Origin of the sequence: Klebsiella sp. GG_Kp146, assembly GCF_040061975.1 — a bacterium.
GTDB classification, from domain to species: domain Bacteria; phylum Pseudomonadota; class Gammaproteobacteria; order Enterobacterales; family Enterobacteriaceae; genus Klebsiella; species Klebsiella quasipneumoniae.
The window spans coordinates 1-114,942 of sequence record NZ_JBEAHA010000008.1 but is presented as its reverse complement, the minus strand read 5'-3'; the positions used below and the strand labels follow the sequence as shown (position 1 = coordinate 114,942).

Below are 114,942 nucleotides of genomic sequence, written 5' to 3'. Positions count from 1 at the left end.
TGCTGCGAGTTAAGTTAAGTGATAGACTATCCAACTAATTTCATCATTTTTTCAGCTTCTGATGAAGCTGCGCCATGAATAAACAGCGAGGAGTGTGGTCGCAAATGGCAAAAGAGAAAAAACGTGGCTTCTTTTCCTGGCTGGGCTTTGGACAGAAAGAGCAGGCACAGGAAACCGAGACTGAACAAAAAGTAGAAGAACAACAAGCGGTTGCCCAGGAGACGCCGGCGGCGGAAACCCCTGCTGAGCCGAGCGCGCCGAAAGCGGACCCGGAGGCGTTTGCCGAAGAGGTCGTCGAGGTCACCGGGACGGTGGTCGAAAGCGAAAAGGCCCACCTCGCGGAGCCTGCCAGCGCGCCGGAAGAAGAGGCGGCGCCAGCGCCTGCTTTGGTTGAAGAGGCGCCGGTCGTCGCGCCGGAGCCTGCGGTCAGCGAACCGCTGAAGGCGGAGGAACAGCCGGCAGCGGTTGAGTCGCTGGTGGAGGACGTTATCGCCGAACCGGTGGCGGCGGAGGCCGTGGCTGAGCAGCCTGTAGAGGATGTCGTGGCCCAACCTCAGGAGACGGAAGCGCCGGAAGAGGACGCGCCGTTAAGCGATGAAGAGCTGGAAGCGCAGGCGCTGGCGGCCGAGGCGGCGGAAGAGGCGGCGGTGGTAGTGCCGGCGCCAGAGGAAGAGGCGCCGGTGGAAGCGCTGGTCCAGGAGCAGGAAAAACCGACGAAAGAAGGCTTTTTCGCCCGCCTTAAGCGTAGCCTGCTGAAAACCAAACAAAATCTCGGTTCCGGATTTATCAGCCTGTTCCGCGGTAAGAAGATCGATGACGATCTGTTTGAAGAGCTGGAAGAGCAACTGCTGATCGCCGACGTCGGGGTGGAAACCACCCGCAAGATCATTACTCATCTCACCGAGGGTGCCAGCCGTAAGCAACTGCGCGATGCGGAAGCGCTGTACGGTCTGCTGAAAGAAGAGATGGGCGATATCCTCGCCAAAGTGGATGAGCCGCTGAATGTTGAAGGCAAAACGCCATTTGTTATTCTGATGGTCGGCGTGAACGGGGTGGGGAAAACCACCACCATCGGCAAGCTGGCGCGTCAGTTTGAGCAGCAGGGCAAATCGGTGATGCTGGCGGCGGGGGATACCTTCCGTGCGGCGGCGGTGGAACAGCTGCAGGTCTGGGGCCAGCGTAACAATATCCCGGTGATCGCCCAGCACACCGGCGCCGATTCCGCCTCGGTGATTTTCGACGCCATTCAGGCGGCGAAGGCGCGCCATGTTGATGTGCTGATTGCCGATACCGCCGGGCGTCTGCAGAATAAATCGCACCTGATGGAAGAGCTGAAGAAGATCGTCCGGGTGATGAAAAAGCTGGACGTCGACGCGCCGCATGAGGTGATGTTAACCATCGACGCCAGCACCGGGCAGAATGCCATTAGCCAGGCCAAACTGTTCCATGAAGCGGTAGGTTTGACCGGGATCACCCTGACCAAGCTGGATGGCACCGCCAAAGGCGGCGTGATCTTCTCGGTGGCCGACCAGTTCGGCATTCCGATTCGCTATATTGGCGTCGGCGAGCGTATTGAGGATCTGCGTCCGTTTAATGCGGGCGACTTTATTGAGGCACTTTTTGCCCGAGAGGATTAAGAATGATTCGCTTTGAACAAGTCAGCAAAGCCTATCTCGGTGGGAGACAAGCGCTGCAGGGGGTGAACTTCCACCTGCAGCCGGGCGAGATGGCGTTTCTGACCGGCCACTCCGGCGCAGGGAAAAGTACCCTGCTGAAGCTTATCTGTGGTATCGAACGGCCCAGCGCCGGGAAAATCTTCTTCAGCGGTCATGAAATCAGCCGCCTGAAGAGCCGTGAGGTGCCGTTCCTGCGCCGCCAGATCGGCATGATTTTCCAGGACCACCATTTGCTGATGGATCGTACCGTGTATGACAACGTGGCGATCCCGCTGATTATCGCCGGCGCCAGCGGCGATGACATTCGTCGCCGGGTCTCGGCGGCGCTGGATAAGGTCGGGCTGCTGGACAAAGCGAAGAATTTTCCGATTCAGCTCTCCGGCGGCGAGCAGCAGCGCGTGGGGATCGCTCGCGCGGTGGTCAACAAGCCGGCGGTGCTGCTGGCGGATGAACCGACCGGTAACCTCGACGAGGCGCTCTCGGAGGGGATTTTACGTCTGTTTGAAGAGTTTAACCGCGTCGGGGTGACGGTACTGATGGCCACGCACGATCTGGGGCTTATCTCCAGCCGTCCGTACCGCGTGCTGACGCTCAGCGACGGCCATCTGCATGGAGGCATTCGGGGTGAATAAGCGCGACGCAATGAACCAAATCCGCCAGTTCGGCAGCAAGTTCGATCGCCTGCGCAACGCGGCGGGCGGCGGCGGCGGCGGGCGCAATGCGCCAAAACGGCCGAAAGCGGCGCCTAACCCGGCCTCGCGTAAGAGCAACGTGTTCAACGAGCAGGTGCGCTACGCCTGGCACGGCGCGCTCCAGGATTTAAAAAGCACGCCGCTGGCGACCTTCCTGACGGTGATGGTTATCGCCATCTCGTTGACCCTGCCAAGCGTCTGCTACATGGTCTACAAAAACGTCAGCAGCGCGGCGTCACAGTACTATCCCTCGCCGCAGATCACCGTGTATCTGGAAAAAACGCTGGATGACGATGCCGCGGCGCGGGTGGTCGGCCAGCTGCAGGCGGAGCAGGGCGTCGACAAGGTGAACTATTTGTCACGTGACGAGGCATTGGGTGAATTCCGTAACTGGTCCGGCTTTGGCGGCGCCCTGGATATGCTGGAAGAGAACCCGCTGCCGGCGGTCGCCATCGTGGTGCCGAAGCTGGATTTCCAGAGCACGGAAGCGCTGAACACCCTGCGCGATCGGGTATCGCGGATCCAGGGGGTCGATGAAGTACGGATGGACGACAGCTGGTTTGCCCGCCTCTCCTCGCTCACCGGGCTGGTGGGCCGCGTGTCGGCGATGATCGGCGTGCTGATGGTGGCGGCGGTGTTCCTGGTGATCGGCAACAGCGTGCGCCTGAGCATCTTCGCCCGCCGCGATACCATTAACGTGCAGAAACTGATCGGCGCCACCGACGGCTTTATCCTGCGTCCATTCCTCTACGGCGGGGCGATGCTGGGCTTCTCCGGCGCGTTTTTATCGCTGATCCTGTCGGAGATTCTGGTAATGCGCCTCTCGTCGGCAGTGACCGAGGTGGCGAAGGTGTTCGGCACCCAGTTTGAGCTGAGCGGCTTAGGCTTTGACGAGTGTCTGCTGATGCTGATCGTCTGCTCGATGATCGGGTGGGTGGCCGCCTGGCTGGCGACAGTGCAACATTTACGTCACTTTACTCCCGATTAAAAAAAGCGTGATATAATCTTTCCCTGCTGCAATGAGTTCCTGTTCGCAGGGAAAGATACCGCAAGCTTGTTCTCCTTTTCCTGCCCTCACTTTTTCATCGTGGTGTCACATTTTGTGCGTAATTTATTCACACCGTTGCAGGGAACTTGTGGATAAAATCACTGTCTGATACTAATGTGAGTGATATTCTCGTTGCTCATGAATGCTGGCATGCTTGTTGCCTGATGGGGACAAGACCACGTCAGAAGATATCGATTGAGAGGATTTGAATGACCAAAGAAATGCAAACTTTAGCTTTAGCCCCCGTTGGTAACCTGGAATCGTACATCCGGGCCGCTAACACTTGGCCGATGCTGTCGGCTGATGAAGAGCGGGAGCTTGCTGAAAAGCTGCATTACCAGGGCGATCTGGAAGCAGCGAAAAAGCTGATTCTGTCTCACCTGCGCTTTGTTGTTCACATTGCTCGTAACTACTCGGGCTATGGCCTGCCGCAGGCGGATCTGATCCAGGAAGGCAATATCGGCCTGATGAAAGCCGTGCGTCGCTTCAACCCGGAAGTGGGTGTGCGCCTGGTCTCCTTCGCCGTGCACTGGATTAAAGCCGAAATTCACGAATACGTGCTGCGCAACTGGCGTATCGTGAAGGTCGCTACCACCAAAGCACAGCGTAAGCTGTTCTTTAACCTGCGTAAAACCAAACAGCGTCTGGGTTGGTTCAACCAGGATGAAGTGGAAATGGTGGCCCGTGAGCTGGGCGTGTCGAGCAAAGACGTCCGCGAGATGGAATCCCGTATGGCGGCCCAGGACATGACGTTCGACATGTCGTCGGACGATGAATCCGACAGCCAGCCGATGGCGCCGGTCCTTTATCTGCAGGACAAAACGTCAAACTTTGCCGACGGCATTGAAGACGACAACTGGGAAGAGCAGGCGGCGAATAAGCTGACTGACGCGATGCAGGGCCTGGACGAGCGTAGCCAGGATATCATCCGCGCCCGCTGGCTGGACGAAGACAACAAGTCCACGCTGCAGGAGCTGGCTGACCGCTACGGCGTCTCCGCAGAGCGCGTGCGTCAGCTGGAAAAGAACGCCATGAAAAAACTGCGTGCCGCGATCGAAGCCTGATACGCCACCCCTGCCTGACGCCAGGCACCCCGATAACGCCCCGCCTCAGGTTGGGGCGTTTTGTTTTTCTGCGCCATCCATGGGCAGCAGCACCTCTGGACAGTGCGTCCGCAGGCACCCTATCAGCACGCTGAACGCCGGCGCCATCTGCTCCTCGGGCTGGCTGGCAAATCCCATCAATAATCCTTTCTTACGCGCCGCCGTCAGGTAGTAGCGCGAGAGCGGCCGCACCAGAATGTGGCGCGCATTGGCCTCGCGGGCGATCGCCACATCGTCCGCCTCCTCCGGTAAATTGAGGATCAAATGCAGTCCGGCATTATCGCTGAAGTCCGACAGGGCGTCGGGCATACAGTGCCGCTGAATCAGCTCGGTTAAAAAGGCGCGACGACGGCTGTAGAGCAGCCGCATGCGGCGGATATGCGCCGAGTAGTGACCAGCGGTAATAAACTCCGCCAGCGCCATCTGGATCAGCGAATGGCCGCCGCGATAAAGCTCGGCGTGGGCGTGCTTCAGATCGCTGACCAGCGGGCGGGGGATCACCACATAGCCCAGGCGCAGGCCGGGATAGAGCGTCTTGCTGAAGGTGCCGATATAGACCACCGGCGCATCGGCCACCAGCCCCTGCAGGGCGGGGATGGGCTGCCCGGAAAAGCGAAACTCGCTGTCATAATCATCTTCGACGATCCAGCTGCCCTGCTGGCGGGCGAGCGCCAGCAGCCGCTGACGGCGTTCAAGGCTCATCACCGCGCCCAGCGGATACTGGTGAGAGGGGGTGACGAAGATGAGCCGCGGCGCATCGTCAACCGTTTCTGGCGGGCACAGCCCATTGGCATCGACGGTGATGGGGGTCGCCCGGACGTCGTTCATCGCCAGCACATGGCGAATGCCCCAGTAGGAAGGCTCCTCCACCCACGCCAGATCGCCGTTGTCGCACAGCATGCGAGTGACCAGGTCAATCGCCTGGTGGATCCCCTCGGTGATAAGAATTTGATCTGCCTGACAGTGGACGCCGCGCGATACCCGCAGATAATCCACCAGCGCCTGCTGCAGCTCCGGGGTACCGCCGTTGCAGCTGTAGCTGAGCCGCTCCGGCTTTGGCCGACGGCTGATGCGGGCCTGGATCTTGCTGAACAGCGGATGGGGAAAGGCGTTAACGTCCGGTACGCCGGGAATAAACGCTCCCCACTGGCGTGGGCTGGCGCTGACCTGGCCGAGCAGGTGCTGGCCGCGGCGTGAAAGATGCGCCGTCGATGTCGCGATACTGCTGTTTTCCCGCTTCCCCTTAGCGGTCAATGAACTTTCAGGCGCGGTTTGGGCAACGAATGTTCCGCTTCCCCGACGGGAAACCACATATCCTTCCGCCAGTAATTGTTCATAAGTTGTTAATATGGTGTTTCTTGATACGCCGAGCTCTCCCGCCAGGTCCCGCGACGGCGGCAGGCGGCTTTGCGGCGCCAGCGAACCGTCAAGGATCGCGCGGCGAAGCGCGTTGTATAAGCGTTTGTGCAGAAGAGGGTCGCGCTCTTCCTGCAGACGGACCAGCACCAGGTCACCCACCAGCGAACGCAATTGGATCCCTCAGATATTCAAAATTGGTACTCGATTATAGGGCCAACTCCTGTGTAAATAAACGACATCGTTTCTAATTTGTTGCGATAACGTGACATACACGACAGGAGATTCGCAGGTGAAAAGCTCAGAACTGAATCAACGTCGCCAGCAGGCGACGCCGCGCGGCGTAGGCGTAATGTGTAACTACTTTGTCGAGAAGGCGGAGAACGCCACGCTGTGGGATATCGAAGGCAATGAGGTGATCGATTTCGCCGCCGGTATCGCCGTGTTAAATACCGGTCACCGTCATCCGAAGGTGGTTGCCGCGGTCGCTGACCAGCTGCAGGCGTTCACCCACACCGCCTATCAGATTGTGCCGTACGAAAGCTATGTCACGCTGGCGGAACGTATTAACGATCTGGCGCCGATTGACGGGCCGGCAAAAACGGCCTTCTTCACCACCGGCGCGGAAGCGGTCGAGAACGCGGTGAAAATTGCCCGCGCTTACACCGGCCGTCCGGGGCTGATTACTTTCGGCGGCGGCTTCCACGGCCGTACCTTTATGACCATGGCGCTCACCGGTAAGGTCGCGCCCTACAAAATCGGCTTCGGGCCCTTCCCGGGCTCGGTGTATCACGGTGTCTACCCGAATGCGGCGCACGGTGTCTCTACCGCGGATGCGCTGAAAAGCCTGGAGCGCATTTTCAAAGCGGATATTGCGCCGGACCAGGTCGCGGCCATCATCCTCGAGCCGATCCAGGGAGAAGGCGGCTTTAACGTCGCGCCAGCCGATTTCATGCAGGCGTTGCGCGATCTGTGCGATACCCACGGCATTCTGCTGATCGCCGATGAAGTGCAGACCGGTTTCGCCCGTACCGGCAAGCTGTTCGCCATGCAGCACTATGATGTGAAACCGGATCTGATGACGATGGCGAAAAGCCTCGCCGGCGGTTTCCCGCTGTCGGGCGTCGTTGGTCGCGCCGAGGTGATGGATGCCCCAGCGCCAGGCGGCCTGGGCGGAACCTATGCCGGTAACCCGCTGGCGGTAGCCGCGGCGCACGCGGTGCTGGATGTGATTGCTGAAGAGCAGCTGTGCCAGCGCGCTGAACAGCTGGGTAGCCATCTGCAGGAAGTGCTCAACCAGGCGCGCGCCACCTGTCCGGCGATTGTCGATGTCCGCGGTCGGGGGTCGATGGTGGCGGTGGAGTTTAACGATCCGCAAACTGGCGAGCCGTCGCCGGAGTTCACCCGCCAGGTGCAACAGAAAGCGCAGGAGAACGGCCTGCTGCTGCTGAGCTGCGGCGTCTACGGCAACGTGATCCGCTTCCTCTATCCGTTGACGATTCCGGACGCCCAGTTCTCGAAAGCGCTGGATATTCTGGCGCGCGTACTGAAGAGCTAACGTCTCCCGGTGGGCTGCGGCGGCAGGGAAGCCGAACAGAAACAGGAAGCCGCAGCCGGCTGTTCATGCTCAGCGTGAGTGGTTTATCACCCTGATATCACCTTTTTTCCGGCGGAGAAAACCGCCGGAGTAAAACGGAAAGTATTATGTCTGAAAACTCCACCTTTTCTCCCGCCCTCACCGGCCGGGAACGTACGGCTGTCCCTGCAAAATCTCTGAGCTTCGTCGAAGGGGTATCGATGATTGTCGGTACCAATATCGGCGCGGGTGTCCTCTCCATCGCCTATGCGTCAAGCAAAGCAGGCTTTTTACCGCTGCTGTTCTGGCTGGTGCTGGTGGGCAGCCTGACCACGGTGACCATGCTCTATGTCGCGGAATCTACGCTCCGCACGCGTAAACATCTGCAGCTCAGCGGATTATCAAAGCGCTACGTCGGCGGCTTTGGCGCGCTGATGATGTTCCTCTCCGTCTGCGTCAACAGCGTCGGCGCATTGACGGCTTATATGACCGGCAGCGGCAAGCTGCTCTACTCCCTGTTTGGCATTTCGCCGGCGCTGGGCAGCGTGCTGTTTTTCGTCCCGGCGGCAGGGGTGCTGTATCTGGGGCTGAAGGCGATCGGCCGCGGCGAGAAATTTATCAGCATCGGTATGGTGGTGATGATCTCGGTGCTGGTGATTGCCACGCTGCTGAAAGAGACCACCCGCGTGGGCTATCTGCTCGACGGCAACTGGCTGTATATGGTTCCGGTCTTCAACGTCGTGGCGTTCTGCTTCTCGGCACAGTATATCGTCCCGGAAATGGCGCGAGGCTTCGCCGACAAACCGGAAAAATTGCCTAAAGCCATTATGGTCGGTATGGCGCTGACCTTTACCCTGCTGGCGCTGGTGCCGCTGTCGGTGATCTCGCTTAATGGCCTGGACAATATTTCGGATGTGGCCACCATCTCCTGGGGCAGGGCGCTTGGCGAATGGGCCTTCTTCTCCGCCAACCTGTTTGCGCTGTGCGCGATGTTGACCTCCTACTGGGGACTGGGCGGCAGCTTCCTGACCAATATCTTCGATCAGTTCCGCCTGGGGAATGATGAACAGCCCGCCCGCCGCTTGATGGTGCTGCTGGTGGTGGCGATCCCGCCGTTCGTGCTGGCCTACAGCGGTATGGTCTCTTTCGTCAACGCGCTCTATTTTGCCGGGGTGTTCAGCGGCGTTATTTTATCGATTATGCCGATCCTGATGCTCAAGGGCGCCCGCCAGCGTGGCGACCTGACGCCGGGCTGGACCTGTCCGGCCTGGATGACCCATCCGCTTATCCAATGCTTCATTGTGTTGTTGTATCTTTGCAGCGCCGTCTACGCGGTAGCGTCCGCGGTAGGCTACCTGCCCGCTGGCTGGTAATCAGGGCCTGTTTTGCACCGCGTCCGGTTCATGCTGGCGCGGTTTTTTTATTTGTCACTTATCTGTTACATAGCCCGCAATTTAGTCGTTTCAAATTCCTCAGAATGACGGTATGTTTAGCATAGTGTGCTGCAAAAGCGCGAGCAGCCCCCGGTTGGTTAGCTATCATATGCTTTTCCTATCGATATAAACAAAATAATGCGCTAACAAACAACATCACAACAAATGCAAAAACCATAATAATGGGGAGCCTCAGGATGAATATGAAGGGTAAAGCGTTACTGGCAGGATGTATTGCCTTAGTTATGAGCAGCGCGGCGCTGGCGGAAGATATCAAAATCGCGGTAGTCGGGGCGATGTCCGGCCCGGTGGCCCAGTACGGCGATCAGGAGTTTACCGGCGCCGAGCAGGCGGTAGCGGATATCAACGCGAAGGGCGGCATTAAGGGCAATAAGCTGCAGATCGTAAAATATGATGACGCTTGCGACCCGAAACAGGCGGTAGCGGTCGCCAACAAAGTGGTCAACGACGGGATCAAATACGTTATCGGCCACCTGTGCTCCTCTTCCACTCAGCCGGCGTCTGACATCTATGAAGACGAAGGCATTCTGATGATCACCCCCGCTGCGACCGCGCCTGAGCTGACCGCGCGCGGCTATAAGCTGATCCTGCGCACCACCGGTCTGGACTCCGACCAGGGACCAACCGCGGCGAAATACATTCTCGACAAAGTGAAGCCGCAGCGTATCGCAGTCGTGCATGACAAACAGCAGTACGGCGAAGGCTTGGCCCGTGCGGTGCAGGATGGCCTGAAAAAAGGCGGGGCGAACGTGGTCTTCTTCGACGGGATCACCGCCGGTGAGAAAGATTTCTCCACTCTGGTGGCGCGCCTGAAGAAAGAGAATATCGACTTCGTCTACTACGGCGGTTACCACCCGGAAATGGGCCAGATCCTGCGTCAGGCCCGCGCTGCCGGTCTGAAAACCCAGTTTATGGGACCGGAAGGCGTAGCGAACGTCTCCCTGTCTAACATCGCCGGCGAGTCGGCGGAAGGCCTGCTGGTGACCAAGCCGAAGAACTACGACCAGGTGCCGGCGAACAAACCGATCGTGGATGCGATCAAGGCGAAGAAACAGGATCCGAGCGGCGCCTTCGTCTGGACCACCTACGCGGCGCTGCAGTCGCTGCAGGCGGGCCTGAATCAGTCTGACGATCCGGCGGAAATCGCTAAATACCTGAAAGGGGCGACGGTAGACACCGTGATGGGCCCGCTGTCATGGGATCAGAAAGGCGACCTGAAAGGCTTCGAGTTCGGTGTCTTTACCTGGCATGCTAACGGTACGGCGACCGACGCCAAATAATTTAACCGGCGCCTTTCACGCTGCAAATGCGTTGTCTGCGCCCCTCAACCCCGGTCACTTACTGATGTAAGCTCCCGGGGATTTCGGGTCTTGACGCCTTTTTGCAACGCGAAATGCTGGGTTAAATGGGTGGGGCGCCTTTCACGCTGCTAATGCGTTGTCTGCCCCCCTCAACCCCGGTCACTTACTGATGTAAGCTCCCGGGGATGTCGGGTCTTGACGCCTTTTTGCAACGCGAAAAGCTGGGTTAAATGGGTGGGGCGCCTTTCACGCTGCAAATGCGTTGTCTGCGCCCCTCAACCCCGGTCACTTACTGATGTAAGCTCCCGGGGATGTCGGGTCTTGACGCCTTTTTGCAACGCGAAAAGCTGGGTTAAATGGGTGGGGCGCCTTTCACGCTGCAAATGCGTTGTCTGCCCCCCTCAACCCCGGTCACTTACTGATGTAAGCCAGGTAGCCCGGCTAAGCGAAGCGCCGCCGGGTTCTTCCTTGGCCATGCTCCGCTTATTGGGGCTACGGCTTAATGCTTTTCCCAACCGGTCTGCTGGGCGCTAAAGCCGAGCGCCTGCATAAAGGCCGCCATCACGCCGCGGTCTTCCACCCCGCGGTCGGCGACGCGCCAGCTATTGATCGCCGGGTTATCACGCAATGTCTCTTCCACTAAATATTGCCCGACGCCGCGGCGGCGGGTCACTTCACGCACGCACAGATCGCTGAGCTCACCTTCGACGCCGCGCAGGGTAACGCGCACAGCGCCCAACAGGCGCTCGTTAAAGCGGGCGGCATAGAGACGATGGTTTTCATCCAGGGTCAGCGTCGACAGATCCTGCGACGGCCAGATTTTCCCCAGATCAATGCGATCCTGATCGCTGAAGTGCTGTAAACGGATAATAGTCAGTTTCATGGGCGGCAAGTCCAGTGCAAAACAGAGGCGCCAGTGTACCCAAAATTGCTGTCTGGCGGAGCGCTGTTTTTTGCGCAGACATCAGGGGATTCGTTTTCCTGGCGTTGTTGGGGTAGCGCAATCCGTCATGGATCGAAAAATAAGCAGGATTTTAACCTAATGTGCAGCGTTTTATTCCGCCTTATGTATCGTTATTTTATGCTGCCGCATGGACTTTTTTTTGTTTATCTTCAGCAAAATACAGAATATTATCTTTGCTTAATCGACTGAAAAATAGAGATTTTAATCTGTTTTTTAGTGAAAAGCTGCGCTAAACCATTAAACTCAATGGTAAAAATGGCGTTGTTTAATAAAAGCACAGAATGCTTTTTAACCATAAAAATACAAAACATTTACACCACATCACGAACGGGGTTCTGCAGCATGAAAAGGAACGCGAAAACCATCGTCGCGGGCATTGTCGCATTAGCGATGTCGCACGCGGCGATGGCCAAGGATATTAAGGTCGCCGTGGTCGGCGCGATGTCGGGTCCGGTGGCCCAGTGGGGCGACATGGAGTTCAACGGCGCGCGTCAGGCGATTAAAGACATCAACGCCAGCGGCGGTATTAAGGGCGACAAGCTGGTGGCCGTCGAATATGACGACGCCTGCGATCCGAAGCAAGCGGTCGCGGTGGCCAACAAAATCGTCAACGACGGTATTCAGTACGTTATCGGCCACCTGTGCTCCTCTTCCACCCAGCCGGCTTCCGATATCTATGAGGATGAAGGCATCCTGATGATCTCCCCGGGAGCGACCAACCCGGAGCTGACCCAGCGCGGCTATCAGTACATCATGCGTACCGCCGGCCTCGACTCCTCGCAGGGGCCGACCGCGGCGAAATATATCGTCGAGAACGTCAAACCGCAGCGTATCGCCATCATTCATGACAAGCAGCAGTACGGCGAAGGGCTGGCGCGTTCGGTGCAGGACAACCTGAAAAAAGCCGGGGCCAACATCGTCTTCTTTGACGGCATCACCGCGGGCGAGAAAGATTTCTCCGCGCTGCTGGCGCGCCTGAAGAAAGAGAACATCGACTTCGTCTACTACGGCGGTTACTACCCGGAAATGGGCCAGATGCTGCGCCAGGCGCGCTCCGTGGGGCTGAAAACCGTGTTTATGGGGCCGGAAGGGGTCGGCAACGCCTCGCTGTCCAATATCGCGGGCGCCGCGGCGGAAGGGATGCTGGTGACGATGCCAAAACGCTACGATCAGGACCCTGCCAACAGCGCCATCGTCAACGCGCTGAAAGCGGAGAAGAAAGATCCGAGCGGGCCGTATGTCTGGATCACTTACGCCGCGGTTCAGTCGCTGGCGCAGGCGATGGACAGAACCGGCAGCCAGCAGCCGCTGGATTTAATCAAAGATTTGAAAGCGCACGGGGCGAAAACCGTGATTGGGCCGCTGACCTGGGATGAAAAAGGCGATCTGAAGGGATTTGAGTTTGGTGTCTTCCAGTGGCACGCCGACGGCTCTTCGAGCGCGGCGAAATAAGCGCTGAAGATGAGTTATCCCTCCGCCCGCGATCCGCGGGCGGTTTGAAAAAGGTTACCTTATGTCCGAGCAGTTTCTCTATTTTCTGCAGCAGATGTTTAACGGCGTCACGCTGGGCAGTACCTACGCGCTGATCGCCATCGGCTATACGATGGTGTACGGCATTATCGGCATGATCAACTTCGCCCATGGCGAGGTCTACATGATTGGCAGCTATGTCTCCTTCATGATCATCGCCGCGCTGATGATGATGGGTATCGACACCAGCTGGCTGCTGGTCGCCGCCGGCTTCGTGGGTGCCATTGTGATTGCCAGCGCCTACGGCTGGAGCATTGAGCGCGTGGCCTATCGGCCGGTGCGTAATTCCAAGCGTCTGATTGCGCTGATCTCCGCTATCGGGATGTCTATCTTCCTGCAGAACTACGTCAGCCTGACCCAGGGCTCCCGCGACGTGGCGCTGCCGAGCCTGTTTAACGGCCAGTGGGTCGTCGGCCACAGCGACAGCTTCTCCGCGACGATCACCACCATGCAGCTGGTGATCTGGGTGGTGACCTTTATCGCCATGCTGGCCCTGACGCTGTTCATTCGCTACTCGCGGATGGGGCGCGCCTGCCGCGCCTGTGCCGAAGACCTGAAAATGGCGAGCCTGCTCGGCATTAACACCGATCGCGTCATTGCCCTGACCTTTGTCATCGGCGCAGCGATGGCGGCGGTGGCGGGCGTGCTGCTGGGTCAGTTCTACGGCGTGATTAACCCCTACATCGGCTTTATGGCCGGGATGAAGGCCTTCACCGCCGCCGTGCTCGGCGGTATCGGCAGTATCCCCGGCGCGATGATCGGCGGCCTGATCCTGGGTATTGCCGAGGCGCTCTCTTCTGCCTATCTCAGCACCGAATATAAGGATGTGGTTTCCTTTGCGCTGCTGATTCTGGTGCTGTTAGTGATGCCGACCGGCATTCTGGGCCGCCCGGAGGTGGAAAAAGTATGAAACCGATGCAAATTGCAATGGCGCTGCTCTCTGCTGCGATGTTCTTCATTCTGGCGGGCGTCTTTATGGGCGTGCAGCTGGAGCTGAACGGCACCAAACTGGTGGTGGATACCGCCGCCGATATTCGCTGGCAGTGGATCTTCATCGGCACCGCGGTGGTCTTTTTCTTCCAGCTGCTGCGGCCGCTGTTCCAGAAAGCGGTTAAGAACGTCTCCGGGCCGAAGTTTATTATGCCGGCGATTGACGGCTCGACGGTGAAGCAGAAGTTGTTCCTGATAGCCCTGCTGGTGATTGCCGTGGCCTGGCCGTTTATGGTGTCGCGCGGTACGGTGGATATCGCCACCCTGACGATGATCTATATCATTCTCGGCCTTGGGCTGAACGTGGTGGTCGGCCTTTCCGGCCTGCTGGTCCTGGGCTACGGCGGGTTCTACGCCATCGGCGCGTATACCTTCGCGCTGCTGAACCACTATTACGGTCTCGGCTTCTGGACCTGTCTGCCGCTGGCCGGCCTGGTCTCCGCGGCGGCTGGCTTCCTGCTTGGCTTCCCGGTGCTGCGTCTGCGCGGCGACTACCTGGCGATCGTGACCTTAGGCTTCGGCGAGATCGTGCGTATTCTGCTGCTCAACAATACCGAAATCACCGGCGGGCCAAACGGCATCAGCCAGATCCCGAAACCGACCTTCTTTGGCCTCGAATTCAGCCGCAGCGCCCGCGAAGGCGGCTGGGATACCTTCAGCAACTTCTTCGGCGTCAAATACGATCCCTCCGACCGGGTCATTTTCCTCTATCTGGTGGCGCTGCTGCTGGTGGTGCTGAGCCTGTTCGTTATCAACCGCCTGCTGCGGATGCCGCTGGGGCGGGCGTGGGAAGCGCTGCGTGAAGATGAGATCGCCTGTCGTTCGCTGGGCCTGAGCCCGACGCGCATCAAGCTGACCGCCTTTACCATCAGCGCCGCGTTTGCCGGCTTCGCCGGGACGCTGTTCGCCGCGCGCCAGGGCTTCGTCAGCCCGGAATCCTTTACCTTCGCCGAGTCCGCCTTTGTACTGGCGATCGTCGTGCTGGGCGGGATGGGCTCGCAGTTTGCGGTGATCCTGGCGGCTATTCTGCTGGTGGTGTCGCGTGAGCTGATGCGTGACTTTAACGAATACAGCATGTTAATGCTCGGCGGCCTGATGGTGCTGATGATGATCTGGCGTCCGCAGGGGCTTCTGCCAATGACGCGCGTGCAGTTGAAGCTGAAAAACGGTCAGGCGAAAGGAGAGCAGGCATGAGTCAGCCATTATTATCCGTCAGCGGCCTGATGATGCGTTTTGGCGGTCTGCTGGCCGTCAACAATGTGTCGCTGGAGCTCAAAGAGCGCGAGATCGTCTCGCTGATCGGCCCCAACGGCGCCGGGAAGACCACCGTCTTTAACTGCCTGACCGGTTTTTACAAGCCCACCGGCGGCACCATTCTGCTGCGCGATCAGCATCTGGAAGGGCTGCCGGGCCAGCAGATTGCCCGGATGGGCGTGGTGCGGACCTTCCAGCACGTGCGCCTGTTCCGCGAAATGACGGTGATTGAAAACCTGCTGGTGGCGCAACATCAGCAGCTGAAAACCGGGCTCTTCTCCGGCCTGCTGAAAACGCCGGCCTTCCGTCGGGCGCAGAGCGAAGCGCTGGACCGCGCGGCCACCTGGCTTGAGCGTATCGGCCTGCTGGAGCACGCTAACCGGCAGGCCAGCAACCTGGCCTATGGCGACCAGCGCCGGCTGGAGATTGCCCGCTGCATGGTGACCCAGCCGGAAATTCTGATGCTCGATGAACCGGCGGCGGGGCTGAACCCGAAAGAGACCAAAGAGCTGGACGAGCTTATCGCCGAGCTGCGTAACCATCACAACACCACCATCCTGCTTATCGAACACGATATGAAGCTGGTGATGGGCATTTCCGATCGCATCTACGTCGTGAACCAGGGGACACCGCTGGCCAACGGGACGCCGGAAGAGATTCGTAATAACCCGGACGTGATCCGCGCATACCTTGGTGAGGCATAAGATGGAAAACGCGATGTTAACTTTTGACAACGTCAGCGCCCACTACGGCAAGATTCAGGCGCTGCACAACGTCAGCTTGCATATCAAACAGGGCGAGATCGTCACGCTTATCGGCGCCAACGGCGCGGGGAAAACCACCCTGCTCGGCACGCTGTGCGGCGATCCGCGCGCCTCCAGCGGGCGTATTGTCTTTGACGGTAAGGATATTACCGACTGGCAGACGGCGAAGATCATGCGCGAGGCGGTGGCGATCGTCCCGGAAGGGCGGCGCGTCTTTTCGCGAATGACGGTGGAAGAGAACCTGGCGATGGGCGGTTTTTTTGCCGACCGCGATCAGTTCCAGACCCGCATCAAATGGGTGTATGAGCTGTTTCCGCGTCTGCACGAGCGCCGTATCCAGCGCGCCGGCACCATGTCCGGCGGCGAACAGCAGATGCTGGCCATCGGCCGCGCCCTGATGAGCCAGCCGCGTCTGCTGCTGCTGGATGAACCGTCGCTGGGGCTGGCGCCGATCATCATTCAGCAGATCTTCGATACCATCGAGCAGCTGCGCGAGCAGGGGATGACTATCTTCCTGGTTGAGCAGAACGCCAACCAGGCGCTGAAGCTGGCCGATCGCGGCTACGTGCTGGAGAACGGCCACGTGGTGCTGGAGGATACCGGCGACGCGCTGCTGGCCAACGAGGCGGTGCGCAGCGCCTATCTCGGCGGTTAATTCATCGCAACCCGGCGTCATTCACTTCGCCGGTTTGTAGCCCGGGCGAGGCGCTTGCGCCGACCCCGGGAGCCGATCGCACAACTATTATCCGTGTCTCAGCTCCCACTTTACTTCCCCCGTCCTTTCATCGGCTTGTCATCTCTCTGACCCGTTACTATCTTTTTTTTGTAATAAAAAAGTTATTTTTCTGTAATTCGAACATGTCATGTTACCCCGCGAGCATAAAACGCGTGAAATCGCGCATCCGGCACAACAAGAGAGATAACCGATGATATCGTTACGACATACAGCTTTAGGACTGGCGCTGAGCCTGGCTTTTGCCGGTCAGGCCCTGGCGGTTACCACCATCCCGTTCTGGCACTCAATGGAAGGCGAACTGGGTAAAGAAGTGGATTCTCTGGCGCAACGCTTTAACGCGGCCAATCCTGATTACAAAATCGTTCCGGTATACAAGGGCAACTATGAACAGAGCCTGAGCGCCGGTATCGCCGCCTTCCGTACCGGCAACGCGCCGGCGATCCTGCAGGTGTATGAAGTGGGTACCGCCACCATGATGGCGTCAAAAGCCATTAAGCCGGTCTACCAGGTGTTCAGCGAGGCGGGCATCACGTTTGATGAATCGCAGTTTGTGCCGACGGTCGCCGGGTATTACACCGATTCGAAAACCGGCCATCTGCTCTCCCAGCCGTTTAACAGCTCCACGCCGGTGCTGTACTACAACAAAGACGCCTTCAAAAAAGCCGGCTTAGATCCGGAGCAGCCGCCGAAGACCTGGCAGGATCTGGCGGCCTACACCGCGAAGCTGAAAGCCGCCGGGATGAAGTGCGGCTACGCCAGCGGCTGGCAGGGCTGGATCCAGATTGAGAACTTCAGCGCCTGGCACGGCCTGCCGGTGGCGACGAAAAACAATGGCTTTGACGGCACCGACGCGGTTCTTGAGTTCAACAAGCCGGAGCAGGTGAAGCATATCGCGCTGCTCGAAGCGATGAACAAGAAGGGCGATTTCAGCTACTTCGGGCGTAAAGACGAGTCCACCGAAAAGTTTTATAACGGCGACTGCGCCATTACCACTGCCTCGTCCGGCTCGCTGGCCGATATCCGCCAGTACGCCAAATTTAACTACGGCGTCGGCATGATGCCTTACGATGCCGACGTGAAAGGCGCGCCGCAGAACGCCATCATCGGCGGGGCCAGCCTGTGGGTGATGCAGGGTAAAGACAAAGAGACCTACACCGGCGTGGCGAAGTTCCTCGACTTCCTGACCAAACCGGAAAATGCCGCCGAATGGCACCAGAAAACCGGCTATCTGCCGATCACCACCGCGGCCTACGATCTGACCCGCCAGCAGGGTTTCTATGATAAGAACCCGGGCGCCGATATCGCCACGCGCCAGATGCTGAACAAGCCGCCGTTGCCGTTCACCAAAGGTCTGCGTCTGGGCAACATGCCGCAAATCCGCACCATCGTCGATGAAGAGCTGGAGAGCGTGTGGACCGGCAAGAAAACCCCGCAACAGGCGCTGGATTCCGCCGTTCAGCGTGGGAACCAGCTGCTGCGCCGCTTCGAACAAGCGACCAAATCGTAATCTGTAACTTGCCCGGTGGCGCTGCGCTTACCGGGCCTACGATGTGCCTTATGTAGGCCGGGTAGGGCGTAGCCGCCACCCGGCATTGTTCAGGAACCCAATCTCAATGTCATCATCCCGTCCGGTATTCCGCTCGCGCTGGCTGCCCTATGTCCTGGTCGCGCCGCAGCTGATTATCACGCTGATTTTCTTTATCTGGCCCGCGGGCGAAGCGCTGTGGTATTCGCTACAGAGCGTCGATCCGTTTGGCCTGTCCAGCCAGTTTGTCGGCCTGGATAACTTCGTGGCGCTGTTCCATGACCCGTACTATCTGGATTCGTTCTGGACCACTATCAAATTCAGCGCCCTGGTGACCGTCAGCGGCCTGCTTATTTCGCTCTTTTTCGCTGCGCTGGTCGACTACGTGGTGCGCGGCAGCCGCTTCTATCAGACTCTGATGCTGCTGCCGTATGCCGTGGCCCCCGCGGTGGCGGCGGTGCTGTGGATCTTCCTCTTTAACCCCGGGCGCGGGCTGATCACCCATTTCCTCGGCGAGCTGGGCTACGACTGGAACCACGCGCAGAACAGCGGCCAGGCGATGTTCCTGGTGGTCTTCGCCTCGGTATGGAAGCAGATAAGCTACAACTTCCTGTTTTTCTTCGCCGCGCTGCAGTCGATCCCGCGTTCGCTGGTTGAGGCTGCCGCTATCGACGGCGCCGGGCCAATCCGCCGCTTCTTCAGGCTGGCACTGCCGCTGATTGCGCCGGTGAGTTTCTTCCTGCTGGTGGTCAACCTGGTTTACGCCTTCTTCGACACCTTCCCGGTGATCGATGCCGCCACCGCCGGCGGCCCGGTGCAGGCGACCACCACCCTGATTTACAAAATCTATCGCGAAGGTTTCGCCGGGCTCGATCTTTCCGCTTCCGCCGCGCAGTCGGTGGTGCTGATGTTCCTCGTCATTATCCTGACGGTGGTGCAGTTCCGTTACGTTGAAAGTAAGGTGCGTTACCAATGATTGAGAACCGTCGCGGGCTGACGATTTTCAGCCACACCATGCTGATTCTGGGCATCGCCGTTATTTTATTCCCGCTGTATGTCGCCTTCGTGGCGGCGACGCTGGATAACCAATCGGTGTTCGAAACGCCGATGACGCTGATCCCCGGCGGACATCTGCTGGAGAACATGAAGACCATCTGGGTGAACGGCGTTGGCGTCAACAGCGCGCCGTTCTGGCTGATGATGCTCAACAGCTTCATCATGGCGTTCGCCATTACGGTGGGCAAAATCGTCGTGTCGATGCTGTCGGCGTTCGCCATCGTCTGGTTCCGCTTTCCGCTGCGTAACCTGTTCTTCTGGATGATCTTTATCACGCTAATGCTGCCGGTCGAGGTGCGTATTTTCCCGACGGTGGAAGTGATCGCCAATCTCAACATGCTCGACAGCTACGCCGGGCTTACGCTGCCGCTAATGGCCTCGGCCACCGCCACCTTCCTGTTCCGCCAGTTCTTTATGACCCTGCCGGACGAGCTGATTGAAGCAGCGCGTATCGATGGCGCTTCGCCGATGCGCTTCTTTCGCGACATCGTGCTGCCGCTGTCGAAAACCAACCTCGCGGCGCTGTTCGTCATCACTTTTATCTACGGCTGGAATCAGTATCTGTGGCCGTTGCTGATTATTCAGGATGTGAATCTTGGCACTGCCGTCGCCGGCATCAAAGGCATGATCGCCACCGGCGAAGGTACTACCCAGTGGAATCAGGTGATGGCGGCGATGCTGCTGACCCTGATCCCGCCGGTTGTCATCGTTTTAGCCATGCAGCGCGCATTTGTGCGTGGCCTGGTCGATAGTGAGAAATAAAATGGCTGGTTTAAAACTACAGGCAGTAAGCAAAAGCTGGGATGGCAAAACCCAGGTGATTCAACCGCTGACGCTGGACGTGGCGGACGGGGAATTTATCGTCATGGTCGGCCCGTCGGGCTGCGGGAAATCAACGCTGCTGCGGATGGTCGCCGGACTGGAGCGGGTGACCAGCGGCGATATCTGGATCGACCGCAAGCGGGTCACCGAGATGGAGCCGAAGGATCGCGGCATCGCCATGGTGTTCCAGAACTATGCCCTTTATCCGCATATGAGCGTGGAAGAGAACATGGCGTGGGGGCTGAAGATCCGCGGCATGGGTAAGGGATTGATCGCCGAGCGGGTGCAGGAGGCGGCGCGTATTCTTGAGCTCGACGGCCTGCTCAAGCGCCGCCCGCGCGAGCTCTCCGGCGGCCAGCGCCAGCGCGTGGCGATGGGCCGCGCCATCGTGCGTGACCCGGCGGTATTCCTCTTCGACGAACCGTTGTCAAACCTCGACGCCAAGCTGCGCGTGCAGATGCGTCTTGAGCTGCAGCAGCTGCATCGCCGCCTGAAAACCACCTCGCTGTACGTTACCCATGATCAGGTGGAGGCGATGACCCTCGCTCAGCGGGTGATGGTGATGAATAAAGGCGTTGCCGAGCAGATCGGCACCCCGGTGGAAGTGTATGAGAAGCCGGCCAGCCGCTTTGTGGCGAGCTTTATCGGCAGCCCGGCCATGAACCTGCTGGAAGGGCACATCAGCGATGACGGCGGTCGCTTTGAGCTGGCGGGCGGCATCCAGCTGCCGACGAATCATGAGCACCGGCGCCACGCCGGGCGTAAAATGACCCTCGGTATCCGCCCGGAGCATTTTATCTTAAGCTCGCAGGCGCAAGGCGGCATTCCGCTGCTGATGGACTCCCTGGAAATTTTAGGCGCCGATAACCTTGCCCACGGGCGCTGGGGCGAACAGAAGCTGGTGGTCAGGCTGCCGCACCAGCAGCGCCCGGCGGCAGGCAGCACGCTATGGCTGCATCTGCCTTTGGAACATCTGCACCTCTTTGATGGTGAAACAGGACAACGCGCATGAGTAACTGGCCTTATCCCCGTATCGTCGCCCATCGCGGCGGCGGTAAACTGGCGCCGGAGAACACCCTGGCGGCTATCGACGTCGGCGCTCGCTACGGGCACACGATGATTGAATTTGACGCCAAGCTGTCAAAGGACGGGCAGATCTTTCTGCTGCATGACGATAATCTCGAACGCACCAGCAACGGCTGGGGCGTGGCGGGGGAGCTGCCATGGGACGATCTGCTGAAGGTTGATGCCGGTAGCTGGTTCAGCCGTGAATTTAAGGGCGAGCCGCTGCCGCTGCTCTCCCAGGTGGCGGAGCGCTGCCGCCGTCACGGCATGATGGCGAATATCGAAATTAAACCGACCACCGGCCTTGGGCCGCAGACCGGCAACGTGGTGGCCCTGGCGGCGCGGGAGCTGTGGGCGGGAATGACCGCGCCGCTGCTGTCGTCGTTTGAAATCGATGCCCTGGAAGCGGCGCAGGAAGCCGCCCCCGAGCTGCCGCGCGGGCTGTTGCTGGATGAGTGGCGTGAGGACTGGCGGGAGTTGACCACCCGGCTGGGCTGCGTCTCCATTCACCTCAACCACAAGCTGCTGGACGCCGGGCGGGTGGCAAGCCTGAAACAGGCCGGCCTGCATATCCTGGTGTATACCGTTAACAAACCCCAGCGCGCCGCCGAGCTGCTGCGCTGGGGCGTAGACTGCATCTGCACCGATGCCATTGACGTCATCGGGCCCCATTTCCAGCCTTAATGACCGCTGCGCGGCGGCTGGCCTTTACGGGTTGGTCTGCCGCAGCATCCCTCCGTTGTTGTTTGGCAGCACCTGCTGCGGCGGATTGAGATTCCCGCCCTGCGCCGCGCGCTGCTGATTGGTCTGCAGCTGGTTTTGCAGATGCTGCTGCTGGGAGCGAGTCTGATTGTTCAGATTCTGCTTCAGCATGCTCTGTTGCTGCTGTTGCTGCACCTTCATCTCATTTTGCATGCGCTGCTGGCTGGGGACCACGTAACCCGGCTGGTTGGGGTTGTTATCAATATTGATTGGCTGGGCTAAAACGCCGAGCGGCATCAGCGCCGCCAGAAATAACATCGCTTTCATGGTTTTCTCCTCCCGTGCGTGGGATCACTTAAGTGTACCTCGAATCCGCCATAACAATGATTTTTTAGGAGTTATCAACCAGGCTTAAGCGGGGAATGAAACCTACCTATCAGGAGTAAGACAATGATAAAAACAACAATCTGGCGTCAGGTGGTCATCGCTGCGTTGCTGGCGGGCGGTAGTTTTACCGTCGCCGCCAGTCCACCGCCGCCGCCGCCGGTCTCTTATGGCGTAGAGGAGGATGTATTCCACCCGGTGCGCGCCCGGCAGGGCATGGTGGCCTCGGTGGATGCGCTGGCCACCCGCGTCGGGGTGGATATTCTGCGCCAGGGCGGCAACGCCGTCGATGCGGCGGTGGCGGTTGGCTACGCGCTGGCGGTCACTCATCCGCAGGCGGGGAATATCGGCGGCGGCGGTTTTATGATGCTGCGGACGAAAGACGGCAAGACTACGGCGATCGATTTCCGCGAAATGGCGCCAGAGCAGGCCACCCGCGACATGTTCCTCGACGACCAGGGTAACCCGGACAGTAAAAAATCGCTCACCTCGCATCTGGCCTCTGGCACGCCAGGCAGCGTGGCGGGCTTCTCTCTTGCCCTGGAAAAATACGGCACCATGCCGCTGAACAAAGTGATCCGCCCGGCAATCAAGCTGGCGGAAGAGGGCTTTATTGTTAACGATGCGCTGGCGGACGATCTGAAGACCTACGGCAGCGAAGTGATCCCGCAGCACGAAAACAGTAAAGCGATCTTCTGGAAGAACGGCGAGCCGCTGAAGAAGGGCGACCGGCTGGTACAGAAGAACCTGGGGAAAAGCCTCGAGCTGATTGCCGAGCACGGTCCGGATGCCTTCTATAAAGGCGCTATTGCCGACCAGATCGCGGACGAGATGAAAAAGCACGGCGGGCTTATCACCAAAGCCGACCTCGCTAACTATAAGGCCGTGGAGCGCACGCCGATTAGCGGCGAATATCGCGGGTATGAGATCTACTCTATGCCGCCGCCCTCCTCCGGCGGGATCCACATCGTGCAGATCCTCAATATCCTCGAAAACTTCGATTTGCAGAAATATGGCTTTGGCAGCGCCGACGCTATGCAGGTGATGGCGGAGGCGGAGAAACACGCCTATGCCGACCGCTCTGAATATCTCGGCGACCCTGACTTCGTCAAAGTGCCGTGGCAGGCGCTGACCAGCAAAGCCTACGCCAAAGCGATTGCCGCCGAGATCGACGTCAATAAGGCGAAGCCTTCCAGCCAGATCCGCCCGGGCAAGCTGGCGCCCTATGAAAGCAACCAGACCACCCACTTCTCGGTGGTCGATAAAGACGGCAATGCGGTGGCGGTGACCTATACGCTGAATACCACCTTCGGCACCGGCATTGTGGCGGGGGACTCCGGCATTCTGCTGAATAACCAGATGGATGATTTCTCGGCGAAGCCCGGCGTACCTAACGTCTATGGCCTGGTGGGCGGCGACGCCAATGCGGTGGAGCCGAAAAAACGCCCGCTGTCGTCGATGTCGCCGACCATTGTGGTGAAAGACGGCAAAACCTGGCTGGTGACCGGCAGCCCGGGCGGCAGCCGGATCATCACCACTGTGCTGCAGATGGTGGTCAATACCATCGATTTCGGGATGAACGTCGCAGAAGCCACCAACGCCCCGCGCTTCCATCATCAATGGCTGCCGGATGAGCTGCGGGTGGAGAAAGGCTTTAGCCCGGATACCCTGAAGCTGCTGGAGGCGAAAGGGCAGAAAGTGGCGCTGAAAGAGGCGATGGGCAGCACTCAGAGCATTATGGTGGGGCCGGACGGGATGCTGTATGGCGCCTCCGACCCGCGTTCGCCGGATGATTTAACGGCGGGGTATTGATATGTTGCCCGGTGGCGCTGCTGCGCTTACCGGGCCAACCACTGCACGAACGCAGGTCGGGTAAGGCGAAGCCGCCACCCGGCAACATGCTACTTCATTCTCGCCATATAATATGCATCCACATATTCACCGTTGCGCAGCGCGTAACGCTTGCCTGTGCCTTCGATCTCAAATCCGTGTTTTTTGTACACCGCAATCGCCGGCTTGTTATCGGCGAACACCGTCAGCTCAATGCGGTCAACGCGCAGCCAGTTATCGCACAGGTCGATCATCTCGCGCATCAGCGCGCTGCCGATACCGCGCCCCTGATGGCCGGCGGCAACCGCCATGCCAAAGGTCGCCACGTGGCTGCGACGAGGGCGCGGTTCGACATGGAGCGACAGATGCCCGGTAACCCGATCGTCCAGCGTCGCCACCAGATGGAAGGTATGGGGTTTGGGCTGTAGCTTCTCCTGCCAGGCTTCCATGGCGGGGTAAGGGATCTGTAGCGTGTCATGATAGACCTCCGGGTGCGCCATCAGCATACGTAAAGGTTCAGCATCGCGCGGTTCGGCATGGCGTATCACTATGTCACTCATTCCCTTATCCTCTGTTTGGTGGTTGATTCTCCTTCACCATCTCTGACGGCAGCCGGGGAGTCAATGCCGTTTTTTGCAAAAAAAAGATAGACAAGTGCGAATGAGAATGATTATTATTGTCCTGCATTCAGGAAGACCCTTGCGGAAAGCCTGAAAGCACGACATTGCTCACATTGCTTCCAGTATTACTTTAGCCAGCCGGGTGCTGGCTTTTTTTTTGCTGCTACCTCAGGCGCTTTGCGTCCTGGCGGACATCACGCCGTCTTCCGCAACCAGGCCGATGAGATGACTTTTGCTTTCCGCCGCGGCCAGCACCTCGGCGCTGCCGGTGAACTGGCCGCCCTTTTTAATCGCCAGCGAGCGATAGGCGAGGGTGCCATCCAGATTGCCGTGCTCCTCAATGGTGATGCTGTCGCCGCGGCACTGGCCCTGAACCTTGCCATCAATAATCAGCTCACGGCAGCTGATGTTGCCCTCGACCTGACCTTCACGCATCACCTTAATCAGATGTTCTTTCGCCTCAATGTTGCCGGTAAGCTGGCCGTGAATATAGACATGGCCGCTGGCGACAATATTGCCGACGAAATGCACCCCGCTGGCGATGACCGTGGTCTCTTGTTTTTTGCTGGCGACCGCCTGGGATTCTGGGTTGTTTGCCGGAGGCGTGGCCACTTCTGACGTCTGAGGTTCCGTTTTATTTTTCTTAATAAACATCGCGTTAATTTTGTTCCGTTGGCTATGGAGGAGAAAGGCGACCAGTGCGCAGGCGGCCGCCAGGCGCGCCGGCACGATCGCATCGACAGACCAGGCGATCAGCGCGAGAAGCCAGAAAAAAAGGGCGCCGTTTAAGGCGAGATACTGTTTGTCCATCCGTAGCGGCTGGCTACTCCGTTAGTCATCAGCAACGTCCTGGTTTGCCCTCCACTTATCCGCAGTTTCGCCATTGAGATCAAGATATTTAACCGAAAAATGTCGATTTAATCTGTTGTTAATCAATGAGTTATTAATAATTACGTATGGATGGTACGAGACCTATTTTTTTGACGAATCTTCACGGAAAACGGACTGAGAGGATGAAGTCATGTCCCGGCTTGCGCTATGGTTGAAGGTAGCTCATTAACTAAGGACAGCGTTATGACTCTGCACTGCGCATTTATTGGCTTCGGCAAAAGCACCACCCGCTACCATCTTCCTTACGTGTTACACCGCCAGGACCGCTGGCAGGTGGCGCACATCTATCGCCGTCGGGCGAAGCCCGAGGAGCAGGCGCCGCAGTATTCCCACATCCATTTCACCAGCGATCTCGATGAAGTATTAAACGACCCGCAGGTCAGGCTGGTGGTGGTCTGCACCCATGCCGACAGCCATTTTGACTATGCGAAAAAGGCGCTGGAGGCGGGGAAAAACGTGCTGGTGGAAAAGCCGTTCACCCCGACGCTGGAGGAAGCCAAGACCCTGTTTGCGTTGGCGAACAGCAAAGGCCTGACGGTGACGCCCTACCAGAACCGCCGCTTCGACTCCTGCTTCCTGACCACTAAAAAGGTGATTGAGAGCGGCAAACTTGGCGAACTGGTGGAGATCGAAAGCCATTTTGACAACTACCGCCCGCTGGCGGAGACCAACCCCGGCGGCCCGCAAAACGGCGAGTTCTATGGCCTTGGCGTGCATACCCTGGACCAGATTATTTCGCTGTTCGGCCGCCCGGACCATGTCGCTTACGATCTGCGCTCGCTGCGCAACAAAGCTAACCCGGATGATACCTTTGAGGCCCAGCTGTTCTACGGCGATCTGAAGGCCATCGTTAAGACCAGCCACCTGGTGCAGATCGACTACCCGAAATTCATCGTCCACGGCCATAAAGGCTCGTTTGTGAAATATGGTATCGACCAGCAGGAGACCAGCCTGAAAGCCAATATCATGCCGGGCGAGCCGGGCTTTGGCGCGGACGACAGCGTCGGCGAGCTGGTGTATGTCAACGAGGCGGGGGAGACGGTGCGCGAAGCGGTCCCGCTGGAGAGCGGCGACTATGGTCGGGTCTACGACGCGCTGTACGACACCCTCGTCAACGGCCAGCCAAATTACGTCAAGGAATCTGACGTTCTTACCAATATGGAGATCCTGCAGCGCGGCTTTGACCAGCCCTCACCGGCCACCATTACTCTGGTGAAATAAGCCCAAGCGGCTCCTCTGCGCTTGTTCATATTTTTTGAACAGAGGAGTCAATTTTCACCCTCTATGATCGTCGGCGAAATGGGTCCACACTGACTCCATCGAAAACATATGGGGGTGCAACATGATCTACTTACGCAAAGCGAACGAACGTGGCCACGCTAACCATGGCTGGCTGGATTCCTGGCATACTTTCTCTTTCGCCAACTACTACGACCCGAACTTTATGGGCTTCTCCGCCCTGCGGGTGATTAACGACGACGTCATCGACGCCGGTCAGGGCTTCGGTACCCACCCGCATAAAGATATGGAGATCCTGACCTATGTGCTGGAAGGGGCGGTGGAGCACCAGGACAGCATGGGCAACAAAGAGCAGGTGCCGGCGGGCGAGTTCCAGATCATGAGCGCGGGTACCGGGGTGCGTCACTCTGAGTACAACCCGAGCAAAACCGATCGTCTGCGTTTGTACCAGATCTGGATTATTCCGGAAGAAACCGGCATTACCCCGCGCTACGAGCAGCGCCGCTTCGACGCCGCCCAGGGCAAACAGCTGGTGCTGTCGCCGGATGCACGGGATGGCTCGCTGAAGGTCTATCAGGATATGGAGCTGTATCGCTGGGCGCTGCTGAAAGATGAGCAATCGGTTCACCAGATTGCCGCGGAACGTCGCGTCTGGATCCAGGTCGTCAAAGGCGAAGTGACCATCAACGGTACCAAAGCCACTACCAGCGATGGTCTGGCTATCTGGGACGAGCAGGCGATTTCGGTTCATGCCGACAGCGATAGCGAAATCCTGCTGTTCGATCTGCCGCCGGTTTGATCGTTATCTGAGGTCGTCTATACCCAAAATAATTCGAGTTGCAGAAAGGCGGCGACGCAGAGAATCCCCAGGAGCTTACTTAAGTAAGTGACTGGGGGTGAGCGAGGAAAGCCAACGCGCATGCAACTCGAAGTATGATAGGTATAAATAAATTGCGTAGCCTTCCCTCATGTTAGGGAAGGTTGCGCTTTGTCCGTGATAAACTGAGAAAATGTTCCCCGTTGATCACAGTCAGGACGATGAAAAAGAAAAGACCCGTACTTCAGGATGTAGCCGATCTTGTCGGCGTGACCAAAATGACGGTCAGTCGCTATTTACGCAACCCGGAGCAGGTCTCCGAAGCGCTGCGTGGCAAGATTGCCGTTGCCCTCGATGAACTGGGTTATATTCCCAATCGCGCCCCTGACATTCTCTCCAACGCCACCAGCCGCGCCATTGGCGTGCTGCTGCCATCGTTAACCAACCAGGTGTTCTCGGAAGTGCTGCGCGGGATTGAAAGCGTCACTGACGCCTTCGGCTATCAAACCATGCTGGCGCACTACGGCTACAAGCCGGAAATGGAAGAGAAACGCCTCGAATCGATGCTCTCCTGGAACATTGACGGCCTGATCCTCACCGAACGCACCCATACGCCCCGCACTCTGAAGATGATTGAAGTCGCCGGCATTCCGGTGGTGGAGCTAATGGACAGCCAGTCACCGTGCCTTGATATCGCGGTCGGTTTCGATAACTTCGAAGCGGCGCGGCAGATGACGGCGGCGATTATCGCCCGCGGCCACCGCCACGTTGCTTATCTCGGCGCGCGTCTTGATGAACGTACTATCATCAAACAGAAGGGGTACGAGCAGGCGATGCTCGATGCGGGCATGACGCCCTACAGCGTGATGGTGGAGCAGTCCTCGTCCTATTCATCCGGGATTGAGCTGATGCGCCAGGCGCGCCGCGAATACCCGCAGCTTGACGGCATCTTTTGCACCAACGATGACCTCGCGGTCGGCGCGGCCTTTGAGTGCCAGCGCCTGGGGCTGAAGATCCCGGACGACATGGCGATAGCCGGTTTCCACGGCCACGATATCGGCCAGGTGATGGAGCCGCGGCTGGCCAGCGTCCTGACCCCGCGCGAGCGGATGGGGCGCATTGGCGCCGAACGTCTGCTGGCGCGCATTCGTGGCGAAGCGATTACCCCTAAGATGTTAGATTTAGGTTTCACATTGTCACCGGGCGGATCAATTTAAACTGACAAGTTTGAAGTAGATCACACATATTCACATCTGGCACGAATGGATATTGCTTCTCCACAGGTCCGGCATGACAATGTTACCGATAACAGTTACCCGTAACAATTAACCGATACGCCGCCTTCGCGCTCAATGAGTCAGCCCCGGCGCGGCGTACCTGTCCGGTGGGAGGATGCTTTGAGCACGACTAATCATGATCACCACGTCTACGTTCTGATGGGCGTTTCCGGCAGCGGGAAATCCGCTGTCGCCAGCGAAGTGGCGCATCAGCTGCATGCCGCGTTTCTCGACGGCGACTTTCTGCATCCGCGCAGCAATATCACCAAGATGGCCTCCGGTGAGCCGCTCAACGATGACGACCGTACCCCGTGGCTGCAGGCGCTAAATGACGCCGCGTTTGCCATGCAGCGTACCAATAAGGTGTCGCTGATCGTCTGTTCGGCGCTGAAGAAGAGCTATCGCGACATTCTGCGCAAGGGCAACCCGAACCTCTCCTTCATCTACCTGAAAGGCGACTTCGAGGTGATCGAAAACCGTCTGAAGGCGCGTAAAGGACACTTCTTCAAAACCCAAATGTTGGTGACGCAGTTTGAAACGCTGCAGGAACCAGGCGCCGACGAGAGCGATGTGCTTATCGTCGATATCGACCAGCCGCTGGAAGGCGTGGTGGCCAGCACCATTGAGGTGATCAACAAAGGCAGTCACTAGTGAGTACTTTAACGCTTGTTTTAACAGCAGTCGGCTCGGTATTGCTGCTGCTGTTTTTAGTCATGAAGGCGCGGATGCACGCCTTCGTGGCTTTGATGGTGGTTTCTATTGGCGCAGGTCTCTTCTCCGGCATGCCGCTGGATAAAATCGCGGCGACGATGGAAAAGGGGATGGGCGGTACGCTGGGCTTCCTGGCGATCGTCGTCGCGCTGGGCGCGATGTTCGGGAAGATCCTGCATGAAACGGGGGCGGTCGATCAGATTGCCGTCAAGATGCTCAAATCCTTCGGCCACAATCGCGCGCACTATGCGATTGGTCTCGCCGGCCTCATCTGCGCGCTGCCGCTGTTTTTCGAAGTGGCGATCGTGCTACTGATCAGCGTCGCCTTCTCGATGGCGCGCCATACCGGCACTAACCTCGTGAAGCTGGTGATCCCGCTGTTTGCCGGGGTGGCCGCCGCCGCGGCGTTCCTGCTGCCGGGACCGGCGCCGATGCTGCTGGCGTCGCAAATGCACGCCGACTTTGGCTGGATGATCCTGATTGGCCTGTGCGCGGCCATTCCGGGAATGATTATCGCCGGGCCGCTGTGGGGCAACTTCATCAGCCGCTACGTTGAGCTGCATATTCCTGACGACGTGACGGAGCCGCATCTCGGCGAAGGCAAAATGCCCTCCTTCGGCTTCAGCCTGTCGCTGATCCTGCTGCCGCTGGTGCTGGTAGGCCTGAAAACCATCGCCGCGCGCTTTGTGCCGGTGGGGTCGACCGCTTACGAATGGTTTGAATTTATCGGTCACCCATTCACCGCGATCCTGGTAGCCTGCCTGGTGGCGATCTACGGCCTGGCGGTACGTCAGGGGATGGCGAAAGACCGGGTGATGGAGATCTGCGGTCATGCGCTGCAGCCGGCGGGCATTATCCTGCTGGTGATCGGGGCAGGCGGCGTCTTCAAGCAGGTGCTGGTTGACTCCGGCGTCGGCCCGGCGCTGGGTGAAGCGCTGACCGGCATGGGGCTGCCAATTGCCATTACCTGCTTCGTGCTGGCGGCGGCGGTGCGTATCATCCAGGGGTCCGCCACCGTGGCGTGCCTGACGGCGGTCGGCCTGGTGATGCCGGTGATTGAGCAGCTGAACTACAGCGGCGCGCAGATGGCGGCCTTGTCTATCTGTATCGCCGGCGGCTCGATTGTCGTGAGCCATGTGAACGACGCCGGCTTTTGGCTGTTCGGTAAATTTACCGGCGCCACCGAAGCCCAGACGCTGAAAACCTGGACGATGATGGAAACCATCCTCGGCACCACCGGGGCGATTGTCGGCATGATCGCCTTCCAGCTGCTGAGCTAAGTCTGTTCGCCACCCGCTCGCGGGTGGCCAAAAGCCAGGGTAACGCCGTTTACCCTGGCTTCCCGGCGATAAGCCGCGCTTTTTCCCTCTTTTCTCTTTCCGCTCCTCGCCTTTATTAGCGCTACGACGATGCTCGTATCCTTCGGCAAGCCTTGCTGCACCTGGGTTTGTTGCCTGTTTTTGGCAAGGGGGAAATCAGCGGATTTCGCGCTTAATCCATAATCAGGATCAATAAAATCGCGACGGAAAATGTTCCATTCCCTTGGTGATTTCCCCGATAATCATTGCGCTTTGACGACGACCAGCGACGGTGGACAATGTGCAGGATAAGTTGCTTTTCTGATTGTTCAGCAATCATTGATTAATTTCACTTGCGACTTTAGCTGCATTTTGTAAGGTGAGGGATAATCCAGTTGGAAACTGGTCAGGCACAAACAGCACACACCTCGCAGGAATACGTTATGAAAAATGTTGGTTTTATCGGCTGGCGCGGAATGGTCGGCTCTGTTCTCATGCAACGCATGGTTGAAGAGCGCGATTTCGACGCCATTCGCCCGGTGTTCTTCTCTACCTCCCAGCTGGGACAGCCAGCGCCGTCTTTCGGCGGTAGCACCGGTGGCACGCTCCAGGATGCGTTCGATCTGGACGCGCTGAAGGCACTGGACATTATTGTCACGTGCCAGGGCGGCGATTACACCAACGAGATTTACCCGAAGCTGCGCGAAAGCGGCTGGCAGGGTTACTGGATTGACGCTGCCTCTTCGCTGCGCATGAAGGACGATGCGATCATTATCCTCGACCCGGTTAACCAGGACGTGATCACCGCCGGCCTGAACAACGGCGTAAAAACCTTTGTCGGCGGCAACTGTACCGTCAGCCTGATGCTGATGTCCCTCGGCGGCCTGTTTGCCCAGGATCTGGTGGAGTGGGTCAGCGTGGCGACATACCAGGCGGCTTCCGGCGGCGGCGCGCGTCATATGCGCGAACTGCTGAGCCAGATGGGCCAGCTGCACAACCATGTCGCGGCAGAGCTGGCGGACCCGGCTTCCGCCATTCTGGAGATCGAGCGCAAAGTGACGTCGCTGACCCGCAGCGGCGAGCTGCCGGTGGATAACTTCGGCGTACCGCTGGCGGGCAGCCTGATCCCGTGGATCGACAAACAGCTGGATAACGGCCAGAGCCGCGAAGAGTGGAAAGGCCAGGCGGAGACCAACAAGATCCTCGCCACCTCGTCCGTTATCCCGGTAGACGGCCTGTGCGTCCGCGTTGGCGCGCTGCGCTGCCACAGCCAGGCGTTCACCATCAAGCTGAAAAAAGATGTCTCTATCCCGACCGTTGAGGAGCTGCTGGCCGCGCATAACCCGTGGGCTAAAGTGGTACCGAACGATCGCGACATTACCATGCGCGAGCTGACCCCAGCCGCGGTGACTGGCACCCTGACCACCCCGGTAGGACGCCTGCGTAAACTGAATATGGGGCCGGAGTATCTGTCGGCCTTTACCGTTGGCGACCAGCTGCTGTGGGGCGCCGCGGAGCCGCTGCGCCGGATGCTTCGCCAGCTGGCGTAAGCGCAGGATGAACAGAAAGGGGGTCTTCGAGCCCCCTTTTTTTTTGCGTAATACAAGGAGTAAACGCGGATGTTAGATTTTTCCCCACGGAGGTAACTCAGCCTTGGCTATGCTTTAAGTAAGGAATTCCTTACCTGAAGGTGGGACGGAGCAGAAGGATGCAGAAAGCGCTGCGCCGTTCAGGTCAAAAAAAGTCGCCAGTTACAGGAATGAGCGACACTTACAACAGGATGAAAGCATGTCTAATCATATCGATAGAGACGTGATTAATGCGCTAATCGCCGGTCATTTCGCGGACCCTTTTTCCGTGCTCGGCATGCACCGTACCGACGCCGGGCTGGAAGTGCGCGCATTATTACCCGATGCCACCGATGTGTGGGTTATTGAACCGAAAACCGGACGCAAAGTCGGCAAGCTCGAATGCCTCGACTCGCGTGGTTTCTTCAGCGGCGTTCTGCCGCGGCGTAAAAACGCCTTTCGCTATCAGTTGGCCGTCACCTGGCACGGGCAGCAGAATCTGATTGATGACCCTTATCGCTTTGGTCCGCTGCTGCAGGATCTTGACGTCTGGCTGCTGTCGGAAGGGACCCACCTGCGCCCTTACGAAACGCTGGGCGCGCACGCCGCCACCATGGACGGCGTCACCGGCACCCGTTTCTCGGTATGGGCGCCGAACGCCCGTCGCGTTTCGGTGGTGGGGCAATTTAACTACTGGGACGGCCGGCGCCACCCGATGCGATTCCGCAAAGAGTCCGGCATCTGGGAACTGTTCGTCCCCGGCGCGCACAATGGCCAGCTGTATAAATTCGAGCTGATTGACGCCCACGGCCATCTGCGGGTCAAAGCCGATCCTTACGCCTTTGAATCGCAAATGCGTCCGGAAAGCGCCTCGCTTATCTGCGACCTGCCGCCTAAAGTCGAACAGCCGGCGGACCGCAAAGCGGCGAACCAGTTCGATGCCCCTGTCTCTATCTATGAAGTGCATCTTAGCTCATGGCGTCGCCATACCGACAATAATTTCTGGCTGAGCTACCGCGAGCTGGCCGACCAGCTGGTGCCCTACGCGAAATGGATGGGCTTCACCCATCTCGAGCTGCTGCCGGTTAACGAGCACCCGTTCGACGGCAGCTGGGGCTATCAACCCACCGGCCTCTATGCGCCGACCCGCCGATTCGGCACCCGCGATGATTTCCGTTACTTTATCAACGCCGCGCACGCCGCCGGGCTAAACGTCATTCTGGACTGGGTGCCTGGCCACTTCCCGGCGGATGATTTTGCCCTTGCCTCTTTCGATGGCACCGCGCTGTATGAGCACAGCGATCCGCGCGAGGGGTATCACCAGGACTGGAATACCCTGATCTACAACTACGGACGCCGCGAAGTCAGCAACTTCCTGGTGGGAAATGCGCTGTACTGGATCGAACGCTTCGGCATCGATGCTCTGCGCGTCGACGCGGTGGCCTCGATGATCTATCGCGACTATAGCCGCAAGGCGGGGGAGTGGATCCCCAACGAATACGGCGGCCGGGAAAATCTGGAAGCCATTGAATTTCTGCGCAACACCAACCGCATCCTTGGCGAACAGACGCCGGGCGCGGTCACCATGGCGGAAGAGTCCACCGATTTCGCCGGGGTAACCCGTCCGCCAGCCGGCGGCGGCCTCGGTTTCTGGTTCAAATGGAACCTCGGCTGGATGCACGACACCCTGGATTACATGAAACTCGATCCGGTGCACCGCCGCTTCCATCACGACAAAATGACCTTCGGCATGCTCTACAACTACACCGAGAACTTTGTGCTGCCGCTCTCCCACGATGAAGTGGTGCACGGCAAAAAATCGATTCTCGACCGCATGCCGGGGGACGCCTGGCAGAAGTTCGCCAACCTGCGCGCCTACTACGGCTGGCTGTTCGCCTTCCCGGGGAAAAAGCTGCTGTTTATGGGCAATGAGTTCGCCCAGGGCCGCGAGTGGAACCATGACGGCAGCCTCGACTGGCATCTGCTGGAGGGCGGCGACAACTGGCACCACGGCGTCCAGCGGCTGGTGCGCGACTTGAACCATACCTATCGCCACCATAAGGCGCTGCACGAGCTGGACTTTGACCCGTACGGCTTCGAATGGCTGGTGGTGGATGACCACGAGCGCTCAGTGTTTGTCTTTGTGCGCCGCGACCGGGCGGGGAACGAGATTATCGTCGCCAGCAACTTCACGCCGGTGCCGCGCCACGACTACCGCTTCGGCATCAACCAGCCGGGCCGCTGGCGCGAGGCGTTGAATACCGACTCAATGCACTATCACGGCAGCAACCAGGGCAACGGCGGGGTGGTGGAAAGTGATGCCATCCCCAGCCACGGTCGCGAACATTCGCTGTCCCTGACCCTGCCGCCGCTGGCGACGATCTGGCTGGTCCGGGAGGCGCAATGACCAACCTCGCGGCAGGCAAGCCTGCGCCGTTGGGCGCCAGCTATGACGGCAAGGGGGTGAACTTCGCCCTCTTCTCCGCCCACGCGGAGCGGGTGGAGCTGTGCGTGTTCGACGAGCAGGGCAACGAGCAACGCTTCGATCTCCCGGCGCGCAGCGGCGACATCTGGCACGGCTGGCTGGCTGCCGTCGGGCCGGGCCTGCGCTACGGCTACCGGGTGCATGGCCCCTGGGATCCGGCGCAGGGACACCGCTTTAACCCGGCCAAGCTGCTGCTCGATCCCTGCGCTCACCGGGTTGAGGGCGATCTGCCGGACGACGAGCGCCTGCACGGCGGAATGTGGCAACCGGATCATCGCGATAGCGCCGCGATAGCGCCAAAATCGCAGGTAGTGGATCTGCGTTACGACTGGCTGGGCGATAAACCGCCGCGTACCCCGTGGGGGGAAACGGTGATTTATGAAGCGCACGTGAAAGGGCTCACCCTGCTTAATCCGCAGCTGCCGGAAGCCATTCGCGGAACGTATAAGGCGCTGGGCCACCCGGTGATGATCGCTTACTTCAAATCGCTGGGCATCAGCGCCCTTGAACTGTTGCCGGTGGCGCAGTTCGCCAGCGAGCCGCGACTGCAGCGGATGGGGTTGAGCAACTACTGGGGCTACAACCCGCTGGCCTGGTTCGCGCTGGATCCGCGCTATGCCAGCGACCCGACGCGCGCCCTGGATGAGTTTCGCGATGCGGTTAAGGCGCTACATGCCGCCGGTATCGAGGTGATTCTGGATATCGTGCTCAACCATAGCGCGGAAATCGATCTTGAAGGTCCCACCGTCTCCCTGCGCGGAATCGACAACCGTAGCTATTATTGGGTAAGGGAAGATGGCGATTATCACAACTGGACCGGGTGCGGGAATACGCTCAATCTCAGCCACCCGGGGGTAGTGGAACTGGCGCGCCAGTGTTTGCGCTTCTGGGTGGATGAGTGCCATGTCGACGGTTTTCGCTTCGATCTCGCCTCAGTGATGGGGCGGACGCCGGAATTCCGCCAGGATGCGCCGCTGTTCGAGGCTATCCGCCACGACAGCGTGCTGTCGCAGGTGAAACTGATCGCCGAACCCTGGGATATCGGCCCGGGGGGCTACCAGGTGGGCAATTATCCCCCGCTGTTCGCCGAGTGGAACGACCATTTTCGCGATAGCGCCCGCCGCTTCTGGCTGCAGCAAAACGTCTCCCTGGGGGATTTCGCGCAACGCTTCGCGGCCTCCAGCGATCTCTTTGCCCGTGATGGCAAGCCGCCATCGGCGACGGTCAATCTGGTGACGGCCCACGATGGCTTCACGCTGCGCGACTGCGTTTGTTTCAATCAGAAACACAATGAGGCGAACGGGGAGGAGAATCGCGATGGGACTAACAATAACTACAGCAACAATCATGGTATAGAAGGATTAGAAGCTAATTTTGCGGTGATTGAACGGCGACGCGCCAGCGTGCATGCGCTGCTGACGACGCTGCTGCTGGCTCAGGGGACGCCGATGCTGCTGGCGGGCGATGAGCAGGGCCACAGCCAGCACGGCAACAATAATGCCTACTGTCAGGACAACGCCCTGACCTGGCTCGACTGGCGCCAGGCGAACCCGGGATTAACCGCCTTTACCGCGGCGCTGATCCACCTGCGCCGGCGCATTCCAGCGCTCACCCGCAACCGCTGGTGGCAGGAGGGGGATGGCAGCGTCCGCTGGCTTAATCGCCATGCCCAGCCGCTGACTGCCGGGGAGTGGCAGCAGGGGGCAGCGTGTATGCAGATCCAGTTGTCGGATCGCTGGCTGCTCACGCTGAACGCCACCGCAGAGGTGGTCGATATGGTTTTACCCGAGGGGGAATGGCGCGCCGTTCCTCCATTCGCCGGAGAGGATAATCCGGTCATCATGGCTGTCTGGCATGGGCCCGCGCACGGAGTGTGCGTATTTCAAAGGTCGTAAGCCCTGAAGCTTCCGGTTGAACCCGTGGCGGCGGCGCGGCGGGATGAGCAGGAAAGCGGGGGTGTAAAAAGGAGTTAATCATGGTTAGGCTTGAAAAAAACGATCCGCTGATGCTGGCGCGTCAATTACCTATCAAATCCGTGGCGTTGATCCTCGCGGGCGGCCGTGGCACCCGGCTTAAGGATCTCACCATTAAGCGTGCGAAACCTGCCGTTCACTTCGGCGGCAAGTTCCGTATTATCGATTTCGCATTATCTAACTGCATTAACTCAGGGATCCGCCGCATCGGCGTTATTACCCAGTATCAGTCGCATACGCTGGTGCAGCACATCCAGCGCGGCTGGTCGTTCTTCAGCGAAGAGATGAACGAGTTTGTCGATCTGCTGCCGGCCCAACAGCGCGTACACGGCGAAAACTGGTATCGTGGCACGGCGGACGCGGTGACGCAGAACCTGGACATCATCAGCCGCTACAAGGCCGAGTACGTGGTGATCCTCGCGGGCGACCATATTTATAAGCAGGACTACTCGCGCATGCTGATCGACCATGTCGAAAAAGGGGCGCGTTGCACCGTGGCCTGCATGCCGGTGCCCATTGAAGAGGCATCCGCCTTCGGCGTCATGGCGGTCGACGAAAACGAAAAAATCATTGAGTTTGTCGAGAAACCCGCCAACCCGCCGGCGATGCCGACCGACCCGACCAAATCGCTGGCCAGCATGGGCATTTATGTCTTCGACGCCGCCTATCTTTATGAGCTGCTGGAGGAAGACGATCGCAACGAGAACTCCAGCCATGATTTCGGCAAAGACATCATTCCGAAGATCACCGAAGCTGGCATGGCTTATGCACATCCTTTCCCGCTCTCCTGCGTGCAGTCCGACCCGAACGCCGAGCCGTACTGGCGCGACGTGGGGACGCTGGAGGCCTACTGGAAGGCCAACCTCGATCTGGCGTCAGTTACGCCGGAGCTGGATATGTACGACCAGAACTGGCCGATCCGTACCCATATGGAATCGCTGCCGCCGGCGAAGTTCGTGCAGGACCGTTCCGGAAGCCACGGCATGACCCTGAACTCGCTGGTCTCCGGGGGCTGCATTATCTCCGGGTCGGTGGTGGTACAGTCGGTGCTGTTCCCGCGCGTGCGGGTGAACTCATTCTGTAACATTGATTCGGCAGTCTTGTTGCCAGATGTCTGGGTGGGGCGCTCATGCCGCCTGCGTCGCTGCGTGATTGACCGCGCCTGCGTCATCCCGGAAGGAATGGTGATTGGTGAGAACGCGGAAGAGGATGCACGCCGCTTCTATCGCTCAGAGGAAGGTATCGTGCTGGTGACCCGCGACATGCTGCGGAAATTGGGGCACAAACAGGAGCGCTAATGCAGGTCTTACATGTATGTTCTGAGATGTTCCCGCTGTTAAAGACGGGCGGTCTGGCGGACGTCATCGGCGCGCTGCCGGCGGCGCAAATCGCGGAGGGTATCGATACGCGCGTGCTGTTGCCGGCGTTTCCCGATATCCGCCGCGGCGTGGTGGATGCCCAGGTGGTGACCCGCCGGGATACGTTCGCCGGGCGGATCACGCTGCTGTACGGCCACTTTAACGGCGTGGGGATCTATCTGATAGACGCCCCGCATCTCTATGACCGGCCGGGGAGCCCTTACCACGATACCAACCAGCACGCTTATACCGACAACGTTCTGCGCTTTGCGCTGCTGGGCTGGGTGGGAAGCGAAATGGCCAGCGGACTGGATCCGTTCTGGCGCCCGGATGTGGTCCATGCCCACGACTGGCACGCCGGCCTGACGCCGGCCTACCTGGCGGCGCGCGGGCGTCCGGCTAAATCGGTCTTTACCGTGCACAACCTGGCGTACCAGGGGATGTTTTACTCCTGGCATATGAATGATATCGAGCTGCCGTGGTCGTTTTACAACATGCATGGCCTCGAGTTTAACGGCCAGATCTCGTTTCTGAAGGCCGGTCTTTACTACGCCGACCATATTACGGCGGTGAGCCCGACCTATGCGCGCGAGATCACCGAGCCGCAGTACGCCTACGGCATGGAGGGGCTGCTGCGTCAGCGCCATCATGAAGGGCGGCTGTCGGGAATTCTCAACGGCGTTGACGACGGTATTTGGAGCCCGCAAAACGACCTCCTGCTGCCGATGCGCTACGATCGCGACACGCTGGAGGAGAAGGCGGAGAACAAGCGTCAGCTGCAGATCGCCATGGGCCTGAAGGTCGATGATAAAGCGCCGCTGTTTGCCGTCGTCAGCCGTCTCACCAGCCAGAAAGGGCTGGATCTGGTGCTCGAAGCGCTGCCGGGCCTGCTTGAGCAGGGCGGCCAGCTGGCGCTGCTGGGCGCTGGCGACCCGGTGCTGCAGGAAGGGTTCCTTGCCGCCGCTGCCGAACACCCGGGCAAGGTGGGGGTGCAGATTGGCTATCATGAGGCCTTCTCCCACCGCATTATGGGGGGCGCCGACGTCATTCTGGTCCCGAGCCGCTTTGAACCCTGCGGCCTGACCCAGCTGTACGGTCTGAAGTACGGTACGCTGCCGCTGGTGCGCCGCACAGGCGGGCTGGCGGACACGGTCTCTGACAGTTCGCTGGAGAACCTTGCCGATGGTCTGGCGACAGGTTTTGTCTTTGAGGACAGCAATGCGCTGTCATTGCTGCGCGCTATACGTCGCGCCTTTGTCCTCTGGTCGCGCCCATCGCTCTGGCGCTATGTGCAGCGTCAGGCGATGAATATGGATTTTAGCTGGCAGGTTGCCGCGAACTCCTATCGCGAACTTTATCAACGCTTGATGTAATCACTGGAGTCATTGTTATGAATGTACCCTTTAGCTATGCATCACCGACGCTGAGCGTTGAGGCGTTAAAACATTCTATTGCCTATAAGCTGATGTTTATCATCGGTAAAGATCCGGCCATCGCCAACAAGCATGAATGGCTTAACGCCACGCTGTTTGCCGTTCGCGATCGCATGGTGGAGCGCTGGCTGCGCTCCAACCGCGCGCAGCTCTCGCAGGAAGTGCGCCAGGTATACTATCTGTCGATGGAGTTCCTGATCGGCCGTACCCTCTCGAATGCCCTGTTGTCGCTCGGCATCTATGACGATGTGAGCAGCGCGCTGGCGGAGATGGGGCTCGATCTCGAAGAGCTGATCGATGAAGAGAACGACCCCGGGCTTGGCAACGGCGGTCTGGGCCGCCTGGCGGCCTGCTTCCTTGACTCCCTGGCGGCGCTGGGGCTGCCGGGACGTGGCTACGGGATCCGCTACGACTACGGGATGTTTAAACAGAATATCGTCGATGGCCGGCAAAAAGAGTCCCCTGACTACTGGCTGGAGTACGGTAACCCGTGGGAGTTTGAGCGCCACAACACCCGCTATAAAGTGCGCTTCGGCGGCCGCATTCAGCAGGAGGGGAAGAAAACCCGCTGGATAGAGACGGAAGAGATCATTGCCGAAGCCTACGATCAGATTATCCCCGGCTTTGACACCGACGCCACCAACACGCTGCGTCTGTGGAGCGCGCAGGCCAGTAGCGAAATTAACCTCGGTAAGTTTAACCAGGGCGACTACTTCGCCGCGGTAGAGGATAAGAACCACTCCGAAAACGTCTCCCGCGTCCTCTATCCGGACGACTCGACCTACTCCGGCCGCGAGCTGCGCCTGCGCCAGGAGTATTTCCTCGTCTCGGCCACGGTGCAGGATATTCTGAACCGCCACTATCTGTTGCATAAGACCTATGACAACCTGGCGGACAAGATAGCCATCCACCTGAATGACACCCACCCGGTGCTGTCGATACCGGAGCTGATGCGCCTGCTTATCGACGAGCATAAATTCAGCTGGGACGAGGCGTTCGAGGTGACCTGTCAGGTCTTCTCCTATACCAACCATACCCTGATGAGCGAAGCGCTCGAGACCTGGCCGGTGGATATGCTGGGCAAAATTCTCCCGCGCCATCTGCAGATTATCTTTGAGATTAACGACTACTTCCTCAAGACCCTGCAGGAGCAGTATCCCAACGATACCGCGCTGCTCAGCCGGACCTCGATTATCGACGAGTCAAACGGCCGTCGCGTGCGGATGGCCTGGCTGGCGGTGGTGGTCAGCCACAAGGTCAATGGGGTGTCGGAGCTACATTCCCGATTGATGGTGGAGTCGCTGTTTGCCGAATTCGCCAAAATTTTCCCGATGCGCTTTATCAACGTGACCAACGGCGTCACGCCGCGCCGCTGGCTGGCGCTGGCCAACCCGCCGCTCTCCAAAGTGCTGGATGAGCATATCGGCCGCACCTGGCGGACCGATCTGAGCCAGCTTGACGAGCTGAAGCAGCATATCGACTATCCGACGGTCAATCAGGCAGTGCGTCAGGCTAAACTGGAAAACAAACAGCGGCTGGCCAGCTATATTGCGCAGCAGCTTAATGTGGTGGTGAATCCGAAGGCGCTGTTTGATGTGCAGATCAAACGCATTCACGAGTACAAACGCCAGCTGATGAATGTGCTGCACGTCATTACCCGCTATAACCGGATCAAAGCCGATCCGCAGGCGGAGTGGGTGCCGCGGGTGAACATTTTCGCCGGTAAGGCGGCTTCAGCCTACTACATGGCCAAGCATATTATTCACCTGATCAACGATGTGGCGGCGGTGATCAATAACGATCCGCAGATTGGCGACAAGCTGAAGGTCGTTTTTATCCCCAACTACAGCGTTAGCCTGGCGCAGCTGATCATTCCGGCGGCAGACCTGTCGGAACAGATCTCGCTCGCAGGCACGGAAGCCTCCGGCACCAGTAATATGAAGTTTGCCCTTAACGGCGCGCTGACGATCGGCACCCTCGACGGGGCGAACGTGGAGATGCAGGAGCACGTGGGCGAAGAGAATATCTTTATCTTCGGCAACACCGCGGAAGAGGTGGAGGAGCTGCGTCGCAGCGGCTATAAACCGCGCGAATATTACGAGCAGGATGAAGAGCTTCACCAGGCGCTGACGCAGATCGGTACCGGCGTTTTCAGCCCGGCGGAACCGGGGCGCTACCGCGACCTGCTGGATTCGCTGATTAACTTTGGCGACCACTACCAGGTGCTGGCGGACTATCGTAGCTATGTAGACTGCCAGGATCGCGTCGACGAGCTGTATCAACATCCGGAAGAGTGGGCCTACAAGGCGATGCTGAATATTGCCAATATGGGCTACTTCTCTTCCGACCGGACGATCCAGGAGTACGCGAAATACATCTGGCATATCGACCCGGTAAGGCTGTAAGCCAGTCAACGCAACACAACGGGGCCATTTGGCCCCGTTGTTTCATTATTGCGGTTGGATCCGGCCTCAGGCGTTTGCGCAGGCCCGCGCAGCCGGGCGCGTTAAGACGCTAACGACAGCTCAGACTTTCCCGCATGCTGCGCCAGCCATTCGCTGATGCGCGCCTGCTGCTCGCCATTCAGCCACATGCCCTGTTTGGTTCGACGCCAGATGGCGTCATCCAGGCTGCGCACCCATTCATGCTCAACCAGATACTTCAGCTCGGCTTCATAAAACTCATGGCCGAAATCTTCCCCCAGATCGCTCAGAGCGCTGGCTTCCTTCAGGATCCACTCGCTGTTGCTCCCGTAGGTGCGGGCATAATGGCGGGCCAGTGATTCACTGATGAACGGGAAGCGACGGCGCAGTTTTGCTGCGTAGTCGTCGCGGTCGCCGCCGATATCGCCGCCGGGGAGCACCGCGGTTTTGGTCCATGCCGGGCCGATCCCTTTGTAATAGGGGGTCAGTTTTTCCAGCGCATGCTCGGCCAGTTTGCGATAGGTGGTCAGCTTCCCGCCGAAGACGGAGAGCAGCGGCGCCTGACCGTTCTCATCGTGAATATCCAGCGTGTAGTCGCGGGTGATCGCCTGCGGTGAATCCGACTCGTCGTCGCACAGCGGACGGACGCCAGAGTAGGTCCAGACGATATCGTCCCGGCTGAGGGTCTTTTTAAAGTGCGCGTTATAGACGTTCAGCAGGTAATTAATCTCTTTATCATCAATGGCCACCGCTTTCGGATCGCCCTTATACTCGACGTCCGTCGTGCCGATGATGGAGAACTCATCCATCCACGGGATAACAAACACAATACGTTTATCTTCGTTTTGCAGAATGTAGGCCTGCTTCTGGGTATGCACCCGCGGCACCACGATGTGGCTGCCCTTGATCAGGCGAATACCGTAAGGCGAGCGGAGATGCATCCCTTCGTCGAAGAACTGTTTGACCCATGGACCGGTGGCATTGACCAGACCGCGCGCCTTCCAGGTAAACTTCTCGCCGCTATCGATATCTTCCGCTTCCACCACCCACAGGCCGTTCTCCCGTTTTGCCGAGATGGCGCGAGTGCGGGTCCGCACCTCGCCGCCTTTGCGGACGACCATCTGCGCATTGGCCAGCACCAGGCGGGCATCGTCGACCCAGCAGTCGGAATATTCGAAACCGCGCACAATTTCCGGCTTAAGTACCGATTCTGCGCCAAAACGCAAGCCGGTGGATCCCGGCAGACTGGTGCGTTTGCCCAGATGATCGTACATAAACAAGCCGATGCGGATCATCCATGCCGGACGCAGATGCGGGCGATGCGGGAGACGAAAGCGCATCGGGAAGGCGATATGCGGGGCCATTTTTAACAGCACTTCGCGTTCGGCCAGCGCTTCGCTGACCAGGCGGAACTCATAGTGTTCGAGGTAGCGTAGCCCGCCGTGGATCAGTTTGGAACTGGCGCTGGAGGTGGCGCAGGCGAGATCGCGCGCTTCCAGCATCAGTACGGATAAACCACGCCCGGCGGCATCTGCCGCGATACCGGCACCGTTGATGCCTCCGCCTATCACAATCAGATCTTTGGTTTCCACGTTCTTACCCTCTCACACTTTCGTTTAAGCTCACAAATGCTCGATATCGCTCACTATAGCAAACAAACGCGCTTTTGGTAACATCAAAAAAACATTTTGGAGTGATGGGTGTAACATATTGGCGTTTCTTTACCGCCTGACGGTACACTACAGGGTAAAATTGGGCCGGCCACTGCCCGTCATGACGAGAAAGAGAAGAGAACCATGGAACAGTTTGAATGTATCAACGTTGAAGAAGCGCACCAGAAACTGCATCAGCAGACGGCGGTTTTGGTCGATATCCGCGATCCGCAAAGCTATGCGATGGGCCATACGCCGGGCGCGTTTCATCTGACCAACGATACCCTGGGCGCGTTTATGCGTGACAACGACTTTGACACGGCGGTGATGGTGATGTGCTATCACGGCAACAGCAGCAAGGGCGCCGCGCAGTATCTGCTGCAGCAGGGGTTTGATAAGGTCTACAGCGTTGACGGCGGGTTCGACGCCTGGCATCGCCATTTCCCGGCGGAAGTGGCGCACGGGACGTTTTAACGACTGGCAGGTATACTATCTCCCTTTGTGTGGAATAAGCGATTCGCTGCATGTTAATGATTACCTCTTTTGCCAACCCGCGCGTGGCCCAGGCGTTTGTCGATTATATGGCGACGCAGGGGATTATCCTGACTATCCAGCAGCACACCCAGAGCGACGTCTGGCTGGCTGATGAGAGTCAGGCCGGACGCGTCAGGGCTGAGCTGGCGCGTTTTCTCGAAAACCCGGCGGACCCGCGCTATCTGGCGGCGAGCTGGCAGTCCGGTCAGACCAACAGCGGGTTGCGCTATCAGCGCTTTCCTTTCTTTGCCACGCTGCGGCATAACGCCGGCCCGTTCACCTGGGCGATTCTGCTGATCTGCATCGCGGTATTCATCCTGCAAAATCTGCTGGGCGATCAGCCGGTGATGATTTGGCTGGCCTGGCCCTACGATCCTTCGCTGCAGTTCGAAGCCTGGCGCTATTTCAGCCATGCTTTCATGCATTTCTCGCTGATGCATATTCTCTTCAACCTGCTATGGTGGTGGTATCTCGGCGGCGCGGTGGAAAAGCGCATCGGCAGCGGCAAGCTGGTGGTGATCACCGTCATCAGCGCCCTGCTGAGCGGCTTTGTGCAGCATCAGTTTAGCGGCCCATGGTTTGGCGGGCTGTCGGGCGTGGTTTACGCGCTGATGGGCTATGTCTGGCTGCGGGGCGAGCGCGATCCGCAGAGCGGTATTTATCTGCAGCGCGGGTTGATACTCTTCTCTTTAGTGTGGTTAATTGCTGGCTGGTTTGACGTTTTCGGCATGGCGATCGCCAACGGCGCGCACGTGGCTGGTCTGGCGACCGGCCTGGCGATGGCGTTTGTCGATACCTTGCATGGGCGAAAACGCGCATAAAGACTTACCGACAGGGGTCGGGTAGGCGACATTTTTCCAGGGATATTTCATGAAACAAACACAACGTCATGACGCCATTATCGAGCTGGTAAAAAAACAGGGTTACGTCAGCACGGAAGAGCTGGTTGAGCAGTTCGCGGTCAGCCCGCAGACCATCCGCCGCGACCTGAACGATTTAGCCGAACAGAAAATGATCCTCCGTCATCACGGCGGCGCGGCGCTGCCCTCCAGCTCGGTGAACACCTCCTGGCACGATCGCAAAGCGACCCAGACGGCGGAGAAAGAGCGTATCGCCCGGCGGGTGGCCAGCGAGATCCCGGACGGGGCGACGCTGTTTATCGATATCGGCACCACGCCGGAAGCGGTGGCGCACGCCCTGCTCGATCACAACGATTTGCGGATTGTGACCAATAACCTGAACGTCGCCAACACGCTGATGGTGAAAGAGGACTTCCGCATTATTCTCGCCGGCGGCGAACTGCGCAGCCGCGACGGCGGGATCATCGGGGAAGCCACCCTCGACTTTATCTCGCAGTTCCGTCTCGACTTCGGCATTCTCGGCATCAGCGGCGTCGACAGCGATGGCTCGCTGCTGGAGTTTGATTATCATGAAGTGCGCACCAAGCGCGCGATTATTGAGAATTCACGCCACGTGATGCTGGTGGTGGATCATACCAAGTTTGGCCGTAACGCGATGGTCAACATGGGCAGCATCAGCATGGTCGATGCGGTCTATACCGATGTGCTGCCCCCGGCGGGCGTGCTCAAGGTCATCACCGATAACAACCTCCAGCTCGAGCTGTGCTAAGCGACAACGGCGTCGTCAGACGCCGTATCCCATCATCTTAAGCAACTGCTGGGCATGCTGCACCGCGTCCTGACGGTGGGCGACGCCCAGTTTCTGATACAGGTTGCGAATATGGGTCTTGATGGTGGTGGCCGCCACGTCAAGCTCGCCGGCAATCTGCTCGTTGCTGTAGCCGGAATAGATTAAGCCAAGCACCTGCCATTCGCGCTGGGTCAGCGGGCTGGTGCGGATAAGCTCCGGCACCTCGGGGTGATTCAGCAGCCGCTCGACGAACCCTTCGTCAAAGTGGGCGAATTTGTGGCGATGATGCTGGTTGATGTCGCGCAGAATGCGCTGGGCGCGATGCTGCTCCAGCTCCGGCAGGGTGTTCAGCTGGATCAGCTGGCGCAGCTGCTGGGCCATCGCCTCGCCTTCAATCACAAAGTGGTTGATAAAGCCGGTGCGGTTGGCGAGCGTCAGGGCTTCCAGCAGGGCTTTCTGCGCTTCGCTCTTGCGTCCTGCCTGCCAGTACAGCTGGTTGAGCAGCAGCAGGTTGCGGTTGAGATCGCTCATCAAACGCAGTGAACGCGCATTTTCGTTCAGCTCTTCCAGCACCATTTCCGCCGGTTCGAAATCGCCCAGCAGGATCTGCGCGCGGGCAATATTGCGCCACTGGCTCTGCAGGAAGTGGTTATTGGCGAATTCCGGCTTCGGCGTCTGGCGCAGCCAGTTGGCCGCCGCGGTTTTATCGCCGGTCATCTGCCAGTAGATCACCCGCACCTTGTCGGCGTTGGAGACCCAGTCGCTGTGGTAGTGACCGTTACCGAGCAGGTTTTCCAGCCGGTTCAGGTGGCTACGGGCATTATCCAGATCGCCGCGCGCCAGAGAGCATTGCACCATCAGCGCCAGGCACTGCAGCTGCTGCTGCGGTTGATAAGTTGAGAGAACTGCCATCCCCTGGCGGGCGCAGGCTTCAGCCTCGTCGAGGCGCGCCCATGCCCACAGCAGCTGAGAGCGGATGCGCAGCAGGAACTCATGCATCGGCAACTGCTCAAGATGCTGTTCGCGTACCAGATGGAAGGCTTTCTCCTGGCTCTCCCAGGCGGCCTGCAGGAAGCCCTGGGCGAACAGAATTTCGCTTTGCTGAATGATGCTCCACAGGGCGTAATGCCAGACGTCGTGACGGCGGGCCATCTGTTCGGTCTGCTGCATCACGGCGAGAGATTTGGTCAGTTTCCCCTTACAGTGGAGGACTTCGCCATGTACCGAGGTGGCGACGATGCGGCTGTAATAGTTGGCCAGCGGCAGCTCTTCCAGCGCCACCATCGACAGACGTTCCGCTTCGTCCTGATCGCCGTCGTTAATCGCCACCTGCGCGCGCAGGGCGTTGAAGTCGCCATGCATCGCGATATCCATTTCGACGCTCATCTCCTGCTCGGCTCGCGCCAGCAGGGTGTTGACTTCGCTGTAGCGATGCTGGCTCTGCATCAGCCAGGCCTGCAGCAGGATCAGGCGCGGATTTTCCAGCAGATTTGACCAGGGCAGCGCCGACAGCGACTGCTCCAGCAGACCCAGTTCGCTATGGTTGAACATGCCCCAGGCGTGATTGAGCAAGATATCGCGCAGCATTTTGGCATCGCCGGCCGCCAGCGCATGGTGGATGGCCTCGCTGGGGAAGCCTTGCGCCATCCAGCTCTCCGCCGCGGCGCGGTGGATCTCCGGCAGTTCAACCGCCAGCTCCCACTGACAGCGCTGGCGCAGGAAACTGCCAAACAGCGGGTGATAGCGGAACCATTCGCCGGAATCATCCATCCGCTGCAGGAACAGCCCCTGACGTTCGATCTCCTCCAGCTGCATCTGGCCATTCTCTTCGCCGGTGACGCGCACGATTAACGCGTCGTTCATTGAGCGCAGCAGAGAGCTCTTCAGCAAAAAGTTGCGCGTGCGGGCGTCGACGTTATCCAGCACTTCATCCACCAGATAATCCGACAGATGGCTGGCGTTAATCCCGGCGAGGCGACGGGCGGAGTGTTGGGCGGAGGAGTTATTCTGGCGGGCGGAGAGGGCGATGAGCTGCAGCGCGGTGGCCCACCCGGCGACGTCGTCGCACAGCCGACTGCTGTCGTCGGCTTCGATAGGCGACGTCAGACGACAGTCGAAAAATTGTTTCGCTTCCTGGTGGGTAAAGGCCAGCTGCTGGCTGCCAATCTCCAGCAGCTGATCGCGGACGCGCAGGTTGGCAATGCCCAGCTGCGGCAGGTTCCGCGACAGGACCACGAGGGTCATATTCTCCGGCTGATGGCGCAGGAAAAAGCGCATCGCGTCATGGATCACCGGATTATTGATCAGGTGATAATCATCAATGACGAGGTACAGCGGGCGCTGCCAGTCGGCGAGTTCAATAAACAGCTGCGCAAAAAGAGAGGAGAGGCTGGCGTACTGGCGCTTTTGCACCATAGCTTCACTGGCCGCGCAGTGGTTGCCGGTGGCCTGCTGGATCGCCGCGATCAGATAGCTGGCAAAACGCTCCTGCTGGTTGTCGCCTTCGTCCAGCGAAAACCACCCAAGATCGTTTTTACCTGCGGCCCACTGAGAAATGAGCGTTGTTTTACCGTACCCGGCAGGACTGGTGATCAGCACGAGACGATAATTGTTCGCGCCGGAAAGTTTCGCCAGTAAACGCTCACGAACCACGGTGTGTTCAAGGCGGACCGGACGACTTAATTTGGACGGAATCAACATAGTTCTACATTTCGCTGTGCAAGAGAGAGGTTGCGATTTTTTTTGCGCTTCGTAATTAATATCTAATAAGGTCGGTGATTATGAAATTTATTGCAAGTTATGTCCGAAGTTTATGCTCTTGAATTTGCTCTATGTCACAAATTTCGACATTGGTTGCGAATGGGTAAAAATCGCAGGCAGGACTCGTCCTCAGCGGTTTTTAGCCGGCAGCTGGCGGAGCGGGGAGAGATTTATTTTATATCGGGAGTAGTTGTTTGTTTTTATTAAATTATTGTCAGTGATTTCTTAGAAGTAATCTTTTTTGCGGATTAATGTGATGAAATGTGCTTATTTTCCCGGAGGTCGCAATTCATTTTTTTAATAACCAGGCGAAAGGCGGGAAGCGTTTTGCCGCGTAGTGGCCTGTAACAAATTTTTACCCTGCACAGGTGACATCTCGACTGTCATACAGCGGTGATTTTTACAGCATATTTTGGCCTTCTCACCCACACTATAGTGGCCAGGATCACACTTTTCGCTCATCCCCGGTACTCCTCCCTGTCTAATCCCCGTCGGGATGAGGACGCTGAATCGGGAGGTCGGCACACTAGCGCCATCGTTTTAGTAAAGGACCCGGATCTCATTATGTCACAGACTTCATTTAACAAAGCTCAGTTTCAGGCTGCACTGACGCGTCAGTGGCAGCGTTTTGGTTTACAGTCCGCTTCCGAGATGACGCAGCGTCAATGGTGGCGCGCCGTCAGCGGAGCGCTGGCGGAACTTCTGTCGGCGCAGCCGGTGGCAAAACCAGCGCAAGGACAACGTCACGTTAACTACATCTCGATGGAGTTTCTGATTGGTCGCCTGACCGGCAACAACCTGCTCAACCTGGGCTGGTACGAGGGTGTGAGCGACGCGCTGAAAGGCTATGACGTCAACCTCACCGATCTGCTGGAAGAAGAGACCGACCCGGCGCTGGGTAACGGCGGCCTGGGCCGTCTGGCAGCCTGCTTCCTCGACTCCATGGCGACCGTGGGGCAGTCGGCGACCGGCTACGGCCTCAATTACCAGTATGGTCTGTTCCGCCAATCCTTTGACGATGGCCAGCAGAAGGAAGCCCCGGACGACTGGGGTCGCAGCAGCTACCCGTGGTTCCGCCATAACGAGGCGCTGGATGTCCAGGTCGGCATCGGCGGCAAAGTCAGCAAAAACGGCGAATGGCAGCCGGCGTTCGTCATTACCGGCGAAGCCTGGGACCTGCCGGTGCTCGGCTATCGCAACAACGTCGCCCAGCCGCTGCGTCTGTGGCAGGCCAAACACGCCCATCCGTTTAACCTGACCAAATTCAACGACGGCGATTTCCTGCGCGCCGAGCAGCAGGGCATCGACGCGGAAAAACTGACTAAGGTGCTGTACCCGAACGACAACCATCAGGCCGGTAAAAAACTGCGCCTGATGCAGCAGTACTTCCAGTGCGCCTGCTCAGTGGCCGATATCCTGCGTCGTCATCATCTGGCAGGTCGCAAGCTGGCCGAGCTGGCGGATTACGAAGTGATCCAGCTGAACGATACGCACCCGACCATCGCCATCCCGGAACTGCTGCGCGTGCTGATCGACGAACACCAGCTGAGCTGGGACGACGCCTGGGCGATCACCAGCAAAACCTTTGCTTACACCAACCATACCCTGATGCCGGAAGCGCTGGAGTGCTGGGATGAGAAGCTGGTGAAAGCGCTGCTGCCGCGCCATATGCAGATCATCAACGCGATTAACGACAAATTTAAACTGCTGGTGGACAAAACCTGGCCGGGCGATAAGCAGGTCTGGGCGAAACTGGCGGTGGTGCATGACAAGCAGGTGCGGATGGCCAACATGTGCGTGGTGGGCGGTTTTGCCGTCAACGGCGTGGCGGCGCTGCACTCGGACCTGGTGGTGAAAGATCTGTTCCCGGAATATAACCAGCTGTGGCCGAACAAATTCCATAACGTGACCAACGGCATCACGCCGCGCCGCTGGATCAAGCAGTGCAACCCGGCGCTGGCCACTCTGCTGGATGAGACGCTGAAAAAAGAGTGGGCCAATGACCTCGACCAGCTGATCAATCTGGAAAAATACGCTGACGATGCGGCATTCCGTCAGACTTATCGCGATATCAAGCAGGCCAACAAAGTTCATCTGGCTGAGTTTGTGAAGCAACGTACCGGGATTGAGATCAACCCGCAGGCGATTTTCGACATTCAGATCAAACGTCTGCACGAGTACAAGCGTCAGCACCTCAACCTGCTGCATATCCTTGCGCTGTACAAAGAGATCCGCGAAAACCCGCAGGCCGACCGCGTTCCGCGCGTCTTCCTGTTCGGCGCGAAAGCGGCGCCGGGGTACTATCTGGCGAAAAACATTATTTTTGCCATCAACAAGGTAGCGGAAGCGATTAACAACGACCCGAAAGTCGGCGATAAGCTGAAAGTGGTCTTCCTGCCGGACTATTGTGTATCGGCTGCGGAAAAACTGATCCCGGCGGCGGATATCTCCGAGCAGATCTCCACCGCGGGCAAAGAAGCCTCTGGCACCGGCAACATGAAGCTGGCGCTGAACGGCGCGCTGACCGTCGGGACGCTGGATGGCGCCAACGTGGAAATCGCCGAGCAGGTCGGTGAAGAGAACATCTTTATCTTCGGCCACACGGTAGAAGAAGTGAAAGCCCTGAAAGCGAAAGGCTACGATCCGCTGAAATGGCGTAAAAAAGACAAACTGCTCGATGCAGTGCTTAAGGAGCTGGAGAACGGCACCTATAGCAACGGCGATAAGCATGCCTTCGACCAGATGCTGCATAGTCTGCTGCAGGGCGGCGACCCGTATCTGGTGCTGGCCGATTTCGAAGCCTACGTGGCGGCGCAAAAACGGGTAGATGAGCTGTATCGCGACCAGGAGGCCTGGACCCGCGCGACAATCCTCAACACTGCGCGCTGCGGCATGTTCAGCTCCGACCGCTCGATCCGCGATTATCAGCAACGTATCTGGCAGGCGAAACGCTAAAGGAAGGCCTATGGAGAGTAAACGCCTCGATAATGCCGCGCTGGCGGCGGGCATCAGCCCCAGCTATATCAACGCGCACGGCAAGCCGCAGTCTATCGCGGCTGTCACCAAACAGCGTCTGCTGGATGCGATGCATCGCTCAACCGCCGCCACGAAAGTGGCGGTTAACCCGCTGCCGAACGTGAAGATCTTCACCCACGGCAAAAAAATGTCGCTGCCGGTGGCTGGACGCGGTGAGTATCAGTGGATCCTGACCACTGAGGACGGTAAGCAGTATCAGGGTAAAACCCGCGGCGGCGAGACGCTGCCGCTGCCGGCCAGACTGCCGGAGGGGTATCACTCCCTGACGCTCACCCAGGAGGGGGAGCGCTGGCACTGCCGGACCATCGTCGCCCCGGCCCGCTGCTATGAGCCGCAGCCGCTGAAAGAGGGGAAAAAGCTGTGGGGCACCTGCGTGCAGCTGTATACCCTGCGTTCGGAGAAAAACTGGGGGATCGGCGATTTTGGCGATCTGCGCGCCATGCTCCCGGAAATCGCCCGCCGCGGCGGGTCGTTTATTGGCCTCAACCCGATCCATGCCCTCTATCCGGCGAACCCGGAGAGCGCCAGTCCGTATAGCCCGTCTTCACGGCGCTGGCTGAACGTCATCTACATCGACGTCAACGCGGTTGAAGATTTCCAGCGTAGCGAAGAGGCGCAGGCGTGGTGGCAGTCCGCTGCGACCCAGCAGGCCTTGCAGGCGGCGCGGCAAACGGATGATGTGGATTACACCGCCGTCACCACGCTGAAAATGACCGCGCTGCGTATGGCGTGGAAACGATTCTCCCGTCGTGAAGATGAACAGATGACGGCGTTCCGCGAGTTTGTTCTGCGCGAAGGGGAAAGCCTCTACTGGCAGGCCGCTTTCGATGCGCTGCACGCCTGGCAGGTTCAACAGGACCCGCTGCGCTGGGGCTGGCCGGCCTGGCCGAAGGCCTTTCAGGATATCGACAGCCCGGAGGTGAAAGCTTTCTGCGTCGAGCATGAGGACGACGTCAGTTTCTATCTCTGGCTGCAGTGGCTGGCCTGGAGCCAGTTTGCCGCCTGCTGGGAAACCAGCCAGCGCGACGGGATGCCGATCGGCCTCTACCGCGATCTGGCGGTGGGCGTCGCCGAAGGCGGGTCGGAGACCTGGTGCGACCGTGAGCTGTACTGTCTGAAAGCGTCCGTGGGCGCGCCGCCGGATATTCTGGGCCCGCTGGGCCAGAACTGGGGCCTACCGCCGATGGATCCGCATATTATTGCCGCTCGCGCCTATGAGCCGTTTATCGACCTGCTGCGCGCCAATATGCAGAACTGCGGCGCGCTGCGTATCGATCACGTGATGTCGGTGCTGCGTCTGTGGTGGATCCCCTATGGTGAAACCGCCGACCATGGCGCTTACGTTCAGTATCCCGTCGACGACCTGCTGTCGCTTCTGGCGCTGGAAAGCCAGCGTCATCGCTGCATGGTGATCGGCGAAGATCTGGGCACGGTACCGGTGGAGATCGTCAGCAAGTTACGCAACAGCGGCGTCTATTCGTATAAGGTGCTCTATTTTGAGAGTGATGCAGAGAAAACGTTCCGCGCGCCGGCGCTGTACCCGGAGCAATCAATGGCTGTGGCGACGACGCACGACCTGCCCACCCTCCGCGGCTACTGGGAAAGCGGCGATCTGACGTTAGGCAAAGCGCTGGGTCTCTATCCTGATGAGGTGGTGCTGCGCGGGCTGTACCAGGACCGTGAGCTGGCGAAGCAAGGGCTGCTGGATGCGCTGCATAAGTACGGCTGTCTGCCCAAGCGTGCCGGCCATAAGGCCTCCCTGATGAGCATGACGGGGATCCTCAACCGGGGGATGCAACGTTATATTGCCGACAGCAACAGCGCCCTGCTGGGCCTGCAGCCGGAAGACTGGCTGGAGATGGCGTCGCCGGTCAATATTCCGGGCACCAGCACTGAGTACCCGAACTGGCGCCGGAAGCTGTCCGTCACCCTTGAGCAGATGTTTGCCGATGAACAAGTCAATAAGCTGATTAAGGATCTGGATAAACGGCGCAAAGCGGCGAGCAAAAAAGCCGCCTCCTGATGACTCCCCGCCGCGCGCACCTCAGCGCGGCGAAGAGTATGTCCGATAAAAAAGGCCGGTCCGCATGATGCGGACCGGCCTTTTTCTATGGCGGGAGTAACCTTACACCACCATCCCCAGCAGCAGACAGCCTACCAGGCCGCAGACCGAGATAATGGTTTCCAGCACCGACCAGGACCTGATGGTCTCGCCGATGGTCAGGTTAAAGTACTCTTTGAACAGCCAGAAGCCCGGATCGTTCACGTGGGAGAAGATAACGCTGCCGGAGCCGACCGCGATAACCATCAGCTCCGGGCTGACGCCGGTGGTAGCGATCAGCGGCGCGGCGATCCCGCCCGCGGTGATGGCGGCAACGGTCGCCGAACCCAGCGCGATACGCAGCACCGCGGCGATGGACCAGGCCATAAACAGCGGAGACATATTCGATTCGTGCATGATAGAAGCGATATATTTATCCATGCCGCTATCCACCAGCACCTGTTTGAAGGCGCCGCCGCCGCCGATGATCAACAGCATCATGGCGATGATTTTAATCGAAGAGGTCAGGGTATCGTTGATCTGCTCCATGGAGCGGCCGCGGTTCAAACCGAAGGTGAACAGCGCGATCAGTACCGCAATCAGGGTGGCCATGACCGGGTCGCCGAAGAACTCGGCAATCGGCAGGAAGGCGTGGCCCTTCGGCAGGATCATCTCGGCAACGGCGCGCATCGCCATCAGGATCACCGGAACCAGCGAGGTCCAGACGCTGACGCCAAAGCCAGGCATCTCTTCTTCAGTGAACACTTTCGGGTTATGCAGGCCTTCCGGGATCGGCTTATCAATGCCTTTCAGGAATCGGGCGAAAACCGGGCCGGCGAGAATAACCGTCGGGATAGCCAGAATGGTGCCGTAGAGCAGCGTTTTACCCATATCGGCGTGGAAGATGGTGGCGATCGCGGTCGGACCCGGGTGCGGCGGCAGGAAGCCATGGGTGACGGAGAGCGCGGCGGCCATCGGTACGCCGACGTACAGCAGCGGAATACGGGCCGAGGCGGCGATGGTAAACACCAGCGGCAGCATCAGCACGAAGCCCACCTCATAGAACAGGGCGAAACCGACGGTGAAGCCGGTCAGGACCACGGCCCATTGAATATGCTTCTTACCGAATTTATTGATAAGCGTGGTGGCGATACGCTGAGCGCCGCCGCAGTCTGCCAGCAGCTTACCGAGCATAGCGCCGAAGCCCATGATCAGCGCGAGGCTGCCAAGGGTACCGCCGACGCCGTTCTTGATGGAGACGATCACTTTATCCAGCGGCATACCCTGCATTAATCCGACGGCGAGCGCCACCAGAACCAGCGCAATGAAGCCGTTCATTTTGAAACGGATCATTAACAGCAATAACAGGGCAACCCCGATAGCAACGATGATTAATGGCATGATTTACCTGGCCTTAATTTGTTATGGGTAACGTCAAAGTTTCAACCTTTACAACATTCGCTCCGTCAGGGAGCAAAATAGTCTGGCACCGTAAACGCTTGCATTATCCTTACCCAGAGAAAGGATAGCTGGCTATTTTTTTGCCGGTGGCGCCTGAAGGGGATGATACGGGTAACATGTGAGGGTTGAGAATCACCTGGCGGGGGAAAATGTTAAATATGAGACTTAAGTCATACTCTTTCCCCGGTTTTTGCCGGTCGTTTAGCGGGAGATGTTGCGCGGTAACACAGAAAGGAGAAAGGAGAGCCGGCGACAGGCTGCCGCCGGAGGGAAGGCTTAGTAGTAGGAGTGCTCGCCGCGCTGGTGCTCGGTCAGATCGCGAACCCCTTTCAGCTCCGGAAACTCGTTCAGCAGCTGTTTTTCAATACCTTCTTTCAGGGTCACGTCGACCATCGAGCAGCCGTTGCATCCGCCGCCGAACTGCAGGATAGCCAGACCGTCGTCGGTGATCTCCATCAGCGACACGCGGCCGCCGTGCCCGGCCAGCTGCGGGTTAATCTGCGACTGCAGCAGGTACTCGACGCGCTCCATCAGCGGGGCATCGTCAGCGACTTTGCGCATTTTGGCGTTCGGCGCTTTCAGGGTCAGCTGCGAGCCAAGCTGGTCGGTGACGAAATCAATTTCAGCGTCTTCCAGATAGGGCGCGCTGAGCTCATCGACATAGGCGGTCAGCTGTTCAAATTTCAGCGCCGTGTCGGTGTCTTCCACCGCATCCGGTGGGCAGTAGGATACGCCGCACTCAGCGTTTGGGGTGCCGGGATTAATCACAAATACGCGAATTTGCGTCCCTTCTTCCTGATTTGCCAGCAGTTTGGCAAAGTGCGCTTGTGCAGCATCGGAAATACGGATCATAGCGTTGGCCTAATAGTTGACTATTTTACTGGGTTATAATACGCCCATCAGCGGGGGTCTACAAGGTACGGCATACACACCATACCTGAACCGTCGCGGCGCCGTTTCGCAAAAGCAGGCGGGATATCTCGGCGACGGTGCTGCCGGTCGTGACGACATCATCCACCAGAGCGATATGGAGTCCCTGCACGGCAAATTCAAGCTGAAAGGCATTTTTCAGGTTCTGCCTGCGCAGGCGGGCATTAAGCGAATGCTGCACGGCGCCCGCTCGCTGGCGCGTCAGGCCGTCGCGACGCCAGACGCACCCACGCCAGCGGGCTAACGGTCGGCACAGCTCATCGCACTGATTATAACCCCGGCGCCAGCGGCGGCGATGCCCCAGCGGCACGCCGACCAGCGCGTCTACCGGCGGCAAATCGTCACGCTGTTTAAGGCGCAGCAGCAGCAGGCGCGCCAGGGCGGGGCCCAGTTCCGGACGATGGTGAAACTTCAGCTGCCGCACCAGATCGCTCAGCGGCGGACAATAGTCATTGACCGCTACCATCCGATGCCAGGGAGGCGGCTTTTGCAGGCAGCGGCCGCAGGGATGCCGGGACATTGCCGACGGCAGGCCGCACTGCGGGCAGAGCGGGGGGCAGGCGAGCAGGGCGCGGCTGCAGCGAGAGCAGATCCCCCAGCGGGCGACCGCCAGCGGCATTTGGCATAGCCAGCATAAGCTGTGTGCTGTTAGCATATTTGGCCTTCTGTCCAGTAAAAAAGAGAACGGTAACGGATGAACGACATCTGGTGGCAAACAATCGGCGAAGGTGATTGTCATCTTGTGCTGCTGCACGGTTGGGGGCTGAACGCTCAGGTCTGGGATTGCATCACGCCGCAGCTGGCTTCGCATTTTACCCTTCACCTGGTGGACCTGCCGGGCTATGGCCGTAGCGGCGGGTTTGGGGCGATGTCGCTGGAGGCGATGGCGCAGCGGGTGCTGGAGCAGGCTCCGCCTCAGGCGGTGTGGCTGGGCTGGAGCCTGGGCGGGCTGGTGGCCAGCCAGATAGCGATAAGGTGCCCGCAACGGGTGCAGGCGCTGGTAACGGTCGCCTCTTCCCCCTGTTTCGCGGCCCATGAGGACTGGCCGGGCATCAAGCCGGAGGTGCTGGCCGGATTTCAGCAGCAGCTGAGCGAGGATTTCCAGCGTACCGTCGAGCGGTTCCTCGCCCTGCAAACCATGGGAACGGAGAGCGCTCGTCAGGATGCGCGGGCGTTAAAGCAGGCGGTGCTCTCGCTGCCGATGCCTTCCGCTGAGGCGCTGAACGGCGGTCTGGAGATCCTCAGAACCGTCGATCTGCGTCAGGCGCTGGTCGGACTGCCGATGCCGTTTCTGCGGCTGTACGGTCGGCTGGACGGGCTGGTGCCGCGCAAGATTGTCCCGCTGCTGGATAAGCTATGGCCGGATAGTGAGTCAATTCTCTTTGACAAGGCAGCGCATGCGCCGTTTGTTTCCCATCCCGCGGCCTTCTGCGAGCCGCTGCTGGCGTTGAAAAAACGGCTGGGGTAATTTTTTTTGCCGCGCCATGGTAAAAGGGCCATTCACAGCAATACTTAGGTTGTTACGGTGGTTGATTATTTCATTCCGCCACCGTGACCTAAAATAACAACCTAATGGAGAGTAGAGGCTATGAAACTTGTTACAGGAATGGTTGCATCTCTGGTGATTGGCTGTCTGTCTTTTGGCGCATTCGCAGCGAAAGAGATCCAAAAAGAGGACGTGGCGAAGATGAATCTGACCAAGGTCGGCAGCATCACGACCTCAAGGACGACCTCGCCGATGGACGCCCGACGCGATCTGTCGAAAAAAGCCGATGAGCTGGGTGGAAAATACTTTGTGGTGATTGCCGGGCAGAAAAACGAAAAAACCGTTCACGCTAACGCTGACGTGTATAAATAATCCAGTCATAAAAACGGGCCTGCTGGCCCGTTTTTCTCTGCTGTCGCACTCGTTTTATCCCGTGGCGCTTGCAGGCCTTACTCCCTTCATCGCAGCGCCCACCACTCCTGCTGGCACGCCGCTTTCCCTTCAGGACAGCTTTTACAGCTGCCGGAGAGACAGCCCTCGCTGGTTTCGCTGATCCGTACCACCTTACCCATGGCTTCCATGCGTTCGAGCATGGCGTCAATCAGCGGCTGAGGCGTCCGCAGGCGGGCGCTGAGCTGTTTCGCCTCCATGCGGCCCTGCAGGGCCAGCATATCGCGGACTTCCATTAACGACGCCACAGATCCTCCTTAGTGGCAATCGCCAGCCGGGCTGGAACAGCAGGAGGCCGGCGTTTTCCGGGTGGCCAGCAGCGAGACGTCAACCCGGCTGCGCGCCCGACGCAGCAGACCGAAGAGCACCACGTTGAACAATATCACCGCCAGGATACACACCAGGCTGTAGCGCGGATGGTCGCTAAAGCTGACGGTCTGGTAGTAGAGCGTCGAGAGCGAATAGGCGATATTCAGTCCCCACAGAATGGAGAAGGTCATCCAGCCGCGGCTCGATTCGCGGGCGATGGCCCCCATCACCGAGATGCAGGGGATATAGAGAAGAACGAAGATCAGGTAGCTGTAAGCCGCCGCGGCGCTGCCAAATTTACTGCCCATCACGCCCATCGCGCCGGTGGCCATTTCGCCATCGCCTTTGCTGGCTTCGATGGGGTTGGCCAGGACGCTGAGGCTGAAGGTGTCTTTCAGTCCCTGCCATGTTTCGTCGACGGCGGCCAGCAGTTCCTCGCCGAGGCTGAAGGTCTGCGGATTGAACTCCTCGTTCTGGATATCTTCGGCGGTATAGAGGGTGTTCAGCGTACCGACCACCACCTCCTTCGCCATTGCGCCGGTAAACAGGCCCACGGTGGCCTGCCAGTTATCTTCATGCACGCCGATCGGCTTAAACAGCGGAGTGATGACCCGGCTCACCGAGGCCAGCGCGGAGTCGTTGATGTTGTCGACGACCTTACCGCTCAGCGAGAAGCTGTTCAGCGCGCTGAGGAAGATGCTGACAATGACGATCACCTTCCCGGCGCGCAGCACAAAGCCTTTCAGGCGCTGCCAGGTCTGGATAATCAGGCTCTTAATATGCGGGACGTGGTACACCGGCAGCTCCATCACGAACGGCGAGGCTTCGCCGCGCATAATGGTGTGCTTCAGCATCAGGCCGGTGAGAATGGCCATCACAATGCCCAGCACGTAGAGCGAGAAGACCGCCAGCGCGCCGTTCTGACCAAAGAAGGCGGCCGCGAAGACGGCGAAGATCGCCAGCCGCGCGCCGCAGGACATAAACGGCGCCATCATAATGGTCATCAGACGTTCGCGCGGGGCGTCGAGGGTGCGGGCGCCCATCACCGACGGCACGTTGCAGCCGAAACCGACAATCAACGGGACAAAGGATTTCCCCGGCAGGCCGAGAGCTTGCATCAGGCGGTCCATGACAAAGGCGGCGCGCGCCATGTAGCCGGAGTCCTCGAGGAAGGAGAGGAACAGATACATCATGCCGATCTGCGGCACCAGCGGCAGTACGGTGTTGATACCGCCGCCGATCCCCTGGGCGAGGAAGACGGTCAGCCAGTCCGGGAAGTGCAGGGTGTAACCCAGCCATTGAATACCGTGAATAAAGACCGCGACCGAGCCGGCGTCGAAAATCGGCTGCAGCGCGCCGCCGATGTTGATGGCCAGCAGGAACATCAGGTACATAACAAAGAGAAAAATCGGCAACCCGAGGAAGCGGTTGAGGATCACTTTGTCCATCGCCGCGGTGAAACGGCTCGGCTCGGCGGTCAGGGTGTTGCTGACGGCGTCGCAAATGGCGGCGATGGTCTGATAGCGCGCGTCAGCGATATGCAGGGCCGGGTCGTCGATCTCGTCGCTGAGATTCGCCAGGGCGATATCCAGTTTATCGGCGGCGTCGCCGGCATAGGCCCGGCTGTAGATGTCGCCCTCCAGCATCTGCAGACCGAGCCAGCGCCGCTGCCGGGCCGGGATCTGCGCTGACATCTGCTGCGCCAGCAGGTCGGCTTCGCGCAGCAGCGGCTGTGGATAGTGGACCAGCTCGATATCGCTGTTCGCCTGATGACGGTCGAGGGCAATCTTCAGCGCTTCGATCCCGCGTCCGCGGGTCGAAACCAGCGGAATGACCGGGCAGCCGAGGCGTGCGGCGAGGGCATCGATATCGATACGCACCTGCTGCTTTTCGGCAATATCCAGCATGTTCAGCGCCACGACGCAGGGGATCCCCAGCTCGAGCAGCTGCAGCGTCAAATAGAGGTTTCGCTCGAGGTTGGAGGCGTCGACCACGTTAATCAGCATGTCGGCGTCGCCGCTGAGGATGTAGTGGCAGGCGATCTGCTCGTCCAGCGAGGTTTGCGAAGAGATGGTGGTCAGAGAGTAGGTTCCCGGGAGGTCGACCAGCGTGACCTGGTGGTCAGTGGTGGCGAACACGCCCTCTTTACGCTCAACGGTGACCCCGGCCCAGTTGCCCACGCGCTGGCGGGCGCCGGTCAGCTGATTAAACAGGGTAGTCTTGCCGGAATTAGGATTACCAATTAAACCAACGGTTAATTTTTTCATATTTCAAACTCTTGTGCCGGGTCAGCCGTTATTGTGCAACCGCTTCCAGTTCGATTAAGGCGAGATCTTTTTTGCGTAATACCAGACTGACGCGTCGGGTTTCAATATGAACAGGATCGCCGAGCGGCGCCACGCGCACCACATGAAAAGAGGATCCGGGCAGCATGCCGAGGGAGAGCAATTTCTGACGGTATGCTGGGCTAATATCGCGGGAAAATCCGGTAATTTTCCACGCACTATCAGGTGTGAATTGCATAGGGCCTACTTGTCTATCGCTAACCGAAGAAGAATTTTCCGGACGCCTGGAGGCAGTTGCGCCGGGGACCGTAGCCAACGAAAAAGAAAAAACATTCTGCAAGCGATGATAATGAGAATGGTTTTTATCATCAATACATATGATGCGCTTTATGCCATTTTTAAAGTGAAATTCACCTTTTTATTGATATGCCGCAAAGTCCGCCTGTGATCGAAAATATGCGAAATATTATTTCGTCGCTCTAATGTTTAATTAAGGTTTCTTAAGTTAACGAAATGAAAATATTAATTTCGCTATCTGCCCGGCGCGGAATAAATGCAGGTTATCAGAAATAACTGAGAGCCATTTGCGCGAAAAGGCGGCTATAGGTCAGTGACAATGAAAAGGAAAACTGCCCCTGAAAAGGGGCAGGGAGGGATTAGCGTTTTTTACCCATCGCCGCGGCGAGGGCATCCATCATCGCGCTGTTGCCGGCAGGCTGCGCGTCGCGACCGCGGGGTTTGGCGGCTTTCGCGGCCGGGCGATTGCCCTGCGGGCGATCCTGACCGCCGCCGCGGCGGGCGTTGCTGTCGCCCGGCTGCTCGTCGAGACGCATGGTCAGGGCGATACGCTTACGCGGCAGATCGACTTCCATGACCTTGACCTTCACGATGTCGCCCGCTTTCACCACCGTATGCGGGTCTTCAACGAACTTGTTCGAAAGGGAAGAGATATGCACCAGGCCGTCCTGGTGAACGCCGATATCAACAAACGCGCCGAAGTTGGTGACGTTGGTCACCGCGCCTTCGAGGATCATCCCCGGCAGCAGGTCGTTCATAGTCTCCACGCCGTCGGCGAACTGGGCGGTTTTGAACTCAGGACGCGGGTCGCGGCCCGGTTTTTCCAGCTCTTTGATAATGTCGGTAACGGTCGGTACGCCGAACTTCTCATCGGTGAAATCGACGGCTTTCAGGTTCCGTAGCTCGCTGCTGTTGCCCATCAGATCTTTCAGCGCCTGCTGAGTCGCCGCCAGAATGCGTTCGACCACCGGATAGGCTTCCGGGTGCACAGTGGAGGCGTCCAGCGGGTTGTCGCCGTGGTTGATACGCAGGAAGCCGGCGCACTGTTCAAAGGCTTTCGGCCCCAGACGGCTGACCTTCAGCAGCTGCTGGCGGTTCTGGAACTGGCCGTTCTCGTCGCGCCAGGCGACGATGTTCTGCGCCATCATGCGGGTCAGGCCGGCAACGCGGGTCAGCAGCGGCACGGAGGCGGTGTTCAGGTCAACGCCGACGGCGTTCACGCAGTCTTCCACCACCGCGTCCAGCTTACGCGCCAGCTGGGTCTGGCTTACATCATGCTGATACTGACCGACGCCGATGGATTTCGGGTCGATTTTCACCAGCTCGGCCAGAGGATCCTGCAGACGGCGGGCGATGGAGACCGCGCCGCGCAGCGACACGTCGAGGTCCGGGAACTCCTGCGCCGCCAGCTCGGAGGCTGAGTAAACGGAAGCCCCGGCTTCGCTGACGATCACCTTCTGGGCGGTGACCTTCGGGAACTGCTTCTGCACGTCGAGGAAGAAACGCTCGGTTTCACGCGAGGCGGTACCGTTGCCGATGGCCACCAGCTCAACGTTGTATTTCTCACACAGCGCGGCGACGGCGACGGCCGCTTTGGCGGCCTGGCCGGTGTGGGGGTAAATGGTGTCCGTCGCCACCAGTTTGCCGGTACCGTCAACCACGGCCACTTTCACCCCGGTGCGCAGGCCCGGGTCAAGGCCCATGGTGGCGCGCAGCCCGGCGGGCGCGGCCATCAGCAGGTCGTGCAGGTTGCGGGCGAAGACGTTAATGGCTTCGTCTTCGGCGCGCTCGCGCACGGTGCCCATCAGCTCGGTTTCGAGGTGCATCAGGACTTTGATCCGCCAGGTCCAGCTGACGACGCCTTTACGCCAGCTGTCCGCCGGGGCGTTGTTCAGGCGCAGGCCCAGGTGGTCGATAATAATCTGCTCACCGTGGCTCTCTTTCGGCGGCTCGTCAAACTGCGGGTCGGCGTTTAAAGAGAGCTGCAGGACGCCTTCGTTGCGGCCGCGGAACATCGCCAGCGCGCGATGCGACGGCACGGCGGCGATCGGCTCGTGGTGATCGAAGTAGTCGCGGAATTTGGCGCCTTCCTCTTCTTTGCCGCTGACGACGGTGGAGACCAGGTGGGCGTTTTTCCACAGATAGTCACGGACCTTCGCCAGCAGCGCGGCGTCTTCGGCAAAACGCTCCATCAGAATATAGCGCGCGCCATCCAGCGCCGCTTTGCTGTCGGCCACGCCTTTATCGGCGTCAATATATTTTGCGGCTTCCGTTTCCGGATCGTGGGACGGTTCGTTCCACAGCAGGTCAGCCAGCGGCTCCAGCCCGGCTTCGATGGCGATCTGTCCGCGGGTACGGCGCTTCGGCTTGTACGGCAGGTAGAGGTCTTCCAGTTCGGTTTTGCTGAGCGTGGTATTGATGGCTTTTTCCAGCGCGTCGGTCAGTTTGCCCTGTTCAGCGATGGATTTGAGGATCGCCTGACGACGGTCTTCGAGTTCGCGCAGGTAGCCGAGGCGGGTTTCCAGATTACGCAGCTGCGTGTCATCCAGACCGCCGGTGACTTCTTTACGATATCGTGCAATAAACGGCACGGTGTTCCCTTCATCAAGCAGGCGAACGGCAGCTTCTACCTGTTCGGCTCTGGCCTGAAGTTCACCCGCAATAATGCGGCAGAGCGAATCATTCATCATGGCTTTTAATTCATCTTTAGGGTCAAAAAAACAGGGACTAGTTATACGGACTGGCGGCTGAAAATGCCAGCCGCGCCCGGCGTCTCTCGGAAAGTTCTTGTCTATTTTACGTATTCGATCTCGTTGACATACCAGCTGGCTTCCCCCGCCGGCGTGTTAACGATAGCCAAATCGCCGACCTCTTTTTTTAACAGCGCGCGCGCCATCGGCGAGTCGATGGAGATATAGTCTTTGCGGCCAAAAATTTCATCGTAACCGACGATGCGAAAGCGCTTGATATCGCCTTCATCGTTTTCAATTTCTACCCAGGCGCCGAAGAAGACTTTGCCCTCCTGCTGCGGGGAGTAATCGACGATCTTTAACTGTTCCAGACATTTGGTCAGATAGCGGACCCGGCGATCGATCTCGCGCAGGCGCTTTTTGTTGTACTGGTAATCCGCGTTCTCGCTGCGGTCGCCAAGGCTGGCGGCCCAGGTCACCTTTTTGGTCACTTCCGGGCGCTCCTGGCGCCACAGGTAGTCCATCTCCTGCTTCAGTTTTTCATATCCCTCGCGGGTGATCAGCGGCGTTTTCATCGTGAGTTCAACCTTCTGACAGTCTGTCGTTGCGCACAATTTGTAGCGCGCAATAATACCGACAGGATAAATACTGTGTCTTATGATTAAATGTATACTTAACCTGCTGTTAAATATGCTTTGTAACAATTTAGCCTGGAATGTATACCAGATTTAGCTGGTGAGCGCGCCGGGCTTTTTTGAGAATACGCACTGACTATTGCAGTGAACCTTTGGGAGTACAAACAATGCAAGAGAATTATAAGATTCTGGTTGTGGATGACGACATGCGCCTGCGTGCGCTGCTCGAACGTTATCTGACCGAGCAGGGCTTCCAGGTTCGTAGCGTGGCGAACGCCGAACAGATGGATCGTCTGTTAACCCGCGAATCCTTCCACCTGATGGTGCTGGATCTGATGCTGCCCGGGGAAGATGGTCTCTCGATTTGCCGCCGTCTGCGCAGCCAGAGCAACCCGATGCCGATCATTATGGTGACGGCGAAAGGCGAAGAGGTCGATCGGATCGTGGGCCTGGAGATCGGGGCTGACGACTATATTCCGAAGCCGTTCAACCCGCGCGAACTGCTGGCCCGCATCCGGGCGGTGCTGCGCCGTCAGGCGAACGAGCTGCCGGGCGCGCCGTCGCAGGAAGAGGCGGTTATCGCCTTTGGTAAATTCAAACTGAATCTGGGCACCCGCGAAATGTTCCGTGAAGACGAGCCGATGCCGTTGACCAGCGGCGAGTTCGCGGTCCTGAAGGCGCTGGTTAGCCATCCTCGTGAGCCGCTGTCGCGCGATAAGTTAATGAACCTCGCTCGCGGCCGCGAATACTCTGCGATGGAGCGTTCCATCGACGTACAGATCTCCCGCCTGCGCCGCATGGTGGAAGAGGACCCGGCGCATCCGCGCTATATCCAGACCGTCTGGGGTCTGGGCTACGTCTTCGTCCCGGACGGTTCTAAGGCATGAAACGCGTGCGCTTTTCGCCGCGCAGCTCCTTTGCTCGCACGCTGCTCCTGATCGTCACCTTGCTGTTCGTCAGCCTGGTGACGACCTATCTGGTGGTACTGAATTTCGCGATCCTGCCGAGCCTCCAGCAGTTTAATAAAGTATTGGCCTACGAAGTGCGTATGCTGATGACCGATAAGCTGCAGCTGGAGGATGGCACCCAACTGGTGGTGCCCCCGGCGTTTCGTCGTGAAATTTATCGCGAGCTGGGGATTTCGCTCTATTCCAATGAAGCGGCGGAAGACGCAGGCCTGCGCTGGGCGCAGCATTATGAATTCTTGAGCCAGCAGATGGCTCATCAGCTTGGCGGCCCCACTGAGGTGCGGGTGGAGGTCAATAAAAGCTCCCCCGTGGTGTGGCTGAAGACCTGGCTGTCGCCCAATATCTGGGTGCGGGTGCCGCTGACCGAGATCCATCAGGGCGACTTCTCGCCGCTGTTCCGCTATACCCTGGCGATCATGCTGCTGGCGATAGGCGGCGCCTGGCTGTTTATCCGAATTCAGAACCGCCCGCTGGTGGATCTGGAGCATGCGGCGCTGCAGGTTGGGCGCGGCATTATCCCGCCGCCGCTGCGCGAGTACGGCGCCTCTGAGGTGCGATCGGTGACCCGCGCCTTCAACCACATGGCCGCGGGCGTGAAGCAGCTGGCCGACGACCGTACGCTGCTGATGGCCGGGGTCAGCCATGATTTACGTACTCCGCTGACCCGCATTCGTCTGGCCACTGAGATGATGGGCGAGCAGGACGGCTATCTCGCGGAGTCGATCAACAAAGATATCGAAGAGTGCAACGCCATCATCGAGCAGTTTATCGACTACCTGCGCACCGGGCAGGAGATGCCGCTGGAGCTGGCGGATCTGAATGCGGTGCTGGGGGAAGTGATCGCTGCGGAGAGCGGCTATGAGCGGGAGATCGCCACCGCCCTGCAGGCCGGCGAAATTCCGGTACGCATGCATCCTCTGTCTATCAAGCGCGCGCTGGCGAATATGGTGGTCAACGCGGCCCGCTATGGCAATGGCTGGATCAAGGTCAGCAGCGGCAGCGAAGCGAGCCGGGCCTGGTTCCAGGTTGAAGATGACGGACCGGGGATTAAACCTGAGCAGCGGGAGCACCTGTTTCAGCCGTTTGTGCGCGGCGACAGCGCCCGCAGCACCAGCGGAACCGGGCTGGGGTTGGCGATTGTTCAGCGTATTATCGACAATCACAACGGCCGGCTGGAGATTGGCTCCAGCGAACGCGGCGGGTTACTGATCCGCGCCTGGCTGCCGGTGCACCGGGTGCTGACGCCGATGAAACCGGCCAAAGAGAGCTGATCGCGCCCGCGGTTGGCTGGTCAAAACGCTGCGCAATAAAAAGCCGGGCAAGCCCGGCTTTTTCATCTCTGCGTTCGTTAGCGCTGCGGCCCTGCCGCCACCAGCGCGGCGCCCGCTGGCGTATCGGTATACTTCTCAAAGTTCTCAATAAACAGCTTCGCCAGCTGGTCGGCTTTTTCCTGCCACTGCTCCGGGGAACCATAGGTGCTGCGCGGATCGAGGATCTGGGTATCCACGCCCGGGAGCGCCGTCGGGATCTGCAGATTAAACATCGGCAGGGTAAAGGTCTCCGCGTTGTCCAGCGAGCCATTGAGGATGGCGTCGATGATGGCGCGGGTATCTTTAATCGAGATGCGCTTGCCGGTGCCGTTCCAGCCGGTATTGACCAGATAAGCCTGCGCGCCAGCCGCCTGCATACGTTTGACCAGCACTTCGGCGTACTGCGTCGGGTGCAGCGACAGGAAGGCGGCGCCGAAGCAGGCGGAGAAGGTTGGCGTGGGTTCGGTCACGCCGCGCTCGGTGCCGGCCAGTTTGGCGGTAAACCCGGACAGGAAATGGTACTGCGTCTGATCGGCGGTCAGGCGGGAGACCGGCGGCAGTACGCCGAACGCATCGGCCGTCAGGAAGATCACTTTGGTGGCGTGACCCGCTTTGGAGACCGGTTTGACGATATTATCGATATGGTCGATGGGGTAGGAGACGCGGGTGTTTTCGGTTTTTGAACCGTCATCGAAATCGATTGTGCCGTCGGCGCGCACCACCACGTTTTCCAGCAGGGCGTTGCGGCGGATGGCGTGATAGATATCCGGCTCGGCCGCTTCAGAGAGCTTGATGGTCTTGGCGTAGCAGCCCCCTTCGAAGTTAAACACCCCATCGTCATCCCAGCCATGTTCGTCATCGCCAATCAGGCGGCGTTTCGGATCGGTGGAAAGGGTGGTTTTGCCGGTGCCTGAGAGGCCGAAGAAAATGGCGACATCGCCTTTCTCGCCGACGTTGGCAGAACAGTGCATGGAGGCGATGCCCTTCAGCGGCAGCAGGTAGTTCATGATCGAGAACATCCCTTTCTTCATTTCGCCACCGTACCAGGTGCCGCCGATCAGCTGAATGCGCTCGGTGAGGTTGAAAGCGATGAAGTTTTCCGAGTTCAGGCCCTGCTCTTTCCACTGCGGGTTGATGCACTTCGCACCGTTCATCACGATGAAGTCGGGCGCGAATTCCGCCAGCTCTTCGTCGCTCGGGCGAATGAACATGTTCTTCACGAAGTGCGCCTGCCAGGCCACTTCGGTAATGAAACGTACGCTGAGACGGGTATCGGCGTTAGCGCCGCAGAAGGCGTCGACGATAAACAGGCGTTTACCGGACAGCTGCTGTGTCACCAGCCCTTTCAGATGCTGCCAGGTTTCCTGCGAAAGCGGCTTGTTGTCGTTTTTACCCTTGCCTTTATCAGACCACCAGACGGTATCGCGGGTGGTGTCGTCGCGCACGAGGTACTTATCTTTCGGAGAACGACCGGTAAAAATGCCCGTGTCGACGGCGATAGCACCCAGACTGGTTAATACGCCACGTTCGTAGCCTTCCAGGTTGGGGTCGAGCTCTTCCTGAAACAACATGTCGTAGCTGGGGTTGTGGACGATATCCTGAACGTCATTGATACCATAAGCCTTGAGATCCTGCGGGGTTAAACCATGATTAACGCGCATGTCACTGCTCCTTAGCCAAGATGTACTGCTGTAAATTGTAGGGTTTATTACCGGGTATTGACCGCGACCAGGCTCATAGATTTACGTATCTCGACATTCCGCAGAATGACGAAAAAAACGGTGACTCCTGTCACGAAGTGAAGTGGATTATCTCAGGAAATGGCCGAATGGTGGGGTTAGATGTTTCTCAATGGTTAAAAAGTAATTAAAAAAACTGCTGAAATGTGAATGTAATCGCTTTCCTGGAATAAAATTACGTAACTCTTTCAGCGAGAATCGATTCAACTCGTGAATAAATAAAAGTCAGGCACCGGGCGACAAACCACATCGCCGCCCGGTGCCTGAAGAAGAAGTGAGGATTAATGGACCTGCGGGTCGGCCGGAGAGGCGTTGTTACGGATCTCGGCGATGTCCATGGCGTTGAAGATATAGTGGTTACCGCAGTAGTCGCAGTGCATATCAATCTCGCCTTCGTCGGCAAGGATGCTATCTATCTCTTCGTCCGGCAGCGTCTTCAGCGCGCCGGCGCAGCGTTCGCGGGAGCAGGTGCACTTGAACTCCACGCTCTGCGGATCGTAGACCGTGACTTCTTCTTCATGGTACAGACGCCACAGCACATCGTTCGCCGGCAGGGTGAACAGCTCTTCCGCCTTGATGGTCTCGGTGAGCGTCGCCAGGTGCTCAAAGTCGGCAGTCTGGGCATCCTGGGCCGGCATCACCTGCAGCAGCATCCCGCCCGCCATCGGCTGGCCTTCATGTTCGCCGGTGCGGATGATAAGGCGCGTCGGCAGCTGCTCTGAACGCTGGAAGTAATCTTCCAGGCAGGCGGCCAGCGTATCGCCTTCCAGACCGACCACGCCCTGATAGCGCTCACCCTCTTCCGGGGAGATGGTAATGACCAGATAACCGTTGCCGACCATCGCTTTCAGATCCGCATCGTCCGCAATCTCGCCCTGCACGCGCGCGACGCCGCGCAGCTGCTGCTGGTTATTGCCGTTGATCACCGCCAGCTGTAAAGGCCCATCGCCCTGCAGCTGCACGGTAATGTCGCCGGCAAACTTCAGGGTCGCAGTCAGCAGACTGGTGGCGACCAGCAGCTCCGCCAGCACCGTTTTCACCGGCTGGGGATAAGTGTGATTCGCCAGAATCTGTTCCAGGGTTTCCGACACCGTCACCAGCTCGCCGCGCACGGCATAGTTTTCAAACAGATAACGATGTAATTGATCGTGTTGAGTCATAATCATCTCTCTTTCTGGCGCGAGTTACTCACTCTCGCCGTGTTTAAATCTCATCAGGTCGCGGCGCTCTTTCTTGTCCGGACGTCTGTCAGGGTGCGGCATGGTCAGGGCGTTCATTTTGCGCGCCAGGGCCATTTTTTCACGCTTCTCGATACTCTCCGCCGTCTCTTCATACAGGGTGACGGCTTCGCTTGCCGGGCGGCGCTGCTCGGTGATACCGACGATGCGCACCGTCCGCTCGTCGTTGCCCTGACGCAGCGTCAGCATGGCGTCCAGTTCGACGATTTTCCCTGGTTTGCTGCGTTGTCCGTTGTAATGCACCTTGCCGCCTTCAATCATCTCCCGCGCCAGCGCGCGGGTCTTGTAAAAGCGGGCGGCCCAAAGCCATTTATCCAGTCTGACGGTTGCGGCAGGCTTCTCTTTCATCGCCTCTCCTTCGGGGTAAGCGAAGGGATCAGTCGTCGGTAATCATTCAGCCCCGGATGGCGCAGATACTGCTTTTCCGCCAGCCCGGAGTCGGGATTGGTAATGCCCAGGCAGTAGCGAATGCCAAACTCCCTCGCGGCATCCAAAATCGCCTCGCTGTCGTCGACAAACAGCGTTTTATGCGCCTCAAGGCCGGTTTCCTCCGCCACGGCGCGCCACAGACGCTGATCCTCTTTCGGATAACCAAATGTGTGGGTGGAAAGTAATAAATCAAGGTGCGCATCCAGGCCGGTGTGTTTGAGTTTCACCGCCAGATTGTGGGGATGGGCATTGGTCAACAGAATACGTCGCTTACCGCTGGCCTTGAGCGCATCAAGGAACGGCACGGTATCCTCACGCAGCGTGGCGCGCGGACCCTGTTCGCTGGTCATCGCACAAATATCCAAACCCAGGCGCTCGCTCCAGTAATCCAGACAGTACCAGTTTAGCGTATGCTGCACGGCATGATACTCCTGATGCATGGCCTCTTTCGCCTGTTGCAGATTGAGGCCGCGGGCGGCCCCCCAGGTTTCCGGCACCAGCGTTTGCCAGAAATAGTTATCGAAAGCGAGATCCAGGAGCGTGCCGTCCATATCCAGCAGAACGGTATCGACCTCCTGCCAGGCGATATCAAAATGCATGATGACTCTCCAGCGAGCGGGAAATGGGCGACAGGGTATCACACCCTGCCGCCGGGGAAATTAATCTTGCGGGTCAGACGAGGGGAGCAGCACCGGGTTCAGGCAGCTTTCGTAATATTTCTGAATCTCTTCCATACGCTGGCGATGGCGTTGATAACGACGCAGCGCCTGCACGCCGTGGTAAGCCATGCATCCCACCATCGACAGCAGCAGCAGGGTGATGCCCAGATAGCGCCACAGGCCGCTGCGGTCGGGAATGCGGTGCAGGTTTATATGCTGGGTGCCGTTGGCGTCAGTAAACAGATTGGTGACGATCCCTTCGGCATGGAAGGGGGTATGCATCAGCATACCGGCCAGCCGCCGCAGTTCGCCCCACTGCTCATGCGCCGGGTAATCATACAGGCTTACCGCCGGCCACGGCTGATTGACCAGCACGCTGCCCTCGTCGCTGGCGATAAGGAAGCCGCCCGGGGCCGGGCTGTTGAGCGCCTGCGCCGCTCGCGAGGTTTCACGCATTACAAAGGGGGCGGTTGAGGTGGTCACCAGATTCTCCAGCGACTCGGCGCTGACTGGCCGCAGGAGCACGTTCACGCCATCCAGTTTCCCGGCGGACGCGCGCTTGATTAACGTCTCCCAGTTACGGGTATTGCCGAGATTAACCAGCGCGTTCTTCAGGCGCAGGCAATCATCGGCAGCCGAACAGAGATCGTTGGTTTTCTGAACGATATCGCCGAAATCATCCAGCAGCACCATGCCAGATTTTTGAATGGCGGAGCGCAGCGCCGGGCTGACGCGGGAGTCGTCGTCGGTTTCCGGGTGCAGCTGACGCTGGACGGACTCCATCAGGGCGGTCGCTTTGCTGACAATGTCAGACTCCGGCAGCGGCAGAGGAGGGGCATCGTTCCACACAATCTGCGAACAATCGAAAGGCAGGAACGGCGAATCCTCTTTGGCCGTCCAACTGCCCGGCGTGCGGATGTTGCACATCCCGGTACCGGTCAGGCGCAGCGTATCGCCAATGCGCACATGGGCCTTTTCCAGCTGGCTGACGGTCGTGGCTTCAATCGTCTGCGCCCCCTTCAGCCACGACAGGGTGAACTTAAACGGCATATTCAGCGGTACGCTGGCCCATAGCATGATCACCACCACCAGGGCGCCGGCGGCGATAATCGCGCTGCGCAGCCAGTACTGCAGCGGGAAATTTTTCACTTCATCATGCAGCGACAAGTAGCGTCCCTGACGGGCCACATGGCGGTTGAGATAGATATCAATATCGGTCTGCTGTCCGAGGTCCTGGGCGATCCAGGGCTGCCAGTGGCGCGGATAGATGAGATCGATAATGCCCAGCGAGATATTATTGATATGTTCCTGATCGTTTTCGCCGAACAGCCCCCAGCGCTTCGGGACGCCGCGCAGGCAGTGGATTTCGCGCAGCGCGGCGCGGCGCGGCGGGGCATAGATCCCCCACAGGCCGGCGGCGAGCAGCAGCAAACCGGCGGCCACCAGCCACGGGGTAAAGACGGCTGGCCCAATCAGGCTGAAATAAAAGACCAGGAAAGAGGCGACGATCAGGATCGCTTCCCGCAGACCGTCCGGGCGATTCAGGGCGTGCTCTTCCGGGCTTTCCCGCCGGATCTGCCGCAGCTCTACCTGTTCGCTCTCTTCGCCGCGAATCGAGGCCTGGGTGGCCGAGGCGCGTTCCAGAGCGTAGCTTTGCGCTTCCTGACGATAGTCGCTCAGGGTATGACCGTTAAGGGTGATAACCAGCGGCAGGCTGTCGGTGGGGATCAGCTCGACGCTGTTTTCATCGTTGATATGCTGTTCCCAGAACGGCGGCAGATGTACCTCCACCGAATCGAGAAAATAGCGCCATTTATTCGGCGCGTCGGTGGTGATCCCGTAGCGGGTGATGGCTCGCGTCAACCCATAGACGGTATCGCTCTGTTCGTTTAGCGCCAGAGCGACGGGCGCGCTGGTGGCGCCGGACGCGGGCACCTGCTGGGCGCGGCTCAGTTCGGCAAGATACTTTTCGATGGCCTGGCGCTCATCGGCAGGGAGCGGCCGCGTGGTGGCATCGCTAAAGGCGTGCAGTAGGGGGAGCCGGCGGCGTCTGGCGTGCGTGCGATACCACCATCCAATGAGCAATACGCAGATTAGCAGAGCTGTAAGGAATATCAGAAAGGTGCCCATGCCCATCCCATCATAGTTATATTTTTCTTACGAAATCGTCGGTGAACGTGAAGACTAACGTCAAGCTGCAGTGTTAGCGGCGCACCTGCTTGCAGGGTAGTGAATATGTCATGCAGCAGTGTATAAGCTTACCAAAAACGTTAAAGCGCAGAAATCGGTAAATTCTCAAACAGAATTCAAGCTATTGATTTTTTTATCTTTATTACTTTCACCTTTGCAGGGAAAAGGTTACAACTCTGTAAATAAGTGGCGATTTGGATTGCCGAAAGCGTGTTGCGTATCGCACAATGACTGCTTAATCACAGCATAGACCGATGACAATGAGCAAATCATTACAAAAACCCACCATTCTCAATGTTGAAACTGTCGCCCGTTCGCGCCTCTTTAATGTCGAAAGCGTCGATCTGGAATTCAGCAACGGTGTGCGTCGCGTTTATGAACGTATGCGGCCTTCCACCCGCGAAGCGGTAATGATTGTGCCGATTGTGGATGATCATATTATTTTGATTCGCGAGTATGCCGTCGGGACGGAATCCTACGAGCTGGGCTTCTCCAAAGGGCTGATTGATCCGGGTGAAACCGTGGATGAAGCGGCCAATCGCGAGCTGAAAGAAGAGGTTGGCTTCGGCGCCAATAAGCTGACGTTCCTGAAGAAGCTCAGTATGGCTCCCTCTTACTTCTCCAGCAAAATGAATATCCTGGTGGCGGAAGATCTCTATCCGGAGTCGCTGCCGGGCGATGAGCCCGAGCCGCTGCCGCAGGTGCGCTGGCCGCTGACGCAGCTGATGTCGCTGCTGGATGAAGAAGATTTTAACGAGGCCCGCAACGTCAGCGCGCTGTTTTTAGTGCGGGAATGGCTGCAGGCCCAGGGGAGACTCTGAACGAGCGTTCACGCTAAGCAGCAATAAAAAAGCGCCCGCAGGCGCTTTTTTTGTCAGAACAGCTCGTGGGTTTCACCGCCGCCGTCCGTCAAGGTGGTGCCCACCTCATGGACCGCCTGCTGCGTGGGCTGGGTACCCTCAATAAAGTATTCCGCCCGGCTGTTGCCCCCGTTCGCCAGCTGACCGGTGCTGCGATCGATATTCACCGTGACGATTCCCGGCGGCGGCGTTAACGGCTCTTCCGCAACGCCTTCCAGCACGCTCTTCATAAAGCTGTCCCAGGCCGGTTGGGCGCTTTTGGCGCCGCCTTCGTAGCCGGAGATCTGATCTTTAATCGCCCCTGATGCGGTGGTCCGGCCAAGATCGCGACGATGATCGTCAAAGCCGATCCAAACCGAGGTCACCACGCCCGGCCCGTAGCCTGAGAACCAGGCGTCCTTCGAGCTGTTGGTGGTTCCGGTTTTGCCGCCGATGTCATGCCGCTGCAGATCCCGTCCGGCGCGCCAGCCGGTTCCCATCCAGCCCGGTTCGCCAAAGATGTTGCTGTTCAGCGCGCTCTTGATCAGGAAGGCCAGCGGGGTATTGATCACATGCGGCGCGTATTCCTGGGCGCCGCTCTGCGCCACCAGTGACTGATTGGCCTGCTCCAGCTGCGGCTGCGGCGGCACGTTGCCATTCTGCGGTTCCGTCGAGGTGGCGACATCTTCCACATCTTTGTTTTCCAGCACATTGGATTTTGGCGTATCGCCGTAAATCACCGGTAAATCACACTGCGGGCAGGCGATTTTCGGGCGCTCCTCGAAGAGGACCCCACCCTGATCATTCTCAATCTTACTGATAAAGAACGGGTTGACCAGGAAGCCGCCGTTGGCCATCACCGAATACCCGCGGGCGACCTGCAGAGGCGTAAAGGAGGCGGAGCCCAGCGCCAGCGATTCGGTGTGGACAATGTTTTGCGCCGGGAAACCAAAGCGCTGCAGATACTCGGCGGCATAGTCAACGCCCATGGCGCGCATGGCGCGCACCATTACCACGTTTTTCGACTGCCCCAGGCCCTGGCGTAAACGAATCGGACCGGCATACTGCGGCGGCGAGTTTTTCGGCCGCCAGTCGGAGCCGGCCCCGGCGTCCCAGCGCGAGATTGGCACATCGTTGAGCATGCTTGCCAGAGTTAAGCCTTTATCCATCGCAGCGGTGTAGAGGAACGGCTTGATGTTGGAGCCGACCTGGCGCAGCGCCTGGGTGGCGCGGTTAAACTTGCTCTGGTTAAAGTCAAACCCACCGACAAGGGCAATAATCGCGCCGTTTTGCGGGTTAATGGAGACCAGCGCCGAGTTGACGTCCGGGACCTGCGACAACCACCAGCTGTCACCCACTTTGCGAACCCAGATCTGCTGCCCGGACTGCACGACGTCGTTGACTTTACGCGGAGTCGCTCCCTGCTGCGTATCGGAGATAAAGCGACGAGCCCAGCGCACGCCGTCCATCGTCAGTGAAACGGAGTCGCCGTTAGCCAACAGCGCGACGGCCTCCTGGGCATTCGCGGAGGTGACCACCGCAGGAGAAAGCGGGCCTAAGCCAGGCTGGCGCTTCAGGGCGTCGACGATCTTTTTCGCCTCCCACGGCGTTTCGCCGACCTTCCACAGCACGCTGGCCGGGCCGCGGTAGCCGTGACGCATATCGTAATCCAGCACGTTATTGCGGACCGCCTGCTGGGCCGCCTGCTGGTTTTTGCGGGTAATCGTGGTGTACACCCGGTAGCCATCTTCATAGGCCTGCTCGCCATAGCGATTCACCATCTCCTGGCGCACCATTTCGCTCAGATAAGGCGCTGAGAAGGCGATTTTCGGCGCGTGGTAGCTGGCGTCGATGGGTTCGCTGCGCGCTTCATCGTATTGCGCCTGGGTGATGTACCCCTCGCTCAGCATACGCGACAGCACCACGTTGCGACGGGCTGTGGCGCGATCCATCGAATAGAGCGGGTTAAAGGTGGACGGGGCTTTCGGCAGACCGGCAATCACCGCCATTTCGCTGAGGGTCAGCTGGTCGATAGGTTTGCCAAAATAGACCTGCGCCGCGGCGCCGACGCCATAGGCGCGGTAGCCGAGGTAAATCTTGTTCAGATACAGCTCAAGGATTTCATCTTTGTTCAGCAGCTGCTCGATGCGGATGGCCAGAAAGGCCTCTTTAATCTTACGCATCAACGTCTTCTCGGGGCTGAGGAAGAAGTTACGCGCTAACTGCTGGGTGATGGTGCTGGCGCCCTGCGAGGCGTGGCCTGAGAACATCGCCACGCTGGCGGCGCGGAAAATACCCACCGGATCGACGCCGTGATGCTCATAGAAACGACTGTCTTCGGTGGCGATAAACGCTTTCACCAGCTCGGGGGGAATTTGCTGCAACGTTACAGGGATACGGCGCTTTTCGCCGTACTGCGCAATAAGCTCACCGTCGGCGCTATAGACCTGCATCGGGATCTGCAAACGCACATCCTTCAGGGTTGCGACGTCGGGGAGTTGCGGCTCTATGTATTTGTAGAGGCCAAAAATCGAGCCTGCTCCCAGCAGTACGCAACAGACTGCAAGGATCAATAGATACTTTACGAACTTCACCGGTGTTTTCCCATTTAGTTTTATTTGGGCAGTTTATAAACAAACGCGCGGTAGTATAAAGGCAAGCCAGGTGCATTGATATAGCCGGACAGTTTTGCCGGATAAGGAGATCGTAAGCATGGCTTTCAGAAACTGGCGGATCGGAATGCATATCCAACAGGATAGCATTGCCATTGTCGCGCTACTGCATGAGCGCTCACACTGGGCACTGCGCCGCTGGTGGCGCATTCCTCTGCCGCCAGGTCTGGTGCGGCAGGGGATGGTGGCGGACGTTAGCGCCCTCGGCTCACGGCTGGCCGCCTGGCGGCGGGAGCTACCGGCGCAGCATCAGATCAGTATCGCCTTTCCCGCGGCTCGCACGCTGCAAAAACGCCTGCCTTATCCCCAGTTTGCCCTGCGAGAGCGGGAACAGGCGACGTGGATAGCCAGCGCCATGACCCAACAGCTGGCGATGCCCGCCTCCTCTCTATGTATTGATTATGCGCCCACCTCGCGGGATGACGGCTGGCAGGTGACGGCGGCGCAGCGGCTGGATATCAATGTTCTGCGGGAGCTGGCAGGGCGGCTGCGGCTGCGGGTGGCGGCCATCGTACCGGATGCCAGCGCGCTCGGCGCCTTTTTCCCCTGGGTGACGGCAGCAGAGCAAGGCCTGGCGTGGCGGGATGAAAAGCACTGGCTATGGGCGACCCAGGAGGCCTGGGGCTGTGACGCCTGCGATGCGATAGGGTCCTTAAGCCAGCTGGCGGGGCAACTTCAGGTTCCTTTGCGCCTGTGCGCTGATGCGGGCGACGAGGGCAGTCGTTTTGATGTCTGGCAGGTGGTACACCGCCGGCAGCCTCCGCTGCCAGCCGACGGCGATCGCTACGCCATTGCCCTTGGGCTGGCGCTGGGAGGTGGGCGCCATGACGTATGTCGTTAATCTTCTCCCCTGGCGTGACCTGCGTCGCCGCCAGCGCCTGCGCTACGCCCTGTTGTTAGCCACCGGTATCGTGCTGCTGGTGGGGACGACCCTGCAGGCGGGACGAACAGCGGGTCTACAGCGCGACGCCCTGGCGAGGATCCACACGACAGCCGACGCAGCGTTGCTCGCCTCGCTCAAACAGCGCGAACAGGCGATGCGCGAGGCATGGCAGCAGCATCAACGCCGGCGCGAGCAGCGCCAGCGCAGATCGACGATCGCCGCCTGGCAACCCCGACTAATGGCGCTCGCGGCAGGCCTGCCCGCTCAGGCATGGCTGACGCGGCTGGAGTACCAGGGGGCGCACCTGACGCTGCATGGCCTGGCCCTCAACCTGCAGGCGCTGGCCCGGGTGGAGGCTGCTCTGGCCAGCGTCGCGGGATTCGCGCCGGCTAAAGCCGGCGGAACGCAGCGCGACGCCGAGGGGCGCTGGCGGTTCAGTTTTACCCTGTCGGGAGCGCGCGCCGATGCGGATTAACACCCGGCGCACCCGGGCGGGGCTGTTGATCCTGCTCGCGATGGGGCTGATAGGGGGCGGCGTGGCGCTCTGGCGCGATGCCCGCCCGCCGCTGGCGGCGCTGTCCCGCGATGGCGCTCTGCAAACGCAGTGGCGGCGGATCATGGCGCTGCGCATCCCCGCCGGTGAAAATTCCGGGCAGCGCATCGACAAGCAGCCGTTCTCGCCCATCGCCATTCCGCTCGCCGGCGCGAAGCTAATCGCCTGGCATCCGCAGGGGAGCGGCGGTGAGATGGCGCTAACTCTCTCCTGGCCGACGGTACCCGCCCTGTTCTCATGGCTGGCGCGCTGCGGGATGAACCCGCGTTCGTTCTCGCTGGAGCGCGAGGGGCAGGCGCTGCGCATGCGGCTGCAGCTGGAGGCGGAAGATGGGCGGTAAATGCTCGATTTTGCTGTGGTTGCCGCTGTCGCTGCTGGCGGCTGGGCGCGATCCTTTCCTGCCGGTTGAAGATCCTTGCCGCACGGCGCAGCTGTCGCAATGGCGCTATGGCGGCGCGGCCGGCGATGGCGCAGGCTGGACGGGGTTTTTGCAGGACGGAAGCGGTATGTGGCGACGGGTACGCCTGGATGAGCAATTGCCTACGGGCTGGCGGGTGAGTCGGCTGACGGCCGGCGAGCTGGACATCGTCACGCCCCCGGGATGTGAACCTCCAGCGTGGCGCTGGCAACGTGAAGGAAAACAAGATGATGCGATGGATAAGCCTGCTGCTTCTGCTGCTACCGCTGGCGGTGGTCGCCGCGCGAAATGACAAGCCGGTTTCGCTGGTCGTTGACGACGCGCCAGTGGCCCAGGTGCTGCAAGCCCTGGCCGAAATGAACCATAAGAACCTCGTTGTCGCACCGGACGTCAGCGGCACGCTCTCCCTGCGCCTGCAGAAGGTCCCCTGGACCCAGGCGCTGCGGGCAGTGGCGGATAGCGCAGGTCTCTCTTTGCAACAGCAGGGGACGGTCATCTACGCGCATACGCAGGCCTGGCAAAAGGCCAATCTGGCGCAGCGCGAAGCTGAACAGGCGAAACGTCTGCAGAACCTGCCGCTGCTGGCGGAGAGCGTGACGCTGCATTATGCCGATGCCGAGGAGCTGGCTAAAAGCGGCGGTAAGTTGCTTAGCGCCCGGGGAAACCTGATGGCGGACAAGCGGACCAATCGGCTGCTGATCCGCGATGATGCGCGGCATCTGCCGGCGCTGAAGGCCTGGGCGCAGGAGATGGATCTGCCGGTCGGACAGGTGGAGCTGGCCGCCCATATCGTGTCGATGAGCGAAACCAGCCTGCGTGAACTGGGGGTGAAGTGGCGGCTGGCGGAGGCTGAAAGCACCCCGGGATCCGGGCACATCACCACCCTAAGCAGCGATGTGTCGGTCAACGATGCCAGCACCCGCGCAGGCTTTAACATCGGCAAAATTAACGGGCGCTTGCTTGAGCTGGAGCTTTCCGCGCTGGAGCGTAAGCAGCAGGTCGAAATTATCGCCAGTCCTCGTTTGCTCGCCTCCCATATGCAGCCCGCCAGCATCAAGCAGGGGAGCGAGATCCCCTATCAGGTCTCCAGCGGTGAAAGCGGCGCCACGTCGGTGGAGTTTAAAGAGGCGGTGCTGGGCATGGAGGTGACGCCGACGGTGCTGCAGCAGGGGAGAGTGCGGTTGAAGCTGCGAATAAGCGAGAACACGCCAGGCCAGGTGCTGAAGCAGGATAACGGCGAGGCGCTGGCCATTGATAAACAGGAGATCGAGACCCTGGTGGAAGTCCGCAGCGGCGAGACCCTGGCGTTGGGCGGCATCTTTTCGCAGAAAAACAAAACCGCCCGCGACAGCGTCCCGCTGCTTGGCGATATCCCGGTACTGGGGCGTCTGTTTCGCCGCGACGGGAAAGATAATGAACGCCGTGAACTGGTTGTCTTTATTACGCCACGGATTCTGGCAGTACGTTAAGCAGGTTTTTCATGCTAAACACGTTTCAGGTGTTTGACGTGAGGACGGATTTAGCATACAAGGGGTACCGATTTGAGAGTCGGGTACGACATCAATCCTCCCTTTATTGTCCGGCGATTTTATTCAGTTGCCAAACCAGCCGGAGTATTGAGATAATTTTTAGTCTGACTCTCGCTCTATTGCATATGAGGTTTCAGTTCATGCCCTGCGGCGCTGGGTGTCTGCGAAGCGGGTTTATCATTAACGAATAGTCTTAGTAGTACCGAAAAAATGGCAGAGAAACGCAATATCTTTCTGGTTGGGCCTATGGGTGCCGGCAAAAGCACTATTGGGCGCCAGTTAGCCCAACAGCTCAACATGGAATTTTACGATTCTGATCAAGAGATTGAGAAACGCACTGGCGCTGATGTGGGCTGGGTCTTCGATGTTGAAGGCGAAGAAGGCTTCCGCGACCGTGAAGAAAAAATTATCAATGAGTTGACGGAAAAACAGGGGATTGTGCTGGCGACTGGCGGCGGCTCTGTAAAATCCCGTGAAACGCGTAACCGTCTCTCCGCCCGCGGCGTGGTGGTCTACCTGGAAACAACGATCGAGAAGCAGTTGGCCCGTACGCAGCGCGATAAAAAGCGTCCTTTGCTACAAGTCGATGCGCCGCCTCGTGAAGTACTGGAAGCGCTGGCTGACGAGCGTAACCCGCTGTATGAAGAGATCGCCGATGTGACTATCCGCACAGACGATCAGAGTGCGAAAGTCGTCGCGAACCAGATTATTCATATGCTGGAAAGCAACTGATTCTGGCTTAATAAAAGTGCGTCAGAGTAAAAGTCATTGAGGTGGATGTCGCGTTATGGAGAGGCTTACTGTTACCCTCGGGGAACGTAGTTACCCGATTACCATCGCGGCTGGTTTGTTTAACGATCCAGCTTCCTTCCTGCCACTCAAGTCGGGCGACCAGGCTATGCTGGTCACCAACGAAACGCTGGCGCCGCTTTATCTGGATACCGTCCGCTCTGCACTGGAGCAGGCAGGGGTCAACGTTGACAGCGTGATCCTGCCCGACGGCGAGCAGTATAAAAGCCTGGCGGTGATGGATACCGTATTTACCGCGCTGTTACAAAAACCCCATGGCCGCGACACCACGCTGGTGGCGCTCGGCGGCGGTGTTATCGGTGATTTAACCGGTTTCGCCGCGGCAAGCTATCAGCGCGGCGTGCGTTTTATCCAGGTCCCTACCACCTTGCTGTCGCAGGTCGACTCGTCGGTCGGCGGCAAAACCGCAGTGAACCACCCTCTCGGCAAAAACATGATTGGCGCCTTCTGGCAGCCGGTTTCCGTGGTGGTTGATCTTAACTGTCTGAAGACGCTTCCGAAGCGCGAACTCGCTTCCGGACTGGCTGAGGTCATCAAGTATGGGGTGATCCTCGACGGCGCATTCTTCAGCTGGCTGGAAAACAACATTGATGCCCTGCTGGCGCTGGATGAAAAGGCCATGGCGTACTGCATTCGCCGTTGCTGTGAGCTGAAAGCGGAAGTTGTGGCTGCCGACGAGCGTGAAACCGGGTTACGTGCTTTACTCAATCTTGGACATACCTTCGGCCATGCTATCGAGGCGGAAATGGGCTACGGTAACTGGCTGCACGGCGAAGCGGTGGCGGCAGGTATGGTGATGGCGGCGCATACGTCCGAGCGGCTGGGGCAGTTCCGCGCGCAGGATACTCAGCGCCTTATCGATCTGCTCAAGCGTGCAGGTTTACCGGTACGCGGCCCGCAGGAAATGAGTGCGCAGGCGTATTTGCCCCATATGATGCGCGATAAGAAAGTACTGGCTGGCGAAATGCGGCTGGTGCTCCCGCTCGCAATAGGAAGCAGCGAGCTGCGCGGCGGAGTGCCGCATGATGTGGTTCTTGGCGCGATTGCTGATACTCAGCAGGCGCAACAATAAGAAGGTCTGGCCGCGTTCGCGCGGCGTTATCATTTCGGGTGATGTGCAATAATCGTGAGCATAAGCCTTTTAGTGGGGTGTTAAATGGATGATTTCAAACCAGAAGACGATATGAAAGCCGATCGCAACGATCGTCGTGCTGGTCGTTCCCGTCAGTCTTCCGAGCGTGATGCCGATCCGCAGATCAATTTTGACGATGTCGATCTTGATGCCGATGAAGGCCGTCCGACGCGCGCCGGCAAGGCCCGTCGTGAGCGTGAAGAGGAAGAGTTCGAAGAAGAACTGGATGCGGAAGATGAGGAGATGCTCGAAGAGCAGCCTGTAGAGCGTCGTCCGCGTAAGCGTAAAAAAGCGCCGGCGAAACCCGCTTCCCGCCAGTACATCATGATGGGCGTGGGGATTCTGGTGCTGTTACTGTTAATCGTAGGTATCGGTTCCGCGCTGAAATCGCCATCTTCGTCCAGCCAGCAGACCGCTTCCGGCGAGAAGAGCATTAATCTGTCTGACGACCAGTCCGCCAGCACGCCAGCTGCCGGCCAGGATCAGACAGCCGCCAATACCACCACACAGCAGGACGTCACGGTACCGCCTATTGCCGCGAACCCGACCCAGGGCCAGGCAGCGGCAGAGCCGCAGGGCCAGCAGCGTGTTGAAGTTCAGGGCGATCTGAATAACGCGCTGACCCAGCAGCAGGGCCAGCTGGACGGCGCCGTAGCTAACTCGACGCTGCCAACTGAACCGGCAACCGTCGCGCCGATCCGTAATGGCGCCAGTGGCGCCGCGGCGCCGCGCCAGACGACCGAACGTCAGACGGCGGCAACGCCGCGTCCGGCGGAGCGTAAGCACACCGTCATCGAAGCGAAGCCGCAGCCGAAACCACAGGCGGTGGCGAAAGCGCCGGTAGAAACGAAACCGGTCCAGCCGAAGCATGTTGAAAGCGCGGCCACTACCGCTCCGGCGAAAACGACCGTCAGCGAAAGTAAACCGGCAGCCACCGCGCAGAGCAAACCAGCCACGACCGCGACGACCGCAGCGCCAGCCGCAACGGCAGCCGCGGCAGCGCCGGCGGCGAAGAGCGGTAAAACGGCAGGTGACGTCAGCTCGATGAAATCTGCGCCGTCGGGTAACTATACCCTGCAGCTCAGCAGCTCCTCTAACTATGAAAACCTGAATAACTGGGCGAAGAAAGAGAAGCTGGACAGATATGTTGTCTATGAAACGTCGCGTAACGGCCAACCGTGGTACGTGCTGGTGAGCGGTATCTATTCATCGAAAGATGAAGCGAAACGCGCGGTCACCTCGCTGCCGCCGGACGTGCAGGCGAAAAATCCATGGGCAAAACCACTGCATCAGGTTCAGGCTGATCTGAAATAATGCCGTGGGGTAGTCTTAAGCGCAGGATGCTGTCGGAGCTTTCTCCACAGCCGGAGAATGTGTAATTAGTTAGGCAGCATGAAAAAGAATCGCGCTTTTCTAAAGTGGGCAGGGGGGAAGTACCCCCTGCTTGACGATATTAAAAAGCATTTGCCGGAAGGTGAGTGCTTAATCGAGCCCTTTGTGGGCGCCGGGTCGGTATTTCTCAATACCGACTTTTCTCGTTATATCCTCGCGGATATCAACAGTGATTTAATCGGCCTGTACAACATCGTCAAATTGCGCACCGACGAGTATGTCGCTGCCGCCCGCGAGATGTTTACCCCGGAAAACAACGTCGCTGAGCGCTACTACCAGTACCGTGATGAATTCAACCAGAGCCAGGATCCGCTGCGTCGCGCGGTGCTGTTCCTGTATCTGAACCGTCACGGCTACAACGGCCTGTGTCGCTACAATTTGCGCGGCGAATTCAATGTGCCGTTTGGCCGCTATAAGAAGCCCTATTTCCCCGAGGCTGAGCTCTATCATTTTGCCGACAAGGCGCAAAACGCTGAGTTTTACTGCGAATCTTATGAAGAGTGCATGCAGCGTGCGGATAGCCGCACGGTGGTGTATTGCGATCCGCCCTATGCGCCGTTGACGGCGACGGCGAACTTTACCGCCTACCACACCAACAGCTTCAACCTGGAGCAACAGGTGCTGCTGGCGCAAAAGGCGGAATCGCTGATGAAGAAACGGATCCCGGTGCTGATTTCCAACCACCGCACGCCGTTGACGCAGGAGTGGTATAAAAACGCGGCAGAAACGCATATTGTGAAGGTTCGGCGCAGCATCAGCAGCAACGGTGGTACGCGTAAAAAGGTGGACGAGCTCTTAGCGCTCTACCGTCCGCCTAAGACCAAATAAATTTCAAGGAGATGCGGATGAAGCAGTATTTGATTGCCCCTTCGATTCTGTCGGCTGATTTTGCCCGTCTGGGTGAGGATACCGCGAAGGCGCTGGCGGCGGGTGCGGATGTCGTGCACTTCGACGTCATGGACAACCACTACGTGCCGAACCTGACGATTGGCCCGATGGTGCTGAAGTCGCTGCGTAACTACGGTATTACCGCGCCGATCGACGTCCACCTGATGGTGAAGCCGGTCGACCGCATCATTCCTGATTTTGCCGAAGCTGGCGCCAGCATCATCACCTTCCACCCGGAAGCCTCCGAACACGTCGACCGCAGCCTGCAGCTTATCAAAGAGCACGGCTGCAAAGCGGGCCTGGTGTTTAACCCCGCGACGCCGCTGAGCTATCTCGATTACGTGATGGATAAGCTGGACGTGATCCTGCTGATGTCGGTTAACCCGGGCTTTGGCGGCCAGTCCTTTATTCCGCAGACGCTGGATAAACTGCGTGAAGTGCGCCAGCGCATCGATGCGTCCGGCTACGACATTCGCCTGGAAGTGGATGGCGGAGTGAAAGCGAGCAATATCGGCGAAATCGCCGCGGCGGGCGCGGATATGTTCGTTGCCGGTTCGGCGATCTTCGGCCAGCCGGACTACAAGAAAGTCATTGATCTCATGCGTAATGAATTAGCGAAGGTAAGTCATGGATAAATTACAGGCGATCCGCGGCATCGCGTTTGATCTCGACGGCACGCTGGTGGACAGCGCGCCGGGTCTGACCGCCGCCGTTGATAACGCCCTCTACGCCCTGGAGCTGCCGGTGGCGGGAGAAGAACGCGTCGTGACCTGGATCGGCAACGGCGCCGATGTTCTGATGGAGCGGGCGCTGACCTGGGCTCGCCAGGAGCGTGCAACGTTACGTGCGGCGATGGGCAAGCCTTCCGTCGACGATCATGATATTCCGCAAGACGAACAGCTGCGCATTTTGCGTAAACTGTTTGACCGCTATTACGCCGAAGCGGCGGAAGAGGGCAGTTTCCTGTTTCCGGCAGTGGCCGATACGCTCGGCGCGCTGCAGGCCAAAGGCCTGCCGCTGGCGCTGGTGACCAATAAGCCGACGCCGTTCGTCGCCCCGCTGCTGGACGCGCTCGATATTGCGAAATATTTTACCGTGGTGATCGGCGGCGATGACGTACAGAACAAAAAGCCGCATCCGGAACCGCTGCTGCTGGTGGCGCAAAAGCTCGGCCTGACGCCGGAGGCGCTGCTGTTCGTCGGCGATTCACGTAATGATATTCAGGCGGCCAAAGCGGCAGGCTGCTGCTCTGTTGGCCTGACCTACGGCTATAACTATGGCGAACCGCTTGCGCTGAGCGAGCCGGACTATCTCTTCGACCAGTTTAATGAACTCTTACCCGCTCTCGGGTTACCGCACAGTGAAACTCAGGAATTGAAACATGACTAAGCCCATCGTTTTTAGTGGCGCACAGCCCTCAGGTGAACTGACCATTGGCAACTACATGGGTGCGCTGCGTCAGTGGGTAAACATGCAGGACGATTACCACTGCATCTATTGCATCGTGGACCAGCACGCCATCACCGTGCGCCAGGATCCGCAGCAGCTGCGTAAGGCGACGCTGGACACCCTTGCGCTGTATCTGGCCTGCGGCATCGACCCGCAGAAAAGCACTATTTTCGTTCAGTCTCACGTGCCGGAACATGCCCAGTTAGGCTGGGCGCTGAACTGCTACACCTATTTCGGCGAACTGAGCCGCATGACCCAGTTTAAAGACAAGTCCGCGCGCTACGCGGAGAACATCAACGCCGGTCTGTTTGATTATCCGGTACTGATGGCCGCTGACATTCTGCTGTACCAGACCAACCAGGTTCCGGTGGGCGAAGATCAGAAACAGCACCTTGAACTGAGCCGCGATATCGCCCAGCGTTTTAACGCCATCTACGGCGATATTTTTAAAGTGCCTGAGCCGTTTATCCCTAAATCCGGCGCGCGCGTGATGTCGCTGCTGGAGCCGACGAAAAAGATGTCCAAGTCCGACGACAACCGCAACAACGTCATCGGCCTGCTGGAAGACCCGAAATCGGTGGTCAAGAAGATCAAACGTGCGGTCACCGACTCCGACGAGCCGCCGGTGGTGCGCTACGACCTGAAAGAGAAAGCGGGCGTCTCCAACCTGCTGGATATCCTCTCCGCGGTCACCGGGAAAACCATTCCTGAGCTGGAGCAGCATTTCGAAGGCAAAATGTATGGCCACCTGAAAGGCGAAGTCGCCGAAGCGGTATCGGGCATGCTGATTGACCTGCAGGAGCGCTATCACCGTTTCCGTAACGACGAAGCGTTTCTCAATCAGGTGATGAAGGACGGCGCAGAAAAGGCCAGCGCGCGGGCTTCTCAAACCCTGAAAGCGGTATACGAAGCGATTGGCTTTGTCGCCAAGCCGTAAGCGACGCAACAGCTAAAAAGGGCGGGGATATCCCGCCCTTTTTTATGCCTGTCGTTCACACCGTCAGGCGAAGGTTAGTGGTTCGAGAACCAGTTTAGTTTATCCCGCAGACCGACCACACGGCCGACAATGATCAGCGCCGGGCTGGCCATCTGCTGCGCCAGAATATCCAGTTGTCCCAAGGTGCCGCTGACCACTTTTTGCGTCACGGCGGTGCCGTTCTCGACGATGGCGGCAGGCATATCTTCCGCCATGCCGTGGGCGATAAGCTTCTCGCGGATCGCCGGCGCCTGGTTCAGACCCATATAGAACACCAGGGTCTGCTTCTCCACCGCCAGGTTCGCCCAGTCCAGCTCGCCGCCGGTTTTCAGATGGCCGGTGACCAGGCGGACGCCCTGGGCGAAATCGCGATGGGTCAACGGGATCCCCGAGTAGGCGGAGCAGCCGGAGGCGGCGGTGATGCCGGGCACAACCGAGAAGGGGATCCCCGCCTCGCAGAGGGTCTCCAGCTCCTCTCCGCCGCGGCCAAAGATAAAGGGATCGCCGCCTTTCAGCCGGACCACGCGTCTTCCTTTTTGCGCTTCGCGCAGCAGGATCTGGTTGATCTCCTCCTGCGGCACGCAGTGATAGCCTGAGCGCTTGCCGACGAACACCCGGTCGGCATCGCGGCGCACCAGATTCATAATGTCGTCGGAGACCAGCCGGTCATAGACCACCACGTCGGCCTGCTGGATCTGCTGCAGGCCCTTGAGCGTGAGCAGCCCGGCGTCCCCAGGGCCGGCGCCAACCAGGACGACCTCGCCGCGATGCTCTAACGGCTCGGTCAGCAGCTGCTCGGTGGTATCCGCCACCGCCTGCCGATCGTCATTGGCCAGCGACTGCGCCAGCCGGTCGTTAACGAACAGCTTCTCCCAGAAGCGGCGGCGTTCGCCTACGGTGGCAAACTGCTGCTTCACGCGCGCGCGCAGATGGCCGGCGTAGCGGGCCAGCTGGCCAAGATGCAGGGGTAAGACTGACTCCAGCTTCTCGCGCAACAGGCGCGCCAGCACCGGGGATGTCCCGCCCGAGGAGACGGCGACCATCAGCGGCGAGCGGTCGATGATGGACGGCATGATAAAGCTGGCCTGGCGCGGGGCATCCACCACGTTACAGAAGATACGCCGCGCTTCGGCCGCGTCGCTGACCTGCTGGTTCACCGACTCATTATCGGTAGCGGCGATGGCCAGCCAGCAGTTGTCCAGCAGCGAGGGGATAAACTCCCCCTGCACCAGGGTTAGCATCTGTGAATCGGCCCACACATGAAACTGAGGGGTAAAGTCGAGCGCATTGACCGTGACGTTTGCGCCAGCATCCAGCAGCAGACGGGCCTTGCGTTCGGCGACATCCCCGCCGCCAACCAGTAAACAATCACGCTGGCGCAACTGGCAGAATATGGGTAAGTGATCCACAGAATAACCTCATAAAAATAAGGGGTAGAAAATGAGTGGTCGTAGAATAGCAGCAAAGGTAATACAAAACATGCGACATATCCCGCACTCATGCGCTGTCGGTCAGAAGTGTTACTTATATCTCCCCCCGTGGCCGGGGGGAGGATGCGGGACTCACGCCTTAAGCTGAACGTGGCCGTCTTTTACCCGGGCGTCGAAACGGGCGATAGAGTGGCTGGCATCTTCCATACACAGGCCGTCGCTCAGGCGGAAACGTTGTTTTTTCAGCGGGCTGGCAACCCACAGGGCGCCGTCATGCTCGGCGATAATGCCGCGAGACAGTACGCTGGCGTTAAAGAACGGATCAATGTTGCTGATGGCGAACACCCTGTCGTCATGATAGGGACGGAAGATCGCCACCTGCTGCTGACCGAGCAGGGCGCAGACGCCGGTGGCGGGCAGGATGTCGTCGATGTTGCAGATGTTTACCCACTGGCTCATGCTTTTTCCTCCACCAGAGTAACCGGGATGCGCTCATACGGCGTGGCCGGGCGATGCTGGTCACGTTCCGGCACCACCTGAACGTTCGGGTCGCGCTGGTCGCTGTTGATAAAGTGTTTGAAGCGGGTCTGCGCCGCCGGGTTATTGACGGTCTCGGTCCACTCGCAGGCGAAGGCGGCGCGCAGGCGAGCCAGCTCCTCTTCCAGATGGTCGTTCAGACCGAGCTTGTCATCGATGATGACGCTGCGCAGATAGTCGATCCCGCCTTCCATGTTGTCCAGCCACGGCGCGGTGCGGGTCAGCTTATCGGCGGTGCGGATGTAGAACATCATAAAGCGGTCGAGATACTTAATCAGCGTCTCGCGATCGAGGTCCGCGGCCAGCAGATCGGCGTGGCGCGGCTTCATCCCGCCGTTACCGCACACGTACAGGTTCCAGCCTTTCTCGGTGGCGATGATCCCGACGTCTTTGCCCTGGGCTTCCGCACATTCGCGGGTACAGCCGGAGACGCCGAACTTCATTTTGTGCGGCGTACGAATGCCTTTGTAGCGATTTTCCAGTTCGACGCCGAAGCCGACGCTGTCGCCGACCCCGTAGCGGCACCAGGTGCTGCCGACGCAGGTTTTCGCCATCCGCAGCGCTTTGGCGTAGGCGTGGCCGGTTTCGAAGCCCGCTTCAATCAGCTGCCGCCAGATCTCCGGCAGGTCGTCTTTCTGCGCGCCAAACAGGCCGATGCGCTGGGAACCGGTGATTTTGGTGTACAGATTGAATTCACGAGCGATACGGCCCACGGCGACCAGCCCTTCCGGCGTGATTTCGCCGCCCGCGGAGCGCGGAATGACCGAGTAGGTGCCATCTTTCTGGATGTTGGCGAGGAAGTTGTCGTTGGTGTCCTGCAGCGGCGTGTGCTGAGGCTTGAGGACGTACTCATTCCAGCAGGAGGCCAGCAGGGAGCCGACGGTCGGTTTACACACTTCACAGCCGTAGCCCTGGCCGTGTTTGGCCAGCAGTTCGTCGAAGGTTTTGATGCCTTCCACGCGGATCAGGTGGAACAGCTCCTGGCGGGAGTAAGCGAAATGTTCGCAAAGGTTGTTGTTGACCTCGATACCCTGTTTCGCCAGCTCGGCGTTGAGCACCTGGGTGACCAACGGGATACAGCCGCCGCAGCCGGTACCGGCCTTGGTTTCCGCTTTCAGCGCCGCGACGGTATGGCAGCCTTTATTGATGGCGGCGATCAGGTCGCCTTTGCTGACGTCGAAGCAGGAGCAGATTTGCGCGCTGTCCGGCAGTTTATCGACGCCGATCGACGGCTTGCCGCTGCCGGCGTGGGCCGGGAGGATCAGCGAATCCGGATTCTCCGGCAACTCGATGGCGTTCAGCACCAGCTGCAGCAGGTTGCCGTAGTCGCTGGTGTCGCCGACCAGCACCGCGCCGAGCAGGGTTTTGTTGTCGGCGCTGACGATCAGACGCTTATACACTTCTTTGCTTTCGTCGAGATAGACGTAGCTGCGGGCGCCCGGCGTGCGGCCGTGGGCATCGCCGATACCGCCCACGTCTACACCCAGCAGCTTCAGCTTGGCGCTGAGGTCGGCGCCGGTGAAGCTGTTTTCACTGCCGAGGAGGTGGTCGACGGCCACCTGGGCCATTTTATAACCCGGCGCGACGAGGCCATACACGCGGTTGTTCCAGCTGGCGCATTCGCCGATGGCATAGATATCCGGGTCGGAGGTCTGGCAGCTATCGTTGACCATGATGCCGCCGCGCTGGGCAACCGCCAGTCCGCACTGGGTGGCCAGTTTATCGCGCGGGCGGATCCCGGTAGAGAAGACGATGAAATCGACCTGCAGCTCGCTACCGTCGGCGAAGTGCATGGTTTTGCGCGCCTCGGTGCCCTGCTGAACGATCTCTTTGGTGTTTTTGCTGGTGTGAACTTTCACGCCCATGCTTTCAATTTTGCGCCGCAGCTGCTCGCCGCCCATCTGGTCGAGCTGCTCGGCCATCAGCATCGGCGCGAATTCGATAACATGGGTTTCGACACCGAGGTTTTTCAGGGCGCCTGCGGCTTCCAGGCCGAGCAGGCCGCCGCCGACCACCGCGCCGCGTTTGCTGCGACGGGCGCAGGATTCAATGGCGTTAAGATCTTCAATGGTGCGATAGACGAAGCAATCCTGAGTTTCCGCGCCTTTAATCGGCGGGATCCAGGGGTATGAGCCGGTCGCCATAATCAGCTTGTCGTAGAACACCGTGCGCCCGGCGCTGGAGTGGATCACCTTCTCCTGGCGGTTGATGGTGATGGCCCGTTCGCCGACCAGCACCTTGACGCCGTGTTTCTCATAGAAACCTTCGCGGACCAGCGACAGCTCTTCTGCGGTATGGTGGGAGAAATAAGACGACAGGTGGACACGGTCGTAGGCGATACGCGGTTCTTCACAGAACACGGTAATGTCGAACTGTCCGGCAGGCGCCTTATCGAGAAGCTCTTCGATAAAGCGATGGCCAACCATGCCGTTACCGATAATAGCGATTCTGACTTTGCTCATTTTTGCCTCGATTTCTTTTCTATTACCGCCTACCTTAACGATTCAGCCATCAGGCTTATTGATGCAAATCAATGACAACTTCACCTACCACTTAATGGGTATATAATTGATTTGTCTGTAATTTTCTAAGTTGTGGAAAACGCTGGCTTTTCCTTTTTGCCGATTTTGTGTACAAGAATTGGGTAGGTCGCGATTGGGGTTGAGTAGAAAACAAGCCGTATTGAATAGAGAGGGTGATATGACAGCAGCGCCGCTTTGGTTGATTCAGAACGTACGCCTGGCAGACCGCGACGGCCTGTGGCAGATAGCGATAGATAAGGGCCGCTTTGGCGAGATCACACCGATGGGGGAGGCGCGGGACGAAAGCTACGAGGTGCTGAACGCTCGCGGCGGACTGGCGATCCCGCCTTTTATTGAGCCGCATATCCATCTGGATACCACCCAGACGGCCGGTGAGCCGAACTGGAACCAGTCCGGCACCCTGTTCGAGGGGATTGAGCGCTGGGCGGAGCGGAAAGCGCTGCTCAGCCATGAGGACGTTAAAGCCCGGGCGTGGAAAACCCTCAAGTGGCAGATCGCCAATGGCGTGCAGTTTGTCCGTACCCATGTCGATGTCTCCGATCCAACGTTGACGGCGCTGAAGGCGATGCTGGAGGTCAAAAAGGAGGTGGCGCCATGGGTCGAGCTGCAGATTGTCGCTTTTCCGCAGGAGGGGATCCTCTCTTATCCCAACGGCGAGGCGCTGCTGGAAGAGGCCCTGAAGCTGGGGGCGGATGTCGTCGGGGCGATCCCGCACTTTGAGTTCACCCGTGAATATGGGGTGGAATCGCTGCATATCGCCTTTCGACTGGCGCAGAAATATGACCGCCCGCTGGATATTCACTGCGATGAAATTGACGATGAACAGTCGCGCTTTGTTGAAACCGTTGCCGCGCTGGCGCTGAAGGCGGGGATAGGGCCGCGGGTGACGGCCAGCCATACCACCGCCATGCACTCCTATAATGGCGCCTATACCTCGCGCCTGTTCCGCCTGCTAAAGCTCTCCGGCATCAACTTTGTCGCCAATCCGCTGGTCAATATTCATCTGCAGGGCCGGTTTGACGACTACCCGAAGCGACGGGGCATTACCCGGGTGAAGGAGCTGATGGCGGCGGGGATCAACGTTTGCTTTGGTCATGATGATGTCTTTGACCCGTGGTACCCGCTGGGGACCGGTAATATGCTGCAGGTCCTGCATATGGGGCTGCACGTTTGCCAGCTGATGGGCTACCAGCAGATTAACGACGGCCTGCAGCTTATCACTGACAACAGCGCCCGCACGTTTGGCCTGACCGATTACGGCATCGTCAGCGGCAACCCGGCTAACCTGATCATCCTCCCGGCGGAGAATGGCTTTGAGGCGGTACGCTGCCAGGTGCCGGTGCGCTGGTCAATTCGCCAGGGAAGGGTGATCGCGATTACCCAGCTGGCGCAAACCTGGATCCAGACCGACCGCGGTGGCGAGGCGCTCTCTTTTATGAGGAACAGCCCCCTTGCGGACGCAAAGGGGCCGAAGGCTTAGTGAGACGCCGCCTGCGCGTTGTTCTGGCGGTGACGGGAGACGAAGCCGAGGATAAAGCACATCACGAACACCACGGCGTAGAGGCCGTTAGCGGTGTGCAGCGCTGCCAGCGGACCGCTGGCAGCCACAATCGGGCCGGTAACCACGAAAGTCAGCATGGTGCCGATGGTGCCGCAGGTGAGGATAAAGTTCACCAGCTTTGGTGAAGCGACTTTAGTTTGCTGCGAACCGAGCGTAATGATCGAGGTGTAGATGGCGCTGGAGAAGAAGCCCAGGGTCAGAATAAACCACGGCATATGCTCCGGCGAACCATTGATAAACAGGTACATCAGCACCGTCGCGAGGCCGGCGAGGACGGTTAAGATGCGCTGCAGGTCGAAGAAGCGCAGGATAAAGCTGAATGACCACATGCCGATCATGTAGGACATCCAGAAATCGCTCACCAGTTTACCGGCATCGCCGAGGCTCATGCCCAGGCTCTTGGCATATTCCGGTACCCAGGAGATAAAGCCCAGCTGACCGAGGATGTAGCACAGCGCCGCGACGGAGAGGAACAGCACGCCGATGCCCCACTTCTCTTTCACCACCGGCTGGCTGTTTTCGCTCTGCGCTTTTTTGCCGAGCACCGGGAAGTCACAGCCGAATGTCAGGACGAAAATAGCGACATACACCAGACCGATACAGGCGTAGACCCAGTACCACTCGATGCTGCGCGCCAGCAGGACCGCGGCGACCATCGGAAAAATCATTCCCGCCATGCTAAAGAAGGAGTCGGTAAACAGCAGACGCGCCCCGCGCTGACGGCCTTCATACATATGGGTGATCAGGAAGGTTCCGATCGACATGGTGATCCCGCTGACCAGGCCGAGAACGAACATCGACGCGGAGAACAGCGCCAGGCTGTGGCTGAGCATCAGGCCGGCCACCGCCAGCACCATTAAAATAAAGCCAAAACGCAGCTGAGTTTTCAGCGGCACGATCTCCATCAGCCAGGCATTGAGGAAGATGGAGATCAGAATACCGGCGTTCAGAAAGGTAAAGGTGTTGCTCATACTGGAAACGGGCAGATGGAAATAATCCGCAATGTTACCCATCACCATCCCGGTGACGATCACCAACGCGCCGGTCAGGGCGTAGGAGAAGAAGCTGATCCATGTGAGCTTAATACGGTTGCTGTTAGTCATGACTGGCCTGTGAATAGAAAGGTAAAGCGCGTTGACGCTGCGCCGGGCGGACAGATTTTAGTCGTTCAGGTGATGTAATTAAATGTTTATTGTGAAATACGTTATCTTTTGCATGTTTTAATGTGACTTGCATCACGCTTTTTTCGACACCAGGGAGAACGTTTGCGCGGTTACAATTATTACAGCTAAGTAAAATTTGGTAAAAGGCTGGCCCAGGATGCAAAGGCTCTTTAGAATCAAGGCACTCGCTTTTATTCTGCTCCGTTAAGGAATTTCCATGCTCAAATCAACACTGGCGGCGATGGCTGCCGTTTTCGCCATTTCAGCTTTCTCCCCGGCCATGGCGGCAAAGGGCGATCCGCATGTGCTGCTGACCACCTCGGCAGGTAACATTGAGCTTGAGTTAAACAGCCAGAAAGCCCCGATTTCCGTGGATAACTTCCTGAAGTACGTTAACAGCGGCTTCTACAACAACACCACTTTCCACCGCGTGATCCCGGGATTCATGGTGCAGGGCGGCGGCTTTAACGAGCAGATGCAGCAGAAACAGCCTAACCCGCCGATCAAGAATGAAGCAGACAACGGCCTGCGCAACACCCGCGGCACTATCGCGATGGCGCGTACCGCCGATCAGGATAGCGCCACCAGCCAGTTCTTCATCAACGTGGCGGATAACGCCTTCCTCGACCATGGCCAGCGCGACTTTGGCTATGCGGTGTTTGGCAAGGTAGTCAAAGGCATGGACGTTGCGGATAAGATCTCCCAGGTCCAGACTCATAACGTCGGCCCATACCAAAATGTGCCGACTAAACCGGTTGTTATCCTCTCTGCGAAAGTGCTGCCCTAATCCTCCCGCGGCGCGGTGGTTTATCGCCGCGCCCGGTTGCCTCCCGGCATAACCTGTAATTGCTGCTTATACTTGTGGCACACAGGGGACGATAAGGGGGGCGACGATGCGTCCACTCACCGATAAGCAAAAATCCCGGCTCTGGGAACAGACACGTAATAGCAATTTTCAGGCCAGCCGTCGCCTCGAAGGCGTATCGGTGCCGCTGGTTACGCTGACTGCCGAGGAGGCGCAGGCTCGCCTCGCGACGCTGCGGAGGGAGTATGAGCGATAAATTTGGCGATGAACGCGATCCTTACCTCTATCCGGCGCTGAACGTCCTGCGCAACCGACTCGGCATCCGCCAGGCTAAAACGCTGCAGCAGGCTGCCCTGGAGATGACGTCCCTGCGGGCGGCCACCCTGCCGCTGGGCCCGCGGGTGCGCGGCTTACCCTATCTGTGCGCTATTCATCATCAGCTGTATCAGGATCTGTTTGACTGGGCGGGTAGGCTGCGTGAAGTGAACCTCTACCTGGGCGATACGCCGTTCTGCCACTTTGCCCGCATCGAAGAGGAGGGGAATGCCCTGATGCAGGCTCTGGAGCAGGAGGATTATCTCTGCGGTCTGCCGCGGGATACCTTTATCGAACGCCTGAGCTGGTTCTATGGTGAAATTAATGTGCTGCACCCTTTTCGTCTCGGCAATGGCCTGACCCAGCGCATTTTCTTTGAACAGCTGGCGATACATGCCGGCTACCTTCTTGACTGGCGTGACGTCGATCCTGCCGCCTGGAGCACCGCCTGTCAGCAGGGCGCGATGGGCGATCCGGACCCGCTGGCGGCGATCTTTCGCAAAGTGGTAAGCGAAGCGCGGGAATCTGAGTAGAATAGCCCGGTTTGATTGTTCCGGAGCCGCTATGATCCTGCTTATCGATAACTATGACTCTTTCACCTGGAATCTGTATCAGTACTTTTGCGAACTGGGGGCGGAAGTGCTGGTCAGGCGCAACGATGCGTTGACGCTGGAGGAGATAGCGACGCTGGCGCCGGAGAAGATAGTGATTTCGCCTGGTCCCTGTACGCCGGATGAAGCGGGGATTTCCCTCGCGGTAATCCGTCACTATGCAGGGAAAACGCCGCTGTTGGGCGTCTGCCTCGGGCATCAGGCGATAGCCCAGGCGTTTGGCGCGACCATTGTGCGGGCGGCGCAGGTGATGCATGGAAAAACCTCGCTTATCGAGCATAACGGCGAAGGGGTGTTTCAGGGGCTGAATAATCCTTTGACGGTGACCCGCTATCATTCGCTGGTGATTGACCCGCCGACGCTGCCGCCTGAGTTTATCGTCACCGCCCGCAGCGCCAGCGGTGAGATTATGGGGATCCGTCATCGCGACTGGGATCTCGAGGGCGTGCAGTTCCATCCGGAAAGCATCCTCAGCGAACAGGGCCATCAATTGCTGGCGAACTTTATTAAGCGGTGATTTCGGTTGCCATTGACTGATTTTTTATGCATATTTTGTGATTAGATTATCATAATCGCATCTGCATAACGAAGAGGGATGGGCAAGACATGGCAACTGAACAACCGGCAATCACCCGCGCCACATTCGATGAAGTTATTTTGCCAATTTATGCACCGGCAGAATTCATCCCGGTAAAGGGAAAAGGCAGCCGCGTCTGGGATCAGCAGGGCAAAGAGTATGTTGATTTCGCCGGCGGTATCGCGGTGACGGCGCTCGGCCATTGCCACCCGGCGCTGGTGGCGGCGCTCCACGAGCAGGGCGAAACGCTGTGGCATACCAGCAACGTCTTTACCAATGAGCCAGCGCTGCGCCTGGGACGTAAACTTGTCGATGCCACCTTCGCCGAGCGAGTGGTGTTTATGAACTCCGGTACCGAAGCCAATGAAACGGCCTTTAAGCTGGCGCGTCACTATGCGGTGACCCGCCATAGCCCGTACAAAACCAAAATCATCGCTTTCCATAATGCCTTTCATGGTCGCTCCCTGTTTACCGTCTCCGTCGGCGGGCAGCCGAAGTACTCCGATGGTTTCGGCCCGAAACCGGCGGATATTGTCCATGTTCCCTTCAACGACCTGCAGGCGGTAAAAGCGGTGATGGATGACCACACCTGCGCGGTGGTGGTGGAGCCGATTCAGGGCGAAGGCGGCGTGACGGCAGCGACGCCGGCGTTCCTGCAGGGGCTGCGCGAACTGTGCGATCAACACCAGGCGCTGTTAGTCTTTGATGAAGTGCAGTGCGGAATGGGGCGTACCGGATCGCTGTTTGCCTATATGCACTATGGCGTAACCCCGGATATTCTCACCAGCGCCAAAGCGCTGGGCGGCGGTTTCCCGGTCAGCGCCATGTTGACTACCCACGAGATCGCCAGCGCCTTCCATGCGGGTTCCCATGGCTCAACCTACGGCGGCAACCCGCTGGCCTGCGCGGTCGCCAACGCCGCTTTCGATCTGATCAATACCCCGGCGGTGCTGGATGGCGTGAACGCCAAACGCGAACTGTTCGTCAAACACCTGCAGCAGCTGGATGCCGAGTTTGATCTGTTCAGTGATATTCGCGGGATGGGCCTGCTGATTGGCGCCGAACTCAAGCCGCAGCACAAGGGCCGCGCGCGTGATTTTCTCTATGCCGCTGCGGAAGCCGGCGTCATGGTGCTTAACGCCGGGCCGGACGTGATGCGTTTTGTTCCCTCGCTGATCATCGAAGAGCAGGATATTGCCGAGGGGATGGCGCGCTTTGCCCAGGCCGTGGCAAAGGTGATTAACGGCTGATCTTCCGCAGCCAGATGCCGTGATGCGGCCGCTGACGCCATGCCACTGACGAAATGGTGTGCATGGTGTTCAGATGGCCCAGAATGCGTTGCAGATGCTGCTCCAGGGTGCTTAACGGACCGATCGGCACCTCGCTTTCCGGTGACTCCATAATATTGACATCCCCTGCGCTGCCGGGGCCATCGCTGTCCAGCCGCTGCTGACAGCGCTGCAGGGCAATCTCACAGGATTCGAGATAGCGCTGGGCAAGATCCGGGGTGAGCATCGTATGCTCCCGGGCCAAAGTGGTCATGGCGTTGATGTGTTCGACGATAAACTGGCTGTGCGTCACCCATAGCTTCATATCTTCCAGGTAGTGGGTATTAAACCCGGGCTCCTGCATCGCCTGATTCAGGGAGTTGTAGAGCGCGTTGTGCGCCTGATTGACGCGCATGCGCTGGTAGGCCAGCGCGGGCGCTTTGGGGTCGGGGCTGAGGATCAGGCGAATCGCCTGCTGGTCGGCCTCCAGCGCATCGTGGGCGTTTTTTTTCAGCAGGCCGCTCTGCCACTGCGGCCACAGCCAGACCATCCCGCCGAAGGCGATCAGGCAGCCGATCAGCGTATCGATCAGCCGGGCGATAATAAACTGTTCGCCGTTGAGCGTCAGCAGCTGCAGGGTATATACCGCCGTCACCGTAAACCCCACCATCGCCCAGCCATAGTGTTTGCGGATGATCAGATAGCTGAGCAGGGTGATCAGCAGCATCCCGCTCAGGGTATAGCTCTCCGGAACGTGAAAGTGCAAGGTCAGCCCGGCGATGATCAGGCCGGCGAGCGTCCCCGCCGCCCGGTGGACAATACGAACCCGCGTGGCGCCATAGCCGTTCTGTGTCACGAAGAGGACGGTCATCAGGATCCAGTAGGGCTTCGGCAAATGCAGGGCGTTGCCCATCAGGCTGGCGATGCTCAGCATCACGCTGATGCGGGCGGCGTTGCGCAGCGCGGGCGACTTCAGCGACAGATAGTTCTTTAGCGCGGGAAACAACGGTAAACGACGCTCTTTGTCAGCCATCAGATCCCGGGCATACAGTGGGCGCTGGGTATGCAGCACCCGGGCGATGCGGCTGAAGTGCCAGGCGCAGAAGTGGCCGACCGGGTTATCCGGATGCTGGCGGGCGATCTTTTCCAGGGCGCCGATCTGTTTATCCATCTGGAAACGCTGCGGAAAACGATGATAGAGCATGTCATCCGCCAGCACCCGCAGGCGGGCGGCGACGGTCTGCGCGTTCCAGCGGATCACCGCTTCGGCATGGCTGCGCTCAACCAGCTTTTGCACCTCTTCCGGCTGATGCAGGCTGACCGAAATATGCTCCTGTAGATCCAGCCCCATCTGGAACGCCCGCAGAAGACGTTTGTGGTCGTTACGTTGGTTGGCGGCCAGCATATGCATCTGCTGATAGCACTGGGTGATTAAATCGACCACCTTCTGCTGGCGGATGAGCAGCGGCGGCAGGGCGGTCGAGGGATCGGTATGCTGGGTCAACAGGCTATATTTGGCTTCGCAATAATTGGCCAGTTCCCGGTAGAGCAGACTGAGCGACTCCCGCAGCGGCTGTTCGCGCCACAGCCAGAACCAGAACCAGTTAAACACGCCGTACCATAGCGTGCCGAAGGCGTAGATCAACAGCGGCTCCCAGACGGGCATATTGCCCGCCAGGCTCAGGGTAAAGATGGCGGCGATCAGCGACGCGGGCAGCAGGCGCGCGTGCAGCGAACTGATTTCCGCGGTGACGCCGAGCAATAGCGCCAGGCCGCTGAGAATAAGCGGCAAAGGTATGGTCTGGGCGAGCAGCAGCTGCACCACCAGGCTGCATCCGGCAAACAGACAGCCGCCGATAATCAGACGCTTAAAAAAGCGCTTATGCGGAGTGTCGAGACCGGCGATGTTGCAGCAGGCGGGAACTAAGGAAAACAGGAGCCCCTGCTGGAGATGGCCGAGCAGAAGACCGATGGCCACAGGCAGACACAGCACCAGCGTTTGCCGCAGTGCATAGTTGACTTCCGGGTGGTAAATCAGCCTGCGCCACATGAGGGAAAAACAAAAACGGCGTACTGCAGGAGCAATACGCCGCTTAGCAACTTAACGGGTGCCGTAGACGACGATAGTTTTACCGTGGGCGGAAATCAGGTTCTGATCTTCCAGCATTTTCAAAATACGGCCAACGGTTTCACGAGAGCAGCCGACGATCTGACCAATTTCCTGACGGGTAATTTTAATTTGCATACCGTCCGGGTGGGTCATGGCATCGGGTTGCTTCGCCAGGTTCAGCAGCGTCTGGGCGATACGGCCCGTCACGTCGAGGAAGGCGAGGTTGCCCACTTTCTCAGACGTCACCTGCAGACGGCGAGCCATTTGCGAAGAGAGACGCATCAGAATGTCCGGGTTCACCTGGATCAGCTGACGGAATTTCTTATAAGAGATCTCGGCCACTTCACATGCGGTTTTCGCCCGTACCCAGGCGCTACGCTCCTGACCCTCTTCAAACAGGCCTAATTCACCGATGAAATCGCCCTGGTTGAGGTAGGAGAGGATCATCTCTTTACCTTCTTCATCCTTGATGAGTACAGCCACGGAGCCTTTAACGATGTAGTACAGCGTTTCTGCTTTCTCACCCTGGTGGATCAGCGTGCTCTTTGATGGGTACTTATGAATGTGGCAATGAGACAAGAACCATTCAAGGGTAGGGTCTGTTTGCGGTTTGCCAAGCACCATGCGCGGTTATCCTCTGTTATAAGCTATCTCCGGGCGCCGACACTACACGGCGTCCGGGCATGCAATCGTATTGTTTCCCTATACCTGGGAAGCTGGCTGATGATTTTTCGACAGCCTGTAATGTGAACTCCTCTGCATACATGCAGTACATCAATGTATTACTGTAGCATCCAGACTGTTTTAGCATAGCTTTCGCCGCATGTCTCCTGGTGTCTCGCTTCAGCATGACGCAGGTCGCCTTCCGTTGCGAGAATTGTTATGTGCGCGTAATCTGACAGGAATATTGCGATACTGGAGTTAAATTTTATGCAAGCGCGTGTGAAATGGGTTGAAGGGTTAACCTTTATCGGGGAGTCCGCGTCAGGACACCAGATTCTGATGGATGGCAACTCCGGAGATAAGGCGCCCAGCCCGATGGAGATGGTGCTGATGGCGGCGGGCGGTTGCAGTGCGATCGATGTGGTCTCCATTTTGCAAAAAGGTCGTCACGACGTGACCAACTGCGAAGTGAAGCTGACCTCTGAGCGTCGGGAAGAGGCGCCGCGCCTGTTCACGCATATTAATCTGCACTTTATCGTCACCGGTAAGGCGCTGAAAGATGCCGCAGTTTCCCGCGCGGTGGATCTGTCGGCAGAGAAATACTGCTCGGTGGCGCTGATGCTGGAAAAAGCGGTGAAGATCACCCACTCCTATGAAGTGATCGAGGCGTAGTCTTCGCCTGCTGATGTGAATGATCTCAACCCCGGCCTGGCCGGGGTTTTTTCTGTTAGCCGATCTTTCGGCCTTCCATCAGACGCTCGACCAGCGGCGCCATAATAAGCTCCATCGCCAGCCCCATTTTACCGCCCGGCACCACCAGGGTGTTCATGTGCGAAATAAACGAGCCCTGTAGCATCGCCAGCAGCCAGGGGAAGTCGATGTTCTGCAGATTGCGGAAATGGATCACCACAAAGCTCTCGTCCAGAGAGGGGATCGCTTTCGCGGCAAACGGGTTGGAGGTGTCCACCGTCGGCACGCGCTGGAAGTTGATGTGGGTGCGGGAAAACTGCGGGGTGATGAAGTTAATGTAATCTTCCATCGATCGGACGACGGAGTCCATCACCGCCTCCCGGGAGTGGCCGCGTTCGCTGGTGTCGCGAATGAGTTTCTGGATCCACTCCAGGTTAACGATAGGCACGACCCCGACCAGCAGGTCGACATGGCTGGCGACATCATGCTGCGGCGTGACAACCCCGCCGTGCAGCCCCTCATAGAACAGCACGTCCGTCGGCTCCGGCAGCGGCTGCCATGGGGTGAAGGTTCCCGGCACCTGATTCCACGGCACGGCTTCGTCATAGGTGTGCAGGTATTTACGCGACTGGCCTTTGCCATGGCGGCCATAGTCGACAAAGGTCTGCTCCAGCAGGCCGAAGTCGTTCGCCTCCGGGCCAAAGTAGCTGATATGTTTGCCCTGATCCCGCGCTTTGCGGATCGCCATGTCCATTTCCGGGCGGGTGTAGCGATGAAAGCTGTCGCCTTCCACCTCCGCGGCGTGCAGATTTAGCTGCGCGAAGATTTTGCGAAAGGCGAGGCTGGTGGTGGTAGTGCCCGCGCCGCTGGAGCCCGTGACGGCGATCACCGGATGTTTGGCAGACATAACAACTCCCTGGTTAAACGATGTAGTGGCGTCGCCTTAGCCGTTAAACAGGGCGCGCGGCATAATATTGACCGTCTCATGCAGTTCCGACCACACGAGGACCGCCTCTCCGCGTTTCAGCTGCTGTTTTACATCGGCGACTTTATCGGCAAGTGAACGTTCATGTTCACCATAATCGGTGCCTTCGCGTAACACAAAGCTTTCAATCAGGTTATCCAGCGTTTCGGGATCCAGATCCTGCCAGGGAATAATCATACCGGAACCTCCAGCCAGCGGTTTAACCAGTCGGGAATACGTCTTTCCAGCCACATCTCCGGTTTACGCAGGGTGCCGCCGACGAAGCCGACGTGGCCGCCTTGTTCAGTCAATTGATACTCGACGTTCGCCGGCAGTTGCTCCTGCGGGGGAATGGAGTGGTGGTCCATAAACGGGTCGTCTTTCGCATGGATGATGAGCGTCGGCTTAGTGATATCGCTGAGCCGCGGCATGGCGCTGCATTGCCGGTAATAATCCAGCGCATCGGCGAAACCATGGATTTTGGCGGTGATCATGTCGTCAAATTCCCGGATGCGGCGCATCCCTTTGAGCTGGCGTAAATCGACGGGCAGCGAGCCAGGATACGCTTTCAACTTACGTGAGGCGTTGGCTTTTAACAGATTGAGCAGATAGCGCTGATAAACTCGCGAGAAGCCCTTATCCATATGATAGCTGCAGGCTTCCAGCATGAAAGGCGCGGAAACGATCACCGCCGCATCCAGCGGGCAGCGGTCGCCTTCTTCTGCCAGCAGGCAGCCCAGCATGTTGCCGCCCAGCGAATAGCCGACGGCGGCGGTCGGCGCGGGGCCAAACTCGCGCTGCAGCCAGTGGAGAAACCAGGTGCCATCTTCCGTTTCGCCGGAGTGATAGATGCGGTGATTGCGGTTAGGTTCGCCGCTGCAGCCGCGAAAGTGCATGACCACGCCCAGCCAGCCGCGCTGCATCGCCGCGTGGATCAGGCCATGGGCATACGGGCTGTGCAGACTTCCTTCCAGACCATGAAAGACGACGAGGCGCGGCTTGTGGCGCGCCTCGTGCGGGTCTTCGCTCCAGGCGAGATCGACAAAATCGCCGTCCGGCAGCTCAAGGCGCTGCCAGTGCGGGGTAAAGCGCAATTTACGGCGGATCAGCCGCGGCAGCATGGTTTGCAGATGACGATTGCCCACGCCGCGCATGGGATGGAACTCACGCGAATCGTTTTCGGGGGGCGTCATGTCTGTGGGGATGATTTCAACCATAGCACCAGAATAATTAATAAACGTGATGATGACTATACCGCGCAGGGCGCGCGGGAGTTAGCCAATATGTGGTCTTGTGGCCAATGACGCCCGGTGACACCGAAAACAAACCATTGATGTCATTGATGGCCTGAGCATGGGAATGGCAGAAACCCATTCTGCCCGCGCCGTCGCAGGCAGAATGATGAGGCGGCGTTAGCCTTCCTGAAGCATGCGCTCCAGCTGCTCTTGTGCCTCCAGCCAGGCCATTTCGCACTCTTCCAGCCCGGATTTCGCGCTGGCCTGCTGCTGCAGGCATTCAGTCAGTTCCGCTTTCCGCGAGGCGTCGTAGAGTTCGCTGTCGCCAAGTTTCTCTTCCGCACTGGCCAGCTGCGCGTTGAGCTTGTCCATCTCTTTTTCCAGACGGGCGATCTCTTTGCGCAGCGGTTGGGTCTGGCTGCGCAGCTCCGCTTCCCGACGCTTCTGGTCTTTGCGCGCTTGCGCGCTGTTGCCGCTCTCTTTTGGCGCGTCGCCGCTCTGGGACTCCTGTTTTTGCGAGTCGCTGAGCCACTGCTGATAATCGTCCAGATCGCCGTCGAACGGTTCGACTTTGCCATCGTGGACAAGGTACAGATCGTCGGTGGTGGAGCGGATCAGGTGGCGATCGTGCGATACGACTACCAGCGCCCCTTCAAAGTCGATCAGCGCTTCGGTTAAGGCCTGACGCATATCGAGGTCGAGATGGTTGGTCGGTTCGTCGAGCAGCAGCAGGTTAGGGCGCTGCCAGACGATCAGGGCCAGCACCAGACGCGCCTTTTCTCCACCGGAGAAGCGGCGGGTCTCTTCGCTGACCTTATCCCCCTGGAAACCAAAGCCGCCAAGATAATCACGCAGCTTCTGCTCCAGCTCCTGCGGCGCCAGGCGCGCCAGGTGCTGCAGCGGCGACTCATCGGCGCGCAGGAACTCCAGCTGATGCTGGGCGAAGTAGCCGAGCTTGATGCCTTTGGCGAGGCCGATCTCGCCGCTCACGGGCTGGAGTTCGCCAGCCAGCAGCTTAATCAGCGTCGATTTCCCTGCGCCGTTGCGGCCCAGCAGGCCGATACGCGACCCCGGCACCAGATTGAGCTTAATGGAGTCGAGGATAATACGCTCGCCATAGCCGGCGCTGACTTTCTCCATCTTCAGCAGCGGGTTTGGCAGGCTCTCCGGCTGGCGGAAGCTGAAGTGGAACGGGTTATCCACGTGCGCCGGGGCGATGAGTTCCATCCGCTCCAGCATTTTAATACGGCTCTGCGCCTGCTTGGCTTTGGTGGCTTTGGCGCGGAAGCGATCGATATAGCTTTGCAGATGCGCGACACGCTGCTGCTGGCTTTCGTACATCGCCTGCTGCTGAGCGAGCCGGGTGGCGCGCTGCACTTCAAACGAGCTGTAGTTGCCGGTGTACTCAAACATCGTCTGCTGTTCGATATGGATAATTTTGTCGACGATAGGATCGAGGAAATCGCGATCGTGGGAGATCAGGATCAGCGTCCCCGTGTAGCCCTTCAGCCACTTCTCCAGCCAGATCACCGCATCAAGGTCGAGGTGGTTAGTCGGTTCATCGAGCAGCAGCAGATCGGAGCGGCAGATCAGCGCCTGCGCGAGGTTTAGACGCATACGCCAGCCGCCGGAAAAATCGCTGACCGGCCGCTCGAGCTGTTCATTGCTGAAACCCAGGCCGTGCAGCAGGCTGGCGGCGCGGGAGCGGATGGTCCAGGCGTCGATGGCGTCCAGCTTGCCGTGGACGGTGGCGATGGCATGGCCGTCGTTGCGCTCGTTAGCCTGCTGGAGCGCGGCTTCCAGCTGGCGATATTCGCGATCGCCGTCAATGACATAATCGATTGCTGGCTGCGGCAGGGCCGGGGTTTCCTGATTCACCCAGGCCAGCTGCCAGTTGCCGGGAAAGGTCATACTGCCGCCGTCAGCGCTTATCTCGTTTTTCAAAAGCGATAGCAGCGTCGATTTCCCGCAGCCGTTTTTCCCCACCAGACCGACCTTCTGGCCAGGGTTGATGGTAGCGGTGGCGTTGTCCAGCAGGACGCGAACGCCGCGACGAATTTGTAACGAGGAGAAAACAATCATAAGGCGCCGTATGTTCAGACTATGTTAATTTGTCATTATGATAATGTAGTGTGGAAGCGAATCGCTTCACCGGGCCGCCATGGTAGCCCAAAACGAAGACGATACACAAAGTCATTCTGGCTGTGTCAAAACGCCAGGGCTGTGCAGGCCGCCAGAAGACCTACGGGAGGGGAATGATGTCTCAGACAGCGAAAGTGTTGCTGCTGTATGCCCACCCAGAATCTCAGGATTCCGTGGCCAACCGGGTTTTATTACAACCGGCCTTACAGTTGCCAAACGTCACCGTGCACGATCTCTACGCGCACTATCCGGATTTTTTTATCGATATTGCTCACGAACAGGACCTGCTGCGCCAGCATGAGGTGATCGTTTTCCAGCATCCTTTATATACCTGGAGCTGTCCGGCGCTGCTCAAGGAGTGGCTGGATCGTGTCTTAAGCCGCGGCTTCGCCAGCGGCGCCGGAGGGAACGAACTGGCGGGAAAGTACTGGCGCAGCGTGATCACCACCGGCGAACCTGAGAGCGCCTACCGTCGCGATGCGAATCGCTATCCAATGAACGATATTTTACGTCCTTTTGAACTGACCGCCGGCATGTGCCGTATGCACTGGATGAGCCCCATTATCGTCTACTGGGCCCGGCGGCAACAGCCAGAGGAGCTACGCAGCCGCGCCCTGGCCTATCGGGACTGGCTGGCCAACCCCCTTGCCGCCGGAGGTGTCCATGGCGGGATTTGATTTGCTGCTGGCGGGGGTGCTGTTTTTGTTCGCGGCCGTTATCGCCGTCCCTCTGGCTTCAAGACTGGGAATTGGCGCGGTGCTGGGCTATCTGCTGGCCGGGATCGCCATTGGTCCGTGGGGGCTCGGGTTTATCAGCGATGTGGATGAAATTCTCCATTTCTCTGAACTCGGCGTGGTGTTTCTGATGTTTATCATCGGCCTGGAGCTCAATCCCGCCAAGCTATGGCGGCTGCGAAGCTCCATCTTCGGCGTTGGCGCGGCGCAGGTGATGCTCAGCGCGGCGATCCTCGGCGGTCTGTTGATGACGACAGGATTTTCATGGCAGGCGGCGGTGGTCGGCGGGATCGGCCTGGCGATGTCCTCTACCGCGATGGCACTGCAGCTGATGCGCGAGAAGGGAATGAGCCGCAGCGAATCAGGGCAGTTAGGCTTTTCGGTCCTGCTGTTTCAGGATCTGGCGGTGATCCCGGCGCTGGCGCTGGTGCCTCTGCTGGCGGGTTCCGCGGATGAGCATGTGAACTGGCTAACGGTCGGCATGAAGGTCCTGGCGTTTGCCGGAATGCTGATTGGCGGACGCTATTTACTGCGGCCGGTGTTCCGCTTTATCGCCAGCTCCGGGGTCAGGGAAGTGTTCACTGCCGCCACGCTGCTGCTGGTCCTTGGATCCGCCCTGTTTATGGAGGCGCTGGGGCTGTCGATGGCGCTAGGTACCTTTATCGCCGGCGTGCTGCTGGCGGAAAGTGAGTATCGCCATGAACTGGAGATCGCCATCGATCCGTTCAAGGGGCTGCTGCTTGGGTTGTTCTTTATCTCCGTCGGTATGGCGCTGAACCTTGGCGTGCTGTACACCCATCTGCTGTGGGTGGCGGTGAGCGTGGCGGTGCTGGTGGCGGTAAAAATGCTGGTGCTCTATCTGCTGGCCCGTCTCTATGGCCTGCGGAGTTCCGAGCGTATGCAGTTTGCGGGCGTATTAAGCCAGGGCGGCGAGTTCGCGTTTGTTCTCTTTTCGCTGCCCGCTTCTCAGCGGTTGTTCCAGCACGACCAGATGGCGCTGCTGCTGGTGGCCGTCACCTTGTCGATGATGACCACGCCGCTGCTGATGAAAGGGATCGATAAGATACTGTCGCGACGCCTGAATCCAGCAGAGGATACCGATGAGGCGCCGTGGGTAGAGGACGATAAACCGCAGGTGATTATTGTTGGCTTTGGCCGTTTCGGCCAGGTCATCGGTCGCCTGCTGATGGCCAATAAGATGCGTATTACGGTGCTGGAGCGAGACATCAGCGCGGTGAATCTGATGCGCAACTATGGCTATAAAGTCTATTTTGGCGATGCCACCCAGCTGGAACTGCTGCGCTCGGCGGGGGCGGAGGAGGCGCAGTCGATCGTCATTACCTGTAATGAGCCGGAAGACACCATGCGGCTGGTGGAGATGTGTCAACAACACTTTCCACATCTGCACATCCTGGCGCGCGCTCGCGGGCGCGTCGAGGCGCATGAGCTTCTGCAGGCCGGCGTGACGCAGTTTTCCCGTGAGACTTTCTCCAGCGCGCTGGAGCTGGGGCGTAAAGCGCTCATCACCCTCGGGATGCATCCTCACCAGGCCCAGCGCGCGCAGCTGCACTTCCGACGCCTCGATATGCGAATGCTGCGTGAGTTAATGCCGGTGCATACTGATACGGTACAGATATCACGCGTGCGGGAAGCCCGGCGCGAACTGGAAGAGATTTTTCAGCGCGAAATGCAGAAAGAGAGCCGGCAGCTGGACGGCTGGGACGAGTTTGAATAAAGGTAAATCATATGGCAGTACGTAAACGTTTTATTGCCGGGGCGAAATGTCCGGCGTGCCAGGCGCAGGATTCACTGGCGATGTGGCGTGAAAATAATGTCGATGTTGTTGAATGCGTTAAGTGCGGTCATCAGATGCGTGAGGCGGATAAAGAGGCCCGTGAGCATGTACGCAAAGAGGAGCAGGTGATTGGCATTTTTCATCCCGACTAGCGTTATCCGTCGGCTTTTTTTAAGCTAAAGGGTACACGGCAGCAGAATTCCGCTACAATCTGCGCCACTATTCTTCCCATCTCAGGAGATATCATGAAAGTAGCAAAAGACCTGGTGGTCAGCCTGGCCTATCAGGTACGTACAGAAGACGGTGTGTTGGTTGATGAGTCTCCGGTAAGCGCGCCGCTGGATTACCTGCACGGTCACGGCTCCCTGATTTCCGGCCTGGAAAACGCGCTGGATGGCCACGAAGTGGGCGACAAATTTGACGTAGCCGTTGGCGCTAACGACGCTTACGGTCAGTATGACGAAAACCTGGTGCAGCGTGTACCGAAAGACGTCTTCATGGGCGTTGATGAACTGCAGGTTGGCATGCGCTTCCTGGCGGAAACCGATCAGGGTCCGGTACCAGTAGAGATTACTGAAGTTGAAGACGACCACGTGGTGGTTGATGGCAACCACATGCTGGCAGGTCAGAACCTGAAGTTCAATGTGGAAGTTGTCGCCATCCGCGAAGCGACCGCTGAAGAGCTGGAGCACGGTCACGTGCACGGCGCGCATGGTCATGATCACGACCACGATCATGGTCACGATGGCTGCTGCGGCGGTCACGGTCACGACCACGATCATGGCCACGACCATGGTAAAGGCGGCTGCGGCGGCCACGGTGGCTGCGGTTGCCACTAATCTTCGCGCTTCGGCGCGAAGACAACAAAAAAGCGGGGAGACCCGCTTTTTTTACGCCTCAATAATGCGGCGGCGGCGTCTCTTCGGCCTGGGAGGCGATATGGGAGGGTTGGGTCGCCTTCAGCTTCTCGATCATCAGACGCATATGCTCGCGCATCTTCGCCATCTCAATCTCGTGGGCGGTCACGGTTTTATTGAGGTCTTCGATGGTGATTTCCTGAAACGCCAGCCGGCTTTCCAGCTCCGCAAGGCGCGTTTCTAATGTGCTATCGTGCATGGGTAACCTCTTTAGTCTGATCCTGCGGGCGGATTCTACTTAAGTTTCCCCCGGCGCGCAGCATCGCTGCGTCCTACAGGAAACTTATTCATACAAAAATAGTCCTAAAAGTGGCGATATTCAGGAACGTCCGTATGTAGATTTTAACGGCGACGTTCTATAGTACGTTTTTTGCTTTTTACGATAACCCTGGGGTGAGAGGCCCCGGCCCTGGAGAAATGGATGAAATCACTGTTTAAAGTAACGCTGCTGGCGACCACAATGGCCGTCGCCCTGAATGCACCGCTGACCTTTGCTGCAGATACCGCGGCGAAAGCAGCCCCGGCGGCTGAGAGTAAATCGGCATTTAAAAATGACGATCAGAAATCGGCCTATGCGCTGGGCGCGTCCCTGGGGCGTTACATGGAAAACTCCCTGAAAGAACAAGAAAAACTCGGCATTAAGCTGGATAAAGCCCAGCTGATCGCCGGCGTACAAGACGCGTTTGCCGATAAGAGCAAACTGTCCGACCAGGAGATCGAACAGACTCTGCAGGCCTTTGAAACGCGCGTGAAGACCGCGGCTCAGCAGAAAATGGAAAAAGACGCCACTGAGAACGAAACCAAAGGTAAAGCTTTCCGTGACAGCTTTGCCAAAGAGAAGGGCGTGAAAACGTCGAAAACTGGCCTGCTGTATAAAGTCGAGAAAGAAGGCACTGGCGATGCGCCGAAAGACAGCGACACCGTGGTGGTTAACTACAAAGGTACGCTGATCGACGGCAAAGAGTTTGATAACTCTTATACCCGCGGCGAGCCGCTCTCTTTCCGTCTCGACGGGGTGATCCCGGGCTGGACTGAAGGCCTGAAGAACATCAAGAAAGGCGGCAAAATCAAGCTGGTCATTCCGCCAGATCTGGCCTACGGCAAAACCGGCGTCCCGGGCATCCCGGCCAACTCTACGCTGGTCTTTGATGTAGAGCTGCTGGATATCAAACCGGCGCCGAAGGCAGATGCTCAGCCGGAAGCCGCTGGCGATGCGAAAGCCGCGGACGCGAAAGCTGACGCTAAGAAGTAATCGGGTTCAGGCCGCCGTCTCGTCAGAGGCGGCGGCTTTTTTATTGAGCGCAGATATAATTAAAACTGGAAAGATCCTCAGGCGCTGTATTACTTTAGATAGCTTAATAATGATGATGAGCCTGCCCTGACAATAACGACAGGCTCCTGAAAAGGAGTGCTTTTTTTCATGTCCAGGTCGCTTTTAACCAACGAAACCAGCGAGCTTGACCTGCTGGATCAACGTCCCTTTGACCAGACCGATTTCGATATTCTTAAATCTTATGAAGCGGTGGTGGACGGGTTGGCGATGCTCATCGGTTCGCACTGTGAAATCGTGCTGCATTCTTTGCAGGATCTGAAATGCTCTGCCATCCGTATCGCCAATGGTGAACATACCGGCCGCCAAATCGGTTCACCGATTACCGATCTTGCGCTGCGCATGCTGCACGATATGACGGGCGCCGATAGCAGCGTTTCCAAATGCTACTTTACCCGCGCCAAAAGCGGCGTCCTGATGAAGTCGGTGACGATTGCCATCCGCAACCGCGATCACCGGGTGATTGGTCTGCTGTGCATCAATATGAATCTGGATGTGCCGTTTTCCCAGATCATGAGCACCTTTATTCCGCCAGAAACGCCCGAGGTTAACTCGCCGGTGAACTTTGCTTCCTCGGTTGACGATCTGGTCGCCCAGACTCTGGAATTCACCATCGAAGAGGTGAATGCCGATCGCAGCGTGTCCAACAATGCTAAAAACCGTCAAATCGTGCTGAATCTCTACGAGAAAGGGATCTTCGATATTAAAGACGCCATTAACCAGGTGGCCGATCGTCTGAACATCTCCAAGCACACCGTCTACCTCTATATTCGCCAGTTCAAAAGCGGCGATTTCCAGGGGCTGGATAAGTAATGCGTTTTGCCCTCACGGTGACCGGCCCTGCCTATGGAACGCAGCAGGCGAGCAGCGCCTGGCAATTTGCTCAGGCCGTGCTGCAGGAAGGCCATGAGCTGGCGTGCGTTTTTTTCTATCGCGAAGGCGTGCTTAACGCTAACCAGCTGACGGCGCCCGCCAGCGATGAGTTCGATCTGGTGCGCGGGTGGCAATCCCTCCACGATGAGCACGGCGTCGCGCTGCATATCTGCGTGGCGGCCGCCCTGCGTCGTGGCGTAACGGACGAGCGCGAAGCGCAGCAGCTCGCTCTGCCTGGCCATAATCTGCAGCCGGGTTTTACGTTGAGCGGACTTGGCGCGCTGGCGGAAGCGGCGCTTACTTGCGATCGGATGGTACAGTTTTGATGAAACGTGTGGCTTTCGTTTTTTCCTCCGCGCCGCACGGCAGCGCCGCCGGCAGGGAAGGCCTCGACGCCTTATTAGCCACCTCTGCCCTCACCGACGAGATTGGCGTATTTTTCGTGGGCGACGGCGTGTTTCAGCTGTTGCCCGCCCAGCGGCCTGGCGCTGTGCTGGCCCGCGATTACATCGCCACCTTTAAACTGCTGTCGCTATATGATATCGACCAGTGTTGGCTGTGCGCCGAGTCGTCGCGAGAGCGCGGCCTGGACCCCGCGACCCCGTGGGTGGTGGATGTCGAATGCCTGGCGCCGGATGCCCTGCGCGCCCGTCTGCATGAATTTGATGTGATTTTGCGTTTCTGAGGCCCCCATGCTCCATACGCTCAGTGTTTCTCCCTGGCATGCCGATATCGCAGCAATGCTTCGCTTGATGGAGCAGGGTGACGATCTGTTACTGCTGTCTGATGGCGTCGCGGCGGCTATCGCCGGCGGTCGCTTCCTTGAGATCCTGCAATCCGCCCCCATAACCCTTTACGTGCTGCAAGACGACGTTGACGCCCGCGGGCTAACTGGTCAAATTGCGGACAGTGTCGGCAGGGTTAGCTATACTGATTTCGTCAGACTCACAGTCAAACATGCCGGTCAGTTGGCCTGGTGATGGCGGGATCGTTGTATATTTCTTGACACCTTTTCGGCACCGCCCTAAAATTCTGCGTCCTCATAATATATGAGGCGATTTATTACGTGTTTACGAAGCAAAAGCTAAAACCAGGAGCTATTTAATGGCAACAATTAACCAGCTGGTACGCAAACCACGCGCGCGCAAAGTTGCAAAGAGCAACGTGCCAGCGCTGGAAGCCTGCCCGCAGAAACGTGGCGTATGTACTCGCGTATATACCACCACTCCTAAGAAACCGAACTCCGCACTGCGTAAAGTTTGCCGTGTGCGTCTGACTAACGGTTTCGAAGTCACCTCCTACATCGGTGGTGAAGGTCACAACCTGCAGGAGCACTCCGTGATCCTGATCCGTGGCGGTCGTGTTAAAGACCTTCCGGGTGTTCGTTACCACACCGTTCGTGGTGCGCTTGACTGCTCCGGCGTTAAAGACCGTAAGCAGGCTCGCTCCAAGTACGGCGTGAAGCGTCCTAAGGCTTAATGGTTCTCCGTTAAGTAAGGCCAAACTGATTTATCTTAATGTCATACTAAACTCTTAGAGTTTTGGACAATCCTGAATTAACAACGGAGTATTTCCATGCCACGTCGTCGCGTCATTGGTCAGCGTAAAATTCTGCCGGATCCGAAGTTCGGATCAGAACTGCTGGCTAAATTTGTCAATATCCTGATGGTAGATGGTAAAAAATCTACTGCAGAAACTATCGTATACAGCGCGCTGGAGACCCTGGCTCAGCGTTCTGGTAAATCTGAACTGGAAGCCTTCGAAGTTGCGCTCGAAAACGTGCGCCCGACTGTCGAAGTTAAGTCCCGCCGCGTAGGTGGTTCTACTTATCAGGTTCCAGTTGAAGTTCGTCCGGTCCGTCGTAATGCCCTGGCAATGCGTTGGATCGTTGAAGCTGCTCGTAAACGCGGTGATAAATCCATGGCTCTGCGCCTGGCGAACGAACTCACTGATGCTGCAGACAACAAAGGTACTGCAGTTAAGAAACGTGAAGACGTTCACCGTATGGCCGAAGCCAACAAGGCGTTCGCTCACTACCGTTGGTAATCCCTTCGGAGTCATAGTCACCAGGCGGGCGCTTCAGATGAGTCGCCCGCTCTGGATAACTTAACTGAACGCCTAAAGAAATAAACGAGGAATCAAATGGCTCGTACAACACCCATCGCACGCTACCGTAACATCGGTATCAGTGCGCACATCGACGCCGGTAAAACCACTACTACCGAACGTATTCTGTTCTACACCGGTGTAAACCACAAAATCGGTGAAGTTCATGACGGCGCCGCTACCATGGACTGGATGGAGCAGGAGCAGGAACGTGGTATCACCATCACTTCCGCTGCGACTACTGCATTCTGGTCTGGTATGGCTAAGCAGTATGAACCGCACCGTGTAAACATCATCGACACCCCGGGGCACGTTGACTTCACTATCGAAGTAGAACGTTCCATGCGTGTTCTTGATGGTGCGGTAATGGTTTACTGCGCAGTTGGTGGTGTTCAGCCGCAGTCTGAAACCGTATGGCGTCAGGCAAACAAATATAAAGTTCCGCGCATCGCGTTCGTTAACAAAATGGACCGCATGGGCGCTAACTTCCTGAAAGTTGTTGGTCAGATCAAAACCCGTCTGGGCGCGAACCCGGTTCCGCTGCAGCTGGCAATTGGTGCTGAAGAAGGTTTCACCGGCGTTGTTGACCTGGTGAAAATGAAAGCCATCAACTGGAACGATGCAGACCAGGGCGTAACCTTCGAATACGAAGATATCCCGGCTGACATGCAGGATCTGGCTGACGAATGGCACCAGAACCTGATCGAGTCCGCAGCTGAAGCTTCTGAAGAGCTGATGGAAAAATACCTGGGTGGTGAAGAACTGACTGAAGAAGAGATCAAAAAAGCTCTGCGTCAGCGCGTTCTGAACAACGAAATCATCCTGGTAACCTGTGGTTCTGCGTTCAAGAACAAAGGTGTTCAGGCGATGCTGGATGCGGTAATTGACTACCTGCCATCCCCTGTTGACGTTCCGGCGATCAACGGCATCCTGGACGACGGTAAAGATACTCCGGCTGAGCGTCACGCAAGCGACGACGAGCCGTTCTCTGCACTGGCGTTCAAAATCGCTACTGACCCGTTCGTGGGCAACCTGACCTTCTTCCGCGTGTACTCCGGTGTGGTTAACTCTGGTGATACCGTACTGAACTCCGTGAAAGCTGCACGTGAGCGTTTCGGTCGTATCGTACAGATGCACGCTAACAAACGTGAAGAGATCAAAGAAGTTCGCGCGGGCGACATCGCTGCTGCAATCGGTCTGAAAGACGTAACTACTGGTGACACCCTGTGTAACCCGGATGCGCCGATCATTCTGGAGCGTATGGAATTCCCTGAGCCGGTAATCTCCATCGCCGTTGAGCCGAAAACCAAAGCTGACCAGGAAAAAATGGGTCTGGCTCTGGGTCGTCTGGCTAAAGAAGACCCGTCTTTCCGCGTATGGACTGACGAAGAGTCTAACCAGACCATTATCGCCGGTATGGGTGAGCTGCACCTCGACATCATCGTTGACCGTATGAAGCGTGAATTCAACGTTGAAGCGAACGTCGGTAAACCTCAGGTTGCTTACCGTGAAGCAATTCGCGCGAAAGTTACCGATATCGAAGGTAAACACGCCAAGCAGTCTGGTGGTCGTGGTCAGTACGGTCACGTTGTGATCGACATGTACCCGCTGGAGCCGGGCTCTAACCCGAAAGGTTACGAGTTCATCAACGACATCAAAGGTGGTGTAATTCCTGGCGAATACATCCCGGCCGTTGATAAAGGCATCCAGGAACAGCTGAAAGCTGGTCCGCTGGCAGGTTACCCGGTAGTTGATATGGGTATCCGTCTGCACTTCGGTTCTTACCACGACGTTGACTCCTCTGAGCTGGCGTTTAAACTGGCTGCGTCTATTGCCTTTAAAGAAGGCTTTAAGAAAGCAAAACCAGTTCTGCTTGAGCCGATCATGAAGGTTGAAGTAGAAACTCCGGAAGAGAACACTGGTGACGTTATCGGTGACTTGAGCCGTCGTCGCGGTATGCTGCGCGGTCAGGAATCCGAAGTAACCGGCGTTAAGATCCACGCTGAAGTACCGCTGTCCGAAATGTTCGGTTATGCAACTCAGCTGCGTTCTCTGACCAAAGGTCGTGCATCATACACCATGGAATTCCTGAAGTATGATGATGCGCCGAACAACGTTGCTCAGGCCGTTATTGAAGCCCGTGGTAAATAATCCACAGGATTAAAACCTAAGTCCCGTGCTCTCTCCGAAGGGGAGAGCACTATAGTAAGGAATATAGCCGTGTCTAAAGAAAAATTTGAACGTACAAAACCGCACGTCAACGTTGGTACTATCGGCCACGTTGACCATGGTAAAACTACCCTGACTGCTGCCATCACTACCGTACTGGCTAAAACCTACGGTGGTTCCGCTCGCGCATTCG

The 114,942-nt window shown here is 58.4% G+C and carries 103 protein-coding genes and 1 pseudogene; 71 read left to right on the top strand and 33 right to left on the bottom strand.

The window, feature by feature from the left end; genetic code table 11:
* The first annotated feature begins 104 nt into the window (after positions 1–104).
* The 4 genes from ftsY (at position 105) to rpoH (ending at position 4,480) form a co-directional block, all read left to right on the top strand.
* Positions 105–1,637 carry a signal recognition particle-docking protein FtsY gene (gene ftsY, locus ABLU95_RS10015; protein ID WP_348879393.1) on the top strand — a complete coding sequence of 511 codons (1,533 nt, stop codon included), beginning with the start codon at positions 105–107 and terminating at the stop codon, positions 1,635–1,637.
* A gap of 2 nt (positions 1,638–1,639) precedes the next feature.
* Positions 1,640–2,308 carry a cell division ATP-binding protein FtsE gene (ftsE, locus tag ABLU95_RS10010; protein ID WP_004202097.1) on the top strand — a complete coding sequence of 223 codons (669 nt, stop codon included), beginning with the start codon at positions 1,640–1,642 and terminating at the stop codon, positions 2,306–2,308.
* Entirely contained in the window at positions 2,301–3,356 is a 1,056-nt protein-coding gene (ftsX, locus tag ABLU95_RS10005) for a permease-like cell division protein FtsX (RefSeq protein ID WP_002920816.1), read from the top strand. The genes ftsE and ftsX overlap by 8 nt, the downstream gene beginning before the upstream one ends.
* 269 nt (positions 3,357–3,625) lie before the next feature.
* The gene (rpoH, locus tag ABLU95_RS10000) at positions 3,626–4,480 is read left to right on the top strand and encodes an RNA polymerase sigma factor RpoH (protein WP_002920815.1); all 855 of its coding nucleotides are present in this window, start codon (positions 3,626–3,628) and stop codon (positions 4,478–4,480) included.
* A gap of 45 nt (positions 4,481–4,525) precedes the next feature.
* Here the strand turns inward: rpoH and ABLU95_RS09995 are convergent, their stop codons facing one another.
* On the bottom strand, positions 4,526–6,049 hold the full coding sequence (locus tag ABLU95_RS09995) for a PLP-dependent aminotransferase family protein (RefSeq protein WP_243805901.1): 1,524 nt from the start codon (positions 6,047–6,049) through the stop codon (positions 4,526–4,528).
* Between the two features lie 118 nt (positions 6,050–6,167).
* On the opposite strand from ABLU95_RS09995, the gene ABLU95_RS09990 reads away from it, so the two are divergent.
* The 3 genes from ABLU95_RS09990 to livJ all read left to right on the top strand — a co-directional run bounded on the left by ABLU95_RS09990 (position 6,168) and on the right by livJ (position 10,185).
* The gene (locus tag ABLU95_RS09990) at positions 6,168–7,433 is read left to right on the top strand and encodes a 4-aminobutyrate--2-oxoglutarate transaminase (RefSeq protein WP_023291230.1); all 1,266 of its coding nucleotides are present in this window, start codon (positions 6,168–6,170) and stop codon (positions 7,431–7,433) included.
* Positions 7,434–7,579: 146 nt separating this feature from the next.
* Positions 7,580–8,824, top strand: coding sequence for an amino acid permease (locus ABLU95_RS09985; protein ID WP_060589716.1), 1,245 nt, complete (start codon positions 7,580–7,582; stop codon positions 8,822–8,824).
* A 257-nt stretch (positions 8,825–9,081) separates the two neighbouring features.
* Positions 9,082–10,185 (top strand): branched chain amino acid ABC transporter substrate-binding protein LivJ, encoded by a 1,104-nt coding sequence (gene livJ, locus ABLU95_RS09980; protein ID WP_002920812.1) that lies wholly within the window; start codon positions 9,082–9,084, stop codon positions 10,183–10,185.
* Positions 10,186–10,705: 520 nt separating this feature from the next.
* On the opposite strand, the gene panM is transcribed toward livJ, so the two are convergent.
* The gene (gene panM / locus ABLU95_RS09975) at positions 10,706–11,089 is read right to left on the bottom strand and encodes an aspartate 1-decarboxylase autocleavage activator PanM (protein WP_023291228.1); all 384 of its coding nucleotides are present in this window, start codon (positions 11,087–11,089) and stop codon (positions 10,706–10,708) included.
* A gap of 423 nt (positions 11,090–11,512) precedes the next feature.
* Here panM and livK point away from each other — a divergent pair, with 423 nt between their 5' ends.
* From livK to ugpQ, 10 genes are all read left to right on the top strand, one after another.
* Positions 11,513–12,622, top strand: a complete 1,110-nt coding sequence (gene livK / locus ABLU95_RS09970) for a high-affinity branched-chain amino acid ABC transporter substrate-binding protein LivK (protein WP_048298510.1) — start codon at positions 11,513–11,515, stop codon at positions 12,620–12,622.
* Positions 12,623–12,683: 61 nt separating this feature from the next.
* A complete protein-coding gene (livH, locus tag ABLU95_RS09965) occupies positions 12,684–13,610 on the top strand; it encodes a high-affinity branched-chain amino acid ABC transporter permease LivH (protein WP_002920807.1) in 927 nt (308 codons plus the stop codon).
* Positions 13,607–14,884 carry a branched chain amino acid ABC transporter permease LivM gene (livM, locus tag ABLU95_RS09960; RefSeq protein ID WP_004202111.1) on the top strand — a complete coding sequence of 426 codons (1,278 nt, stop codon included), beginning with the start codon at positions 13,607–13,609 and terminating at the stop codon, positions 14,882–14,884. The genes livH and livM overlap by 4 nt, the downstream gene beginning before the upstream one ends.
* Positions 14,881–15,648, top strand: a complete 768-nt coding sequence (livG, locus tag ABLU95_RS09955; RefSeq protein WP_023291227.1) for a high-affinity branched-chain amino acid ABC transporter ATP-binding protein LivG — start codon at positions 14,881–14,883, stop codon at positions 15,646–15,648. Before livM ends, livG begins: the two co-directional genes overlap by 4 nt.
* A 1-nt stretch (position 15,649) precedes the next feature.
* Positions 15,650–16,363 carry a high-affinity branched-chain amino acid ABC transporter ATP-binding protein LivF gene (livF, locus tag ABLU95_RS09950; protein WP_004145133.1) on the top strand — a complete coding sequence of 238 codons (714 nt, stop codon included), beginning with the start codon at positions 15,650–15,652 and terminating at the stop codon, positions 16,361–16,363.
* 271 nt (positions 16,364–16,634) lie between these two features.
* The gene (gene ugpB, locus ABLU95_RS09945; protein ID WP_065883165.1) at positions 16,635–17,951 is read left to right on the top strand and encodes a sn-glycerol-3-phosphate ABC transporter substrate-binding protein UgpB; all 1,317 of its coding nucleotides are present in this window, start codon (positions 16,635–16,637) and stop codon (positions 17,949–17,951) included.
* 106 nt (positions 17,952–18,057) lie between these two features.
* The gene (ugpA, locus tag ABLU95_RS09940; protein WP_032454247.1) at positions 18,058–18,945 is read left to right on the top strand and encodes a sn-glycerol-3-phosphate ABC transporter permease UgpA; all 888 of its coding nucleotides are present in this window, start codon (positions 18,058–18,060) and stop codon (positions 18,943–18,945) included.
* Positions 18,942–19,787 carry a sn-glycerol-3-phosphate ABC transporter permease UgpE gene (gene ugpE, locus ABLU95_RS09935; RefSeq protein WP_008806976.1) on the top strand — a complete coding sequence of 282 codons (846 nt, stop codon included), beginning with the start codon at positions 18,942–18,944 and terminating at the stop codon, positions 19,785–19,787. The genes ugpA and ugpE overlap by 4 nt, the downstream gene beginning before the upstream one ends.
* 1 nt (position 19,788) lies before the next feature.
* On the top strand, positions 19,789–20,859 hold the full coding sequence (locus ABLU95_RS09930; protein WP_101978489.1) for a sn-glycerol-3-phosphate import ATP-binding protein UgpC: 1,071 nt from the start codon (positions 19,789–19,791) through the stop codon (positions 20,857–20,859).
* Positions 20,856–21,596 carry a glycerophosphodiester phosphodiesterase gene (gene ugpQ, locus ABLU95_RS09925; RefSeq protein ID WP_023291223.1) on the top strand — a complete coding sequence of 247 codons (741 nt, stop codon included), beginning with the start codon at positions 20,856–20,858 and terminating at the stop codon, positions 21,594–21,596. Before ABLU95_RS09930 ends, ugpQ begins: the two co-directional genes overlap by 4 nt.
* A gap of 24 nt (positions 21,597–21,620) precedes the next feature.
* Here the strand turns inward: ugpQ and ABLU95_RS09920 are convergent, their stop codons facing one another.
* On the bottom strand, positions 21,621–21,941 hold the full coding sequence (locus ABLU95_RS09920) for a DUF2756 family protein (protein WP_023291222.1): 321 nt from the start codon (positions 21,939–21,941) through the stop codon (positions 21,621–21,623).
* 123 nt (positions 21,942–22,064) lie between these two features.
* On the opposite strand from ABLU95_RS09920, the gene ggt reads away from it, so the two are divergent.
* A complete protein-coding gene (gene ggt, locus ABLU95_RS09915) occupies positions 22,065–23,810 on the top strand; it encodes a gamma-glutamyltransferase (RefSeq protein WP_023291221.1) in 1,746 nt (581 codons plus the stop codon).
* 89 nt (positions 23,811–23,899) lie between these two features.
* Here ggt and yhhY read toward each other — a convergent pair whose 3' ends face one another.
* Positions 23,900–24,376, bottom strand: coding sequence for an N-acetyltransferase (gene yhhY / locus ABLU95_RS09910; RefSeq protein WP_072096665.1), 477 nt, complete (start codon positions 24,374–24,376; stop codon positions 23,900–23,902).
* A 240-nt stretch (positions 24,377–24,616) separates the two neighbouring features.
* Positions 24,617–25,258, bottom strand: a complete 642-nt coding sequence (locus ABLU95_RS09905) for a polymer-forming cytoskeletal protein (RefSeq protein ID WP_132134641.1) — start codon at positions 25,256–25,258, stop codon at positions 24,617–24,619.
* Positions 25,259–25,522: 264 nt separating this feature from the next.
* On the opposite strand from ABLU95_RS09905, the gene ABLU95_RS09900 reads away from it, so the two are divergent.
* The 5 genes from ABLU95_RS09900 (at position 25,523) to gntU (ending at position 30,663) form a co-directional block, all read left to right on the top strand.
* Positions 25,523–26,560, top strand: coding sequence for an oxidoreductase (locus ABLU95_RS09900; RefSeq protein WP_065883153.1), 1,038 nt, complete (start codon positions 25,523–25,525; stop codon positions 26,558–26,560).
* A gap of 121 nt (positions 26,561–26,681) precedes the next feature.
* The gene (locus ABLU95_RS09895; RefSeq protein ID WP_002920779.1) at positions 26,682–27,377 is read left to right on the top strand and encodes a pirin family protein; all 696 of its coding nucleotides are present in this window, start codon (positions 26,682–26,684) and stop codon (positions 27,375–27,377) included.
* A gap of 239 nt (positions 27,378–27,616) precedes the next feature.
* The gene (gene gntR / locus ABLU95_RS09890; RefSeq protein ID WP_023291217.1) at positions 27,617–28,612 is read left to right on the top strand and encodes a gluconate operon transcriptional repressor GntR; all 996 of its coding nucleotides are present in this window, start codon (positions 27,617–27,619) and stop codon (positions 28,610–28,612) included.
* A 180-nt stretch (positions 28,613–28,792) separates the two neighbouring features.
* The gene (gene gntK / locus ABLU95_RS09885; protein ID WP_004202126.1) at positions 28,793–29,323 is read left to right on the top strand and encodes a gluconokinase; all 531 of its coding nucleotides are present in this window, start codon (positions 28,793–28,795) and stop codon (positions 29,321–29,323) included.
* A complete protein-coding gene (gene gntU / locus ABLU95_RS09880) occupies positions 29,323–30,663 on the top strand; it encodes a gluconate transporter (RefSeq protein WP_004202127.1) in 1,341 nt (446 codons plus the stop codon). Before gntK ends, gntU begins: the two co-directional genes overlap by 1 nt.
* Here the strand turns inward: gntU and ABLU95_RS09875 are convergent.
* A pseudogene (locus tag ABLU95_RS09875) lies at positions 30,660–31,021 on the bottom strand (hypothetical protein). The gene gntU and the pseudogene ABLU95_RS09875 sit on opposite strands and share 4 nt — an antisense overlap.
* Positions 31,022–31,124: 103 nt before the next feature.
* Here ABLU95_RS09875 and asd point away from each other — a divergent pair.
* The 6 genes from asd to glgP all read left to right on the top strand — a co-directional run bounded on the left by asd (position 31,125) and on the right by glgP (position 41,903).
* Positions 31,125–32,231 (top strand): aspartate-semialdehyde dehydrogenase, encoded by a 1,107-nt coding sequence (gene asd, locus ABLU95_RS09870; protein WP_086075520.1) that lies wholly within the window; start codon positions 31,125–31,127, stop codon positions 32,229–32,231.
* 238 nt (positions 32,232–32,469) lie between these two features.
* Positions 32,470–34,656, top strand: coding sequence for a 1,4-alpha-glucan branching enzyme (gene glgB / locus ABLU95_RS09865; protein WP_348879336.1), 2,187 nt, complete (start codon positions 32,470–32,472; stop codon positions 34,654–34,656).
* Positions 34,653–36,629 (top strand): glycogen debranching protein GlgX, encoded by a 1,977-nt coding sequence (glgX, locus tag ABLU95_RS09860; protein WP_348879334.1) that lies wholly within the window; start codon positions 34,653–34,655, stop codon positions 36,627–36,629. The genes glgB and glgX overlap by 4 nt, the downstream gene beginning before the upstream one ends.
* A gap of 80 nt (positions 36,630–36,709) precedes the next feature.
* Positions 36,710–38,005, top strand: a complete 1,296-nt coding sequence (glgC, locus tag ABLU95_RS09855; protein WP_002920566.1) for a glucose-1-phosphate adenylyltransferase — start codon at positions 36,710–36,712, stop codon at positions 38,003–38,005.
* Positions 38,005–39,438 (top strand): glycogen synthase GlgA, encoded by a 1,434-nt coding sequence (gene glgA, locus ABLU95_RS09850; RefSeq protein WP_004202133.1) that lies wholly within the window; start codon positions 38,005–38,007, stop codon positions 39,436–39,438. The genes glgC and glgA overlap by 1 nt, the downstream gene beginning before the upstream one ends.
* Before the next feature lie 17 nt (positions 39,439–39,455).
* Entirely contained in the window at positions 39,456–41,903 is a 2,448-nt protein-coding gene (gene glgP, locus ABLU95_RS09845) for a glycogen phosphorylase (RefSeq protein ID WP_023291212.1), read from the top strand.
* 101 nt (positions 41,904–42,004) lie between these two features.
* Here the strand turns inward: glgP and glpD are convergent, their stop codons facing one another.
* The gene (gene glpD, locus ABLU95_RS09840; protein WP_004202136.1) at positions 42,005–43,513 is read right to left on the bottom strand and encodes a glycerol-3-phosphate dehydrogenase; all 1,509 of its coding nucleotides are present in this window, start codon (positions 43,511–43,513) and stop codon (positions 42,005–42,007) included.
* A gap of 204 nt (positions 43,514–43,717) precedes the next feature.
* Between glpD and glpE the strand changes: the two genes are divergently transcribed.
* The 3 genes from glpE to ABLU95_RS09825 are packed head-to-tail and all read left to right on the top strand — an operon-like array spanning position 43,718 to position 45,736.
* Positions 43,718–44,047, top strand: a complete 330-nt coding sequence (gene glpE / locus ABLU95_RS09835; RefSeq protein ID WP_023291211.1) for a thiosulfate sulfurtransferase GlpE — start codon at positions 43,718–43,720, stop codon at positions 44,045–44,047.
* A 50-nt stretch (positions 44,048–44,097) separates the two neighbouring features.
* Positions 44,098–44,928 carry a rhomboid family intramembrane serine protease GlpG gene (gene glpG, locus ABLU95_RS09830; protein ID WP_004151408.1) on the top strand — a complete coding sequence of 277 codons (831 nt, stop codon included), beginning with the start codon at positions 44,098–44,100 and terminating at the stop codon, positions 44,926–44,928.
* Between the two features lie 49 nt (positions 44,929–44,977).
* Positions 44,978–45,736 carry a DeoR/GlpR family transcriptional regulator gene (locus ABLU95_RS09825; RefSeq protein ID WP_002920548.1) on the top strand — a complete coding sequence of 253 codons (759 nt, stop codon included), beginning with the start codon at positions 44,978–44,980 and terminating at the stop codon, positions 45,734–45,736.
* A gap of 15 nt (positions 45,737–45,751) precedes the next feature.
* Here ABLU95_RS09825 and malT read toward each other — a convergent pair whose 3' ends face one another.
* Positions 45,752–48,457 (bottom strand): HTH-type transcriptional regulator MalT, encoded by a 2,706-nt coding sequence (gene malT / locus ABLU95_RS09820; protein ID WP_065883149.1) that lies wholly within the window; start codon positions 48,455–48,457, stop codon positions 45,752–45,754.
* Between the two features lie 624 nt (positions 48,458–49,081).
* Here malT and malP point away from each other — a divergent pair.
* Together malP and malQ are read left to right on the top strand one after the other, a co-directional pair.
* Positions 49,082–51,472, top strand: a complete 2,391-nt coding sequence (gene malP / locus ABLU95_RS09815; RefSeq protein WP_023291209.1) for a maltodextrin phosphorylase — start codon at positions 49,082–49,084, stop codon at positions 51,470–51,472.
* A 10-nt stretch (positions 51,473–51,482) separates the two neighbouring features.
* Positions 51,483–53,576 (top strand): 4-alpha-glucanotransferase, encoded by a 2,094-nt coding sequence (gene malQ, locus ABLU95_RS09810; RefSeq protein ID WP_023291208.1) that lies wholly within the window; start codon positions 51,483–51,485, stop codon positions 53,574–53,576.
* Between the two features lie 102 nt (positions 53,577–53,678).
* Here the strand turns inward: malQ and gntT are convergent, their stop codons facing one another.
* The 3 genes from gntT to gntX all read right to left on the bottom strand — a co-directional run bounded on the left by gntT (position 53,679) and on the right by gntX (position 56,640).
* A complete protein-coding gene (gene gntT, locus ABLU95_RS09805; protein ID WP_008806999.1) occupies positions 53,679–54,995 on the bottom strand; it encodes a gluconate transporter in 1,317 nt (438 codons plus the stop codon).
* 336 nt (positions 54,996–55,331) lie between these two features.
* The gene (gene nfuA / locus ABLU95_RS09800) at positions 55,332–55,907 is read right to left on the bottom strand and encodes a Fe-S biogenesis protein NfuA (RefSeq protein ID WP_004202143.1); all 576 of its coding nucleotides are present in this window, start codon (positions 55,905–55,907) and stop codon (positions 55,332–55,334) included.
* A 58-nt stretch (positions 55,908–55,965) separates the two neighbouring features.
* Complete coding sequence (gntX, locus tag ABLU95_RS09795; RefSeq protein WP_065883147.1) at positions 55,966–56,640, bottom strand: DNA utilization protein GntX; 675 nt, start codon at positions 56,638–56,640, stop codon at positions 55,966–55,968.
* 39 nt (positions 56,641–56,679) lie between these two features.
* Between gntX and bioH the strand changes: the two genes are divergently transcribed.
* Positions 56,680–57,453, top strand: coding sequence for a pimeloyl-ACP methyl ester esterase BioH (bioH, locus tag ABLU95_RS09790; RefSeq protein WP_023291206.1), 774 nt, complete (start codon positions 56,680–56,682; stop codon positions 57,451–57,453).
* A 120-nt stretch (positions 57,454–57,573) separates the two neighbouring features.
* Positions 57,574–57,843: a YdgH/BhsA/McbA-like domain containing protein gene (locus ABLU95_RS09785; RefSeq protein WP_004202149.1), complete on the top strand. Its 270-nt coding sequence runs from the start codon at positions 57,574–57,576 to the stop codon at positions 57,841–57,843.
* Between the two features lie 86 nt (positions 57,844–57,929).
* On the opposite strand, the gene feoC is transcribed toward ABLU95_RS09785, so the two are convergent.
* The 5 genes from feoC to greB all read right to left on the bottom strand — a co-directional run bounded on the left by feoC (position 57,930) and on the right by greB (position 64,077).
* On the bottom strand, positions 57,930–58,169 hold the full coding sequence (gene feoC, locus ABLU95_RS09780) for a [Fe-S]-dependent transcriptional repressor FeoC (protein ID WP_004202151.1): 240 nt from the start codon (positions 58,167–58,169) through the stop codon (positions 57,930–57,932).
* A gap of 9 nt (positions 58,170–58,178) precedes the next feature.
* Positions 58,179–60,497, bottom strand: a complete 2,319-nt coding sequence (feoB, locus tag ABLU95_RS09775; protein ID WP_032454235.1) for a Fe(2+) transporter permease subunit FeoB — start codon at positions 60,495–60,497, stop codon at positions 58,179–58,181.
* Positions 60,498–60,525: 28 nt separating this feature from the next.
* On the bottom strand, positions 60,526–60,753 hold the full coding sequence (gene feoA, locus ABLU95_RS09770; RefSeq protein ID WP_002920506.1) for a ferrous iron transporter A: 228 nt from the start codon (positions 60,751–60,753) through the stop codon (positions 60,526–60,528).
* Between the two features lie 418 nt (positions 60,754–61,171).
* The gene (locus tag ABLU95_RS09765; RefSeq protein ID WP_060589692.1) at positions 61,172–63,502 is read right to left on the bottom strand and encodes a Tex family protein; all 2,331 of its coding nucleotides are present in this window, start codon (positions 63,500–63,502) and stop codon (positions 61,172–61,174) included.
* A 101-nt stretch (positions 63,503–63,603) separates the two neighbouring features.
* Positions 63,604–64,077 carry a transcription elongation factor GreB gene (gene greB / locus ABLU95_RS09760; protein ID WP_002920503.1) on the bottom strand — a complete coding sequence of 158 codons (474 nt, stop codon included), beginning with the start codon at positions 64,075–64,077 and terminating at the stop codon, positions 63,604–63,606.
* A gap of 227 nt (positions 64,078–64,304) precedes the next feature.
* On the opposite strand from greB, the gene ompR reads away from it, so the two are divergent.
* Together ompR and envZ are read left to right on the top strand one after the other, a co-directional pair.
* Positions 64,305–65,024, top strand: a complete 720-nt coding sequence (ompR, locus tag ABLU95_RS09755; protein ID WP_001157751.1) for a two-component system response regulator OmpR — start codon at positions 64,305–64,307, stop codon at positions 65,022–65,024.
* The gene (gene envZ / locus ABLU95_RS09750) at positions 65,021–66,376 is read left to right on the top strand and encodes a two-component system sensor histidine kinase EnvZ (protein WP_023291203.1); all 1,356 of its coding nucleotides are present in this window, start codon (positions 65,021–65,023) and stop codon (positions 66,374–66,376) included. Before ompR ends, envZ begins: the two co-directional genes overlap by 4 nt.
* Before the next feature lie 77 nt (positions 66,377–66,453).
* On the opposite strand, the gene pckA is transcribed toward envZ, so the two are convergent.
* From pckA to ABLU95_RS09725, 5 genes are all read right to left on the bottom strand, one after another.
* Positions 66,454–68,076 carry a phosphoenolpyruvate carboxykinase (ATP) gene (gene pckA, locus ABLU95_RS09745; protein WP_241515804.1) on the bottom strand — a complete coding sequence of 541 codons (1,623 nt, stop codon included), beginning with the start codon at positions 68,074–68,076 and terminating at the stop codon, positions 66,454–66,456.
* A 359-nt stretch (positions 68,077–68,435) separates the two neighbouring features.
* On the bottom strand, positions 68,436–69,320 hold the full coding sequence (hslO, locus tag ABLU95_RS09740) for an Hsp33 family molecular chaperone HslO (RefSeq protein ID WP_017899960.1): 885 nt from the start codon (positions 69,318–69,320) through the stop codon (positions 68,436–68,438).
* Between the two features lie 18 nt (positions 69,321–69,338).
* Entirely contained in the window at positions 69,339–69,740 is a 402-nt protein-coding gene (gene hslR, locus ABLU95_RS09735) for a ribosome-associated heat shock protein Hsp15 (protein ID WP_065883138.1), read from the bottom strand.
* A complete protein-coding gene (gene yrfG, locus ABLU95_RS09730) occupies positions 69,737–70,420 on the bottom strand; it encodes a GMP/IMP nucleotidase (protein WP_004202162.1) in 684 nt (227 codons plus the stop codon). Before yrfG ends, hslR begins: the two co-directional genes overlap by 4 nt.
* A 60-nt stretch (positions 70,421–70,480) precedes the next feature.
* Entirely contained in the window at positions 70,481–72,610 is a 2,130-nt protein-coding gene (locus tag ABLU95_RS09725; RefSeq protein ID WP_241515805.1) for an intracellular growth attenuator family protein, read from the bottom strand.
* Between the two features lie 320 nt (positions 72,611–72,930).
* Here ABLU95_RS09725 and nudE point away from each other — a divergent pair, with 320 nt between their 5' ends.
* Positions 72,931–73,491 (top strand): ADP compounds hydrolase NudE, encoded by a 561-nt coding sequence (gene nudE / locus ABLU95_RS09720; protein WP_032429005.1) that lies wholly within the window; start codon positions 72,931–72,933, stop codon positions 73,489–73,491.
* A gap of 53 nt (positions 73,492–73,544) precedes the next feature.
* Here nudE and mrcA read toward each other — a convergent pair whose 3' ends face one another.
* Positions 73,545–76,103, bottom strand: a complete 2,559-nt coding sequence (mrcA, locus tag ABLU95_RS09715) for a peptidoglycan glycosyltransferase/peptidoglycan DD-transpeptidase MrcA (RefSeq protein WP_023291198.1) — start codon at positions 76,101–76,103, stop codon at positions 73,545–73,547.
* 118 nt (positions 76,104–76,221) lie between these two features.
* On the opposite strand from mrcA, the gene ABLU95_RS09710 reads away from it, so the two are divergent.
* The 12 genes from ABLU95_RS09710 to trpS all read left to right on the top strand — a co-directional run bounded on the left by ABLU95_RS09710 (position 76,222) and on the right by trpS (position 86,172).
* The gene (locus ABLU95_RS09710) at positions 76,222–77,022 is read left to right on the top strand and encodes a pilus assembly protein (protein ID WP_241515806.1); all 801 of its coding nucleotides are present in this window, start codon (positions 76,222–76,224) and stop codon (positions 77,020–77,022) included.
* Positions 77,006–77,539 carry a PilN domain-containing protein gene (locus tag ABLU95_RS09705; RefSeq protein WP_241515807.1) on the top strand — a complete coding sequence of 178 codons (534 nt, stop codon included), beginning with the start codon at positions 77,006–77,008 and terminating at the stop codon, positions 77,537–77,539. Before ABLU95_RS09710 ends, ABLU95_RS09705 begins: the two co-directional genes overlap by 17 nt.
* Complete coding sequence (locus tag ABLU95_RS09700) at positions 77,529–77,957, top strand: pilus assembly protein PilO (protein ID WP_241515808.1); 429 nt, start codon at positions 77,529–77,531, stop codon at positions 77,955–77,957. Before ABLU95_RS09705 ends, ABLU95_RS09700 begins: the two co-directional genes overlap by 11 nt.
* Entirely contained in the window at positions 77,947–78,327 is a 381-nt protein-coding gene (locus ABLU95_RS09695; protein ID WP_241515809.1) for a HofP DNA utilization family protein, read from the top strand. Before ABLU95_RS09700 ends, ABLU95_RS09695 begins: the two co-directional genes overlap by 11 nt.
* Positions 78,263–79,504 carry a DNA uptake porin HofQ gene (gene hofQ / locus ABLU95_RS09690; RefSeq protein WP_032429004.1) on the top strand — a complete coding sequence of 414 codons (1,242 nt, stop codon included), beginning with the start codon at positions 78,263–78,265 and terminating at the stop codon, positions 79,502–79,504. The genes ABLU95_RS09695 and hofQ overlap by 65 nt, the downstream gene beginning before the upstream one ends.
* A 270-nt stretch (positions 79,505–79,774) precedes the next feature.
* Positions 79,775–80,296 carry a shikimate kinase AroK gene (gene aroK, locus ABLU95_RS09685; protein ID WP_002920267.1) on the top strand — a complete coding sequence of 174 codons (522 nt, stop codon included), beginning with the start codon at positions 79,775–79,777 and terminating at the stop codon, positions 80,294–80,296.
* A gap of 55 nt (positions 80,297–80,351) precedes the next feature.
* A complete protein-coding gene (gene aroB, locus ABLU95_RS09680) occupies positions 80,352–81,446 on the top strand; it encodes a 3-dehydroquinate synthase (protein ID WP_044524957.1) in 1,095 nt (364 codons plus the stop codon).
* Between the two features lie 84 nt (positions 81,447–81,530).
* Positions 81,531–82,820: a cell division protein DamX gene (gene damX, locus ABLU95_RS09675; RefSeq protein ID WP_032429003.1), complete on the top strand. Its 1,290-nt coding sequence runs from the start codon at positions 81,531–81,533 to the stop codon at positions 82,818–82,820.
* A gap of 78 nt (positions 82,821–82,898) precedes the next feature.
* A complete protein-coding gene (gene dam / locus ABLU95_RS09670) occupies positions 82,899–83,726 on the top strand; it encodes an adenine-specific DNA-methyltransferase (protein WP_004202178.1) in 828 nt (275 codons plus the stop codon).
* A 17-nt stretch (positions 83,727–83,743) separates the two neighbouring features.
* Positions 83,744–84,421: a ribulose-phosphate 3-epimerase gene (gene rpe, locus ABLU95_RS09665; RefSeq protein ID WP_218810545.1), complete on the top strand. Its 678-nt coding sequence runs from the start codon at positions 83,744–83,746 to the stop codon at positions 84,419–84,421.
* The gene (gene gph, locus ABLU95_RS09660; RefSeq protein WP_023291189.1) at positions 84,414–85,175 is read left to right on the top strand and encodes a phosphoglycolate phosphatase; all 762 of its coding nucleotides are present in this window, start codon (positions 84,414–84,416) and stop codon (positions 85,173–85,175) included. The genes rpe and gph overlap by 8 nt, the downstream gene beginning before the upstream one ends.
* On the top strand, positions 85,168–86,172 hold the full coding sequence (gene trpS, locus ABLU95_RS09655) for a tryptophan--tRNA ligase (protein WP_002920253.1): 1,005 nt from the start codon (positions 85,168–85,170) through the stop codon (positions 86,170–86,172). The genes gph and trpS overlap by 8 nt, the downstream gene beginning before the upstream one ends.
* Positions 86,173–86,246: 74 nt before the next feature.
* Here trpS and cysG read toward each other — a convergent pair whose 3' ends face one another.
* The 3 genes from cysG to nirB form a co-directional block, all read right to left on the bottom strand.
* Positions 86,247–87,620, bottom strand: coding sequence for a siroheme synthase CysG (gene cysG / locus ABLU95_RS09650; RefSeq protein WP_065883119.1), 1,374 nt, complete (start codon positions 87,618–87,620; stop codon positions 86,247–86,249).
* A gap of 153 nt (positions 87,621–87,773) precedes the next feature.
* A complete protein-coding gene (nirD, locus tag ABLU95_RS09645; protein WP_023291187.1) occupies positions 87,774–88,100 on the bottom strand; it encodes a nitrite reductase small subunit NirD in 327 nt (108 codons plus the stop codon).
* The gene (gene nirB / locus ABLU95_RS09640) at positions 88,097–90,640 is read right to left on the bottom strand and encodes a nitrite reductase large subunit NirB (protein WP_087848960.1); all 2,544 of its coding nucleotides are present in this window, start codon (positions 90,638–90,640) and stop codon (positions 88,097–88,099) included. The genes nirD and nirB overlap by 4 nt, the downstream gene beginning before the upstream one ends.
* A 238-nt stretch (positions 90,641–90,878) precedes the next feature.
* Here nirB and ABLU95_RS09635 point away from each other — a divergent pair, with 238 nt between their 5' ends.
* Positions 90,879–92,201: a cytosine deaminase gene (locus tag ABLU95_RS09635; RefSeq protein ID WP_032454219.1), complete on the top strand. Its 1,323-nt coding sequence runs from the start codon at positions 90,879–90,881 to the stop codon at positions 92,199–92,201.
* Here ABLU95_RS09635 and tsgA read toward each other — a convergent pair.
* Positions 92,198–93,385, bottom strand: coding sequence for an MFS transporter TsgA (gene tsgA / locus ABLU95_RS09630; protein ID WP_004202192.1), 1,188 nt, complete (start codon positions 93,383–93,385; stop codon positions 92,198–92,200). The two genes, ABLU95_RS09635 and tsgA, sit on opposite strands and share 4 nt — an antisense overlap.
* Positions 93,386–93,662: 277 nt before the next feature.
* Between tsgA and ppiA the strand changes: the two genes are divergently transcribed.
* From ppiA to ABLU95_RS09605, 5 genes are all read left to right on the top strand, one after another.
* Positions 93,663–94,232 carry a peptidylprolyl isomerase A gene (gene ppiA, locus ABLU95_RS09625; protein ID WP_002920238.1) on the top strand — a complete coding sequence of 190 codons (570 nt, stop codon included), beginning with the start codon at positions 93,663–93,665 and terminating at the stop codon, positions 94,230–94,232.
* A gap of 106 nt (positions 94,233–94,338) precedes the next feature.
* A complete protein-coding gene (locus ABLU95_RS09620; RefSeq protein ID WP_004202194.1) occupies positions 94,339–94,506 on the top strand; it encodes a YhfG family protein in 168 nt (55 codons plus the stop codon).
* Entirely contained in the window at positions 94,496–95,098 is a 603-nt protein-coding gene (locus ABLU95_RS09615) for a putative adenosine monophosphate-protein transferase Fic (RefSeq protein ID WP_032454217.1), read from the top strand. The genes ABLU95_RS09620 and ABLU95_RS09615 overlap by 11 nt, the downstream gene beginning before the upstream one ends.
* Before the next feature lie 31 nt (positions 95,099–95,129).
* On the top strand, positions 95,130–95,693 hold the full coding sequence (gene pabA, locus ABLU95_RS09610) for an aminodeoxychorismate synthase component 2 (RefSeq protein ID WP_261901988.1): 564 nt from the start codon (positions 95,130–95,132) through the stop codon (positions 95,691–95,693).
* Positions 95,694–95,782: 89 nt separating this feature from the next.
* Positions 95,783–97,003 (top strand): aspartate aminotransferase family protein, encoded by a 1,221-nt coding sequence (locus tag ABLU95_RS09605; RefSeq protein WP_032454216.1) that lies wholly within the window; start codon positions 95,783–95,785, stop codon positions 97,001–97,003.
* Here the strand turns inward: ABLU95_RS09605 and ABLU95_RS09600 are convergent.
* Positions 96,993–99,071: a YccS/YhfK family putative transporter gene (locus ABLU95_RS09600; protein ID WP_023291181.1), complete on the bottom strand. Its 2,079-nt coding sequence runs from the start codon at positions 99,069–99,071 to the stop codon at positions 96,993–96,995. The two genes, ABLU95_RS09605 and ABLU95_RS09600, sit on opposite strands and share 11 nt — an antisense overlap.
* A 51-nt stretch (positions 99,072–99,122) precedes the next feature.
* Positions 99,123–99,755, bottom strand: coding sequence for a cAMP-activated global transcriptional regulator CRP (gene crp / locus ABLU95_RS09595; protein WP_000242758.1), 633 nt, complete (start codon positions 99,753–99,755; stop codon positions 99,123–99,125).
* 306 nt (positions 99,756–100,061) lie between these two features.
* Between crp and ABLU95_RS09590 the strand changes: the two genes are divergently transcribed.
* Positions 100,062–100,466 (top strand): OsmC family protein, encoded by a 405-nt coding sequence (locus tag ABLU95_RS09590; protein WP_023291180.1) that lies wholly within the window; start codon positions 100,062–100,064, stop codon positions 100,464–100,466.
* A 55-nt stretch (positions 100,467–100,521) separates the two neighbouring features.
* Here the strand turns inward: ABLU95_RS09590 and ABLU95_RS09585 are convergent, their stop codons facing one another.
* The 4 genes from ABLU95_RS09585 to ABLU95_RS09570 form a co-directional block, all read right to left on the bottom strand.
* Positions 100,522–101,391, bottom strand: coding sequence for a phosphoribulokinase (locus tag ABLU95_RS09585; RefSeq protein WP_004202201.1), 870 nt, complete (start codon positions 101,389–101,391; stop codon positions 100,522–100,524).
* A 36-nt stretch (positions 101,392–101,427) separates the two neighbouring features.
* A complete protein-coding gene (locus ABLU95_RS09580) occupies positions 101,428–101,646 on the bottom strand; it encodes a YheU family protein (protein WP_002920151.1) in 219 nt (72 codons plus the stop codon).
* Positions 101,643–102,641 carry a hydrolase gene (locus ABLU95_RS09575; RefSeq protein WP_170927823.1) on the bottom strand — a complete coding sequence of 333 codons (999 nt, stop codon included), beginning with the start codon at positions 102,639–102,641 and terminating at the stop codon, positions 101,643–101,645. Before ABLU95_RS09575 ends, ABLU95_RS09580 begins: the two co-directional genes overlap by 4 nt.
* 219 nt (positions 102,642–102,860) lie before the next feature.
* Entirely contained in the window at positions 102,861–104,765 is a 1,905-nt protein-coding gene (locus tag ABLU95_RS09570) for an ABC transporter ATP-binding protein (RefSeq protein WP_023291178.1), read from the bottom strand.
* Positions 104,766–104,938: 173 nt separating this feature from the next.
* Here ABLU95_RS09570 and kefG point away from each other — a divergent pair, with 173 nt between their 5' ends.
* From kefG to slyD, 4 genes are all read left to right on the top strand, one after another.
* Complete coding sequence (gene kefG / locus ABLU95_RS09565; protein ID WP_004202208.1) at positions 104,939–105,502, top strand: glutathione-regulated potassium-efflux system ancillary protein KefG; 564 nt, start codon at positions 104,939–104,941, stop codon at positions 105,500–105,502.
* Positions 105,489–107,294 carry a glutathione-regulated potassium-efflux system protein KefB gene (kefB, locus tag ABLU95_RS09560; protein WP_004202210.1) on the top strand — a complete coding sequence of 602 codons (1,806 nt, stop codon included), beginning with the start codon at positions 105,489–105,491 and terminating at the stop codon, positions 107,292–107,294. Before kefG ends, kefB begins: the two co-directional genes overlap by 14 nt.
* A gap of 11 nt (positions 107,295–107,305) precedes the next feature.
* On the top strand, positions 107,306–107,506 hold the full coding sequence (locus ABLU95_RS09555; RefSeq protein WP_002920143.1) for a YheV family putative zinc ribbon protein: 201 nt from the start codon (positions 107,306–107,308) through the stop codon (positions 107,504–107,506).
* Between the two features lie 93 nt (positions 107,507–107,599).
* The gene (slyD, locus tag ABLU95_RS09550; RefSeq protein WP_004202213.1) at positions 107,600–108,193 is read left to right on the top strand and encodes a peptidylprolyl isomerase; all 594 of its coding nucleotides are present in this window, start codon (positions 107,600–107,602) and stop codon (positions 108,191–108,193) included.
* A 58-nt stretch (positions 108,194–108,251) separates the two neighbouring features.
* Here slyD and ABLU95_RS09545 read toward each other — a convergent pair whose 3' ends face one another.
* Positions 108,252–108,470, bottom strand: a complete 219-nt coding sequence (locus ABLU95_RS09545) for a protein SlyX (RefSeq protein WP_002920136.1) — start codon at positions 108,468–108,470, stop codon at positions 108,252–108,254.
* 222 nt (positions 108,471–108,692) lie between these two features.
* Here ABLU95_RS09545 and fkpA point away from each other — a divergent pair, with 222 nt between their 5' ends.
* The 9 genes from fkpA to ABLU95_RS09500 all read left to right on the top strand — a co-directional run.
* Positions 108,693–109,523 (top strand): FKBP-type peptidyl-prolyl cis-trans isomerase, encoded by an 831-nt coding sequence (gene fkpA / locus ABLU95_RS09540; RefSeq protein ID WP_004202215.1) that lies wholly within the window; start codon positions 108,693–108,695, stop codon positions 109,521–109,523.
* A gap of 168 nt (positions 109,524–109,691) precedes the next feature.
* Entirely contained in the window at positions 109,692–110,414 is a 723-nt protein-coding gene (locus ABLU95_RS09535) for a transcriptional regulator (RefSeq protein ID WP_002920130.1), read from the top strand.
* Positions 110,414–110,800, top strand: coding sequence for a sulfurtransferase complex subunit TusD (gene tusD / locus ABLU95_RS09530; RefSeq protein WP_002920128.1), 387 nt, complete (start codon positions 110,414–110,416; stop codon positions 110,798–110,800). Before ABLU95_RS09535 ends, tusD begins: the two co-directional genes overlap by 1 nt.
* On the top strand, positions 110,800–111,159 hold the full coding sequence (tusC, locus tag ABLU95_RS09525; protein WP_086075530.1) for a sulfurtransferase complex subunit TusC: 360 nt from the start codon (positions 110,800–110,802) through the stop codon (positions 111,157–111,159). The genes tusD and tusC overlap by 1 nt, the downstream gene beginning before the upstream one ends.
* 7 nt (positions 111,160–111,166) lie before the next feature.
* On the top strand, positions 111,167–111,454 hold the full coding sequence (tusB, locus tag ABLU95_RS09520; RefSeq protein WP_004202221.1) for a sulfurtransferase complex subunit TusB: 288 nt from the start codon (positions 111,167–111,169) through the stop codon (positions 111,452–111,454).
* Positions 111,455–111,578: 124 nt separating this feature from the next.
* Positions 111,579–111,953: a 30S ribosomal protein S12 gene (gene rpsL / locus ABLU95_RS09515; protein ID WP_002920115.1), complete on the top strand. Its 375-nt coding sequence runs from the start codon at positions 111,579–111,581 to the stop codon at positions 111,951–111,953.
* 96 nt (positions 111,954–112,049) lie between these two features.
* Positions 112,050–112,520: a 30S ribosomal protein S7 gene (gene rpsG, locus ABLU95_RS09510; protein WP_002920113.1), complete on the top strand. Its 471-nt coding sequence runs from the start codon at positions 112,050–112,052 to the stop codon at positions 112,518–112,520.
* Between the two features lie 96 nt (positions 112,521–112,616).
* A complete protein-coding gene (gene fusA, locus ABLU95_RS09505) occupies positions 112,617–114,731 on the top strand; it encodes an elongation factor G (RefSeq protein WP_023291175.1) in 2,115 nt (704 codons plus the stop codon).
* Between the two features lie 69 nt (positions 114,732–114,800).
* On the top strand, positions 114,801–114,942 hold a 142-nt coding region (locus tag ABLU95_RS09500), incomplete at its 3' end, for a GTP-binding protein (RefSeq protein ID WP_074437493.1).

Excerpts from the sequence above, each read along its gene's own strand:
- gntR (WP_023291217.1), top strand. The coding sequence starts at position 27,617 with ATGAAAAAGAAAAGACCCGTACTTCAGGATGTAGCCGATCTTGTCGGC.
- livG (WP_023291227.1), top strand. The coding sequence starts at position 14,881 with ATGAGTCAGCCATTATTATCCGTCAGCGGCCTGATGATGCGTTTTGGC.
- rpsL (WP_002920115.1), top strand. The coding sequence starts at position 111,579 with ATGGCAACAATTAACCAGCTGGTACGCAAACCACGCGCGCGCAAAGTT.
- kefG (WP_004202208.1), top strand. The coding sequence starts at position 104,939 with ATGATGTCTCAGACAGCGAAAGTGTTGCTGCTGTATGCCCACCCAGAA.
- panM (WP_023291228.1), bottom strand. The coding sequence starts at position 11,089 with ATGAAACTGACTATTATCCGTTTACAGCACTTCAGCGATCAGGATCGC.
- tusB (WP_004202221.1), top strand. The coding sequence starts at position 111,167 with ATGCTCCATACGCTCAGTGTTTCTCCCTGGCATGCCGATATCGCAGCA.
- malP (WP_023291209.1), top strand. The coding sequence starts at position 49,082 with ATGTCACAGACTTCATTTAACAAAGCTCAGTTTCAGGCTGCACTGACG.
- livF (WP_004145133.1), top strand. The coding sequence starts at position 15,650 with ATGGAAAACGCGATGTTAACTTTTGACAACGTCAGCGCCCACTACGGC.
- glgC (WP_002920566.1), top strand. The coding sequence starts at position 36,710 with ATGGTTAGGCTTGAAAAAAACGATCCGCTGATGCTGGCGCGTCAATTA.
- tusD (WP_002920128.1), top strand. The coding sequence starts at position 110,414 with ATGCGTTTTGCCCTCACGGTGACCGGCCCTGCCTATGGAACGCAGCAG.
- dam (WP_004202178.1), top strand. The coding sequence starts at position 82,899 with ATGAAAAAGAATCGCGCTTTTCTAAAGTGGGCAGGGGGGAAGTACCCC.
- tusC (WP_086075530.1), top strand. The coding sequence starts at position 110,800 with ATGAAACGTGTGGCTTTCGTTTTTTCCTCCGCGCCGCACGGCAGCGCC.
- ABLU95_RS09895 (WP_002920779.1), top strand. The coding sequence starts at position 26,682 with ATGATCTACTTACGCAAAGCGAACGAACGTGGCCACGCTAACCATGGC.
- tsgA (WP_004202192.1), bottom strand. The coding sequence starts at position 93,385 with ATGACTAACAGCAACCGTATTAAGCTCACATGGATCAGCTTCTTCTCC.
- pckA (WP_241515804.1), bottom strand. The coding sequence starts at position 68,076 with ATGCGCGTTAATCATGGTTTAACCCCGCAGGATCTCAAGGCTTATGGT.
- ABLU95_RS09700 (WP_241515808.1), top strand. The coding sequence starts at position 77,529 with ATGCGGATTAACACCCGGCGCACCCGGGCGGGGCTGTTGATCCTGCTC.
- nirD (WP_023291187.1), bottom strand. The coding sequence starts at position 88,100 with ATGAGCCAGTGGGTAAACATCTGCAACATCGACGACATCCTGCCCGCC.
- trpS (WP_002920253.1), top strand. The coding sequence starts at position 85,168 with ATGACTAAGCCCATCGTTTTTAGTGGCGCACAGCCCTCAGGTGAACTG.
- greB (WP_002920503.1), bottom strand. The coding sequence starts at position 64,077 with ATGAAAACGCCGCTGATCACCCGCGAGGGATATGAAAAACTGAAGCAG.
- ABLU95_RS09600 (WP_023291181.1), bottom strand. The coding sequence starts at position 99,071 with ATGTGGCGCAGGCTGATTTACCACCCGGAAGTCAACTATGCACTGCGG.
- hslR (WP_065883138.1), bottom strand. The coding sequence starts at position 69,740 with ATGAAAGAGAAGCCTGCCGCAACCGTCAGACTGGATAAATGGCTTTGG.
- ABLU95_RS09590 (WP_023291180.1), top strand. The coding sequence starts at position 100,062 with ATGCAAGCGCGTGTGAAATGGGTTGAAGGGTTAACCTTTATCGGGGAG.
- feoA (WP_002920506.1), bottom strand. The coding sequence starts at position 60,753 with ATGCAATTCACACCTGATAGTGCGTGGAAAATTACCGGATTTTCCCGC.
- malT (WP_065883149.1), bottom strand. The coding sequence starts at position 48,457 with ATGTTGATTCCGTCCAAATTAAGTCGTCCGGTCCGCCTTGAACACACC.
- slyD (WP_004202213.1), top strand. The coding sequence starts at position 107,600 with ATGAAAGTAGCAAAAGACCTGGTGGTCAGCCTGGCCTATCAGGTACGT.
- ABLU95_RS09725 (WP_241515805.1), bottom strand. The coding sequence starts at position 72,610 with ATGGGCACCTTTCTGATATTCCTTACAGCTCTGCTAATCTGCGTATTG.
- livK (WP_048298510.1), top strand. The coding sequence starts at position 11,513 with ATGAAAAGGAACGCGAAAACCATCGTCGCGGGCATTGTCGCATTAGCG.
- ugpB (WP_065883165.1), top strand. The coding sequence starts at position 16,635 with ATGATATCGTTACGACATACAGCTTTAGGACTGGCGCTGAGCCTGGCT.
- glgB (WP_348879336.1), top strand. The coding sequence starts at position 32,470 with ATGTCTAATCATATCGATAGAGACGTGATTAATGCGCTAATCGCCGGT.
- glgA (WP_004202133.1), top strand. The coding sequence starts at position 38,005 with ATGCAGGTCTTACATGTATGTTCTGAGATGTTCCCGCTGTTAAAGACG.
- ABLU95_RS09545 (WP_002920136.1), bottom strand. The coding sequence starts at position 108,470 with ATGCACGATAGCACATTAGAAACGCGCCTTGCGGAGCTGGAAAGCCGG.
- damX (WP_032429003.1), top strand. The coding sequence starts at position 81,531 with ATGGATGATTTCAAACCAGAAGACGATATGAAAGCCGATCGCAACGAT.
- hslO (WP_017899960.1), bottom strand. The coding sequence starts at position 69,320 with ATGATTATGACTCAACACGATCAATTACATCGTTATCTGTTTGAAAAC.
- ABLU95_RS09705 (WP_241515807.1), top strand. The coding sequence starts at position 77,006 with ATGACGTATGTCGTTAATCTTCTCCCCTGGCGTGACCTGCGTCGCCGC.
- ugpQ (WP_023291223.1), top strand. The coding sequence starts at position 20,856 with ATGAGTAACTGGCCTTATCCCCGTATCGTCGCCCATCGCGGCGGCGGT.
- ugpA (WP_032454247.1), top strand. The coding sequence starts at position 18,058 with ATGTCATCATCCCGTCCGGTATTCCGCTCGCGCTGGCTGCCCTATGTC.
- aroK (WP_002920267.1), top strand. The coding sequence starts at position 79,775 with ATGGCAGAGAAACGCAATATCTTTCTGGTTGGGCCTATGGGTGCCGGC.
- rpsG (WP_002920113.1), top strand. The coding sequence starts at position 112,050 with ATGCCACGTCGTCGCGTCATTGGTCAGCGTAAAATTCTGCCGGATCCG.
- gntT (WP_008806999.1), bottom strand. The coding sequence starts at position 54,995 with ATGCCATTAATCATCGTTGCTATCGGGGTTGCCCTGTTATTGCTGTTA.
- ABLU95_RS09765 (WP_060589692.1), bottom strand. The coding sequence starts at position 63,502 with ATGATGAATGATTCGCTCTGCCGCATTATTGCGGGTGAACTTCAGGCC.
- livM (WP_004202111.1), top strand. The coding sequence starts at position 13,607 with ATGAAACCGATGCAAATTGCAATGGCGCTGCTCTCTGCTGCGATGTTC.
- asd (WP_086075520.1), top strand. The coding sequence starts at position 31,125 with ATGAAAAATGTTGGTTTTATCGGCTGGCGCGGAATGGTCGGCTCTGTT.
- glpE (WP_023291211.1), top strand. The coding sequence starts at position 43,718 with ATGGAACAGTTTGAATGTATCAACGTTGAAGAAGCGCACCAGAAACTG.
- ABLU95_RS09605 (WP_032454216.1), top strand. The coding sequence starts at position 95,783 with ATGGCAACTGAACAACCGGCAATCACCCGCGCCACATTCGATGAAGTT.
- malQ (WP_023291208.1), top strand. The coding sequence starts at position 51,483 with ATGGAGAGTAAACGCCTCGATAATGCCGCGCTGGCGGCGGGCATCAGC.
- ABLU95_RS09905 (WP_132134641.1), bottom strand. The coding sequence starts at position 25,258 with ATGGACAAACAGTATCTCGCCTTAAACGGCGCCCTTTTTTTCTGGCTT.
- ugpE (WP_008806976.1), top strand. The coding sequence starts at position 18,942 with ATGATTGAGAACCGTCGCGGGCTGACGATTTTCAGCCACACCATGCTG.
- ABLU95_RS09920 (WP_023291222.1), bottom strand. The coding sequence starts at position 21,941 with ATGAAAGCGATGTTATTTCTGGCGGCGCTGATGCCGCTCGGCGTTTTA.
- glpG (WP_004151408.1), top strand. The coding sequence starts at position 44,098 with ATGTTAATGATTACCTCTTTTGCCAACCCGCGCGTGGCCCAGGCGTTT.
- glgX (WP_348879334.1), top strand. The coding sequence starts at position 34,653 with ATGACCAACCTCGCGGCAGGCAAGCCTGCGCCGTTGGGCGCCAGCTAT.
- ABLU95_RS09900 (WP_065883153.1), top strand. The coding sequence starts at position 25,523 with ATGACTCTGCACTGCGCATTTATTGGCTTCGGCAAAAGCACCACCCGC.
- ppiA (WP_002920238.1), top strand. The coding sequence starts at position 93,663 with ATGCTCAAATCAACACTGGCGGCGATGGCTGCCGTTTTCGCCATTTCA.
- kefB (WP_004202210.1), top strand. The coding sequence starts at position 105,489 with ATGGCGGGATTTGATTTGCTGCTGGCGGGGGTGCTGTTTTTGTTCGCG.
- ABLU95_RS09585 (WP_004202201.1), bottom strand. The coding sequence starts at position 101,391 with ATGTCTGCCAAACATCCGGTGATCGCCGTCACGGGCTCCAGCGGCGCG.
- ABLU95_RS09580 (WP_002920151.1), bottom strand. The coding sequence starts at position 101,646 with ATGATTATTCCCTGGCAGGATCTGGATCCCGAAACGCTGGATAACCTG.
- ABLU95_RS09695 (WP_241515809.1), top strand. The coding sequence starts at position 77,947 with ATGGGCGGTAAATGCTCGATTTTGCTGTGGTTGCCGCTGTCGCTGCTG.
- bioH (WP_023291206.1), top strand. The coding sequence starts at position 56,680 with ATGAACGACATCTGGTGGCAAACAATCGGCGAAGGTGATTGTCATCTT.
- ABLU95_RS09930 (WP_101978489.1), top strand. The coding sequence starts at position 19,789 with ATGGCTGGTTTAAAACTACAGGCAGTAAGCAAAAGCTGGGATGGCAAA.
- aroB (WP_044524957.1), top strand. The coding sequence starts at position 80,352 with ATGGAGAGGCTTACTGTTACCCTCGGGGAACGTAGTTACCCGATTACC.
- ABLU95_RS09985 (WP_060589716.1), top strand. The coding sequence starts at position 7,580 with ATGTCTGAAAACTCCACCTTTTCTCCCGCCCTCACCGGCCGGGAACGT.
- ABLU95_RS09535 (WP_002920130.1), top strand. The coding sequence starts at position 109,692 with ATGTCCAGGTCGCTTTTAACCAACGAAACCAGCGAGCTTGACCTGCTG.
- feoB (WP_032454235.1), bottom strand. The coding sequence starts at position 60,497 with ATGAAAAAATTAACCGTTGGTTTAATTGGTAATCCTAATTCCGGCAAG.
- yrfG (WP_004202162.1), bottom strand. The coding sequence starts at position 70,420 with ATGCATTTTGATATCGCCTGGCAGGAGGTCGATACCGTTCTGCTGGAT.
- ABLU95_RS09635 (WP_032454219.1), top strand. The coding sequence starts at position 90,879 with ATGACAGCAGCGCCGCTTTGGTTGATTCAGAACGTACGCCTGGCAGAC.
- glgP (WP_023291212.1), top strand. The coding sequence starts at position 39,456 with ATGAATGTACCCTTTAGCTATGCATCACCGACGCTGAGCGTTGAGGCG.
- pabA (WP_261901988.1), top strand. The coding sequence starts at position 95,130 with ATGATCCTGCTTATCGATAACTATGACTCTTTCACCTGGAATCTGTAT.
- nfuA (WP_004202143.1), bottom strand. The coding sequence starts at position 55,907 with ATGATCCGTATTTCCGATGCTGCACAAGCGCACTTTGCCAAACTGCTG.
- ggt (WP_023291221.1), top strand. The coding sequence starts at position 22,065 with ATGATAAAAACAACAATCTGGCGTCAGGTGGTCATCGCTGCGTTGCTG.
- gph (WP_023291189.1), top strand. The coding sequence starts at position 84,414 with ATGGATAAATTACAGGCGATCCGCGGCATCGCGTTTGATCTCGACGGC.
- ABLU95_RS09575 (WP_170927823.1), bottom strand. The coding sequence starts at position 102,641 with ATGACGCCCCCCGAAAACGATTCGCGTGAGTTCCATCCCATGCGCGGC.
- fkpA (WP_004202215.1), top strand. The coding sequence starts at position 108,693 with ATGAAATCACTGTTTAAAGTAACGCTGCTGGCGACCACAATGGCCGTC.
- rpe (WP_218810545.1), top strand. The coding sequence starts at position 83,744 with ATGAAGCAGTATTTGATTGCCCCTTCGATTCTGTCGGCTGATTTTGCC.
- ABLU95_RS09555 (WP_002920143.1), top strand. The coding sequence starts at position 107,306 with ATGGCAGTACGTAAACGTTTTATTGCCGGGGCGAAATGTCCGGCGTGC.
- ABLU95_RS09570 (WP_023291178.1), bottom strand. The coding sequence starts at position 104,765 with ATGATTGTTTTCTCCTCGTTACAAATTCGTCGCGGCGTTCGCGTCCTG.
- ftsE (WP_004202097.1), top strand. The coding sequence starts at position 1,640 with ATGATTCGCTTTGAACAAGTCAGCAAAGCCTATCTCGGTGGGAGACAA.
- ompR (WP_001157751.1), top strand. The coding sequence starts at position 64,305 with ATGCAAGAGAATTATAAGATTCTGGTTGTGGATGACGACATGCGCCTG.
- hofQ (WP_032429004.1), top strand. The coding sequence starts at position 78,263 with ATGATGCGATGGATAAGCCTGCTGCTTCTGCTGCTACCGCTGGCGGTG.
- fusA (WP_023291175.1), top strand. The coding sequence starts at position 112,617 with ATGGCTCGTACAACACCCATCGCACGCTACCGTAACATCGGTATCAGT.
- nudE (WP_032429005.1), top strand. The coding sequence starts at position 72,931 with ATGAGCAAATCATTACAAAAACCCACCATTCTCAATGTTGAAACTGTC.
- crp (WP_000242758.1), bottom strand. The coding sequence starts at position 99,755 with ATGGTGCTTGGCAAACCGCAAACAGACCCTACCCTTGAATGGTTCTTG.
- envZ (WP_023291203.1), top strand. The coding sequence starts at position 65,021 with ATGAAACGCGTGCGCTTTTCGCCGCGCAGCTCCTTTGCTCGCACGCTG.
- nirB (WP_087848960.1), bottom strand. The coding sequence starts at position 90,640 with ATGAGCAAAGTCAGAATCGCTATTATCGGTAACGGCATGGTTGGCCAT.
- livH (WP_002920807.1), top strand. The coding sequence starts at position 12,684 with ATGTCCGAGCAGTTTCTCTATTTTCTGCAGCAGATGTTTAACGGCGTC.
- ABLU95_RS09785 (WP_004202149.1), top strand. The coding sequence starts at position 57,574 with ATGAAACTTGTTACAGGAATGGTTGCATCTCTGGTGATTGGCTGTCTG.
- livJ (WP_002920812.1), top strand. The coding sequence starts at position 9,082 with ATGAATATGAAGGGTAAAGCGTTACTGGCAGGATGTATTGCCTTAGTT.
- ABLU95_RS09620 (WP_004202194.1), top strand. The coding sequence starts at position 94,339 with ATGCGTCCACTCACCGATAAGCAAAAATCCCGGCTCTGGGAACAGACA.
- ABLU95_RS09710 (WP_241515806.1), top strand. The coding sequence starts at position 76,222 with ATGGCTTTCAGAAACTGGCGGATCGGAATGCATATCCAACAGGATAGC.
- ABLU95_RS09825 (WP_002920548.1), top strand. The coding sequence starts at position 44,978 with ATGAAACAAACACAACGTCATGACGCCATTATCGAGCTGGTAAAAAAA.
- ftsY (WP_348879393.1), top strand. The coding sequence starts at position 105 with ATGGCAAAAGAGAAAAAACGTGGCTTCTTTTCCTGGCTGGGCTTTGGA.
- gntX (WP_065883147.1), bottom strand. The coding sequence starts at position 56,640 with ATGCTAACAGCACACAGCTTATGCTGGCTATGCCAAATGCCGCTGGCG.
- rpoH (WP_002920815.1), top strand. The coding sequence starts at position 3,626 with ATGACCAAAGAAATGCAAACTTTAGCTTTAGCCCCCGTTGGTAACCTG.
- ABLU95_RS09615 (WP_032454217.1), top strand. The coding sequence starts at position 94,496 with ATGAGCGATAAATTTGGCGATGAACGCGATCCTTACCTCTATCCGGCG.